The sequence below is a fragment of the Rhizobium sp. SSA_523 genome, assembly GCF_030435705.1.
Classification (GTDB): Bacteria; Pseudomonadota; Alphaproteobacteria; order Rhizobiales; family Rhizobiaceae; genus Neorhizobium.
In genome coordinates this window covers 2,383,372-2,497,258 of record NZ_CP129382.1, presented here as the reverse complement: position 1 = coordinate 2,497,258, position 113,887 = coordinate 2,383,372, and the positions used below count along the sequence as shown (strand labels likewise).

The 113,887-nt window shown below is 62.7% G+C and carries 102 protein-coding genes and 1 tRNA gene (2 of these 103 running past the window's edge); 72 read left to right on the top strand and 31 right to left on the bottom strand.

Annotated features, from left to right (window positions below):
- The 3 genes from QTJ18_RS20230 to QTJ18_RS20220 all read left to right on the top strand — a co-directional run.
- Nucleotides 1–2,091: the 3' portion of an ABC transporter permease gene (locus tag QTJ18_RS20230; RefSeq protein WP_252754322.1), read on the top strand. The gene continues 480 nt to the left of window position 1, outside the view; 2,091 of the gene's 2,571 nt are visible here — the last part of the coding sequence; its start codon lies off the left edge, out of view; it ends in the stop codon at nt 2,089–2,091.
- Between the two features lie 249 nt (nt 2,092–2,340).
- Nucleotides 2,341–3,087 carry a Bax inhibitor-1/YccA family protein gene (locus tag QTJ18_RS20225; RefSeq protein ID WP_252754323.1) on the top strand — a complete coding sequence of 249 codons (747 nt, stop codon included), beginning with the start codon at nt 2,341–2,343 and terminating at the stop codon, nt 3,085–3,087.
- Nucleotides 3,088–3,325: 238 nt separating this feature from the next.
- Nucleotides 3,326–3,862, top strand: coding sequence for a GNAT family N-acetyltransferase (locus tag QTJ18_RS20220; protein ID WP_252754324.1), 537 nt, complete (start codon nt 3,326–3,328; stop codon nt 3,860–3,862).
- A 120-nt stretch (nt 3,863–3,982) separates the two neighbouring features.
- Here the strand turns inward: QTJ18_RS20220 and QTJ18_RS20215 are convergent, their stop codons facing one another.
- The 5 genes from QTJ18_RS20215 to hemC form a co-directional block, all read right to left on the bottom strand.
- A complete protein-coding gene (locus QTJ18_RS20215) occupies nt 3,983–4,459 on the bottom strand; it encodes a tellurite resistance TerB family protein (protein ID WP_252754325.1) in 477 nt (158 codons plus the stop codon).
- An 8-nt stretch (nt 4,460–4,467) separates the two neighbouring features.
- Nucleotides 4,468–6,399: a heme biosynthesis protein HemY gene (locus tag QTJ18_RS20210; RefSeq protein ID WP_252754326.1), complete on the bottom strand. Its 1,932-nt coding sequence runs from the start codon at nt 6,397–6,399 to the stop codon at nt 4,468–4,470.
- Nucleotides 6,400–6,410: 11 nt separating this feature from the next.
- On the bottom strand, nt 6,411–8,183 hold the full coding sequence (locus QTJ18_RS20205) for a hypothetical protein (protein ID WP_252754327.1): 1,773 nt from the start codon (nt 8,181–8,183) through the stop codon (nt 6,411–6,413).
- A gap of 63 nt (nt 8,184–8,246) precedes the next feature.
- Nucleotides 8,247–8,969, bottom strand: coding sequence for a uroporphyrinogen-III synthase (locus QTJ18_RS20200; RefSeq protein WP_252754328.1), 723 nt, complete (start codon nt 8,967–8,969; stop codon nt 8,247–8,249).
- A gap of 6 nt (nt 8,970–8,975) precedes the next feature.
- On the bottom strand, nt 8,976–9,905 hold the full coding sequence (gene hemC, locus QTJ18_RS20195; protein ID WP_252754329.1) for a hydroxymethylbilane synthase: 930 nt from the start codon (nt 9,903–9,905) through the stop codon (nt 8,976–8,978).
- 73 nt (nt 9,906–9,978) lie between these two features.
- On the opposite strand from hemC, the gene tsaD reads away from it, so the two are divergent.
- From tsaD to QTJ18_RS20170, 5 genes are all read left to right on the top strand, one after another.
- Nucleotides 9,979–11,073 (top strand): tRNA (adenosine(37)-N6)-threonylcarbamoyltransferase complex transferase subunit TsaD, encoded by a 1,095-nt coding sequence (tsaD, locus tag QTJ18_RS20190; protein WP_252754330.1) that lies wholly within the window; start codon nt 9,979–9,981, stop codon nt 11,071–11,073.
- Nucleotides 11,074–11,149: 76 nt separating this feature from the next.
- On the top strand, nt 11,150–12,139 hold the full coding sequence (locus QTJ18_RS20185) for an NAD(P)H-dependent glycerol-3-phosphate dehydrogenase (RefSeq protein ID WP_252754331.1): 990 nt from the start codon (nt 11,150–11,152) through the stop codon (nt 12,137–12,139).
- Nucleotides 12,140–12,156: 17 nt separating this feature from the next.
- Nucleotides 12,157–12,453: a YciI-like protein gene (locus QTJ18_RS20180; protein WP_252754332.1), complete on the top strand. Its 297-nt coding sequence runs from the start codon at nt 12,157–12,159 to the stop codon at nt 12,451–12,453.
- A 6-nt stretch (nt 12,454–12,459) separates the two neighbouring features.
- Nucleotides 12,460–12,903, top strand: a complete 444-nt coding sequence (locus tag QTJ18_RS20175) for an EVE domain-containing protein (RefSeq protein WP_252754333.1) — start codon at nt 12,460–12,462, stop codon at nt 12,901–12,903.
- A 12-nt stretch (nt 12,904–12,915) separates the two neighbouring features.
- Entirely contained in the window at nt 12,916–13,560 is a 645-nt protein-coding gene (locus tag QTJ18_RS20170) for a class I SAM-dependent methyltransferase (RefSeq protein ID WP_252754470.1), read from the top strand.
- 30 nt (nt 13,561–13,590) lie between these two features.
- Here QTJ18_RS20170 and QTJ18_RS20165 read toward each other — a convergent pair whose 3' ends face one another.
- Nucleotides 13,591–14,229, bottom strand: coding sequence for a hypothetical protein (locus QTJ18_RS20165; protein WP_252754334.1), 639 nt, complete (start codon nt 14,227–14,229; stop codon nt 13,591–13,593).
- Between the two features lie 297 nt (nt 14,230–14,526).
- On the opposite strand from QTJ18_RS20165, the gene sdhC reads away from it, so the two are divergent.
- From sdhC to QTJ18_RS20080, 17 genes are all read left to right on the top strand, one after another.
- A complete protein-coding gene (gene sdhC / locus QTJ18_RS20160; RefSeq protein ID WP_252754335.1) occupies nt 14,527–14,919 on the top strand; it encodes a succinate dehydrogenase, cytochrome b556 subunit in 393 nt (130 codons plus the stop codon).
- 13 nt (nt 14,920–14,932) lie between these two features.
- A complete protein-coding gene (gene sdhD, locus QTJ18_RS20155) occupies nt 14,933–15,313 on the top strand; it encodes a succinate dehydrogenase, hydrophobic membrane anchor protein (RefSeq protein ID WP_252754336.1) in 381 nt (126 codons plus the stop codon).
- A gap of 6 nt (nt 15,314–15,319) precedes the next feature.
- Nucleotides 15,320–17,161, top strand: a complete 1,842-nt coding sequence (gene sdhA, locus QTJ18_RS20150) for a succinate dehydrogenase flavoprotein subunit (RefSeq protein ID WP_252754337.1) — start codon at nt 15,320–15,322, stop codon at nt 17,159–17,161.
- 8 nt (nt 17,162–17,169) lie between these two features.
- Nucleotides 17,170–18,132 (top strand): glycosyltransferase family 25 protein, encoded by a 963-nt coding sequence (locus QTJ18_RS20145; protein WP_252754338.1) that lies wholly within the window; start codon nt 17,170–17,172, stop codon nt 18,130–18,132.
- Nucleotides 18,125–18,904 (top strand): succinate dehydrogenase iron-sulfur subunit, encoded by a 780-nt coding sequence (locus QTJ18_RS20140; RefSeq protein WP_252754339.1) that lies wholly within the window; start codon nt 18,125–18,127, stop codon nt 18,902–18,904. The genes QTJ18_RS20145 and QTJ18_RS20140 overlap by 8 nt, the downstream gene beginning before the upstream one ends.
- 179 nt (nt 18,905–19,083) lie before the next feature.
- A complete protein-coding gene (locus QTJ18_RS20135) occupies nt 19,084–19,620 on the top strand; it encodes a protease inhibitor Inh/omp19 family protein (RefSeq protein ID WP_252754471.1) in 537 nt (178 codons plus the stop codon).
- A 145-nt stretch (nt 19,621–19,765) separates the two neighbouring features.
- The gene (gene zapE / locus QTJ18_RS20130) at nt 19,766–20,932 is read left to right on the top strand and encodes a cell division protein ZapE (protein WP_252754340.1); all 1,167 of its coding nucleotides are present in this window, start codon (nt 19,766–19,768) and stop codon (nt 20,930–20,932) included.
- Nucleotides 20,933–21,106: 174 nt separating this feature from the next.
- Nucleotides 21,107–22,069, top strand: coding sequence for a malate dehydrogenase (mdh, locus tag QTJ18_RS20125; protein ID WP_252754341.1), 963 nt, complete (start codon nt 21,107–21,109; stop codon nt 22,067–22,069).
- Between the two features lie 46 nt (nt 22,070–22,115).
- On the top strand, nt 22,116–23,309 hold the full coding sequence (gene sucC, locus QTJ18_RS20120) for an ADP-forming succinate--CoA ligase subunit beta (RefSeq protein ID WP_252754342.1): 1,194 nt from the start codon (nt 22,116–22,118) through the stop codon (nt 23,307–23,309).
- Between the two features lie 19 nt (nt 23,310–23,328).
- Nucleotides 23,329–24,231 carry a succinate--CoA ligase subunit alpha gene (gene sucD, locus QTJ18_RS20115; protein WP_252754343.1) on the top strand — a complete coding sequence of 301 codons (903 nt, stop codon included), beginning with the start codon at nt 23,329–23,331 and terminating at the stop codon, nt 24,229–24,231.
- 186 nt (nt 24,232–24,417) lie between these two features.
- Nucleotides 24,418–27,414, top strand: a complete 2,997-nt coding sequence (locus QTJ18_RS20110) for a 2-oxoglutarate dehydrogenase E1 component (protein WP_252754344.1) — start codon at nt 24,418–24,420, stop codon at nt 27,412–27,414.
- Between the two features lie 61 nt (nt 27,415–27,475).
- Nucleotides 27,476–28,750 (top strand): 2-oxoglutarate dehydrogenase complex dihydrolipoyllysine-residue succinyltransferase, encoded by a 1,275-nt coding sequence (odhB, locus tag QTJ18_RS20105; protein WP_252754345.1) that lies wholly within the window; start codon nt 27,476–27,478, stop codon nt 28,748–28,750.
- Between the two features lie 21 nt (nt 28,751–28,771).
- A complete protein-coding gene (locus QTJ18_RS20100; protein WP_252754346.1) occupies nt 28,772–29,185 on the top strand; it encodes an MAPEG family protein in 414 nt (137 codons plus the stop codon).
- Nucleotides 29,185–29,829, top strand: coding sequence for a LysE family translocator (locus QTJ18_RS20095; protein ID WP_252754347.1), 645 nt, complete (start codon nt 29,185–29,187; stop codon nt 29,827–29,829). Before QTJ18_RS20100 ends, QTJ18_RS20095 begins: the two co-directional genes overlap by 1 nt.
- 17 nt (nt 29,830–29,846) lie before the next feature.
- Nucleotides 29,847–30,602, top strand: a complete 756-nt coding sequence (locus QTJ18_RS20090) for an SDR family oxidoreductase (RefSeq protein WP_252754348.1) — start codon at nt 29,847–29,849, stop codon at nt 30,600–30,602.
- A 24-nt stretch (nt 30,603–30,626) separates the two neighbouring features.
- A complete protein-coding gene (gene lpdA / locus QTJ18_RS20085) occupies nt 30,627–32,033 on the top strand; it encodes a dihydrolipoyl dehydrogenase (protein ID WP_252754349.1) in 1,407 nt (468 codons plus the stop codon).
- Nucleotides 32,034–32,163: 130 nt separating this feature from the next.
- A complete protein-coding gene (locus QTJ18_RS20080) occupies nt 32,164–32,664 on the top strand; it encodes a cytochrome b (protein ID WP_252754350.1) in 501 nt (166 codons plus the stop codon).
- A 7-nt stretch (nt 32,665–32,671) separates the two neighbouring features.
- On the opposite strand, the gene QTJ18_RS20075 is transcribed toward QTJ18_RS20080, so the two are convergent.
- Together QTJ18_RS20075 and QTJ18_RS20070 are read right to left on the bottom strand one after the other, a co-directional pair.
- Entirely contained in the window at nt 32,672–33,748 is a 1,077-nt protein-coding gene (locus QTJ18_RS20075) for a TraB/GumN family protein (protein WP_252754351.1), read from the bottom strand.
- Between the two features lie 76 nt (nt 33,749–33,824).
- Nucleotides 33,825–34,724 (bottom strand): tyrosine recombinase XerC, encoded by a 900-nt coding sequence (locus tag QTJ18_RS20070; protein ID WP_289852163.1) that lies wholly within the window; start codon nt 34,722–34,724, stop codon nt 33,825–33,827.
- 182 nt (nt 34,725–34,906) lie between these two features.
- On the opposite strand from QTJ18_RS20070, the gene QTJ18_RS20065 reads away from it, so the two are divergent.
- From QTJ18_RS20065 to QTJ18_RS20020, 10 genes are all read left to right on the top strand, one after another.
- The gene (locus tag QTJ18_RS20065; protein WP_252754353.1) at nt 34,907–35,833 is read left to right on the top strand and encodes a GNAT family N-acetyltransferase; all 927 of its coding nucleotides are present in this window, start codon (nt 34,907–34,909) and stop codon (nt 35,831–35,833) included.
- A gap of 126 nt (nt 35,834–35,959) precedes the next feature.
- Nucleotides 35,960–37,099 carry an AAA family ATPase gene (locus tag QTJ18_RS20060; RefSeq protein WP_252754354.1) on the top strand — a complete coding sequence of 380 codons (1,140 nt, stop codon included), beginning with the start codon at nt 35,960–35,962 and terminating at the stop codon, nt 37,097–37,099.
- A 342-nt stretch (nt 37,100–37,441) separates the two neighbouring features.
- The gene (locus QTJ18_RS20055) at nt 37,442–39,658 is read left to right on the top strand and encodes a primosomal protein N' (protein ID WP_252754355.1); all 2,217 of its coding nucleotides are present in this window, start codon (nt 37,442–37,444) and stop codon (nt 39,656–39,658) included.
- A gap of 55 nt (nt 39,659–39,713) precedes the next feature.
- Nucleotides 39,714–40,097 (top strand): AGROH133_08824 family phage infection protein, encoded by a 384-nt coding sequence (locus QTJ18_RS20050; protein ID WP_252754356.1) that lies wholly within the window; start codon nt 39,714–39,716, stop codon nt 40,095–40,097.
- Nucleotides 40,098–40,353: 256 nt separating this feature from the next.
- On the top strand, nt 40,354–40,920 hold the full coding sequence (locus tag QTJ18_RS20045; RefSeq protein WP_252754357.1) for a F0F1 ATP synthase subunit delta: 567 nt from the start codon (nt 40,354–40,356) through the stop codon (nt 40,918–40,920).
- Nucleotides 40,920–42,449, top strand: coding sequence for a F0F1 ATP synthase subunit alpha (gene atpA, locus QTJ18_RS20040; protein WP_252754358.1), 1,530 nt, complete (start codon nt 40,920–40,922; stop codon nt 42,447–42,449). Before QTJ18_RS20045 ends, atpA begins: the two co-directional genes overlap by 1 nt.
- Before the next feature lie 27 nt (nt 42,450–42,476).
- Nucleotides 42,477–43,355, top strand: a complete 879-nt coding sequence (locus QTJ18_RS20035) for a F0F1 ATP synthase subunit gamma (protein WP_252754359.1) — start codon at nt 42,477–42,479, stop codon at nt 43,353–43,355.
- Nucleotides 43,356–43,382: 27 nt separating this feature from the next.
- A complete protein-coding gene (gene atpD, locus QTJ18_RS20030; protein WP_252754360.1) occupies nt 43,383–44,855 on the top strand; it encodes a F0F1 ATP synthase subunit beta in 1,473 nt (490 codons plus the stop codon).
- Between the two features lie 69 nt (nt 44,856–44,924).
- Nucleotides 44,925–45,332, top strand: coding sequence for a F0F1 ATP synthase subunit epsilon (locus QTJ18_RS20025; protein WP_252754361.1), 408 nt, complete (start codon nt 44,925–44,927; stop codon nt 45,330–45,332).
- Between the two features lie 481 nt (nt 45,333–45,813).
- The gene (locus tag QTJ18_RS20020) at nt 45,814–46,743 is read left to right on the top strand and encodes an L-lactate dehydrogenase (protein WP_252754362.1); all 930 of its coding nucleotides are present in this window, start codon (nt 45,814–45,816) and stop codon (nt 46,741–46,743) included.
- Between the two features lie 83 nt (nt 46,744–46,826).
- Here QTJ18_RS20020 and QTJ18_RS20015 read toward each other — a convergent pair whose 3' ends face one another.
- Nucleotides 46,827–47,888 carry a PAS domain-containing sensor histidine kinase gene (locus tag QTJ18_RS20015; RefSeq protein WP_252754363.1) on the bottom strand — a complete coding sequence of 354 codons (1,062 nt, stop codon included), beginning with the start codon at nt 47,886–47,888 and terminating at the stop codon, nt 46,827–46,829.
- A gap of 203 nt (nt 47,889–48,091) precedes the next feature.
- On the opposite strand from QTJ18_RS20015, the gene QTJ18_RS20010 reads away from it, so the two are divergent.
- The 7 genes from QTJ18_RS20010 (at nt 48,092) to QTJ18_RS19980 (ending at nt 57,228) form a co-directional block, all read left to right on the top strand.
- Nucleotides 48,092–49,027 carry a LysR family transcriptional regulator gene (locus QTJ18_RS20010; RefSeq protein WP_252754364.1) on the top strand — a complete coding sequence of 312 codons (936 nt, stop codon included), beginning with the start codon at nt 48,092–48,094 and terminating at the stop codon, nt 49,025–49,027.
- A gap of 142 nt (nt 49,028–49,169) precedes the next feature.
- Nucleotides 49,170–49,649, top strand: coding sequence for a formate dehydrogenase subunit gamma (locus QTJ18_RS20005; RefSeq protein ID WP_252754365.1), 480 nt, complete (start codon nt 49,170–49,172; stop codon nt 49,647–49,649).
- On the top strand, nt 49,646–51,202 hold the full coding sequence (locus QTJ18_RS20000; protein ID WP_252754366.1) for a formate dehydrogenase beta subunit: 1,557 nt from the start codon (nt 49,646–49,648) through the stop codon (nt 51,200–51,202). Before QTJ18_RS20005 ends, QTJ18_RS20000 begins: the two co-directional genes overlap by 4 nt.
- 120 nt (nt 51,203–51,322) lie before the next feature.
- Nucleotides 51,323–54,205 carry a formate dehydrogenase subunit alpha gene (fdhF, locus tag QTJ18_RS19995; protein ID WP_252754367.1) on the top strand — a complete coding sequence of 961 codons (2,883 nt, stop codon included), beginning with the start codon at nt 51,323–51,325 and terminating at the stop codon, nt 54,203–54,205.
- A gap of 9 nt (nt 54,206–54,214) precedes the next feature.
- A complete protein-coding gene (gene fdhD / locus QTJ18_RS19990; protein ID WP_252754368.1) occupies nt 54,215–55,069 on the top strand; it encodes a formate dehydrogenase accessory sulfurtransferase FdhD in 855 nt (284 codons plus the stop codon).
- The gene (locus tag QTJ18_RS19985) at nt 55,047–55,391 is read left to right on the top strand and encodes a formate dehydrogenase subunit delta (protein WP_252754369.1); all 345 of its coding nucleotides are present in this window, start codon (nt 55,047–55,049) and stop codon (nt 55,389–55,391) included. The genes fdhD and QTJ18_RS19985 overlap by 23 nt, the downstream gene beginning before the upstream one ends.
- Nucleotides 55,392–55,575: 184 nt before the next feature.
- Nucleotides 55,576–57,228, top strand: a complete 1,653-nt coding sequence (locus QTJ18_RS19980; RefSeq protein WP_252754370.1) for an OFA family MFS transporter — start codon at nt 55,576–55,578, stop codon at nt 57,226–57,228.
- Between the two features lie 104 nt (nt 57,229–57,332).
- On the opposite strand, the gene QTJ18_RS19975 is transcribed toward QTJ18_RS19980, so the two are convergent.
- Together QTJ18_RS19975 and QTJ18_RS19970 are read right to left on the bottom strand one after the other, a co-directional pair.
- Nucleotides 57,333–58,184 (bottom strand): asparaginase domain-containing protein, encoded by an 852-nt coding sequence (locus QTJ18_RS19975; RefSeq protein WP_252754371.1) that lies wholly within the window; start codon nt 58,182–58,184, stop codon nt 57,333–57,335.
- 312 nt (nt 58,185–58,496) lie between these two features.
- A complete protein-coding gene (locus QTJ18_RS19970; RefSeq protein ID WP_252754372.1) occupies nt 58,497–58,976 on the bottom strand; it encodes a chemotaxis protein CheW in 480 nt (159 codons plus the stop codon).
- Here QTJ18_RS19970 and QTJ18_RS19965 point away from each other — a divergent pair.
- A complete protein-coding gene (locus QTJ18_RS19965) occupies nt 58,960–59,190 on the top strand; it encodes a hypothetical protein (protein ID WP_252754373.1) in 231 nt (76 codons plus the stop codon). The genes QTJ18_RS19970 and QTJ18_RS19965 overlap by 17 nt on opposite strands.
- On the opposite strand, the gene QTJ18_RS19960 is transcribed toward QTJ18_RS19965, so the two are convergent.
- The 3 genes from QTJ18_RS19960 to QTJ18_RS19950 form a co-directional block, all read right to left on the bottom strand.
- Nucleotides 59,187–65,285 (bottom strand): translocation/assembly module TamB domain-containing protein, encoded by a 6,099-nt coding sequence (locus tag QTJ18_RS19960; protein ID WP_252754374.1) that lies wholly within the window; start codon nt 65,283–65,285, stop codon nt 59,187–59,189. The two genes, QTJ18_RS19965 and QTJ18_RS19960, sit on opposite strands and share 4 nt — an antisense overlap.
- Before the next feature lie 63 nt (nt 65,286–65,348).
- Nucleotides 65,349–67,265: an autotransporter assembly complex protein TamA gene (locus QTJ18_RS19955; RefSeq protein ID WP_252754375.1), complete on the bottom strand. Its 1,917-nt coding sequence runs from the start codon at nt 67,263–67,265 to the stop codon at nt 65,349–65,351.
- 194 nt (nt 67,266–67,459) lie between these two features.
- Nucleotides 67,460–67,711, bottom strand: coding sequence for a YMGG-like glycine zipper-containing protein (locus QTJ18_RS19950; RefSeq protein WP_252754376.1), 252 nt, complete (start codon nt 67,709–67,711; stop codon nt 67,460–67,462).
- A gap of 296 nt (nt 67,712–68,007) precedes the next feature.
- Here QTJ18_RS19950 and QTJ18_RS19945 point away from each other — a divergent pair, with 296 nt between their 5' ends.
- The 4 genes from QTJ18_RS19945 to hemA all read left to right on the top strand — a co-directional run bounded on the left by QTJ18_RS19945 (nt 68,008) and on the right by hemA (nt 73,232).
- The gene (locus tag QTJ18_RS19945) at nt 68,008–68,499 is read left to right on the top strand and encodes a (2Fe-2S)-binding protein (RefSeq protein WP_252754377.1); all 492 of its coding nucleotides are present in this window, start codon (nt 68,008–68,010) and stop codon (nt 68,497–68,499) included.
- A gap of 121 nt (nt 68,500–68,620) precedes the next feature.
- Nucleotides 68,621–70,987 carry a xanthine dehydrogenase family protein molybdopterin-binding subunit gene (locus QTJ18_RS19940; protein WP_252754472.1) on the top strand — a complete coding sequence of 789 codons (2,367 nt, stop codon included), beginning with the start codon at nt 68,621–68,623 and terminating at the stop codon, nt 70,985–70,987.
- A gap of 20 nt (nt 70,988–71,007) precedes the next feature.
- Nucleotides 71,008–71,805: an FAD binding domain-containing protein gene (locus QTJ18_RS19935; RefSeq protein WP_252754378.1), complete on the top strand. Its 798-nt coding sequence runs from the start codon at nt 71,008–71,010 to the stop codon at nt 71,803–71,805.
- Nucleotides 71,806–72,017: 212 nt separating this feature from the next.
- Complete coding sequence (gene hemA / locus QTJ18_RS19930) at nt 72,018–73,232, top strand: 5-aminolevulinate synthase (RefSeq protein WP_252754379.1); 1,215 nt, start codon at nt 72,018–72,020, stop codon at nt 73,230–73,232.
- A gap of 134 nt (nt 73,233–73,366) precedes the next feature.
- Here hemA and QTJ18_RS19925 read toward each other — a convergent pair whose 3' ends face one another.
- Nucleotides 73,367–74,776 carry a helix-turn-helix domain-containing protein gene (locus tag QTJ18_RS19925; RefSeq protein ID WP_252754380.1) on the bottom strand — a complete coding sequence of 470 codons (1,410 nt, stop codon included), beginning with the start codon at nt 74,774–74,776 and terminating at the stop codon, nt 73,367–73,369.
- Nucleotides 74,777–74,907: 131 nt separating this feature from the next.
- Here QTJ18_RS19925 and QTJ18_RS19920 point away from each other — a divergent pair, with 131 nt between their 5' ends.
- The 4 genes from QTJ18_RS19920 (at nt 74,908) to QTJ18_RS19905 (ending at nt 79,903) form a co-directional block, all read left to right on the top strand.
- Complete coding sequence (locus QTJ18_RS19920; protein WP_252754381.1) at nt 74,908–76,440, top strand: acyl-CoA carboxylase subunit beta; 1,533 nt, start codon at nt 74,908–74,910, stop codon at nt 76,438–76,440.
- Nucleotides 76,441–76,528: 88 nt separating this feature from the next.
- The gene (gene yghU, locus QTJ18_RS19915; RefSeq protein WP_252754382.1) at nt 76,529–77,422 is read left to right on the top strand and encodes a glutathione-dependent disulfide-bond oxidoreductase; all 894 of its coding nucleotides are present in this window, start codon (nt 76,529–76,531) and stop codon (nt 77,420–77,422) included.
- An 88-nt stretch (nt 77,423–77,510) separates the two neighbouring features.
- Complete coding sequence (locus QTJ18_RS19910) at nt 77,511–77,888, top strand: hypothetical protein (protein ID WP_252754383.1); 378 nt, start codon at nt 77,511–77,513, stop codon at nt 77,886–77,888.
- A gap of 2 nt (nt 77,889–77,890) precedes the next feature.
- The gene (locus QTJ18_RS19905) at nt 77,891–79,903 is read left to right on the top strand and encodes an acetyl-CoA carboxylase biotin carboxylase subunit (protein WP_252754384.1); all 2,013 of its coding nucleotides are present in this window, start codon (nt 77,891–77,893) and stop codon (nt 79,901–79,903) included.
- Between the two features lie 26 nt (nt 79,904–79,929).
- On the opposite strand, the gene QTJ18_RS19900 is transcribed toward QTJ18_RS19905, so the two are convergent.
- On the bottom strand, nt 79,930–80,289 hold the full coding sequence (locus QTJ18_RS19900; RefSeq protein WP_252754385.1) for a type II toxin-antitoxin system RelE/ParE family toxin: 360 nt from the start codon (nt 80,287–80,289) through the stop codon (nt 79,930–79,932).
- Nucleotides 80,279–80,548: a type II toxin-antitoxin system ParD family antitoxin gene (locus tag QTJ18_RS19895; RefSeq protein ID WP_252754386.1), complete on the bottom strand. Its 270-nt coding sequence runs from the start codon at nt 80,546–80,548 to the stop codon at nt 80,279–80,281. The genes QTJ18_RS19900 and QTJ18_RS19895 overlap by 11 nt, the downstream gene beginning before the upstream one ends.
- Nucleotides 80,549–80,789: 241 nt before the next feature.
- Here QTJ18_RS19895 and scpA point away from each other — a divergent pair, with 241 nt between their 5' ends.
- On the top strand, nt 80,790–82,940 hold the full coding sequence (gene scpA, locus QTJ18_RS19890) for a methylmalonyl-CoA mutase (protein ID WP_252754387.1): 2,151 nt from the start codon (nt 80,790–80,792) through the stop codon (nt 82,938–82,940).
- Between the two features lie 28 nt (nt 82,941–82,968).
- On the opposite strand, the gene dxr is transcribed toward scpA, so the two are convergent.
- Complete coding sequence (gene dxr / locus QTJ18_RS19885) at nt 82,969–84,135, bottom strand: 1-deoxy-D-xylulose-5-phosphate reductoisomerase (RefSeq protein ID WP_252754388.1); 1,167 nt, start codon at nt 84,133–84,135, stop codon at nt 82,969–82,971.
- A 411-nt stretch (nt 84,136–84,546) separates the two neighbouring features.
- Here dxr and QTJ18_RS19880 point away from each other — a divergent pair, with 411 nt between their 5' ends.
- The 4 genes from QTJ18_RS19880 (at nt 84,547) to QTJ18_RS19865 (ending at nt 88,122) form a co-directional block, all read left to right on the top strand.
- On the top strand, nt 84,547–85,770 hold the full coding sequence (locus QTJ18_RS19880) for an FAD-dependent oxidoreductase (RefSeq protein ID WP_252754389.1): 1,224 nt from the start codon (nt 84,547–84,549) through the stop codon (nt 85,768–85,770).
- A gap of 300 nt (nt 85,771–86,070) precedes the next feature.
- Nucleotides 86,071–86,418 carry a hypothetical protein gene (locus QTJ18_RS19875; RefSeq protein ID WP_252754390.1) on the top strand — a complete coding sequence of 116 codons (348 nt, stop codon included), beginning with the start codon at nt 86,071–86,073 and terminating at the stop codon, nt 86,416–86,418.
- A gap of 225 nt (nt 86,419–86,643) precedes the next feature.
- Nucleotides 86,644–87,285, top strand: a complete 642-nt coding sequence (locus QTJ18_RS19870; RefSeq protein ID WP_252754391.1) for an exopolysaccharide biosynthesis protein — start codon at nt 86,644–86,646, stop codon at nt 87,283–87,285.
- A 141-nt stretch (nt 87,286–87,426) separates the two neighbouring features.
- On the top strand, nt 87,427–88,122 hold the full coding sequence (locus QTJ18_RS19865) for an Ntn hydrolase family protein (RefSeq protein WP_252754392.1): 696 nt from the start codon (nt 87,427–87,429) through the stop codon (nt 88,120–88,122).
- A gap of 81 nt (nt 88,123–88,203) precedes the next feature.
- Here the strand turns inward: QTJ18_RS19865 and QTJ18_RS19860 are convergent, their stop codons facing one another.
- Nucleotides 88,204–88,611, bottom strand: coding sequence for an RrF2 family transcriptional regulator (locus tag QTJ18_RS19860; protein ID WP_252754393.1), 408 nt, complete (start codon nt 88,609–88,611; stop codon nt 88,204–88,206).
- Between the two features lie 79 nt (nt 88,612–88,690).
- Here QTJ18_RS19860 and QTJ18_RS19855 point away from each other — a divergent pair, with 79 nt between their 5' ends.
- Nucleotides 88,691–89,671 (top strand): alpha/beta fold hydrolase, encoded by a 981-nt coding sequence (locus tag QTJ18_RS19855; RefSeq protein WP_252754394.1) that lies wholly within the window; start codon nt 88,691–88,693, stop codon nt 89,669–89,671.
- 161 nt (nt 89,672–89,832) lie between these two features.
- Here QTJ18_RS19855 and QTJ18_RS19850 read toward each other — a convergent pair.
- Together QTJ18_RS19850 and QTJ18_RS19845 are read right to left on the bottom strand one after the other, a co-directional pair.
- A tRNA-Arg gene (locus tag QTJ18_RS19850) sits at nt 89,833–89,909 on the bottom strand.
- 113 nt (nt 89,910–90,022) lie between these two features.
- Nucleotides 90,023–91,186 carry a M20 aminoacylase family protein gene (locus QTJ18_RS19845; protein WP_252754395.1) on the bottom strand — a complete coding sequence of 388 codons (1,164 nt, stop codon included), beginning with the start codon at nt 91,184–91,186 and terminating at the stop codon, nt 90,023–90,025.
- Between the two features lie 241 nt (nt 91,187–91,427).
- On the opposite strand from QTJ18_RS19845, the gene QTJ18_RS19840 reads away from it, so the two are divergent.
- Both QTJ18_RS19840 and QTJ18_RS19835 read left to right on the top strand, forming a co-directional pair.
- The gene (locus QTJ18_RS19840) at nt 91,428–92,507 is read left to right on the top strand and encodes a D-alanyl-D-alanine carboxypeptidase family protein (RefSeq protein ID WP_289852157.1); all 1,080 of its coding nucleotides are present in this window, start codon (nt 91,428–91,430) and stop codon (nt 92,505–92,507) included.
- Nucleotides 92,508–92,635: 128 nt separating this feature from the next.
- Nucleotides 92,636–93,829, top strand: coding sequence for a CobW family GTP-binding protein (locus QTJ18_RS19835; RefSeq protein WP_252754396.1), 1,194 nt, complete (start codon nt 92,636–92,638; stop codon nt 93,827–93,829).
- Nucleotides 93,830–93,898: 69 nt separating this feature from the next.
- Here the strand turns inward: QTJ18_RS19835 and QTJ18_RS19830 are convergent, their stop codons facing one another.
- The 5 genes from QTJ18_RS19830 to QTJ18_RS19810 all read right to left on the bottom strand — a co-directional run bounded on the left by QTJ18_RS19830 (nt 93,899) and on the right by QTJ18_RS19810 (nt 97,826).
- On the bottom strand, nt 93,899–94,165 hold the full coding sequence (locus QTJ18_RS19830) for a sulfurtransferase TusA family protein (RefSeq protein WP_252754397.1): 267 nt from the start codon (nt 94,163–94,165) through the stop codon (nt 93,899–93,901).
- A 7-nt stretch (nt 94,166–94,172) separates the two neighbouring features.
- On the bottom strand, nt 94,173–95,507 hold the full coding sequence (locus QTJ18_RS19825) for a L,D-transpeptidase family protein (RefSeq protein WP_252754398.1): 1,335 nt from the start codon (nt 95,505–95,507) through the stop codon (nt 94,173–94,175).
- A 157-nt stretch (nt 95,508–95,664) separates the two neighbouring features.
- Nucleotides 95,665–96,618, bottom strand: a complete 954-nt coding sequence (locus tag QTJ18_RS19820) for an acetyl-CoA carboxylase carboxyltransferase subunit alpha (RefSeq protein ID WP_252754399.1) — start codon at nt 96,616–96,618, stop codon at nt 95,665–95,667.
- A 51-nt stretch (nt 96,619–96,669) separates the two neighbouring features.
- On the bottom strand, nt 96,670–97,638 hold the full coding sequence (gene xerD / locus QTJ18_RS19815; protein WP_252754400.1) for a site-specific tyrosine recombinase XerD: 969 nt from the start codon (nt 97,636–97,638) through the stop codon (nt 96,670–96,672).
- Entirely contained in the window at nt 97,635–97,826 is a 192-nt protein-coding gene (locus QTJ18_RS19810) for a hypothetical protein (RefSeq protein ID WP_252754401.1), read from the bottom strand. The genes xerD and QTJ18_RS19810 overlap by 4 nt, the downstream gene beginning before the upstream one ends.
- Nucleotides 97,827–97,984: 158 nt before the next feature.
- Between QTJ18_RS19810 and QTJ18_RS19805 the strand changes: the two genes are divergently transcribed.
- Genes QTJ18_RS19805 through QTJ18_RS19795 form a run of 3 tightly spaced genes read left to right on the top strand, consistent with a single transcriptional unit; the run spans nt 97,985 to nt 101,014 of the window.
- The gene (locus QTJ18_RS19805; protein WP_252754402.1) at nt 97,985–98,587 is read left to right on the top strand and encodes a shikimate kinase; all 603 of its coding nucleotides are present in this window, start codon (nt 97,985–97,987) and stop codon (nt 98,585–98,587) included.
- Nucleotides 98,577–99,716 carry a 3-dehydroquinate synthase gene (gene aroB / locus QTJ18_RS19800; protein WP_252754403.1) on the top strand — a complete coding sequence of 380 codons (1,140 nt, stop codon included), beginning with the start codon at nt 98,577–98,579 and terminating at the stop codon, nt 99,714–99,716. Before QTJ18_RS19805 ends, aroB begins: the two co-directional genes overlap by 11 nt.
- Nucleotides 99,710–101,014: an HlyC/CorC family transporter gene (locus QTJ18_RS19795; protein WP_252754404.1), complete on the top strand. Its 1,305-nt coding sequence runs from the start codon at nt 99,710–99,712 to the stop codon at nt 101,012–101,014. Before aroB ends, QTJ18_RS19795 begins: the two co-directional genes overlap by 7 nt.
- A 22-nt stretch (nt 101,015–101,036) precedes the next feature.
- Here the strand turns inward: QTJ18_RS19795 and QTJ18_RS19790 are convergent, their stop codons facing one another.
- Nucleotides 101,037–101,363, bottom strand: a complete 327-nt coding sequence (locus QTJ18_RS19790) for a BolA family protein (RefSeq protein ID WP_252754405.1) — start codon at nt 101,361–101,363, stop codon at nt 101,037–101,039.
- Nucleotides 101,364–101,464: 101 nt separating this feature from the next.
- Here QTJ18_RS19790 and QTJ18_RS19785 point away from each other — a divergent pair, with 101 nt between their 5' ends.
- The 5 genes from QTJ18_RS19785 (at nt 101,465) to QTJ18_RS19765 (ending at nt 106,690) form a co-directional block, all read left to right on the top strand.
- The gene (locus tag QTJ18_RS19785; protein ID WP_252754406.1) at nt 101,465–102,088 is read left to right on the top strand and encodes a J domain-containing protein; all 624 of its coding nucleotides are present in this window, start codon (nt 101,465–101,467) and stop codon (nt 102,086–102,088) included.
- 74 nt (nt 102,089–102,162) lie between these two features.
- Nucleotides 102,163–103,155, top strand: coding sequence for a cobaltochelatase subunit CobS (gene cobS, locus QTJ18_RS19780; protein WP_252754407.1), 993 nt, complete (start codon nt 102,163–102,165; stop codon nt 103,153–103,155).
- A gap of 41 nt (nt 103,156–103,196) precedes the next feature.
- Nucleotides 103,197–105,098, top strand: coding sequence for a cobaltochelatase subunit CobT (cobT, locus tag QTJ18_RS19775; protein WP_252754408.1), 1,902 nt, complete (start codon nt 103,197–103,199; stop codon nt 105,096–105,098).
- 14 nt (nt 105,099–105,112) lie between these two features.
- Complete coding sequence (locus QTJ18_RS19770; protein WP_252754409.1) at nt 105,113–106,114, top strand: esterase-like activity of phytase family protein; 1,002 nt, start codon at nt 105,113–105,115, stop codon at nt 106,112–106,114.
- Nucleotides 106,115–106,132: 18 nt separating this feature from the next.
- Complete coding sequence (locus tag QTJ18_RS19765; RefSeq protein WP_252754410.1) at nt 106,133–106,690, top strand: AAA family ATPase; 558 nt, start codon at nt 106,133–106,135, stop codon at nt 106,688–106,690.
- Between the two features lie 12 nt (nt 106,691–106,702).
- Here QTJ18_RS19765 and QTJ18_RS19760 read toward each other — a convergent pair whose 3' ends face one another.
- Together QTJ18_RS19760 and rpmB are read right to left on the bottom strand one after the other, a co-directional pair.
- Nucleotides 106,703–107,338 (bottom strand): queuosine precursor transporter, encoded by a 636-nt coding sequence (locus QTJ18_RS19760; RefSeq protein ID WP_252754411.1) that lies wholly within the window; start codon nt 107,336–107,338, stop codon nt 106,703–106,705.
- Nucleotides 107,339–107,448: 110 nt separating this feature from the next.
- Nucleotides 107,449–107,739 carry a 50S ribosomal protein L28 gene (gene rpmB, locus QTJ18_RS19755; protein WP_252754474.1) on the bottom strand — a complete coding sequence of 97 codons (291 nt, stop codon included), beginning with the start codon at nt 107,737–107,739 and terminating at the stop codon, nt 107,449–107,451.
- 237 nt (nt 107,740–107,976) lie between these two features.
- Between rpmB and QTJ18_RS19750 the strand changes: the two genes are divergently transcribed.
- Complete coding sequence (locus tag QTJ18_RS19750) at nt 107,977–108,768, top strand: DUF3108 domain-containing protein (protein ID WP_252754412.1); 792 nt, start codon at nt 107,977–107,979, stop codon at nt 108,766–108,768.
- A gap of 121 nt (nt 108,769–108,889) precedes the next feature.
- Nucleotides 108,890–109,780, top strand: a complete 891-nt coding sequence (gene yddG / locus QTJ18_RS19745; protein ID WP_252754413.1) for an aromatic amino acid exporter YddG — start codon at nt 108,890–108,892, stop codon at nt 109,778–109,780.
- 102 nt (nt 109,781–109,882) lie between these two features.
- Here the strand turns inward: yddG and QTJ18_RS19740 are convergent, their stop codons facing one another.
- The gene (locus QTJ18_RS19740; RefSeq protein ID WP_252754414.1) at nt 109,883–110,305 is read right to left on the bottom strand and encodes a cupin domain-containing protein; all 423 of its coding nucleotides are present in this window, start codon (nt 110,303–110,305) and stop codon (nt 109,883–109,885) included.
- Nucleotides 110,302–111,075, bottom strand: a complete 774-nt coding sequence (gene gloB / locus QTJ18_RS19735) for a hydroxyacylglutathione hydrolase (RefSeq protein ID WP_252754415.1) — start codon at nt 111,073–111,075, stop codon at nt 110,302–110,304. The genes QTJ18_RS19740 and gloB overlap by 4 nt, the downstream gene beginning before the upstream one ends.
- Nucleotides 111,076–111,162: 87 nt before the next feature.
- Between gloB and QTJ18_RS19730 the strand changes: the two genes are divergently transcribed.
- The 3 genes from QTJ18_RS19730 to QTJ18_RS19720 all read left to right on the top strand — a co-directional run.
- A complete protein-coding gene (locus QTJ18_RS19730; RefSeq protein WP_252754416.1) occupies nt 111,163–111,906 on the top strand; it encodes a class I SAM-dependent methyltransferase in 744 nt (247 codons plus the stop codon).
- Nucleotides 111,907–111,979: 73 nt separating this feature from the next.
- Complete coding sequence (gene hisC, locus QTJ18_RS19725) at nt 111,980–113,086, top strand: histidinol-phosphate transaminase (protein ID WP_252754417.1); 1,107 nt, start codon at nt 111,980–111,982, stop codon at nt 113,084–113,086.
- Nucleotides 113,083–113,887, top strand: partial view of a prephenate/arogenate dehydrogenase family protein gene (locus tag QTJ18_RS19720; protein ID WP_252754418.1) — the 5' portion only. 125 nt of this gene lie beyond the right edge of the window; only the first 805 of its 930 coding nucleotides appear in the window; its start codon is at nt 113,083–113,085; the stop codon falls past the right edge of the window. The genes hisC and QTJ18_RS19720 overlap by 4 nt, the downstream gene beginning before the upstream one ends.

The following is a 113,887-nucleotide window of genomic DNA, read 5'->3' as shown; positions in this document are numbered from 1 at the left end:
CTTCTGGAAAGATTGGGCGTGGCGGTGGATACCGAACTCCTGCTCGGCAATGCCCGGCTGCGCATCACCGGCATTCTGCAAAGCGAGCCGGACGCCATTTCCGAAGGTTTCAATTTCGCTCCTCGCCTGCTTCTGAGCCGTCAGGCTCTTCTCGCCTCCGGCCTCATCCAGACGGGAAGCCTGGTCGAGCACGCCTACAAGATCAAGCTGGCCGACCCGCTGCAGCGACGTCTCATCGCAGAAGATGCGAACAAGCAGTTTCCCTCCGCAGGCTGGTCGATCCGCAGCGCCGATCGCGCCGCCCCTTCTCTGACGGAAAATGTCGATCGCTTCTCGCAATTCCTCACGCTTGTGGGCCTGACGGCACTGATCGTCGGCGGCGTCGGGGTGGCCAATGCCGTGCGTGCCTTCCTGGATGCCAAACGGACGACGATCGCGACGTTCAAATGCCTTGGAGCTCCGGCCTCACTCGTGACCGCCATTTACCTGATCCAGATCCTGCTGATTGCCGGGGTCGGCATCTTGATCGGTCTTGCCCTCGGCATGGTTGCGCCCTTCATCGCGCTCGGCTTCCTGGAAAGCGTCCTTCCGGTTCCGGCAGCGGCGACCATCTATCCGTCAGCGCTCGTTCTTGCGGCTTTGTTCGGCCTTCTCACCACCTTTGCCTTTGCCATTTTGCCGCTTGGCCATGCGCGACAGGTGCCGGCAACGGCCCTCTTCCGCGAGCAGGGCTTCGACCAGCGTCGTCTTCCCGCCTGGCCCTATCTTCTGGCCGCGGCGGTGGCGCTCTCGGCTCTTGCCTGCCTTGCCGTCTTTTCGGCGCAGGATCGCTTCATCGCCATGGTCTTCCTTGGCGCCGTCACCGGCGCCTTTGTGCTGCTGCGGCTGGTCGCGGCCGGCATTGCGGCGCTTGCCCGCCGCGCGCCGCGCGTCAATTCGCCGGCACTGCGCCTGGCCATCGGCAACATTCATCGCCCCGGCGCACTCACCTCCTCCGTCGTCCTGTCGCTCGGCCTCGGATTGGCGCTGCTCGTGACGCTTGCCCTGATCGACGGCAATCTGCGGCGCCAGCTGACCGGGCCGATGATGGAGAATGCGCCGAATTTCTTCTTCATCGACATTCAGGGGAACGAGAGACAGGGCTTTGTCGACGTGGTGCAGCGCCTCGCGCCGGATGGCAAGATCAACCTGGTGCCGATGCTGCGGGGGCGCATCACCGCCTTCAACGGCGAGGATGTGACGCAGATGAACGTGCCGCCCGGCGGTCGCTGGGTGCTGCGCGGCGATCGCGGCATTACCTATGAGGAGAGCCTGCCGCCCAATGCCCGGCTGACGGAAGGCGATTGGTGGCCCGCCGGCTATGACGGGGAACCGCTGGTATCCTTCTCCGCCCGGGAAGCCGCGGAGCTTGGCCTCAAGCTCGGCGATACGGTGACCGTCAACGTGCTGGGCCGGACGATCAGCGCCCGGATAGCGAATTTCCGCAATGTCGAATGGGAATCCCTGTCGATCAACTTCGTCATGGTCTTTTCGCCCAATACCTTCCGCGGCGCGCCGCATGCCTGGCTCGCCACCTTGACCGATGCGACGGCGACCCCCGCCAAAGAGGGTGAGATCCTGCGCGCCGTCACCAATGCCTATCCGACCATCACCACGGTGCGTGTGAAGGATGCGCTGGATATTGCCGAGCAATTGGTGGGGCAACTGGCAACGGCCATTCGTGCGGCCGCGGCCGTCGCACTCATCGCCTCGGTGCTTGTGCTTTCCGGCGCGCTGGCGGCAGGCAATCGGGCCCGGACCCATGATGCGGTGATCCTGAAGACGCTCGGCGGAACGCGGGCCATGCTGATCCGCGCCTTCAGCTACGAATATCTGATCCTCGGTTTTGCGACCGCCGTCTTTGCCCTTTGCGCCGGCGGCGTGGCGGCCTGGCTGGTGGTCAGTTCGATCATGAACCTCCCCTCGCAATTCCTCCCCTCGGTTGCCGTCGCAACCGTGGTGGGCGCGCTGGTGCTGACGGTGGGCATAGGATTGGCCGGGACCTGGCGCATTCTGGGACAGAAGGCCGCACCGGTGCTGCGCGAACTCTGACGGCGCACTCTCATCGCGCAATGGACGCGGGCCGGCCGGCTCACCGAACGTCGCGGATTAAATTTTCGTCACTCTGGCGATTCCGCCGAGATTCGGGCTTGATCCACTTGAAGCCTGTCGGTGGACGGCGCATATTTGATGCATGCTTGCTGAGGCTCCGCAGCGGCGCCAGGGCGATAAGGGTGATCTCGACGAGATCGCCGGTCTCGCCCGACACCGTACACAACACGGGAGCTTTGAGAGGACAAAATGGCTGAACGTTTCAACTTCCAGACCCGCCCTGCACAATCGGGTGCTCAGGCCGGGGCGATGATCGATGAGGGCCTGCGGGCCTATATGCTGAAGGTCTACAACCTGATGGCGCTCGGTCTTGCCATCACCGGCCTTGCGGCGTTCGGAACATGGCAGTTCGCTGTCGATGGCGGGCAATTGACGCCCTTTGGCGTCGCGCTCTACGCGAGCCCGCTGAAATGGGTCGTGATGCTGGCCCCGCTCGCCATGGTATTCTTCCTGAGTTTCAGGATCAATCGCATGTCGGTCTCTGCGGCACAGACGACCTTCTGGGTCTATGCGGCGCTGATGGGCCTGTCGCTGTCGTCGATCTTCCTGGTCTTCACCGGCCAGAGCATCGTGCAGACCTTCTTCATCACGGCGGCCTCCTTCGGCGCCCTGTCGCTTTACGGCTACACCACGAAGCGTAGCCTGACGGCCATGGGCTCCTTCATGATCATGGGCCTGTTCGGCCTAATCATCGCCTCCGTCGTCAACATCTTCCTCGCCTCGTCGGCGCTTGGCTTTGCAATCTCCGTTCTGGGCGTCCTGATCTTCGCCGGCCTCACGGCCTATGACACGCAGAAGATCAAGGAAATGTATTTCGAAGGTGACGATACTGCCGTGATGGGTCGCAAGGCCATCATGGGTGCCCTGACCCTGTACCTCGACTTCGTGAACCTGTTCATGTTCATGCTCCAGTTCCTCGGCAACCGGAACAACTGATTGCCGGACCGGATAGGTGATAAGAAGGCGGCCTTCGGGCCGCCTTTTTTGTGATCCCCTTCTCCGGTATGGCCGCCTGAAGGCTTGAAAGAGTGGTCTCCCGGCCAGGACTTGCCCGTTTCCTGCATCGACGGTCCCTCCTGCATATGGACAGGATCAAATTGCCATGCGTAGATGCGACGCGTAATCACGCCGCTCCCGCCTTCATCTTTCGATCACCCGATATGCCCGCGCCCCGATGACCTTCACGCTCCGCGATGCCACCGCATCAGACCTTCCTGCAATCACCGCCATCTATCGCGACAGCGTGCTGCACGGCACGGCGAGCTATGAGATCGATCCGCCCGACGAGGGCGAGATGCGCCAGCGCTTTGACGCGATCACCGCCGGTGGCTATCCCTATATCGTCGCCTGCGATGCAGATGGACGGCTGCTGGGCTATGCCTATGCCTCGGCGTTCCGGACCCGGCCGGCCTATCGCTGGCTGGTGGAGGATTCGGTCTATCTGGCGCCGGAGGCGCGTGGGCGCGGGATCGGTCGACGGCTTCTCGCCGAACTGGTCCGTCGCTGCACCGCCGCCGGCTTTCGCCAGATGGTGGCGGTGATCGGCGGCGCGAGCCCCGCCTCCTGCGCCCTGCATGAGAGGGAGGGCTTCCGCATGGTCGGCACCATGACCGGAACCGGGTTCAAGCACGGCCAATGGCTGGACACCGTCTTCATGCAGCTGGAACTTGGCGAAGGCGCAGGCACGGTGCCCGCGGGCCCTCCCGGCTAAGCGTCAGCTTGGTGCATCGGGCGAAATGGAGATCTGGCCTTCTCGTAGGCCCGAAACGTCAAACAAAGACTCATCTAGCGTCGGGCCGTTTCCGATCATTCGCCAGACACCGTAGCGACCTCAACCGGACCCTGGTTCCGCCTCTCCGGCACGAATGGCGACTTTCTGGCGCTCGAGCACCCGGTCACGCGCCGAGACGCCCAAGAGATTGGCAATCCTCCAGATCACATGGTCTTCCATTTCGCTGCGCTCGCCATCGGCATAGACGAGGTCCCATAGGACCCCGACAAGAGCGACGCATTCATCCGGATCGAGGTGCCGTTTGAGGTCGGAGGTGAAGCGGTAATAGTCGACCGCCTCCGAGCCGGCTGTCCGTCCGGTTTCGATCAGGCTTGCGAGATGCGCCTTGTCCAGCGCGTAGCGGTGCCGCAGAAGATCGTGCAGTCTTGCCTTTTCATCCTCCGAGACCCGTCCATCGGCCTCCATGACCTGGAAACAGAGGGCGACGAAAGCGACGCGGGGATCGTCGGGAGCAAACATGTCCGTCGGCCGGTCGCCGGTGATGTCGTGGAAGAAGTCGAGGATACGATCAAACATCAGCAATCTCAAAAGAGCTTCAGGCGTGTAGCGGGGCCGGCATTCTCCGTATCCTTCACGCCGGGATCGTCCGGCGGACGGCCGTTGAACGGATCGGGCGCGGCGTCCGACATATCCTTGTCCTTTCCGCTTTCCCTCTCCTTGTCCAATGCGTGCGGGACCGCAGCGGGAGCCGGGCCGGCCGGTCTTGCCGCAGACGGTTTGACCGGCGGCTTTGAAGATGGATTACCCGAAGGATTGCCCGAAGGATTGGCAGAGGGATTTGCCGGGGAGGGATTGCTGGTGGAGGGATCGACAGACGGTCCGACACTCGGGGTGCCGCCCGTCGGGGTAACGGTCGTCGGGGTAACGGTCGTCGGGGTGGCGGTCGTCGGAGTGGCGGCGGAGGGGGCCGTCGCGTTATTGGCAACCACTGTCAGTGTCGGCGAGCGTGGTTCCTCGGTCGCAGAAGGCTTCGGCGCGACGGCCTGTGCCGGCTTTCCGTCCAAGGTGGCGGAAGCGTCATTGGCCGATTTTGCCGGCGCGACAGGTGCTGCCGGCCTTGCCTCCATGAATTCGGATCCTGGCGTGGCGGTCTCCGATGCGAGCACGGGCGGCAGGCTGGCAATGGCCGTATCGGCGGCGAGCGATCCATCCTCGACCGGGCCTTCCAATTGGCCGAAGGGGCGTTTCCATTCAAAGGCATCGAGCCGGCCGGTCACGGGCGAGAGCGGAAGCCAGCGCTCCGAGACGACACCATCGGCAACCCAGGCGGGATCGCGCGGCGCGCGCAGTGCCTGGTTCAGCCAGTGGCGGATGCGCCCCTGATCGCGTGTGTCGCTCTCCTCGATATCCGCCAGCAGCAGATAGGTGCTCTCCCGCTGATCCATGCGCAGGGCTGCCTCGGCCTTGTCGCGGGCGCGCTTGAAGTCCTGCGTGTCGAGAGCCGCCTGGGCGACGGCCAGCAGCGATTCCGGATTGTTCGGCTTCAGCGCCTCCAGCTTCTCGGCCCGCTTGAGGCGGTCGGCGGCGCTGTCGCCGCTCCTTGCCCGCACATAGGCCTGCGCCACTTCCGGATGCGGCTGGATCTTCCAGAGGTTTTCCAGAATGGCGGCCGCCTTGCGCAGGCTGTCTTCGCGCAGATAGGCCTTGGCCGCGATAAGGCCGGCCGGCACCAGATCCTTGGCAAGCTTCAGGGCCGCTTTCGCATCGTCGCGGGCGCCTTTCGGATCGGCTTCCAGACGCTCGGAGGCCCTTGCTGTCAGCAGGACCGCCTTCCAGCGATCGGCCTGCTTGCGGGGGATCACATTGGCGATCTTCTGCTGGTCGAGCAGGCGGATTGCATCCTCCCAGCGGCCGGCCTGGCAGCGATATTCCAGCGTTGCCTCGGCGGCCCAGGGCAGATAGGGGGCGTTCTCCGCCGCCGTCTCGGCATATTGGCGCGCCGCTTCATTGGCACCAAGGCGCCGGGCCTCCATATAAAGCCCGCGCAGGCCGAGCTCCCGCGTCTCGGGATCCTCGGCCATGGCCTCGAATTTTTCGCGCGCTTCCTCGTGGCGGCCTTCGATCAGGGCAGTCTGCGCTTCCAGAAGATGGATCAGCGGCTCCTGATCGGCGCGCAGGAAGCCACGCGCGCGCGCCGTCATCTTGCGGGCGAGAAGTGCGTTGCCGGCGCCGGCCGCAATAAGGCCGGTGGACAGCGCCTGATAGCCGCGATCGCGCTTGCGGGCCCGGAAGAAGCGGCGGACGGAATGCGGGGAGGTCCAGATCGTCTGGATCAGCCACCAGAGGAACATGACCGCGAAGACCAGGAGCACGATGGCCGTCGCCGCCACCATGATGCTGGTCTCGATCTCGGTATTCTGCCAGGTGATGGTGATGAGGCCGGGACGGTCGGCCAGCCAGGAAAAACCCCAGCCAAGCGCCAGGATGGAGATCGCGAACAGGAAAAGGCGGATCATGGCAGGTCTCCTCAGCCGTTCGTGTCAGCGCCGGCCATGGCGCGCGTCAGCGTGGAATTCATCAGCTCTTCGACCGCAATGCGGGCTGTCAGCGCCTTCTGGAAATCGGCAGAAGCCTGTTTGGCGGGATCGGGAAGCCTGTTCCACTCGGCAAGGGCCGCAGGCAGATCGCCGTTCTTCACCCGTTCCTCCATACGTGCAAGCACGGCTTCGGGCGTGTCACCCTCGGCCTCGCCCACCGGCCGGACCTTGACCATGCGCATGGCGCTGGAAAACAGCCGGTCGGTCACGCTCTGATCGCCTTCGGGCTGATGCAGCGCCGCGAGGACGGCATTGGAGACGGCCGGCAAACGCTGGCTGAGTTGGGCGCGTGTCGGCACGCCCTGCTCGGCATAGGGCTGAAGTTCGCCGAGCGCCGGATCGTCGGGTGCCACATCGCCATAGGTCTGCAGCTCCGCGGCAAAGGAGCCGCCGCGCTCCGTCGCCGCTTTCAGCGCAGCGGCGGCCAAAGCCTGTGCCACGGCCTCGTCGCGTCCCGGCTCGTTCACCTTGCTTTCCAGCGCCCCGAGCCGCTGGCCAAGCTCGTCATCGCGATTTCCCTGGCTCTGGGCAGCGGATTTGAGAGAGTCGAGCTCCGTCTGCAGGGCCTGGAGCTGCTGGCGAAGCGCATCCTCGCCAGTGCTATTGCCGGCGCCCGCTTCCAGCGCCTTCAATCGCTCCTCGATAGCCGGATCCTGGACCCCCGCATTCTGAACCGGGCTCTGCAGGCCGGCGATCTGTTGCCGCAGATCGTCGAGTTCGGCGCTGGTGGCCGCCGAAGGCTGCTGGTTCAAGCCGGGAATATAGCCGGCATATTGCATGCTTCCGGCGAGGAGAAGCGCGACGAAGCCGCCGATAATGCCGGAGGCGACAAGCGCCGAGGTTCGACCGGCTCCGCTATCCGAAGGCCGCACCGGTGGCGCCGCAGTCGTCGACTTCAGCCCGTCGGAAGCCGTCCATCGATCTTTCACCGGATCCTTCACCTGATCCGCCGATGGCGTGCCGGCGGAACGCATGTCGCTTGCGGAGGTGTCCCGGTTCGCCGCGGCATTGGCCACAGTGGCCGTAGCCAGCCCATCCTTGGACGTCGCATCCTTGGAAGCCGTGTCCTTGGAAGCCGTGTCCTTGGAAACCGCATCCTCCGACATAACGTCCTTCGAATTAGCGTCCTTCGCGGTCGTCTGGCTGGAGATTGAGGCCGCGGGGGGCACGGCGCCCTCTGCGGGGCGCTTGTCGGCGATATTGCGAGCGGTCGTGGCAGAGCTGTCGCTGGAGGGCAAAGGCTTGGCCGGGCTTGAAGCGGTCTTTAGCCCCTGCGTGGCGGCGGGTTCGGCGGACTCGCCGGATGTCGTCTCGCCGGATGTCGCAGCCGAAGATGACGCCTTGCCTGCATCGGCCAGACGCGCATCGGATGTCGTGGACGCAGCCTGTGCGGGTGCGACGCCCTCGCTGGTTCCGCTCTCGATCGCGTCCTGCGCCGCGAAATCGGGCTCTTCCGCCTTTGGCGTGGGGTTAACGGATGCGGGGTCGGCTGCTGTCTTCTCTGCGGCTGGCTTGTCGGTGGCGCTCGGCGCATCATCGGCCAGTGACTTTTCGATCGGACGTGCAGAGGGTGTGTCTCCGGGCACGTCTGTGTCATTGCTGCGCACAGGTTCTGCGACCGGCTTGGCGTCCTCGGCTGCCAGGTCGATCGTGACCGGTGTCTTTCCCGAACGGGATCGGCGGGGCGGCTTGTCGGATACCATGGCAACCTCATTCTGGACTGTCTTCTCCGAACCTAGTCAGCCGGATGACAGATGGAAAGAGGCTCAGCCCAATTTGGTTCCCGCACGCGACGAAAGAAGAAAAAGAAGATCGTCCTCGTTCGGATGATCGCTGACATGCAGATGAATATTGGCACGCCGCGGGACGGCCTCGGCAATCTGGCGGCTAAGGCAATAGACATCCAGCATGGCTTCCGGCTCATCGTCCAGCAAGGGGAGCGCCCGCTGGAAGAACAGGCGGGCGGCCTCTTTCGAATAGAGGAGAAGGGCAGGGGGAAAGGGCCGCAGCTGCGACAGATCGGCCTTGCTCCATGCGACCTCGACCATGCGATAGGCTTCCACCACATGCAGCGCGACGGACGCCGAGCGGAGAAGGGATTCGAAGGCCGGCGCGCGCGGCGTTCCGGCGAGATAGAGGATGTCCTTCGGGTTTTTCTCGATCACCTGTCGCGCAAGGCCCTCCCCATGTCCCGGGCCCTCTTCGACGCTGCGGAAGCCGGCCTGTCTTGCGCAGGCGGCCGTCGAAGGGCCGACGGCAAAGACGGGTGTGGCCAGATGATCGCCAGGCTCGACCTCCTGCAGGGCGCGGATCGCCTCGGCACTGGTCACCGCAATGGCCGAATGCGGTACCGCGAGTGCCTCGCGAATGGCATCCGGACGATGCTCCGGCGCACTGAGCGGCAAGAGCACCGGCTGATGCCCCATGCGCAGCAATTTCTCTGCCGTGCGGGCGGCGCTTCTGGCCGGCCGGGTCACGATCACCCGCATGGCCGTTTACGTCCAGTCGGCAAAGAAATCGGGTCCTGCGGCGGCCCGCACCGTTTCTCCGGCTTTGCGGCCCAGCGCCTCGGCATCCTGGCGCCGTCCGCTCACCTCCACGGCATGTTCCTGCTGCCCGTCGGGCGTCAGGATCAGGCCGGAAAATCTCAGATGGTCCGCGTCACAGGTGGCAAAGCCGGCAATCGGTGTGCGGCAGGAACCGTCCAGCGCCGACAGAAAAGCGCGCTCGCACCGCACCGCATCCGAGGTGGGGCGATCGTTGATGGCCTGCAGAAGGTCGAGAATCCGGCGATCGCCAATGCGGCTTTCCACGCAGATGGCGCCCTGGGCAGGGGCGGGCGGAAACTCTTCCGGATCCATGTATTCTGTGACCACATCGCCCATCGATAGCCGGTTCAGCCCTGCAAGCGCCAGGAGCGTGGCATCCACCTGTCCCTCCTGAAGCTTGCGCAGCCGCGTCTCCACCAGGCCGCGAAAGGTCACCACCGATATGTCGGGGCGACGCCGGCGGATCAGCGCCTGCCTGCGCAACGAGGAGGAACCGATCTTGGCGCCATCCGGCAGGGCCATCAGGCTTGGCGCCGTGCGGCCGATGAAGGCGTCGCGGAAGTCCTCGCGCGGCAGGAAGGCCGATAGCTCGAGCCCCTCCGGCAGGGTGGTCGGCATGTCCTTCGACGAATGGACGGCAAAATCCAGCGCGCCGGACAGCAGCTGTTCCTCGAGCTCGAGGGTGAACAGGCCCTTGCCCCCGACTTCGGCCAGCGGCCGATCGGTAATGCGGTCGCCGGCGGTCGACAGCACGACGATCTCGAACATGTCTTCCGGAAGACCATGCGCTGCCATCAGGCGCGCGCGCGTCTCTGAGGCCTGAGCCAAAGCCAGGGGGCTGCCGCGCGTGCCGATCCGGAAAGGTTTTGTTTGCATCTCTCATCATCCGTTGTTAGGCGTCTGCTTCGTAACTGTCTTTGACAGGCATCGCAATTCATCCGAACGCGTCATGACCTCTCGCCTGCGCATACTTGGCATAGAAACCAGCTGCGACGAAACCGCCGCTGCCGTTGTCGTGCGGCATCCGGACGGGCGCGGCGAGATCGTTTCCGACGTGGTTCTGTCGCAATTGACCGAGCACAGCGCCTTTGGCGGCGTCGTGCCCGAGATCGCGGCCCGTGCTCATGTGGACGCGCTGGATGGGCTGATCGAAGAGGCACTGTCGCGCGCCGGCATCGTGCTCAGCGAGATCGATGCCGTGGCGGCGACGGCCGGGCCCGGCTTGATCGGCGGCCTGCTGGTCGGGCTGATGACCGGCAAGGCCATCGCCATGGCCGCCCGCAAACCGCTCTATGCCATCAATCATCTGGAGGGACATGCGCTGACGGCGCGGCTGACGGATGGTCTCGCCTTTCCCTATCTGATGCTGCTCGTTTCGGGCGGTCACACGCAGCTTGTGCTGGTCAAGGGCGTCGGCGCCTATGAGCGCTGGGGAACAACCATCGATGATGCCCTCGGCGAAGCCTTCGACAAGACCGCCAAGCTTCTCGGGCTTCCCTATCCGGGTGGGCCGGCAGTCGAACAGGCGGCGCGGACAGGCAATCCCGCCCGCTTCGATCTGCCGCGTCCGCTGGTTGGCGAGACACGGCTGGATTTTTCCTTCTCGGGTCTGAAGACGGCTGTCCGACAGGCGGCAACGGCCATCCAGCCGCTGACGCAGGAGGATATCTCCGATATCTGCGCCTCCTTCCAGCGCGCCATTTCCCGCACGCTGAACGACCGGATCGGCAGGGGACTGGCCCGCTTCCGCGAAACCTATCCCGATTTGCCCAATCCTGCTCTGGTCGTTGCGGGTGGCGTTGCCGCCAATCAGGTCATTCGCGCCACCCTGCAGGAGCTTTGCGACAGGCATGGCGTGCACTTCATCGCCCCGCCCTTGCAGCTTTGCACCGACAATGCGGCCATGATCGCATGGGCGGGACTGGAGCGGATGGCTGCCGGCCTGCCCGAGGATCCGATGGCCGTGGCGCCGCGGTCACGCTGGCCGCTGGATGCCGAGGCTGCCACCCGGCTTGGATCGGGCAAGCGTGGAGCCAAGGCATGAGAAAAGCGGGCATGAGAAAAGCGGGCATGAGAGAAGCGTGCATGGGAAACCGGCCGATGGGACGAAGGGAAGTGCCATGAGCCAGCAGGAGCGTGTCGTCGTCATCGGTGCCGGCGCCTTCGGGACTGCGCTTTCCACGGTAATGGGCCTGGACGGCAAGGCACAGGTGACGCTTCTGGGGCGCGATCCCTCGCTGATGGCGGATCTGCGCAACGAGCACCTTCACGATGCCGCTCTGCCGGGCGTGCCGCTTCCGGATGCGCTGGCCTTTACCAGCGAGCCGGATGCGCTGGAGGAGGCGAGCATCGTTCTCTTTGCCATGCCTGCCCAGGCGCATGGCGATGCAGCGAGCCATTACGGACCCTATCTGGCGGCGGATGCGATCGTCGTCAGCTGCGCCAAGGGCATCGAGCGCGCCACCGGACGGCTTTTGACCGATGTTCTGGAGCAGCACCTGCCGAGGCAGAGGGTGGCCGTCCTGTCCGGCCCGGGCTTTGCTGCCGATATCGCCCGGGGGCTTCCGACGGCCATGGTGGTCGCCGCACAGGAGCAGGCAGTTGCCGAGCGCCTGGCGCGGACAATTTCCAGCCGGACATTTCGGCTATACCCGTCAACCGACCGGATCGGCGTGCAGCTGGGCGGCGCCTTGAAGAATGTGCTGGCCATTGCCTGCGGCATGGTAGAAGGCGCCGGACTGGGAGAGTCGGCGCGTGCCGCCCTGATTTCCCGTGGCCTTGCGGAAATGTCGCGTCTCATCGTTGCCATGGGCGGACGCGCCGAGACGGTGCGGGGCCTTTCGGGCCTCGGCGATCTCGTGCTGACAGCCACCAGCCACCAATCCCGCAACCTGCGCTTCGGGATCCGGCTTGGCCAGGGCGAACCGGCGGACATGGCCGGCGGCGTGCTGGTGGAGGGCGCATTCAGCGCCGCGATTGCCGCAAGCCTGGCCGGGCGCCATCAGGTGGAATTGCCCGTTGCCCAGGCGGTTGCGGATATCATCGAGGGACGGCTCGACGTGCATGCCGCGATGGAGCTGTTGATGACCCGCCCGATCACCACCGAATGAACCAGGAGAAAGCTGCCATGGCCTTGTTTGCCTTCGTCTGCACCGACAAACCCGATCACCTGCAGGTCCGGATGGATACCCGCCCCGCCCATCTCGATCATCTGAACGCGCTCAATGACCAGGGCATACTGAAGATGGCCGGCCCTTTTCTGGATGCGGACGGCAAACCGAATGGCAGCCTTGTCATCGTCGAAGCCGATACGATCGACGCTGCAAGGGCGATCGCCGATGCCGATCCCTACAGCAAGGCCGGTCTGTTCGCCTCGGTCGATGTGAAGCCCTTCAACTGGGTCTTCAACAAGCCGGGAGCGTAAGCAAGCATGGCATCCTACTGGCTCTACAAGTCGGAACCCTTCAAATGGTCCTGGGAGATGCAGAAGGCCAAAGGCCAGGCCGGCGAGGAGTGGACCGGCGTGCGCAATTATCAGGCACGCAACAATATGCGGGCGATGAAGATCGGCGACAAAGGCTTTTTCTATCATTCCAATGAAGGCCTGGAAGTGGTCGGCATTGTCGAAGTCTGCGCGCTCTCGCATCCCGATTCGACGGCGGAGGGCGATGAGCGCTGGGACTGCGTCGATATCCGTGCCGTCTGCGACATGCCGAAACCGGTCTCGCTGAAGGATGTGAAGGCCAACCAGACGCTCGAGAAGATGTCGCTCGTCACCTCGATGCGGCTCTCGGTGCAACCGGTCACGGAGGCGGAGTATCTGGAGATCTGCCGGATGGGCGAGCTCAAAGACCCGCCGCGTTCGCCGGACTGACGGGGGTTTCTCCTGAAAACCGATCCGCGCGCCTTCATCCTCGCCAATACGCGCCTGATGGCGCCGCCGCATGTGCCGGAAATCCGCCTTCATCTGGCGGATGAGGCCCATGATCTCTGGCTGAAGACAGAAGAGGATCTCCAGGCGATCGGCCTGCCGCCGCCCTTCTGGGCCTTTGCCTGGGCCGGCGGCCAGGGGCTCGCCCGTTTCGTGCTGGACCAGCCGCATATCGTTACAGGCCGAACCGTCCTCGACTTTGCGACGGGCTCCGGCCTGGTCGCCATTGCGGCCAAGCTGGCGGGGGCGGACAGGGTGACGGCGGCCGATATCGATCCCTGGACCCGCTCTGCCGTGACGCTGAACGCGGCCGAAAACCATGTCTCCATCGAATTTTGTCCCGATGACCTGGTGGGAAGGTCCCTCTCAGCGGATCTCGTGCTGGCCGGCGATGTCTTCTACGATCATGCTTTCGCACAGCGGCTGATCCCCTGGTTCGCCGCTCTCGCCGAACAGGGGACAACCGTCATCGTCGGCGATCCGGGCCGATCCTACCTGCCGAAGGAGCGGCTGGCGGCGCTGGCAAGCTATGAGGTTCCGGTCACCCGGGCGCTGGAGGACAGCGAGGTCAAGAAGACGACAGTCTGGCGCTTCCTTTAGAGCGCGCGCGGCATGCGCGCCGGCAGCCTGTCAGCGGCTGCTGCGGATGATGCAGACGCCGGCCTCGTATTCACAGGCCTCTCGCGGCAGGAAGCGGTTGTGTGCCACGTCTTCGCCGATCGAGATGATCTTGGCGCGCGGTGCCCGGCCACCGGTTCCGCGGTCCCTGCCAAGCGGGACATTGCTGGCGATATAAAGGCCGTTTCCAGGGATACGCACAGCCGAAAGGCCGCCGGCAAAGGTGCCGACACCTTCCACAACGGAAGGGAGCCCGTCTATGCCGATGATATCGTCATGCGCGCTTGCTTTGTATCGGTCGCCGGCGAAGGAGCGGCCATGGTCGAAGCGAGCGCGACCGCGGCGGTCCTGCGCATGCTGGTGTCGGCTATCGCGCCCTGCGGCGGAAAAGCGTCCGCCGGGATGGCCCTGCCGATCATTGCCGGAGATGCGATGACCATAGGGGCGGTGTCTCCAGTGACCTTGACCGGAAAGCGTTCGTCCCAAAGTATTTGGACCCGCGACGGTGTGCCCCGAAGAGATATGGCGCGAGGAGACTTGAGCCGAAACGGTGGGCCGGCCAGGATTGCGCTCGCCCGCAGGCGCGGAGGTCGCCATCATGGCGAGCAGCAGGGCTGTGAAGGCCGAGACGGCCGCTTTCTTCGTCATCATGACGGATCTCCTGAATGCGTTCAGGGATCATTAACCAAATTGATGCGGAAATCGATCCCCCGAAGTCTTTGGAATCGAAAAGTTTGGTCGAGGGGAGGCGCAATATACCGCTTGCTGCGGCGTTTGGTCCGTCGCCGTGCGGCCACAATCGATTAAATTAAAAATCGCTCTGAATTCAGCTTGTGATCTGGGCAGGCCATGGGTAAATCACCCGATGATGCAATGCACATCTTTACGGCATGGTGCATTGCCGGACGCGCTCCCGCGTGAATGCGCACCGAACGCCGCGAGGATATGATGGCGAATATGACAAAAAATCGGCCGCTGTCGCCGCACCTTCAAATTTACCGTTTCGTTCCCACCATGGCGATGTCGATCGTTCACCGCATCACCGGCGCTGCGCTCTATGCCGGCACGGTTCTGGTGGCTGCCTGGCTCATTGCCGCGGCTTCGGGCGAAACCGCCTTCAACCAGGTGAACTGGTTTTTCGGTTCCATCGTAGGTCAGATCATCCTGTTCGGATATACCTGGGCCATGCTTCATCACCTGATCGGCGGCTTGCGTCACATCATGTGGGATCTGGGCTACGGCTTCGAAAAGGAATTTTCGACCATGCTCGCCAAAGCGAGCCTCGTCGCCTCGATTGCCCTGACAGTGCTTGTCTGGGTCGTTGTGCTGATCGTACGCTAAGGGGATACCAATCATGGATATGCGCACACCTCTCGGCAAGGTTCGCGGCCTCGGCTCGGCCAAAAGCGGTACCGAGCATTTCTGGAAGGTTCGGACGACGTCGCTCGCTCTGGTGCCTCTGCTGCTTTTCTACGTGGTCTTCCTGATCATGTATGCCGGCAAGCCTTATGCCGACGTGATTTCGGCTCTTTCCAATCCCTTCGTTGCGACGATCAACGCATTGACCATCATCGCGAGCATCGTGCACATGAAGCTTGGCATGGAAGAGATCATCCAGGATTACATCCATTCCGAAGTCGCCAAGCTCTCGCTTCTCGTGCTCAATTCCTTCTTTTCGCTTCTCGTCGGCGGTCTCTGTCTTTTCGCCGCCCTGAAGATCGCATTCGCAGGATAATATTCCATGGCATCGATCACTCCCATTGCGCAGACCGGCAAGGCCTATACCTATGTCGACCATTCCTACGATGTCATCGTCGTCGGGGCTGGCGGCGCGGGCCTTCGCGCGACACTCGGCATGGCCGAGCAGGGCTTCAAGACAGCCTGCATCACCAAGGTTTTCCCCACGCGTTCCCATACCGTTGCAGCCCAGGGCGGCATTGCCGCCTCGCTGCAGAACATGACGCCGGACAGCTGGCAGTGGCACCTTTACGATACGGTCAAGGGCTCCGACTGGCTGGGCGACGTGGACGCCATGCAATACATGGTCATGGAAGCGCCGAAGGCGGTCTATGAGCTCGAGCATTACGGCGTGCCCTTCTCCCGTAACGAAGAGGGCAAGATCTATCAGCGGCCATTCGGCGGTCATATGCAGAATTTTGGCGCCGGCCCGCCCGTGCAGCGCACCTGCGCCGCCGCCGACCGGACCGGCCATGCGATTCTGCATACGCTTTACGGCCAGTCGCTGAAGAACAATGCCGAATTCTTCATCGAATATTTCGCCATCGACCTGATCATGTCCGACGATGGCCGTTGCACCGGCGTCGTGGCCTGGAATCTCGACGACGGGACCATTCACCGCTTTGCCGCCAAGATGGTGGTGCTGGCCACCGGCGGCTATGGCCGCGCCTATTTCTCGGCAACCTCTGCCCATACCTGCACCGGAGACGGTGGCGGCATGGTGGCGCGTGCCGGCCTGCCGCTGCAGGATATGGAATTCGTCCAGTTCCACCCGACCGGCATTTACGGGTCCGGCTGTCTGATCACCGAAGGCGCCCGCGGCGAAGGCGGCTATCTCGTCAATTCCGAAGGCGAGCGTTTCATGGAACGCTATGCGCCTTCCGCCAAGGATCTGGCCTCGCGCGATGTCGTATCCCGCTGCATGACGCTCGAAATTCGCGAAGGACGCGGCGTCGGCAAGAACAAGGACCATATCTTCCTGCATCTCGACCATCTGGATCCGGCCGTGCTGCATGAGCGCCTGCCCGGCATTTCCGAGAGCGCGAAGATTTTCGCCGGCGTCGATGTCACGCGCGAACCGATCCCGGTCCTGCCGACGGTCCATTACAACATGGGCGGCATTCCCACCAATTACTGGGGCGAAGTGCTGAACGCCGATAGCGCCAATCCGGAGCGGCTGCTGCCGGGCCTGATGGCGGTGGGCGAAGCGGGCTGCGCCTCGGTGCACGGCGCAAACCGGCTGGGCTCAAATTCGCTGATCGACCTCGTGGTGTTCGGCCGCGCCGCTGCAATCCGCGCCGGCCAGGTCGTCAATCGCGACGAGCCGGTGCCGGCACTCAATACGGCGGCCTGCGACAGGATCATGGATCGGTTTGACAGCCTGCGCCATGCCGCCGGCGGCACGCCGACCGCGGTGCTGCGCGACAAGATGCAGCGCGCCATGCAGGAAGATGCAGCCGTATTCCGCACCCAGGAATCGCTGGAAAGCGGATGCCAGCGCCTCTCGTCCATCTGGGGCGAGATGAAGGATATCAAGGTCACCGACCGGTCGATGATCTGGAATTCCGATCTGGTGGAAACGCTGGAACTGCAGAACCTCATGGCCAATGCCATCACCACTGTCTTCAGCGCCGAGGCCCGCAAGGAAAGCCGGGGCGCCCATGCACGTGAAGACTTCAAGGATGGCCCGATGAGCGGTCGTGACGACGAGAACTGGCGCAAGCACACGCTGGCCTGGGTCGGCGATGACGGCGACGTCAAGCTCGACTACCGCCCGGTTCACACCGATCTGATTGCCGAAGGTATCGATCCGGTCAAGATCGAGCCCAAGGCTCGCGTGTACTGACGATGAACATGGCGGTCTCCCATATCGATGCGACGACAATCGCTCCCGGGGGGAGGCCGCTCGGCCTGTTTGCCATTAATCTTGATCGGTCCGCCGATCGTTGGGCGCATATCGAACATGGGTTCGGCAATCTTCCCTGGCCGCTTCAGCGGGTGAGGGCGGTCGATGCGCGCCACGACGCGCAGGCGGTGCTGGCGGTTCGCGAGACCGCGCTCGCCATCCCGCTGCCGGCGCATGAAAGCCCGCCGCAGGCGCTGGAAAACCCGCCGCAGGCGCTGGGATGGAATGCGCATCGAAACAGGCTGTTCATGCTGACCGAGGAGGCCTGCCTTGCCAGCCACGTGCTCGCCTGGCGCGAGGTCGTCGCAAGCGATTTCGCCTGCGCCATCATCCTTGAAGACGATGCCGTGCCGCTGTCGAATTTCGAGGCGGTGGTGGCCGATCTTCTGAAAGGTGGATTTCCGGCCGATATTGTGAAGCTGGAAGGCATTCGCCGAGCGGGAGGCCGCAAGGTCCTGCCGCTGCGGCCCGTTGCGGATCGCCTTCTCGTGCGGTCCCTGCGGCCCGTCTCGGGTGCGGCGGCCTATCTCATCACGCGGGCAGCTGCCGAGACGTTGCTGGCCAGGATCGACAAGGCGCTGATCCCGGTGGACGATTTTCTCTGGGCGCCGTCCTGGCACGGGCTGAGGGTTGCCGATGTGGCGCCCTTCGTGGCGATGCAGTCCGGCGCGGCAAGCGTGATTGCCACCGATCGGGCCGCCAAGCAGGTGCATGGTCGGCGGCCGCCCTTTCGCGGCCTGTTGATGGCGCTGCGCCGCGGGATGGAGCGTCTGTCGCTTCTGTGGTCGGCTTGCGAGGGACGGCCTCACGCTCTTTTGACTGCAACCATGGCGCCGTGGGTGCCGGATGATTATAACCTAGGAAACAGAACGGCGGTGACCGCCGAGGATCAAAGGTCCAGCAATGGTTGAACTTGCTCTCCCCAAGAACTCGAAAATGACCGAAGGCAAGGTCTGGCCCAAGCCGACCGGAGCCCAGAATGTTCGCGAATTCCGCATCTACCGCTGGAATCCGGATGACGGCCACAATCCGCGCATCGATACCTATTTCGTCGATATCGACGATTGCGGTCCGATGGTGCTGGACGGCCTTCTCTACATCAAGAACAAGATCGATCCCACGCTGACGCTGCGCCGCTCCTGCCGCGAAGGCATTTGCGGCTCCTGTGCCATGAATATCGATGGGGCCAACACGCTGGCCTGCACCAAGGGCATGGATGACGTGACCGGCACGGTCAAGGTCTACCCGCTGCCGCACATGCCGGTGGTCAAGGATCTGGTTCCGGACCTGACGAATTTCTACGCCCAGCACCGCTCCATCGAGCCCTGGCTGAAGACCGTCTCCCCGACGCCGGCCAAGGAATGGAAGCAGAGCCACGAAGACCGCATGAAGCTCGACGGGCTGTATGAGTGCATCCTGTGCGCTTGCTGCTCCACCTCCTGTCCCAGCTACTGGTGGAACGGCGATCGCTATCTTGGCCCGGCCGTTCTCCTGCAGGCCTATCGCTGGTTGATCGACAGCCGCGACGAAGCCAAAGGCGAGCGGCTCGACAATCTGGAAGATCCCTTCCGCCTCTATCGCTGCCACACGATCATGAATTGTGCGCAGACCTGTCCGAAGGGTCTTAATCCGGCCAAGGCGATCGCGGAAATCAAGAAGATGATGGTGGAGCGGCGCGTCTGACCCGCACCCTCCCGGTCAAAAGACGCCCTTGACCTCGCGCAGACATGATCCATTTGCGCGGGTTCGGTCTTGAAATCGGACAGGTTCGGTTCAATGGCTTGATTTGGCGCGCCCTTTGACGGTAATTCTGGAACAGGCATGCGCGTCGTGCGGGCAAAGCGGATAGTGGGAGCTTGATGATGCAGTTCAGATTAGTGGTGACCGGCGTAGTGGTCGCGATGTCCCTGGCGGGGTGCCAGAGGACTTCTTACAACCCTTACTCCGATCTTCCGTCTCCTGCGCCCCTGCAGCCGCAGCCGGTACCATCGGTCCAGTCGGGCCAGCTCCCGCCGCCCGGAGCAGGCGATGCCTCGCAATTCCCGGCTGCGCCTGCGACCGGCAATACCGCCGTAGCCTCCCTGCCGCCCGGATCCACCGATGCGCCTGCAACGGCTCTCGACGTGACGAAGGAATCCATGGTCGGCAATTGGCGCGTCTCCAATGCCGGAGCGAGCTGCGACATGTTCCTCACCCTCACCAATCTCGGCAGCGGGTCCCGTGGCGGAACGCGCGGCTGCGCCGGCGAGCTCACCAGCATGGGCTCGTGGGAAGTCAGCGGCAAGACTGTCCTCTTCAAGAACCGCAATGGCGATGTCGTCGGCCGGGTCTACAAGAGCGGCGACACCCGTTTCGACGGAACGACGGCCTCCGGCCAGCAGATCAGCCTTTCCCGCTAGTGCAGTGATCCGGAAGGCGGCTTCGGCCGCCGTGGGATAGATGCTGCATCCACAATAGCCTCGTGCACGCAAGCATGAACGACGTGACTGCCTTTCTGCACGAAGGCCTTCTTCTACCGGCGCGCACCCGTGCACAGGATGGCCCATGGCCAAGCTTCCCGATTACAATAACAGCGTCAGCGATGAACTGGTCTCGCTGACTGCGTCCGGCGCCCTGCAGATGGACAAGGCGCAAATGGCGGTGGCCGCCAAGCTCGATCATGTGCTGGCTGAGCTGCGTGAACGGGTTCCGGCGAAGAAGACCAGCGCCCTGGGCTGGCTCTTTGCCAAGCGCAACAAGCGCAACGGCGCCGCCATTCGCGGGCTTTACATCCACGGCTCCGTCGGGCGCGGCAAGACCATGCTGATGGACATGTTCTTCGCCAAGGCCAATGTGGCCCGCAAGCGGCGCTGCCACTTCCACGAATTCATGGCCGATGTACACGGCCGTATCCACGCGCACCGGCAGAAGCTCAAGGCCGGCGAGACCAAGCAGGCCGATCCCGTGCCGCCGGTTGCCGCCGCCCTTTTCGCCGAGGCCGAACTCCTGTGCTTCGACGAGTTCTCTGTCACCGATATTGCGGATGCGATGATCCTGGGTCGCCTCTTCACCGAACTCTTCGAGCTCGGCTGCGTCCTGGTCACCACCTCGAATGTCGCGCCGGACAATCTCTATCGCGACGGTCTGAACCGCAGCCTGTTTTTGCCCTTCATTGCCTTGCTGAAGCGCTATGTGGATGTGACGAGCCTCGATTCGCCGACCGATTACCGGATGGAAAAGCTGGCTAGCCTGCCGGTCTACCTGACGCCGCTCGGGGGGCAGACGGAAATCTCCATGGAGAATGCCTGGCATCAGCTGACCGACGGCGCCAAATGCGCGCCCATGGAAATCCCCCGCAAAGGCCGCAGCATCGCCGTGCCTTGTGCGGCGGGGCGTGCAGCGCGCTTCCAGTTCTCCGATCTGTGCGAAAAGCCGCTCGGGGCGGCGGATTATCTGGAGATCGCGGCGCGCTTCGATCTCGTCTTCGTCGAGAATGTACCGTTGATAGGACCCGACAAGCGCAACCAGACCAAGCGCTTCATCAACCTCATCGACGCCTTCTATGATAAAAGCGTACGCGTCTTCATCAGTGCGGCCGCCCCGCCGGATGACCTGCTCACGGAAAAGCGGGGAACGGAAGGTTTCGAGTTCGACCGAACCATATCTCGCCTGTTCGAAATGCGAAGCGCCGATTATCTGGCGGCGCACAAGCAAAAGCGCGCTGATTTGTGACAGAAATCCGACAGGAATATTTACGTTTACGTAAGAATTGTGACATCTAACCGTTTGAATTTGTTCGACCGGAAATAATCGATTGCGTTTTTTAGCCTAAGAAGTTATGCGAGGGGCCATATCGGTCGACAAGTCCATGCCGGCCGTGCGTTCCAAATGAGAGGAAGCATTTCCATGGCTCGCAAGAAGATTGCATTGATTGGTTCCGGCATGATCGGCGGTACGCTGGCCCACCTGGCCAGCCTCAAGGAGCTGGGCGACGTCGTTCTGTTCGACATTGCCGACGGCGTTCCGCAGGGCAAGGGACTGGATATTGCCCAGTCCGGACCGGTCGAAGGCTTCAATGCCAAGCTGTCGGGCGCGAGCGATTACGCCGCGATCGAAGGTGCGGATGTCTGCATCGTCACCGCTGGCGTTGCCCGCAAGCCCGGCATGAGCCGCGACGATCTTCTCGGCATCAACCTGAAGGTCATGGAGCAGGTCGGTGCCGGCATCAAGAAATACGCCCCCAACGCCTTCGTCATCTGCATCACCAATCCGCTTGATGCCATGGTCTGGGCGCTGCAGAAATTCTCCGGCCTGCCGAAGAACATGGTCGTCGGCATGGCCGGCGTCCTGGATTCGGCACGCTTCCGGCTCTTCCTCTCCGAAGAGTTCAATGTCTCTGTGCAGGATGTCACGGCCTTCGTTCTCGGCGGTCATGGCGACACGATGGTTCCGCTCGCCCGCTATTCGACGATCGCCGGTATTCCGCTCACCGACCTCGTGAAGATGGGCTGGTGCACGCAGGAGCGCCTCGACCAGATCGTTCAGCGCACCCGTGATGGCGGAGCCGAGATCGTCGGTCTTCTGAAGACGGGCTCTGCCTATTACGCGCCGGCTGCTTCGGCGATCGAAATGGCCGAGGCCTTCCTGAAGGACAAGAAGCGCGTTCTGCCCTGTGCGGCCTATCTTTCCGGCCAGTATGGCGTCAACGACATGTATGTCGGCGTTCCCACCGTCATCGGCGCCGGTGGCGTCGAGCGCGTCATCGAGATCGACCTGAACAAGGACGAGAAGGAAGGCTTCGAGAAATCCGTCGCTGCGGTTGCCGGTCTTTGCGAAGCCTGCACCACAATTGCACCGTCGCTGAAGTAATCGCGCCGCCGGGCGAAAGCCCAGGGCCAGATCCAAGGACCAGACGATGAACATTCACGAATACCAGGCCAAGGCTCTCCTGAAGGGCTTTGGCGCCCCGGTCGCCCAGGGTGTGGCGATCCATTCCGTCGAAGAGGCCGAAGCCGCCGCGCGCCAGCTGCCCGGCCCGCTTTACGTGGTCAAGAGCCAGATCCATGCCGGCGGCCGTGGCAAGGGCAAGTTCAAGGAACTGCCGCCCGAGGCCAAGGGCGGCGTTCGCCTCGCCAAGTCGATCGAGGAAGTCGTGGCGCATGCCAAGGATATGCTTGGGCATACGCTGGTCACCGCACAGACCGGCGATGCCGGCAAGCAGGTGAACCGCCTCTATATCGAGGATGGCGCCGATATTGCCCGCGAACTGTATTGCTCGCTTCTGGTCGACCGCTCGGTCGGCCGGGTCGCCTTCGTCGTGTCGACCGAAGGCGGCATGGATATCGAAGCCGTCGCGCATGATACGCCGGAAAAGATCCACACGATCGCGATCGATCCGGAAGCCGGTGTGAGCGCAGATGACGTCGCCAAGATCTCGGCGGCGCTTGCGCTGGACGGTGCGGCCGCCGAAGACGCCAAGTCGCTCTTCCCGGCGCTCTACAAGGCCTTCAACGAGAAGGACATGGCGCTTCTCGAAATCAACCCGCTGATCGTCATGACCGACGGCCATCTGCGCGTCCTCGATGCAAAGGTCTCCTTCGACGGCAATGCCCTGTTCCGCCACGACGACGTGAAGGCGCTGCGCGACGAAACCGAAGAGGATGCCAAGGAAATCGAGGCGTCCAAGTGGGACCTCGCTTACGTCGCGCTCGACGGCAATATCGGCTGCATGGTCAATGGCGCAGGCCTTGCCATGGCAACCATGGACATCATCAAGCTGTACGGCAAGGAGCCGGCCAACTTCTGTGACGTTGGCGGCGGTGCCGGCAAGGACAAGGTGGCTGCAGCCTTCAAGATCATCACCGCCGACCCGAAGGTCGAGGGCATCCTCGTCAACATCTTCGGCGGCATCATGAAGTGCGATGTGATTGCCGAAGGCGTTGTTGCCGCCGTTCAGGAAGTGGGCTTGAAGGTTCCGCTGGTCGTGCGTCTGGAAGGCACGAATGTGGAGCTTGGCAAGAAGATCCTGAATGAATCGGGCCTCGCCATTACGGCTGCTGACGACTTGGACGATGCGGCCAAGAAGATCGTCGCGGCGATCAACGGCTAATCGGAAGGACCGTAAAACAATGTCCATTCTCGTCAACAAGAACACTAAGATCCTGGTTCAGGGTCTGACCGGCAAGACCGGCACCTTCCACACCGAACAGGCGCTTGCCTATTACGGCACGCAGATGGTCGGCGGCATCCATCCGAAGAAGGGCGGCGAAACCTGGACTGGTTCCAAGGGTGAAAGCCTGCCGATCTTCGCGTCGGTTGCGGAAGCCAAGGACAAGACCGGTGCCGATGCAAGCGTGATCTATGTCCCGCCGGCCGGTGCTGCGGACGCCATCATCGAGGCCATCGACGCCGAGATCCCGTTCATCACCTGCATCACCGAGGGTATCCCGGTGATGGACATGGTGCGCGTGAAGGCAAGGCTCGACCGGTCGAAGTCGCGCCTGCTCGGCCCGAACTGCCCGGGCATCCTGACGCCGGAAGAATGCAAGATCGGCATCATGCCGGGCTCGATCTTCCGCAAGGGTTCGGTGGGCATCGTGTCGCGCTCGGGAACCTTGACCTATGAGGCCGTGTTCCAGACCTCGAATGAAGGCCTCGGCCAGACAACCGCCGTCGGCATTGGCGGCGATCCGGTCAAGGGAACGGAATTCATCGACGTCTTGGAAATGTTCCTGGCCGACGAAGCGACGACCTCGATCATCATGATCGGCGAAATCGGCGGTTCGGCCGAAGAAGATGCAGCGCAGTTCCTGATCGACGAAGCCAGAAAAGGCCGCCGCAAGCCGATGGCCGGCTTCATCGCCGGACGCACGGCTCCCAAGGGCCGCACCATGGGCCATGCCGGCGCCGTCGTCTCCGGCGGCAAGGGCGATGCGGAATCCAAGATCGCGGCCATGGAAGCGGCCGGCATCAAGGTTTCGCCGTCGCCGGCCCGCCTCGGCAAGACGCTGGTTGAAGTCCTGAAGGGCTGACGCCACATTACGCGCTGATACGCGATTGAAGGGCAGGCGAACCCGCCACACGGTTCGCCTGCCGCTGCCGCACCTGAGGGCCGGTTGGCCCGCGGACAGCACGAGACTGAAAGCGATGGTCGGCGCTTGCAAGATCCGGCCTTACATTGACGTCAGGAGGCGGGCAGACACGTCCGCGGATGCACCATGGCACGGCAAGAAGCCAACGAGCAGTTTCTCATCACCTCCTTCCTCGACGGCGCGAATGCTGCCTATATCGAGCAGTTGTATGCCCGCTATGAGGAAGATCCGAACGCGGTCGGCCCGGAATGGCAGTCCTTCTTCAAGGCGCTGGACGATAATCCGGACGATGTGAAGAAGGCCGCCCGCGGTGCCTCTTGGCAGCGTCAGAACTGGCCCATTCCCGCCAATGGCGAACTGGTCTCGGCCCTCGACGGCAATTGGCCCATCGTCGAAAAGGTGATGGAGAAGAAGGTCCAGGCCAAGGCAGAGGCCGCTGCCGCCGCCTCCGGCCAGCCGCTCGATCCCGCCGCCGTGCTGCAGGCGACGCGCGACAGCGTGCGCGCCATCATGATGATCCGCGCCTTCCGCATGCGCGGGCATCTGCATGCCAAGCTCGATCCGCTGGGCATTGCGGCGCCGGTGGAGGACTATAAGGAATTGTCGCCGGAAAATTACGGCTTCACCGAAGCCGATTACGACCGCAAGATCTTCATCGACAATGTTCTCGGCCTGGAATACGCGACCATCCGCGAGATGCTCGACATCCTGACGCGGACCTATTGCTCGACGCTCGGCGTCGAATTCATGCACATCTCCAACCCGGAGGAAAAGGCCTGGATCCAGGAGCGCATCGAGGGTCCGGACAAGGGCGTCGAATTCACCGCCAATGGCAAGAAGGCAATCCTTGCCAAGCTGATCGAGGCCGAAGGCTTCGAGCAGTTCATCGACGTCAAATACAAGGGCACCAAGCGCTTTGGCCTGGACGGCGGTGAATCGCTGATCCCGGCGCTGGAGCAGATCATCAAGCGCGGCGGCCAGGACGGACTGGAAGAGATCGTCTTCGGCATGGCCCATCGCGGCCGCCTGAACGTGCTCTCCCAGGTCATGGGCAAGCCGCACCGGGCGATCTTCCACGAGTTCAAGGGCGGCTCGTTCAAGCCGGACGAAGTCGAAGGCTCGGGCGATGTGAAGTATCACCTCGGCGCCTCCTCGGATCGCGAATTCGACGGCAACAAGGTGCACCTGTCGCTGACGGCCAATCCTTCGCATCTCGAGATCGTCAATCCGGTGGTCATGGGCAAGGCCCGCGCCAAGCAGGACATGCTGACCAAGAGCTGGGAAGGCGATATCGTGCCGCTGAAGGAGCGCGCCAAGGTTCTGCCGCTCCTGCTGCATGGCGATGCGGCATTTGCCGGCCAGGGCGTGGTCGCTGAAATCCTCGGCCTGTCCGGCCTGCGCGGCCACCGCGTCGCCGGCACCATGCATTTCATCATCAACAACCAGATCGGCTTCACGACCAATCCGGCCTTCTCGCGCTCTTCGCCCTATCCCTCGGATGTGGCCAAGATGATCGAGGCGCCGATCTTCCACGTCAATGGCGACGATCCGGAAGCGGTCACCTATGCCGCCAAGATCGCCACCGAATACCGGATGAAGTTCCACAAGCCGGTTGTCGTGGACATGTTCTGCTACCGTCGCTTCGGCCATAACGAAGGCGACGAGCCGGCGTTCACCCAGCCGAAGATGTACAAGGTCATCCGTGGCCACAAGACGGTGACCGAGCTTTACGCCCAGCGGCTGATCTCCGAGGGCCTGATCACCGACGGCGAATTCCAGAAGATGAAGGCCGACTGGCGTGCCCGCCTGGAGCAGGAATTCGAAGCCGGCCAGAGCTACAAGCCCAACAAGGCCGACTGGCTGGACGGCCAGTGGTCGGGTCTGCGTTCGGCCGACAATGCCGACGAACAGCGCCGCGGCAAGACGGCCGTTCCGATGAAGTCCCTGAAGGAGATCGGCCGCAAGCTGGCGACCATTCCGGACGGCTTCAACGCCCATCGCACCATCAAGCGCTTCATGGAAAACCGCGCGCAGATGATCGAAACAGGCGAAGGCCTCGACTGGGCCATGGCCGAGGCGCTGGCCTTCGGCTCGCTGGTGACCGAGGGCCACAAGGTTCGCCTGTCCGGCCAGGACTGCGAACGCGGCACTTTCTCCCAGCGTCATTCGGTGCTCTACGATCAGGAAACCGAGGATCGCTATATTCCGCTTGCCAATCTGGCTCCCAACCAGGCGCGCTATGAGGTCATCAATTCGATGCTCTCCGAAGAGGCCGTGCTTGGCTTCGAATACGGCTATTCGCTGGCCCGTCCGAACGCGCTGACGCTCTGGGAAGCGCAGTTCGGCGATTTCGCCAACGGCGCGCAGGTCATCTTCGACCAGTTCGTCTCGTCGGGCGAGCGCAAGTGGCTGCGCATGTCCGGCCTCGTCTGCCTTCTGCCGCATGGTTACGAAGGCCAGGGTCCGGAACATTCCTCCGCACGCCTCGAGCGCTTCCTCCAGCTGTGCGCCGAAGACAATATGCAGGTCGCCAATTGCACGACGCCGGCCAATTACTTCCATGTCCTGCGTCGCCAGCTGAAGCGTGATTTCCGCAAGCCGCTGATCCTGATGACCCCGAAGTCGCTGCTGCGCCACAAGCGGGCCACCTCGACGCTTGCGGAGATGGCCGGTGAAAGCTCCTTCCACCGTCTGCTGTGGGATGATGCCGAGGTTATCAAGGATGGTCCGATCAAGCTGCAGAAGGACGCCAAGATCCGCCGCGTCGTGATGTGCACCGGCAAGGTCTATTACGATCTTCTGGAAGAGCGCGAGAAGCGCGGCATTGACGACATCTACCTGCTGCGTATCGAACAGCTCTATCCGTTCCCGGCCAAGGCGCTCATCAACGAGCTGTCCCGCTTCCGCCACGCGGAAATGGTGTGGTGCCAGGAAGAGCCGAAGAACATGGGCGCCTGGGCCTTCATCGATCCGTATCTGGAATGGGTGCTGGCGCATATCGATGCCAAGTATCAGCGCGTCCGCTATACCGGCCGGCCGGCTGCCGCGTCGCCGGCGACCGGGCTGATGTCGAAGCACCTGGCTCAGCTCGAAGCCTTCCTCGAAGACGCGCTCGGCGGCTGACCGTCAGCCGCCCATTGCCACCCGGACAAACACGATATCGGTTCAAGAACGGAAATAGATCATGGCCACAGAAATCCGCGTCCCCACTCTCGGCGAATCCGTCAGCGAGGCAACCGTCGGCACCTGGTTCAAGAAGGTCGGCGATACGGTCAATGCCGATGAGCCGATCGTCGAGCTGGAAACCGATAAGGTGACTGTCGAAGTGCCAGCCCCGGCCTCGGGCGTATTGACGGAAATCGTCGCGCAAGCCGGCGAGACCGTCGGCCTCGATGCGCTTCTCGGCCAGATTGCCGAAGGTGCCGCAGGTTCGGCCGGTGCATCCGCATCGCAGGCTCCGGCGCCTGCCGCCGCCCCGGCGCCTGCTCAGACCCCGGCGCCTGCTCAGACCCCGGCCCCGGCGCAGCCGGCTGCCGCTTCCGCGCCTGCCTCGTCCATGCCTGCAGCGCCCTCCGCTGCAAAGCTCGCCGCCGACAACAATGTCTCCACCGGCGATATCGACGGCTCGGGCAAGCGTGGCCAGGTCCTGAAGGGCGACGTCCTGGCGGCCATCGCCAAGGGTCCGGCCGCCCCGGCACCTGCCGCACCCGCCGCATCGGCACCTGGCGCGCCGCGCGCTCCGTCCGCAACGGAAGATGCCGCGCGCGAGGAACGGGTGAAGATGACACGCCTGCGCCAGACCATTGCCAAGCGTCTGAAGGACGCGCAGAACACGGCCGCCATGCTGACCACCTATAACGAGGTGGACATGAAGGCAGTGATGGACCTGCGCAACCGCTACAAGGACGTCTTCGAAAAGAAGCATGGCGTGAAGCTGGGCTTCATGGGCTTCTTCACCAAGGCCGTCACCCACGCCCTGAAGGAATTGCCGGCCGTCAATGCCGAGATCGACGGCACCGACATCATCTACAAGAACTATTGTCACGTCGGCATGGCCGTCGGCACCGACAAGGGTCTTGTGGTCCCGGTCATCCGCGATGCCGATCAGCTCTCCATCGCCGGCGTCGAAAAGGAACTCGGCCGTCTGGCCAAGGCAGCCCGCGATGGTTCGCTCGGCATGGCGGACATGCAGGGCGGTACGTTCACCATCACCAATGGCGGCGTCTACGGCTCGCTGATGTCCTCGCCGATCCTCAATGCACCGCAGTCGGGTATTCTCGGCATGCACAAGATCCAGGAGCGGCCGGTCGTGGTCGGCGGGCAGATCGTCATCCGTCCGATGATGTATCTTGCGCTTTCCTATGACCATCGTATCGTGGACGGCAAGGAAGCCGTGACCTTCCTCGTCCGCGTGAAGGAAAGCCTGGAAGATCCGGAACGTCTGGTTCTCGATCTCTGATCACTGACAAAGGAGGACGAGATGGATCAGCTCATCGTGCACGCAACGCCTTATGTGGCCTTGCTTGTCCTTTCGGTGGTCCTTCTCGTCGTCCACGTCATGATGCAGGGGTTTCTGGCAACCCGCGAGCTCGGTTCCCAGTGGAATGCCGGGCCGCGGGATGAGGAGCGCAAGCCGCAATCGCCACTTGCCGGACGCGCCGCGCGGGCATCGGCCAATTACCGCGAAACCTATCCCGCAGTGGTCGGCCTTCTCCTTGCCCTTGCCTTTTACGGCGACCTCACCGGCTGGGGTCTCATCGGCGGATGGCTCTGGTTTCTCTGCCGGCTCGTCTACATCCCGCTTTACCTCGGCGGCGTTCCCTATATCCGCTCTCTCGTCTGGCTGGGCTCGCTTCTGGGAATCGGGATCATGATTTTGGGGTTGTTCGTCTGATGCAGCCTTATCTTTTCGAACTCGCCTCGCTGATGGCGATCTTTTCCGTCGCAATCGTCTCGCCTGGCGCCGACCTCGCAATGGTCATGCGCCAGTCTATGGTCGAGGGACGCCAGGCGGCGATCATCACCAGTTTTGGGATCGGCGCGGCGCTGATGTGCCATGTCACCTACACGATCCTCGGGCTCGGCCTGATCATTTCCCAATCGGTCTATCTCTTCAATATCGTCAAATGGTGCGGCGTCGCCTATCTGATCTATATCGGCATCAAGTCGCTGAAGGCTGGCAAGACCGACATGACCATGACGGCTGGACCGCAGGATGCGCCGGCAAGCCGCCCGCAATCGCCGATCCGTGCCTTCATGCTGGGTTTCGCAGCCAATGCCCTCAATCCGAAGGCTGTGTTCTTCTTCCTCTCGATCTTCTCCACGGTGGTGAGCCTGGAGACGCCGATGACGGTGAAGTTCGGCTATGGCCTCATCATGGCCGGATGCCTGATCGCCTGGTTCGTGGCTGTCAGCGTCTTCATGACCACGCCCAGGATGCGCAGCGCCTTTTCACGCGCCAGTCAGGCAATCAACCGGGTGAGCGGCGCCGTCTTCATTCTGCTCGGCATCAAGCTCGCCGTGCAGAAAGCAGGCTGAGGGGCAGGAGAGAGAGCATGGCGACGGATCAGAAAGTCCTCTTGGTCACCGGCGCAAGCCGGGGTATCGGTGCCGCTGTGGCGCTGAAGGCGGCGCAGGCCGGTTTTGCCGTCGTCGTCAACTATGTCTCCAATGCGGCTGCGGCAGAGGCTCTGGTCGAGCGCATCCGTCAGGCGGGCGGAACGGCGCGCAGCGTCAGGGCCGATACCGCAAGCGAGGCCGATGTCATGGCCATGTTCGCCTTCATCGACCAGGAATTCGGCCGGCTCGACGGGCTCGTCAACAATGCCGGCGTCGTTGACCAGACGGCCCGCGTCGACGACATGTCGCGGGAGCGGCTGGAGCGCATGTTCGCCATCAATGTGATCGGCAAGATCCGCTGCGCATCGGAAGCGGTCAAGCGCATGTCGACACGGCACGGGGGCGGGGGCGGCGCCATCGTCAACATCTCGTCCATGGCCGCCGTTCTCGGCAGTCCCGGGCAGTATGTGGATTACGCGGCGGCGAAGGCCGCCATCGATACCTTCACGATCGGCCTGTCGCGCGAAGTGGCGAGCGAGGCGATCCGCGTGAATGCCGTCCGGCCCGGCATCATCGATACCGATATCCATGCATCCGGCGGTCTGCCGGATCGGGCACGGGACCTGGCACCGACGGTGCCCATGCAACGCGCCGGTACGGCGGAGGAAGTGGCGGAGGCGGTGGTTTTCCTGCTGTCGCCGCAGGCATCCTACGTGACGGGCGCTATCTTGAATGTGAGCGGCGGCAGATAACGTCGACAACGAAGGACTTCATTCATGGCTTATGATCTTATTGTAATCGGCACCGGCCCTGGCGGTTATGTCTGCGCCATCAAGGCAGCGCAGCTCGGCATGAAAGTCGCGGTGGTGGAAAAGCGCGCGACTTTCGGCGGCACCTGCCTGAACATCGGCTGCATTCCCTCCAAGGCCCTGCTCCATGCGTCCGAAGTCTTCGCCCATGCCAGCCACGGCATGGCCGATCTCGGCGTCGAAGTGTCCGGAACCACGCTGAACCTCGAGAAGATGATGGGCCACAAGGACGCGACCGTGAAGTCGAATGTCGATGGCGTGGCCTTCCTGTTCAAGAAGAACAAGATCGACACCTTCATCGGCACCGGCAAGATCGTCGCGGCCGGCAAGGTCTCCGTAACCGCGCAGGACGGCTCGGCGCAGGAGCTGGAGACCAAATCCATCGTCATCGCCACCGGTTCGGATGTCGCAGGCATTCCCGGCGTGGCCGTTGAAATCGACGAGAAGGTCATCGTTTCGTCCACCGGCGGTATCGCGCTCGACAAGGTGCCGGGCCACATGGTCGTCGTCGGCGGCGGCGTGATCGGTCTGGAGCTTGGTTCGGTCTGGATGCGGCTTGGCGCAAAGGTCACCGTCGTTGAATATCTCGATGGCATTCTCGGCGGCATGGATGGCGAAGTCTCCAAGCAGTTCCAGCGCATTCTGGCCAAGCAGGGCATGGAATTCCATCTCGGCGCCAAGGTGACCGGCGTCGAAAAGTCGGACACGGGTGCCAAGGTGACCTTCGAACCGGTCAAGGGCGGTGAGGCCCAGACGATCGACGCCGATGTCGTTCTGGTGGCGACGGGCCGCAAGCCGTTCACGGCCGGTCTCGGTCTCGAGGAAGCCGGCGTCGTGCTCGACAATCGCGGCCGCGTCGAAATCGATGGCCATTATGCCACGAATGTCCCCGGCATCTATGCCATCGGCGATGTGGTGAAGGGGCCCATGCTGGCGCACAAGGCGGAAGACGAGGGCGTGGCGCTTGCCGAAATTCTTGCCGGCCAGCATGGCCACGTGAATTACGAGGTCATCCCGGGCGTCGTCTACACCCAGCCGGAAGTCGCTTCCGTGGGCAAGACCGAGGAAGAATTGAAGTCGGCAGGGGTTGGCTACAAGGTCGGCAAGTTCCCCTTCATGGCCAATGGCCGTGCACGGGCCATGCAGGCGACAGAAGGCTTCGTGAAGGTCCTGGCGGACAAGGATACCGACCGCGTGCTCGGCGTGCACATCATCGGCTTCGGCGCCGGCGAGATGATCCACGAAGCGGCCGTCCTGATGGAATTCGGCGGTTCGTCGGAAGATCTCGGCCGCACCTGCCACGCCCATCCGACCATGTCGGAAGCGGTCAAGGAAGCCGCGCTCGCCACCTTCTTCAAGCCGATTCACATGTAAGAATCGGCATGGCCTGACGATCGTCAGGTGCAGCGTTACAAATCGGACAGGTTGAACGGTCCCGCTTGCGTGTCAGGCGGGGCCGTTTCATCTTTCGGGGCGTCGTCAATGGCTGTCAGAGGATCGTGCCATGCACCCCGCCGCCTTCTCCATTCCCCAGCGCGCCGTCCACTGGCTGATGGCCATTCTCATTCTGTTCAACCTGCTGTTCGCCGAAAGCATGGAGCATGTTTTCGATGCGCTGGAGCATGGCGCTACACCTGCGGCGGGTGATGTCTTCGGCGCCAATCTGCATGCCTATGTCGGGATTTTCGTTCTGGCACTGGCCGTTCTCCGGCTCATCTTGCGCTTGGCGCAGGGCGTGCCAAAGGCGCCCGCCGTGGAGCCGCCGGCGCTGAAGCGCGTAGCGAAGGTCACGCACGGCCTGCTTTATCTTTTGTTTTTCGCTATGCCGCTATCCGGCCTCGCCGCCTATTATGGCGGCGTGGAGGTCGCGGGCTTCGTGCATGGCGGGCCAATGAAGCTTCTGATGTGGATCTTCATCGCGCTGCACATCGCCGGGGCGCTCGTCCACCAGGTCTACTGGAAGACGGACGTGCTGGCCCGCATGACCTATGCCAAGACCCGATGAGGGGAGGTCACGGATCCGGCGTGAGCGTATAGCCGGCCTTGCGCAACAGCGTCACCAGGCCCTGATCGCCCGTCAGATGCAGGGCGCCGACGGCGATGAAGGCGCCGCCTTCTGCGAGAAGCGGCAGGGCGCGCTCGGCCATGCGGTGATTGCGGTCGGTCACGACGCGCTCCTCGAATTGCGCATAGCCTTCGCCCTCCGCACTGTCGGGGGCCACCACTTTCAGCATCGGCATCATCATGCCGATCTCGCCCTTCAGATAAAGATCCGTCATGGTCGTGGTGACGTCCGTCATCCGGTCGCCGAGCCGGACCATTTCCAGGAGCGATTTGACGTGGAAGTCGGTCGGGATCGAGGCAATCGCCTCGAGCTGCTCTTCCATCGTTTCCAGGCCCTGCACCTGTCGTCCTGCTTGCGCTGCGTCTTCGGCAATCTGCTTGTCGAGAAAATCGGCACCGCCTGTCTTGCGCGCCAGTTCGCAGGCCGAGAGGGCGAGAAAGGAGGACAGCATCCAGGGCTGCATGCGCGAGACGGCCGCAAGCGGTATGCCGCGCGCCTTCAATCCCGCTTCGAGGTCGCTCTTCTCCTGCGGCGTAAGGTAATGTTCGATGGTCCTGCCATCGGTCATCATGGTCAGTTGCGGCTTTGCCAGGAGCTTCGCCATGGCCTTGTTTTCGTCGAGGATCTCGTCGGATTCAACGATGATGACCCGGGCCGCTGCGGCTGCCGCTTTCGCGCCGTCCGGCATGGCCAGGACCCGCGGATCAGTGACATGCATGGTGCCGAGCAGATAGGAGGCCGCAAGACCGGGCTTCTCGATCTTCCAGAAGATGCTGTTGCCGTTTTCGATCTCTGCCGCCTCTGCCTGCAGCCGTGCATAGCCGGCAGGATCTTCGGCGCGCATGGCGGCCAGAAGATCGGTGCCCCGGCAGGCATCGTCCTGCGCGGCGCCGGCGGGGTTCAGAGCCCCGAGGATCAGGAGGAAGGAGAGGAGCAGCAGAAGATGCAAGCCCGCCAGCGCCCAGAGCGCAAGGTCGAAGATCTGGCTTGCAAGCCGCGTCGGGATAAAGGTGCGAAACATCATGACGCGATTTCTACCGGCGCGCGCTGCAGGAACGGTAAACAAGCATGGTTAACGGCCTTCGATCGAAACTCGAACGTCAGGCCCGCGGATGAGCCCGGTCGTAGACTTCCAGCAGACGCGCCTGATCGACGCCGGTATAGACCTGTGTGGTCGAAAGGCTGGCATGGCCAAGAAGCTCCTGGATGGTCCGAAGATCGCCGCCGCCTGCCAGCAGATGCGTGGCAAAGGAATGGCGAAGGGCATGAGGTGTCGCCGTTTCCGGCAGGCCGAGGGCGCCGCGCAGCTTCTGCATTTCCCGCTGCAGGACGGCCGGGTTCAGCTTGCCGCCGCGTGCGCCGCGAAACAGAGGCGAGTCCGCCTCCAGATGGTAGGGGCAGAGCCTGCTATAGTGATCGATCGCCGCCGGTATCACCGCAAGCAGCGGCACGAGACGGGTCTTGCCACCCTTGCCGGTGATGCGCAGAGCGCTGGCCCCTTGCGGTATATCGGCCGGTGTCAGATTGAGCGCTTCGGAGATGCGCAGCCCGCATCCGTAGAGCAGCGTGAGAATGGCGGCGTCGCGGGCAGCAATCCAGGGTTCCTCATGCAGCTGCGCGTCTTCCGTCACGAGGTTGAGGGCTTGGGGCGCACTCAAGGGCTTGGGAAGCGATTTCGGCTGCCGGGGCGCGCGGATGGCGCCGGCGGCGGCGGCATTGATCAGGCCCTTGCGCTCCAGATAGCGCAGGAAGGAGCGCAGCCCGGCCAGATGACGCCCGAGCGACCGGGCCCCCGCACCGTCGCGCCGTCGCTGCGCCAGAAAGGCGCGCAGATCAGCCGTGCGCAGCGTGTGGATGTCCGACAGGCTTGCCGGATCGCCGAGATGGGCGGTGAGAAAGACCAGGAACTGGCGCGTATCACGCTCATAGGCATCCAGCGTGCTCTCGGCCATGCGTCGTTCATGACGAAGGCTGTCGAGCCACTGGCTGCGCTTCTCCATGAGATCCGGTGAACCGGGGATAAGGATGTCGTTCACAACTTGCCCGTTGAATTTACGCGTCGAAACGCCACATTGTGCGATGGGCGTTACCAATTCGATAAGGCCGCGCCTGCAGAACCGGATGGTCACATTTCCATCACGGATCGCTGCAATACAGACCTGACCTGCAGGCGGGAGTTTATATGCAACGCCGTGAAGAGACGTCGTCCTTCGGTCATTTGGCCCAATCCATCGCCCTGATTTCGCAAGGAAATCCCGGTCATATCGTGGATACGCTGATTGCCGAGCGCGGCACCCGCATCGTCCGTCACCCGATGTGGCCGGTCGTTCGACCCTTTCTGTATTCGCTCTTGCGCTATAGCAGCGCGATCCGGTTCACCGATGCCGTTTCCGGGCTCTCCGGCTTTGACTCCTTCGCCTATCTCAGCGACCTGCTGACCCTCGATATCCGGGTCCGCAATGCCGAGCGCATCCCGGCCAGCGGTGGCTTCATCCTTGTCAGCAATCATCCGACGGGCATTGCGGACGGTGTTGCGGTCTTCGATCTCCTGAAACATCGCCGACCCGATATGATGATCTTTGCCAATCGCGACGCAGTCAGGGTCAATCCGCGCTTTTCGGAGATGATCATCCCGGTGGAATGGCGCGAGGATTACAAGAGCAAGGACAAGGCCCGCGAGACCCTGCGGCTGACCAATCATGCCGTCGAGACAGGCAAGGTCACGGTGCTGTTTCCCTCCGGCCGCATTGCCTACTGGGCGGATGGTCGGCTGAACGAACGGCCCTGGAAGACGTCTGCTGTCGGCCTGTCGCGCAAATACAATCTGCCGATCCTGCCTATGCACATGAAGGCCCGCAATTCCGGCCTGTTCTACTGGTTCGCCAAATGGTCGACCGAATTGCGCGACATGACGGTCTTCTACGAGCTTCTGAACAAGAAGGGCGATCTCTTCGATTTCACCATCGGCCAGATGATACCGCCGGAAGATCTGGATGGCGATCCGGCACTTGTTACCAAGGCGCTGGAGCGGCATACGGTGTTCGAACTGGCCGACGATCCGGAAGCCAAGTTTGCGCCGGTTCTTCGCGATACCTCGGTCGCAGCCTGACGACCGGTCGCAGGCTTAGGATTGGTCGCAGCCGGCGCATCACGCTGGCGACAGGCACGTTTCGTCTCCGGCCGCTCGTCTTCGGCCGCCAATGGCGGTCTTTGCGGCTCCTCATAGAGATCAGCCATGCTGCTTCGCTCAATGTTTGCCGAAAACTATCGCTCGCTCCGGTCGATCCGCATGGATCTGGGCGGCGTCAACCTGTTCATCGGCGCGAATGGTGTCGGCAAATCCAATCTCTACCGTGCCCTTCAACTGGTGCAGGCGGCGGTGCGCGGCACGCTGGCGCACGAGATTGCGGCGGAAGGCGGCATGGCCTCGGCCCTGTGGACCGGCCCTCGGCGAAACGAGAAGAACGTCCGCATCAGGCTCGAGATCGAGGTTCTGGACGAGGAGCGGGCCGTTACCTTCCGATACAGGGTGGAGGCGGGCCTGCGCCGGCCCGTCGATGCGGCGGGCTTCATGTTCGAACCGCAGGTGAAGGCAGAAACACTGTCCGTCGAAACCGGCTCACGCCCGGTGACGATGATGAAGCGCGAGGGTCCGGGCATCATGGTGCGCGGCATGCAGGGCCGCATGGAAGACTATCCCGAACAGGCAATGACCTCGGAAACGGCGATCGCGCTGCTTGGCGATGCCGGCCATTATCCCGAAATCGGCGCCTTTCGCCGGCTGGTCGATCATTGGCGGTTCTTTCACGGTTTCAGGACGGACCGTGACTCGCCGCTGCGCCATCCCTGCCTGGCCGTGACCTCGCCGCTGCTCGACGAGGACGGAGCGAACATGGCGGCGGTGTTTGCCACGCTTGTCCATATCCGTGGCGATACGGTGGAGCTCGACCGGGCGATTGCGTCCGCGCTGGGTGGCGCAAAGCTGACCGTGCCGGAGCCCGGCGACTATGCGGATTTCGGTCTGACCGTCCCGGATTTTCCCCAGAGGGTCTTCAAGCCGCGCGAACTCTCGGACGGCCAGATCCGCTTTCTCGCGCTTGCCGCGGCGTTGATGTCGTATCGCCATCCGCCTCTGATCGCGTTGAACGAACCGGAGGCAAGCCTGCATCCCGACATGCTGCCGGCGCTTGCCGATATGGTGGCCAAAGCGTCGCAATACAGCCAGGTATGGATCGTCACCCATTCGAAACCCTTGGCGACAGAAGTCGGCGAGCGATGCGGCATGCGTCCCAAGCGCGTCATCCGCAAGGACGGCGCCACCTGGATCGAGGGCATGCGGCTGACCGGCATGGTTGATGAGGATGACCTCGACTAGGGTCTTTTGACAATCAGGTTTCGGACGGGCGCGTTTCGGACTTGGTTGCTGAACAGGCGAAAAGCGCAAGGGATACTCAAATGTATCACGAGCATTTCCAGCGCATTCAGCGGGCAAATCCGACGCGTCCGCAGGATTTCTCAGAAAATAGCCCATTTCGGCGTCGCGAAGCCTTGAAAGGGGTTGACCCTTCCTGCGGCTTCGCTTCTGAAACTGGGCTATTGTCTCGCAAACCACGTTCCAAACCCTGAATGTCAGCAGACCCTAGACGCTTATGGCGGGCCTGCGACGGCGCGCCGCAAGGGTTCCCTTTTGTTCCGCATCGGGGCATTGTCCCGCCCCATGGATAAAGATTCGTCCGACCTGTTTGGCGCGGTGTTCGATACGCCGCCGCACCGTGTCGTGCCCGTTCTGGTGCCCCTGCCGGTGCCGGAGCCCTACAGTTATGCGGTTCCGGTCGGAATGGCGGTGGAGCCGGGTTCCATTGTGCAGGTCCCGCTCGGTCCGCGCCAGGTGGTGGGCGTCGTCTGGCACGGCAGCCGGGAGGATGGCCTGGACCCCAAGAAGCTGCGGCCGATCACCCAGGTCTTCGATTGCCCGCCTTTGACGCAGGAAATGCGCGACTTTGTCGATTGGGTGGCCTCCTACACTCTGTCGCCTCCCGGGCTTGTGGCCCGCATGGCGGTGCGGGTTCCGGCGGCTCTCGAACCGGAGCCGATGATCGAGGCGCTGCGCTATCTCGGCGGCGAGCCCGACCGGGTCACGCCGGCGCGCATGCGCGTGCTCGAGCACCTGCGCGAGGATCTGCCGATGACCCGCAGCGGCCTTGCCCATGCCGCAGGCGTCTCGCTGAGCGTGGTGGACGGGCTGGTGAAGCAGGGACTGTTTGAGACGGTGTTTCTGCCGCCGGCGCCGGTGGTTGCCATGCCCGATCCCGATTACACGGCGCCGCGTATCGAAGGACCGCAGAAGCAGGCGGCCTCCGAAATTGTCGAGACCATGCAGCAGGGCGGCTTTTCCGCCTCGCTCATCGACGGCGTGACCGGATCCGGCAAGACCGAGGTCTATTTCGAGGCGATCGCCGAGGCGCTGCGTCGCGGCAAGCAGGTCCTGATCCTGCTGCCGGAGATTGCCCTGACAGCGAGTTTCCTGGAGCGGTTTCAGGACCGTTTCGGTGCAAAACCTGCCGAATGGCATTCCGACGTTGCGCCGCGCATGCGCGAAAAGGTCTGGCGCGGCGTGGTCACGGGGGAGGTGCGCGTCGTGGCCGGCGCCCGTTCGGCGCTGTTCCTGCCGTTTGAGGAGCTCGGGCTTGTCATCGTCGACGAGGAGCATGACCCGGCCTACAAGCAGGAAGACCGGGTGTTCTACAATGCCCGCGATATGGCAGTGGTCCGGGCGCGCATCGGCGGCTTTCCCATCGTGCTTGTCTCGGCAACGCCGTCGGTGGAAAGCCAGGTGAATGGCCTGAGCGGCCGCTACCATCTCGTCCACCTGCCGACCCGCTTCGGAGAGGCAGCGCTTCCGGACCTGCACCTGATCGATATGCGGCGGCATCCGCCCCAACGCGGCGGCTTTCTCTCGCCGGTGCTTTTGCGGGCCGTGAAAGCGACGATCGAGCGGAAGGAGCAGGCGCTGCTCTTTCTCAACCGCCGCGGCTATGCGCCGCTGACGCTCTGCCGGGTCTGCGGCCATCGCTTCCAGTGCCCGCAATGCTCGAGCTGGCTTGTGGAGCATCGTTTCCGGCAGCAGATGCAGTGCCATCAATGCGGCTATCACGAGGCGATCCCGGAAGCCTGTCCCGAATGCGGTACGCTGGACCATCTGGTGGCCTGCGGGCCGGGGGTGGAGCGGATCGCCGAAGAGGTGGAGGCGCATTTTCCACAGGCGCGCACCATCGTCATGTCGTCGGATCTTCTCGGCGGCGTGAAGCGCATGCGGCTTGAACTCGAGGCGATTGCCAAGGGCGAGGCCGATATCGTCATCGGCACGCAGCTCGTCGCCAAGGGGCATAATTTCCCGCTGATGACGCTGGTGGGCATAGTGGATGCCGATCTCGGCCTTGCCAATGGCGATCCGCGCGCTGCCGAGCGGACGTTCCAGCTTTTGAGCCAGGTCACCGGGCGTGCCGGGCGAACCGGCCTGAAGAGCCACGGCCTCCTGCAGACCTATCAGCCCCAGCATCCGGTGATGCAGGCGATCGTCTCCGGCGATGCGGGTGCCTTTTACGATCGGGAAATCACCGAGCGGGAAAAGGCCCTGCTGCCGCCCTTCGGCCGTCTGGCCTCGCTCATCGTCTCCGCCGAGAGCCGCGCCGATGCCGAAGCGCATGCCCGCGGCCTGCGCGCTGCCGCCCCGAGGGTAACCGGCATCACGGTTCTGGGGCCGGCCGAGGCGCCGCTGGCCGTGGTGCGCGGGCGCCACCGTTTCCGGCTCCTGGTGCATGGCCGACGCAACAGCGACATGCAGACCTATCTGCGCACGATCCTGTCGAAGGGTCCAAAAGTGCGCGGCACCGTGCATGTGCAGCTGGATGTCGATCCGCAGAGCTTTCTATGAGAATCAGCGGCCGCTTGCTAAGGCTCGCGCAGACAGTGATCGAGAACAGGACGACATGGATTTCTACTTTCCCACCGAATTTCCCGAGCAACTGGCCTTTTGCGGTGCGGCGGCCACGGCTCTGATCGGACTGCTGATGTTCGTGATGCCGGCATCTGCGCTCAAGATCGGCGGCTTCAGCATCGGCGATGTGACGGCCGATGGCTATGCCGCCGTGCGCTCGTCCGGCGGCATTCAGCTCGGCCTCGCGCTGACCGCGCTCTTCCTGGCCCAGGACTGGACTTACCTCGCGCTCGGCGCTGCCATGCTCTTCGGATCTGCCGGTCGGCTGATCGCCATGGTTGCCAATCGCGGCGCAACGATCAGGAATGGCGTAATTATGCTCTTACAGGTTGCAATAGCGCTTCTGCCGCTCGGTTACGTGTTTGGTTATTTCTGACAGGGCCAATGGCCTAAAAGACCGGTTTCGACGAATTCGACCCAGGAATGACACAAAATCGTTTAAACCCTTTGCCGTTAAGGCTGTTTCCGGGGTTACGCGTGTTGCGAGTCCCCACGTCCTATGCTAGACGAACCGCGAATTTCGGAAACAGGTTGAGGCCCGCCTCTCCCCGAATTGAGAAATAGAAGCAAATTCAAGCGTTTGCCTGACTCGGGGGAGTTGGTCGGCTGCTTGAGTGAAAATCAGGGAAATTGTGCCCGTGGCAGACACATCCCAGCAGACATCGGGAGTAGCCGAACGTTACGCTCAATCGCTATTTGAGCTGGCGCTCGAGGCAAATGCCGTTGATCAGGTGCGTGCCGATCTTGATCGTTTCCAGGCCATGATCGATGAGAGTGACGATCTGAAGCGGCTGATCGCCAGCCCTGTCTTTTCCGCAGATGACCAGGCGCGCGCCGTGTCGGTGCTGGCCGAACGGGCCGGGATTTCCGGCTATGTCGGCAACTTCGTGAAGGTCGTCGCGTCCAACCGTCGTCTGTTCGCCTTGCCGGGCATGATCCGCGCCTTTCGTGAGATCGCTGCCCGTCATCGCGGTGAAGTGACTGCCGAGGTTGTCTCGGCCCATGCGCTGTCGCAAGCGCAGGAAGATGAACTGAAGTCGGCGCTGAAGGGCGTGACCGGCAAGGACGTCGCCATCGACGTGACTGTCGATCCTTCGATTCTCGGTGGACTGATCGTCAAGGTCGGTTCCCGCCAGATCGACACGTCCCTTCGCACCAAACTTTCCACCCTTAAGCTTGCACTGAAAGAGGTTGGCTGATGGATATCCGCGCCGCGGAAATTTCCGCAATTCTCAAAGATCAAATCAAGAATTTCGGCCAGGAGGCTGAGGTTTCCGAAGTCGGCCAGGTTCTTTCCGTCGGTGACGGTATTGCTCGCGTTTACGGACTGGACAATGTCCAGGCCGGTGAAATGGTCGAGTTCCCGGGCGGCATCCGCGGCATGGCCCTCAACCTGGAATCCGACAATGTCGGCGTGGTTATCTTCGGCTCGGACCGCGACATCAAGGAAGGCGACACCGTCAAGCGGACCGGCGCCATCGTTGACGTGCCGGTTGGCCCGGAACTGCTCGGCCGCGTTGTCGACGCACTCGGCAATCCGATCGACGGCAAGGGCCCGATCAACGCGACCCGCCGTTCGCGCGTCGACGTGAAGGCGCCCGGCATCATTCCGCGCAAGTCGGTTCACGAGCCGATGTCGACCGGCCTGAAGGCCATCGACGCGCTCATCCCGGTTGGCCGCGGCCAGCGCGAGCTCGTCATCGGCGACCGCCAGACCGGCAAGACCGCCATCATTCTCGATGCCTTCCTCAACCAGAAGGCCATTCACGACAATGGTCCGGAAAACGACAAGCTGTTCTGCGTCTATGTCGCGATCGGCCAGAAGCGTTCGACCGTTGCCCAGTTCGTCAAGGTTCTCGAAGAGCGTGGCGCCCTGCAGTATTCGATCGTGGTTGCAGCAACCGCCTCCGACCCGGCACCCATGCAGTATCTGGCGCCGTTCGCCGGCTGCGCGATGGGCGAATATTTCCGCGACAACGGCCAGCATGCCCTGATCGCCTATGACGACCTGTCGAAGCAGGCCGTCGCCTATCGCCAGATGTCCCTGCTGCTGCGCCGTCCGCCGGGCCGCGAAGCCTATCCGGGCGACGTCTTCTATCTGCACTCGCGTCTCCTCGAGCGCGCTGCCAAGCTCTCCGACGAGCGTGGCTCGGGTTCGCTGACGGCTCTGCCGATCATCGAAACCCAGGGCAACGACGTGTCGGCCTTCATTCCGACCAACGTGATCTCGATCACCGACGGCCAGATCTTCCTCGAAACCGACCTGTTCTACCAGGGTATCCGCCCGGCCGTGAACGTTGGTCTCTCGGTTTCGCGCGTCGGCTCTGCCGCCCAGGTCAAGGCGATGAAGCAGGTGGCCGGCTCGATCAAGGGCGAACTTGCGCAGTACCGCGAAATGGCGGCCTTCGCTCAGTTCGGCTCGGATCTGGACGCCTCCACGCAGCGCCTCTTGAACCGCGGCGCGCGCCTGACGGAACTCCTGAAGCAGCCGCAGTTCTCGCCGTTGAAGACGGAAGAGCAGGTTTCGGTGATCTTCGCCGGCGTCAACGGCTATCTCGACAAGCTTCCGGTCGCTCAGGTCGGCAAGTTCGAACAGGGCCTGCTGAACTACCTGCGGACCGAAGGCAAGGATATCCTTGATACGATCCGGACCGAAAAGCAGCTGTCGGATGATACCCGCGCCAAGCTGAAATCGGCCCTGGATTCCTTCTCCAAGACCTTCGCCTGAACGGAAAAGCTCAAGGACCGATAACGGATGCCTTCACTTAAGGATCTGAAAAACCGGATCGCCTCCGTCAAGGCGACGCAGAAGATCACCAAGGCGATGAAAATGGTCGCCGCGGCGAAGCTGCGCCGTGCGCAGGAGGCGGCCGAAGCGGCCCGCCCCTACGCGGAACGGATGGACCGTGTTCTCGCCAGCCTCAGTGCTGCCAATGCCGAAAACGCAGAGGCGCCGCTGCTGCTCAAGGGAACAGGCAAGACCCAGACCCATCTTCTGATCGTTGCCACGGGCGAACGCGGACTGGCCGGGGGTTTCAACTCCTCGATCATCCGCCTGGCCCGTGACCATGCGCTGAAGCTTCTGGCGGAAGGCAAGACGGTCAAGATCCTGACGGTCGGCCGCAAGGGCAATGACATCCTGCGCCGCAGCTTCCGCGAGAACATCGTCGACTACATGACGTTCCGCGAGGTCAAGCAGATCGGCTTCGTCAACGCCAACGAAGTGGCGCAGAAGGTGCTCGCGCTGTTCAACGCCGGTGAGTTCGACGTTGCGACGCTGTTTTATGCGCGCTTTCAGTCCGTCATTGCCCAGGTGGCCACTGCCCAGCAGATCATCCCGGCAAAGTTCGATCAGGATGCGCAGGCATCTTCCGCTGCTGCCCTTTATGAATACGAGCCGGGCGAACAGGAGATCCTGGAAGACCTTCTGCCGCGCAATGTCGCGGTGCAGATCTTCCGCGCGCTTCTCGAAAACAACGCTTCCTTCTACGGCGCGCAGATGTCCGCAATGGACAATGCGACGCGCAATGCCGGCGAGATGATCAACAAACTGACGCTGTCTTACAACCGCCAGCGTCAGGCGCAGATCACGAAGGAACTCATCGAAATCATTTCGGGCGCGGAAGCGCTCTGAAGGCCCAGAAAAGAAGGGTAAGACCACATGGCTAGAGCAGCGACCCTGAATACCACCGCAAGCACCGCGACGGAATCCGTCGGTCGTGTCACGCAGGTCATCGGCGCCGTCGTCGACGTTGCCTTCTCCGGTGAACTGCCGGCGATCCTGAATGCGCTGGAAACCGACAACAACGGCAACCGCCTGGTTCTGGAAGTCGCTCAGCATCTGGGCGAAAACCAGATCCGCGCGATCGCCATGGACTCGACCGAAGGCCTGGTTCGCGGCCAGCCGGTCGCCAATACCGGCGCACCGATCTCCGTTCCGGTCGGCGACGAAACGCTCGGCCGCATCATCAACGTCATCGGTGAAGCCGTCGACGAACTGGGCCCGATCCCGACCCAGGCCCGCCGCGCCATCCACCAGCCGGCTCCGGAATATGTCGAGCAGTCGACCGAAGCCGAGATCCTCGTCACCGGCATCAAGGTCGTCGACCTTCTGGCGCCATATGCCAAGGGCGGCAAGATCGGCCTCTTCGGCGGCGCCGGCGTCGGCAAGACGGTTCTCATCATGGAACTGATCAACAACGTTGCCAAGGCGCATGGCGGTTACTCGGTCTTCGCCGGCGTGGGCGAGCGTACCCGCGAGGGCAACGACCTTTACCACGAAATGATCGAATCCAAGGTCAATGTCGATCCGCATGAGAATAACGGCTCTGCAGCCGGTTCCAAATGCGCGCTCGTCTACGGCCAGATGAACGAGCCGCCGGGCGCCCGTGCCCGCGTCGCCCTGACCGGCCTGACAATCGCTGAAGATTTCCGCGACAAGGGTCAGGACGTTCTGTTCTTCGTCGACAACATCTTCCGCTTCACCCAGGCAGGTTCGGAAGTCTCGGCTCTGCTCGGCCGTATCCCGTCGGCCGTTGGCTATCAGCCGACGCTGGCGACCGATATGGGCGCCCTGCAGGAGCGCATCACCACCACCAATAAGGGATCGATCACCTCGGTTCAGGCCATCTATGTTCCGGCCGACGACTTGACCGACCCGGCACCGGCCACGTCCTTCGCGCACTTGGACGCCACGACCGTTCTGTCGCGTTCGATCGCCGAAAAGGGCATCTATCCGGCCGTCGATCCGCTCGACTCCACGTCGCGCATGCTCGACCCGATCGTGATCGGCGAAGAGCATTACGACGTTGCTCGTAAGGTCCAGTCGACGCTGCAGCGCTACAAGTCGCTTCAGGACATCATCGCCATTCTCGGCATGGATGAACTGTCGGAAGAAGACAAGCAGACGGTTGCCCGCGCCCGCAAGATCGAGCGCTTCCTGTCGCAGCCCTTCCACGTCGCTGAAATCTTCACCGGCGCACCGGGCAAGCTGGTTTCGCTGGAAGACACGATCAAGGGCTTCAAGGGCCTCGTGAACGGCGATTACGATCACCTGCCGGAAGCTGCCTTCTACATGGTCGGCTCGATCGAAGAAGCGATCGAGAAGGCTAAGAAGCTCGCTGCAGGCGCCTGATCCCAGACGGTGGAGCGCCTCGCAACGGCGCGCCATCTTTCCGCATAACGCTCAAAGAAGTGGACCGTCATGGCCGACTCTTTCCAATTTGAATTGGTTTCGCCCGAGCGCCTTCTCCTTTCGGAAAAGGTGACGGAGGTCGTGATCCCGGCGACACTCGGCGAGATGACCGTGATGGCGAAGCACGCGCCGACGATGACGACGATCAAGCCGGGCATGGTGACGGTGAAGCTGGCTGCCGGCGGGACCAAGAAATACGTCGTCTTCGGCGGTTTCGCCGACATCCTGCCGACGGGCTGCACGCTGCTCGCCGAATCGGCCGTGCCGCAGGAAGAGGTCAATCGCGACCTGTTCGAGTCGCGGATCGCATCCCTGCGCCAGGACATTACCGACGCGCCGACCGACGAACATCGCACGCAGCTCGAACTGATGCTGTCCGAGCTCACGCATCTGAACAAGTCGATCCTGCCGGGCTGATTGCCGGACACGGCAGATGCAAGCGGCCGCCAATGCGCCGGACCGAGACCCTCCATGAGGCGCAACTCGGTAGCCGCTCCGGCCAGCGCATCGAACAAAGACAAAGCCGGACCTTGCGTCCGGCTTTTCCGCATCTGAGCCTATGTGCATCCCGGCCTTGCTGCGTCCTCCACTCCTGCATCGCTCTTGTGAGCGTCCGAGCCTTCGCGCGTCTCGCCCGTTATAGCTTTGCCTGTCCGGGGCGGTCTCCTCGAAACGCCACTGGCCGAAACCCGGCGCATCGTCGCGGCATTGCTCTGCCTTTCTCCACCGCCATTCCACCCGCGCCTGGGCCGCTATGCAATGGAAGCTGCAGCTTTTCCATTCTGGAAGTTTACCCTTGTGCCCTTTCCGAATCCCTTTTGAGCAAGGTCAGGACGGAGAGCGCCGCATATCCTATCATCGGCCAGTGGTCAGATTCGGATGAGCAGGAGGATACAAGATGAAGGTCGCGATTATCGGAGCCGGCATGGTGGGCAGTGCCGCGGCCTATGCGCTGGCGCTGGCCGGCACGGTCAGCGAGGTCGTGCTGCTGGACCGCAATGGACGCTTGGCCAGCGCCCAGGCGGAAGATATTGCGCACGCCACGCCCTTCCATTCGGCAACCACGGTGAGGGCCGGCGGATATCAGGACCTGGAGGGTGCGCAGGTCATCATCCTGGCATGCGGCGTCAACCAGCAGCCGGGCGAGAGCCGCTTGTTGCTGCTGGAGCGCAATACGGAGGTGTTTCGTGCGGTCGTCCATCGGGCCCTTGCGGTCGCGCCGGACAGTGTCCTGCTCGTTGCCTCCAATCCCGTCGATATCATGACGCATATCACCACGCGGCTTTCGGGCCTGCCTCCGCAGCGGGTCATCGGCTCCGGCACCATCCTGGACACGGCCCGCTTTCGCAGCCTGCTAGGCCGCCATCTCGGCATTTCCGCCCAATCCGTGCACGCCTATGTGCTGGGCGAGCATGGGGATAGCGAGGTCCTGGCCTGGTCCAATGCCCTGGCAGGCTCCGTCAGGATCAATGCCTTCGCAGATCAGGTGGGGCGCCCGCTGGATGATGCGCTGCGGGCGGCGATTGATGACGACGTCCGCAATGCCGCCTATCGTATCATCGAAGGCAAGGGATCCACCTACTATGGTATCGGTGCAGGGCTGGCACGTATCGTCAAGGCGATTGCGCGTGATCAGCGAGCCGTTCTGTCGGTCTCCATCGTCACGCCGGATGTCGAAGGCGTGCGGGATGTCGCGCTGTCCGTGCCGCGGATCATCGGCGCTAAAGGTGTGCTGGGCGATCTGTTTCCGGAGCTGAGCGAGGAGGAGCATGCGGCGCTGAAACGAAGCGCGCGCCTGCTGCAGGAGAAGGCCGCCGGCCTGGTCTGAGCCGTGAAGCCAGGGGATCGCGCCACTCCTGAAGCGAGTGCTTTACGACAGTCTGCCACCGGCAGCACGGAGGGGGTGCAAAGCTAAAGCCGGTTCGTGCGCAGCTCGTAGCGCAGCCCATCCGCCTCATAAGTCAATTCGCCGGTTCCGCCGAAGTCATGCGGGGCGATCCGCTCCACCAGGGTCGTGCCAAAGCCACGCCTGCCGGGCGCCTGGACCGGAGGTCCACCGACCTCCTGCCAGGTCAGCTGGAAACCGCCCTCCTGCTCTTCCTCCCATGCGATCACCACGTAGCCGCTCTCATTGGAGAGGGCGCCATAGTGGATGGCATTGGTCACCAGCTCGTTCAAGGCAAGCGATAGCGAGAGCGACCGCTTCTCGTTCAACTCGATAGAGGCCGAGCCTTGCAGCCTGACGCGGTTGCGGTCGATGTTGTGGGGAGAAAGGGCTGCTTCCAGCACCTGTTGCAGGGGCAGGTCTCCGCGGTTCTCGTCCAGCAGCAGGGATTGGGCATTGGCGATGGTGTTGATGCGCTGCAGGAGCAGCGGGCGGACCTCCGCCACCGGCCGTTCCAGCCGCAAGGTTTGGCTGACAATGGAACTGACCGTCGCAAACATGTTCTTCATGCGATGATGCAGCTCGGAATTCATCAGGCGGAACTGGCGTTCCGCCGTGACCCGGGCGGTGGTCTCCACCACCGTGTGCACAATCCCGCCGATGCCGCCATCGTCATCGGCGAGGGGGCTATAGCCGAAGGTAAAGAATGCCTCTTCCGGAGCGCCGTTGCGCGCCATCATCAGCGCCAGATCCTCTTCAAAGCTTGCCGTGCCCGTCCGGGCCGCTTCGGCAACCGGTCCAAGTATGTCCCAGGCCTGCGCCCAGACCTCGGCAAGCGGATGCCCCATGGCATCGCCTTGATCGCCGAGAAGGAGCCGGTAGCCATCATTATAGATCAGGGTGAGGTCGGGTCCCCAGGCGATCGCTGTCGGGAAAGCGGAGTTGAGCGTCATGTTGACCGCCGTCTTCAGCGCCATCGGCCAATCCTGTGCAGGGCCAAGCGGCGTTGCCGCCCAGTCCAGCCCGCGCGCCAGCTCTGCCGCCCGGCCGATTCCCCGAAGAAATGACAGTCTTTCCGGTGTCGTCACGTCGATCCTTACCCCACAGCTTGTTGAACATGCTTGGCTCTTCCTGCTGTCGCACTTAGGGTGAAAACCGGGCATGGCAATCTTTCAACTGCGTCACCTGGCAGAGAGGGTGGAAGCCCGGGCGCGGCCGCCTGTCGGTTCAGCGCAGGAGATGACGAGCTCAGGCAGGGCCGGCCAAGCCGCAACAGAGACAGGACTGGCAGATGATCGACAAGCTGGAATTCTTCATCGCTTTGGCGGGCGCGGCCCATTTCGGCCGGGCTGCGGAGGAGTGCGGGATTTCGCAGCCGACATTGTCAGCCGCCATTCGTCAACTTGAGGATCAACTGGGTGTTGTCCTGGTTGTCAGGGGGTCCCGCTATCAGGGGCTCACGCCGGAAGGTCAGCGCGTGCTGGAATGGGCACGCCGGATCGTGGGCGATACGCGCACCATGCGCGAGGAGATGCGTGCCGCGCGCAAGGGCCTGGCCGGCCATATCCGGATCGCCGTGATTCCGACAGCGCTCGCCATGGTGCCGCGCCTGACCGAGCCGTTTCAGGCGCGCCACCCGGCGGTGACTTTTTCGGTGACCTCGCGCACATCGCTGCAGGTGTTGAGCCAGTTGGAAAATCTCGAAATCGACGCGGGAATCACCTATCTCGACAATGAGCCGCTGGGCCGGGTGACCACGGTTCCGCTCTATTCCGAGCGATATCACCTGATCGCAGCCACCGGAACGCCCTTCGCCGACCGCGACAGCGTGACATGGAAGGAGGTTTCCGGTCTTCGGCTTTGTCTATTGACTGCGGACATGCAGAACCGCCGCATCATCAACAAGCACATGGCGGAAGCCGGTGTCTGGGTAAAGCCGACCCTGGAATCCAATTCGATGATCGTCCTCTTCTCCCATATCCGCACCGGCCAGTGGGCGTCGATCATGCCGCGTAACGTTGCGGAATCCTTTGGTTTTCCTGAACAGATCAGAATGGTGCCGATTTCCGAGCCGGATGCGGAGCATCTCGTCGGCCTCGTCGCGACGCATCGGGAGCCGCACACACCGCTGGTCTCGGCGCTGCTTCACGAGGCAAGATCTCGCGCCGCAGCATCCGCCTTCGATAGAAATTTCCTATCGCTCCACAATACACCGTTATTGACCTGATCCGCTTCTATTCGTCATCCTTCACTAAAGCCAATTCCAGCGGGCTTTGCCATTGGCACGTCGATCGTGGGCTAACCCGGTGCGATGCAGGTCGAGAACGCTGGTCCGGCTTGCAGAGGCGTCGGTTTGGGAGGACTGACTGATGAACATCCGAGCGGTTGCCGTGGATGAGGCAACGCATATCGCCGATATCATTGAAGACTGTCGGCATCTGGAAGGTCCTCTGCTGCCCATTCTGCACGGCATTCAGCACGCATTCGGCTATATTCCGGAAAATGCCAAGCAGATGATCGCCGATGCCTTGAACATCTCGCGCGCCGAGGTGCACGGGGTTGTCAGCTTCTATCACGATTTCCGCGATCGCCCGGCCGGTCGGCACAGCCTTAAGCTCTGTCGCGCCGAAGCCTGCCAGGCCATGGGTGGCGACCGTCTGGCCGAGAGCGTCAAGGCGAGGCTCTCGCTCGACTGGCATGAAACAAGTGCCGATGGCGCCGTGACGCTCGAGCCGGTCTTCTGTCTCGGGCTCTGCGCCCAGGCGCCGGCCGCCATGCTGGATGGAAAGTTGCATGCCCGGCTCGACGAGGACTGTCTTGCCGACATTCTGGCGGAGGTTCGGGCATGACGATCACCGTCTTCGTTCCGCGTGATGCGAGCGCCCTGGCCGTCGGCGCCGATGCCGTTGCCGCGGCGATCGCTCAGGAAGCCGTCATTCGCGGCCAGGATGTGACGATTGTCCGCAACGGCTCGCGCGGCATGCTGTGGCTGGAAGTGCTGGTGGAAGTGCGCACCGCGCAGGGCCGGCTCGCCTATGGCCCGGTGCGGGTGGCGGATGTTCCCTCTCTCTTCGATGCAGGTTTCCTTGCAGGCGGCGACCATCCGCTCGCGCATGGACCGACCAAGGACATCCCGTTCCTGAAAGGTCAGACGCGGCTTACATTCGCGCGCTGCGGCGTCACGGATCCGTTGTCGCTCGAGGATTACCGCCACTATCAGGGTCTCAAGGGGCTTGCCAATGCCATCGCCATGCCACCCGCCGAGATCGTGGCACAGGTCACGCAAAGCGGGCTGCGCGGTCGCGGTGGCGCCGGTTTCCCCACCGGCATCAAGTGGAAGACGGTGGCCGAGGCGGCTGCCGACCAGAAATACATCGTCTGCAATGCCGATGAGGGCGATAGCGGCACCTTCGCCGACCGGATGATCATGGAGGGCGATCCCTTCGTCCTGATCGAGGGCATGGCGATTGCCGGCATCGCCGTTGGCGCCACCAAAGGCTATGTCTATACACGGTCTGAATATCCCCATGCCATCGCGGTCATGGAAGAGGCGATCCGGATTGCCCGGCGCGATGGTATTCTCGGCGCTTCCGTGCTCGGCTCCTCCTATGCCTTCGATATGGAGGTGCGCATGGGCGCCGGCGCCTATGTCTGCGGCGAGGAAACCTCCCTGCTCAACAGCCTGGAGGGCAAGCGCGGCGTGGTGCGGGCCAAGCCGCCGCTGCCGGCCCTTCAGGGACTCTTCGGCAAACCGACCGTCGTCAACAATGTCATGTCGCTGGCCTCCATTCCGGTCATTCTGGATCGCGGCCCGGCCTTCTACCGGGACTTCGGCGTCGGCCGGTCGCATGGCACGATCCCTATCCAGTTGGCCGGCAATCTGAAACATGGCGGTCTCTATGAAACGGCCTTCGGCCTCACCCTCGGTCAGCTCGTCAACGAGATCGGCGGCGGCACGATCACCGGCCGGCCGGTGAAGGCCGTCCAGGTAGGCGGACCGCTCGGCGCCTATTTCCCACCTTCGCTCTTCGACACGGTCTTCGATTACGAAGCTTTTGCCGCGGCCGGCGGGCTTATCGGCCATGCCGGCATCGTTGTCTTCGACGAGACGGTGGACATGCTGAAGCAGGCGCGCTTCGCCATGGAATTCTGTGCCGTGGAGAGCTGCGGCAAATGCACGCCGTGCCGGATCGGCTCGACCAGAGGCGTAGAGGTGGTCGACAGGATTTCGCGCGGCATCGAGCCGGAAAAGAACAAGGTCTTGCTCGAAGATCTCTGCAATACCATGAAGTTCGGTTCGCTCTGTGCGCTGGGTGGCTTCACGCCCTATCCAGTGATGAGTGCGCTGACCTATTTCCCGCAGGATTTCGCGCCGGCTCCGGTCCGGGAGGCAGCGGAATGATGGGCGAGAGCATGCTCAAGACCCCGCATATACCCTCTGGCCCGCCCGGCAGGGCAGAGGGGGGTAGCTCCTCGCGCCCGCATCAACCATTTGTCCAGAAGATCCGACAGGAGGCCATTCATGCCCCTCGTTCCTGAAATCGATTACGGTACGCCGGCGTCGAAAAGCGCCGAACTGGTGACGCTGACCATTGATGGCCGGGAGATCACGGTGCCGGCCGGCACATCCATCATGCGCGCCTCGATGGAGGCCGGCATCCAGGTGCCGAAACTCTGCGCCACCGATATGGTGGATGCGTTCGGCTCCTGCCGCCTCTGTCTGATCGAGGTGGAGGGCCGCAACGGTACCCCTGCCTCCTGCACCACGCCTGTCGCTCAGGGCCTCGTCGTCCACACGCAGACGGAGCGTCTGAAGCAGATCCGCAAAGGCGTGATGGAGCTCTATATTTCCGATCATCCGCTCGACTGTCTCACCTGTGCGGCGAACGGCGATTGCGAATTGCAGGACATGGCGGGCGCCGTCGGCCTGCGCGATGTCCGCTATGGCTACGAGGGCGACAACCATGTGAAGCCACGCTCGCCGGTGGGTGAGATCAATGCGCAGTGGATGCCGAAGGACGAGAGCAATCCCTATTTCACCTATGATCCCTCGAAATGCATCGTCTGCTCGCGCTGCGTGAGGGCATGCGAGGAGGTGCAGGGGACGTTTGCGTTGACGATCGAGGGCCGGGGCTTCGACAGCCGCGTCTCGCCGGGCGCGCATGAGGCCTTCCTCTCCTCCGAATGCGTGTCCTGCGGCGCCTGCGTGCAGGCCTGCCCGACCGCCACGCTGACCGAGAAATCCGTCATCGAGATCGGCCAGCCCGAGCATTCGCTCGTCACGACCTGCGCCTATTGCGGCGTCGGCTGCTCCTTCAAGGCGGAGATGCGCGGCGAGGAACTGGTGCGCATGGTGCCTTGGAAGGATGGACAGGCCAATCGCGGCCACTCCTGCGTGAAAGGTCGGTTCGCCTATGGTTACGCAAGCCACAAGGATCGCATCCTCAATCCGATGATCCGCGAGAAGATCACCGATCCCTGGCGGGAGGTCACTTGGGACGAGGCCTTTGCGCATGTGGCGTCCGAATTTCGCCGCCTGCAATACCAGTATGGGCGCGAAGCGATCGGCGGCATCACCTCCTCGCGCTGCACCAATGAAGAAACGTTCCTCGTCCAGAAGCTCATCCGGGCAGGCTTCGGCAACAATAATGTCGATACCTGCGCGCGAGTCTGTCATTCACCGACCGGCTATGGTCTCGGCCAGGCCTTCGGCACCTCCGCGGGAACGCAGAATTTCGACAGTGTCGAACAGTCGGATGTGGTGCTGGTGATCGGCGCCAATCCGACGGATGGTCATCCGGTTTTCGGCTCAAGGCTGAAGAAGCGGCTGCGCCAGGGCGCAAAGCTCATCGTGATCGATCCGCGCCGGATCGATCTGGTGCGCACCCCGCATGTGGAAGCCGCTTTCCATCTGCCGCTGAAGCCGGGCACCAATGTGGCGGTGCTGACCGCCATCGCCCATGTCATCGTGACCGAGGGACTGTTCGACGAGGCCTTTATCCGCGAGCGGTGCGACTGGTCGGAATTTCAGGATTGGGCAGGCTTCGTTGCCGAGCCGCAGCATTCGCCGGAGGAAACGGAGCGCTTCACCGGTGTTCCCGCCGCGGATCTGCGGGGCGCGGCGCGCCTCTATGCCAAGGGCGGCAATGGCGCAATCTATTACGGTCTCGGCGTGACCGAGCACAGCCAGGGCTCCACCACCGTCATGGCTATCGCCAATCTGGCCATGGCGACCGGCAATATCGGGCGTCCCGGGGTTGGCGTGAACCCGCTGCGCGGCCAGAACAATGTCCAGGGCTCGTGCGACATGGGATCCTTCCCGCATGAATTGCCGGGCTATCGGCATATTTCCGACGACGCGACCCGCGAAACCTTCGAGAAATTGTGGGGGGTCACGCTGCACAATGAACCGGGCCTGCGGATACCCAATATGCTGGATGCCGCAGTCGATGGCACGTTCAAGGGGATCTATATCCAGGGCGAGGATATTCTCCAGTCGGATCCGGATACGAAACATGTGTCGGCCGGTCTGGCGGCGATGGAATGTGTCGTGGTGCATGACCTGTTCCTCAACGAGACGGCCAATTACGCGCATGTCTTCCTGCCCGGATCGACCTTCCTCGAGAAGGACGGCACATTTACCAATGCCGAGCGCCGCATCAACCGGGTTCGCAAGGTCATGACCCCGAAAAACGGTTATGCGGATTGGGAAGTCACCCAGAAGCTGGCTCAGGCCATGGGCCTTGCCTGGAATTACGCGCATCCCGCACAGATCATGGATGAGATCGCCGCCACCACGCCGAGCTTTGCCGGCGTCTCCTATGCCTATCTGGAGGAGAAGGGTTCGGTGCAGTGGCCCTGCAACGAGGCCTTCCCGGAGGGATCGCCGATCATGCATGTCAATGGCTTCGTGCGCGGTAAGGGTAAGTTTATCCGGACCGAGTATGTCGCGACGGATGAACGCACGGGGCCGCGCTTCCCGCTTCTGCTCACCACCGGGCGCATCCTGTCGCAGTATAATGTCGGCGCCCAGACCCGTCGCACCGAGAATGTGGTATGGCATGCGGAAGACCGGCTGGAGATCCACCCGCATGATGCCGAGCAGCGTGGCATCAAGGACGGCGACTGGGTGAAGCTGGCGAGCCGCGCCGGCGAGACGACGCTCAGGGCGCTGATTACCAATCGCGTTGCGCCCGGCGTGGTCTATACCACCTTCCACCACCCGAATACGCAGGCCAATGTCATCACCACGGACTTCTCCGACTGGGCCACCAATTGCCCGGAATACAAGGTGACGGCCGTGCAGATCTCACCCTCCAACGGCCCCACCGAATGGCAGGAGGATTACGAGGAACTCAGCCGCCGCTCCCGCCGCATTGGCGGCAAACTCGAAGCGGCGGAGTAAGGCGGCGAGATGGAGAAGGGACAGAGCCTGCGGGTCAGCGAGTGGCAGTTTCGGCAGGGCGTGCTGGCCGAAGGCCGGCGCATCGTGCCGGAGGAAGTGCCGATTGCCTTTTCCTATGGCGGCTCGACCCATGCGGTGATGATGGCGACGCCGGCGGATCTGGTGGATTTCGCCTATGGCTTCTCCCTTGCCGAGGAGATCATCACGAAAGCCGATGACATTCTTGCCGTGGAGCCGATTGAAGCAGGTGGCGGGATCGATATCCAGATCACCCTCAAGGATGCCACGGCGGAGGCACTGTCGGCGCGCCGGCGCCGCATGGCGGGCCCCGTCGGCTGCGGTCTCTGCGGCATCGAGTCGATCGAGCAGGCCGTTCGCACGGTGGCGCAGGTGAGCGAACCGCGGTTTGCGCTGACGCCGCAGGCCGTTGCGGACGCGGTGCGCCTGCTGGGCGAGGGGCAGGATCTCAACCGGGAGACCCGGGCCGTCCACGCTGCCGGCTACCTCGCGCTTGGCCGCGTGCCGGAGGGGCAGAAGCCGCTTCTGGCGATCCGCGAGGATGTCGGGCGCCACAATGCCCTGGACAAGCTTTGCGGTGCCGTGTTGCGGGCGGAGCGAAGGCCCGATGAAGGCGCGGTGGTGGTGACCAGCCGCCTGTCGGTGGAGATGGTGCAGAAGACGGCCCTGCTTCGCTGCCCCTTCCTGATCGCCATTTCCGCACCGACGGCTCTGGCCATCGAGACGGCGCAGCAGGCGGGGATGACGTTGATCGGCATTGCGCGCGGCGCGGAATTCGAAGTGTTCACACGGCCGGACCGGCTGATGATGGGAGAGGCGGGCAATGTCGCTGAGTCACACGGATGAGAAGCTGGTGCGGATGGCGAACCAGATTGCCACCTTCTTCCTCTCGCAGCCCGTCGATGTCCGGGCGGAGGGGGTTGCGACCCATATCAACAAATTCTGGGAGCCGCGGATGCGGCGCCGGTTTTTCGAGATGATCGATGCTGGAACCGGCGGATTTTTGCCGCTGGTGATCGAGGCGGCATCGATGATCAGACGTCCGCAGGATCCGACCACGCAGGCGATCGGCCTGGGGACGGATGCGGCACAGGGTGCGCCGGGCGGAGGAGGCCCTGTCGCGGGAGAATCTTTGTCGGAGCCCAGCGTTCCGGCAGGCGCGTCGTGATCGGCGGCGGACCGGGCGGGAGCCCCCGAAGCCCCGCTGATCCTCCCCGCTGATCCTCCACGCAGAGAGGGAAATGCCGCTGGCCTTTGCTGCGCTTTCGGCCCGCCCCGTTCAACAGCCTGCTCACTTGCGTGAGCGGGAGCGGATTTGTGTGTCCTGGCATTCCAAGAGGGAGGTATTGTCAATGGCAGTTGCAGGCGTAAGCGGAGGAGATCTGACGGGAGTCGGCATCCTCGATCGAGAGAGAATTATCGCCAAGCCCGGTTTCAATCGGTGGCTCGTGCCGCCGGCCGCGCTGGCCATCCATCTGTGCATCGGCATGGCCTACGGCTTCAGCGTGTTCTGGCTGCCGCTGACCAGGGCGATCCAGAATCCGGATCCGAGCTGCACGAGCCTGACCTTGATCGGTGCCTTGTTCACCACCGCCTGCAATTGGCGCGTGGCGGATCTCGGCTGGATCTACACGCTGTTCTTCGTTCTCCTGGGGTGCTCGGCCGCCATCTGGGGTGGCTGGCTGGAAAGGGCCGGCCCCCGCAAGGCAGGCTTTGTCGCCGCCTGCTGCTGGTGCGGCGGCATTCTTGTCGCGGCGCTTGGCGTGATGAGCCACCAGCTCTGGCTGATGTGGCTGGGCGCCGGCGTCATCGGAGGCATCGGTCTTGGCCTCGGCTATATTTCCCCGGTATCGACACTGATCAAGTGGTTTCCCGACCGGCGCGGCATGGCCACCGGAATGGCGATCATGGGCTTCGGTGGCGGCGCGATGATTGGTGCGCCGCTCGCCAACCTGTTGATGAACACGTTCAAGACGGATGTCTCGATCGGCGTCTGGCAGACCTTCGTCGTCATGGCGATCATCTACTTCGTCTTCATGATGGGCGGCGCCTTCGGCTACCGCATTCCGCCCGCTGGCTGGCGGCCCGAGGGCTGGACACCGCCGGCGGCCAAAAGCCACATGATCACCCATCGCCACGTCCATCTGCGCGATGCGCACAAGACGCCGCAATTCTGGCTGATCTGGGCGGTTCTCTGCCTAAACGTGTCGGCCGGCATCGGTGTCATCGGCATGGCCTCGCCCATGCTGCAGGAGATCTTTGCGGGTTCGCTCATCGGTCAGCCCGGCGTGGCTTTCGCCCAGCTCGATGCGGGCCAGAAGGCGCAGATCGCGGCGATCGCCGCAGGATTTACCGGGCTTCTTTCGCTGTTCAATATCGGCGGCCGCTTCTTCTGGGCCTCGATGTCCGACAAGATCGGCCGCAAGAATACCTATTTCTGCTTCTTCATCCTCGGCATTCTTCTCTATGCCGCGGCACCCACGCTCGCGGCGCTCGGATCGAAGGCGCTGTTCGTCATCGCCTTCGGCATCATTCTGTCCATGTATGGCGGCGGCTTTGCCACCATTCCCGCCTATCTGGCGGATATATTCGGCACGCAGTTCGTCGGGGCCATTCATGGCCGCCTGCTGACCGCCTGGGCCACGGCCGGCATCGTCGGGCCCGTGGTCGTCAATTATATCCGCGAGGCCCAGATCGCCGCAGGTGTGGCGCCGGGACCGGCCCTCTATACCAGCACCATGTATATTCTGGCGGGCATGCTGGCGCTTGGCCTTGTGGCGAATGCCTTCATCAAGCCCTTGTCGGAGAAATGGTTCATGTCGGAGGAGGAGGTGGCGTCGCTTCAGGCCAAGACGGCGGCAGCCAATGCCGGCCCGACCGGGTCCTTCGGGATCGGCAAGGGCTCGCTCGACGCCAAGGCGGCCATTGCCTGGGCGATCGTCGGCATCCCGCTCCTGTGGGGTGTCTGGGTGACGCTGAAGAGCAGCCTCGTCCTGTTCGGCTGAGACGGGAAGCAATCGCGCAGGAGCCGGCGCTTGCGCCGGCTGCTAATCGCTTTGGCCGGCGCTTGCGCCGGCTTCTCTTTGCCTGGAGGCATCGATTTCTGAAATTACGTGTTCAGCCACAAATGGATGAGGGCCGCTTCCGGCGTTTCCAGGCCGCCATTTTCCACCCCCGTGCTCCACAGGCCGGCGCCGGCGGCATAGGCGCCCGGGGTCAGGCCACCAGCCTCGCACTGGCTGACGGCGCGGATGCGCTTTTTTGCCTTGACGGCCTTGTCAAGCGCCGACAGGATTTGCGGATCCGACATGGCAGTTCCTGAACCGAAAACCCGCAGCACCGCCGCGTCGAGATGGTCCAGTGCGCCCGCAAGGGCAGCGGCTGGCATGCCAGGCGACAGGGTCAGGATGGCGATACGGCGATCCTGTGCGAAACGCCGTGTCCCGGGCGGGCCGGGTTGCGCCTGCGGCTGCGTTCGGAAACTATCGGCGGCATGGCTGTCATGTTTGACGAGCCCGCCTGCTTCGAGCAGCCTGCCGGCGAAAGCGAGCCGGATGCCGGGGCGATTGTCGCGGACAGCATCGATCGCCAGCGACAGATTGCCCTCCGCATCACCGCCCTGACCGAGCGGCAGCATGGAGCCGCACAGCACCACGCATCGATCCTCCCCCGCCAGAGCCTGGATGAGCGCCGCGCCGGTGAATGCCATGGTATCGGTGCCATGGGTGATGATGACCGGCATGCCCGCATGCGCGCGGATGGCATCGAGGATCTCGTTCCAGTGATGCGGTCCGAGATCGGCACTGTCGAGAAGCGGGCGAAACACATGCGACACAAGGGACATGCCCTCAGGCAGCGCGTCGCGGATGGCGTCCTCGACACGGCCTTCGACAGGGGCCAGTCCGTTCGGACCTTCGGCCATGCCGATCGTTCCGCCGGTGTGGATGAGAAGCAGGTGCATTGTCATGTCCTTCGCCCGGCGCAATGCAGGATCAGGCCGCCCGGAACTGCGACGCAGAGCATTTCCAGTAAAACCGGGATCAACTGAAATTCTTGATCTCTTTGTTCTTTTAGCAATCCGGACGCAAAACGGCTGACGCATTTTTGCCGGACCTGCTCTATCCGGGAGGTTCAGCCTGTCTCGCCCATGCAAACGGGGCAGCGCCGTCCAGCGCCGCCATCCAATATCACGTCCGGCCGCTTGCCGCCGCCCTGGCTTTTGCCGGATGATCTGCCGCGCCGACGGGTCGGTCCTGTCGGCCAGCCGCCTTCATCAGGCGGCGAGATCGTCCAGATCGCTGCCCTTGAACATCTTGGAGAGGTTGAGGAAGCAGATCATGCCGTTTTCCGTGGCGATAATGCCTTCGGAGAAGGACTTGTCGAAGGAGGCGGAAACCTCCGGAACCGGCTGAACCTGGCTCGACGGGATGGTGAGGATGTCGGAAACGCGATCCACCAGCATGCCGATCACCATATTATGGACTTCCGCCACGACGATTGCGGAGCGCTCATTGGCAACCGTGCTCTTCATGCCCAGCTTGTAGGCAAGATCGATGATCGGGATGACCGAGCCGCGCAGGTTCATGACGCCGATCACATCGGCAGGCGCATGCGGAATGGGTGTCGACGGCGCCCAGCCGCGTATTTCCCGGATTGTCGTCGTCTTGACGCAGAATTCCTGGTCATGCAGCCGGAATGCGATGATCTCCAGGGTTTCGCCGCCGAAGGTGGTCGTAGTGATTGTGGTCGCCATCCAATTTCCCCATTCTCCGATGCCGGACCGCAGCGGCTGCACCACGATCGGCGCCTGCGTGCTGAGCCAGAATTTCAAGCGCGCCGGCGATGCAAAAGGCTGGCACCGGACGCGTGATGGAAAGACTAGCGCAAACTCGTTGCTTAAAGCTGAACAGGTTTTTCAGTGGCGGCACGCCGGAGGTGAAACCGTCAAAGCACTTGGGGCGCTCTAATATTCCTTTTCGTAGAAGATGCCGGCAGAGCCGCCTTCCGTTCCCGCGGATCCTTTGAGCTTCAGGCCCCGGCCGATATCGAGATTGATGGTTGCGCGGGTTCCGCCATCGCTGCCGCCCTGTTCCAGCTGCAGATAGGTGCGGTTGTTCAGGCGCCGGCCGATGGACACGCTGGTCTGGCCGCTTTCATCGGTCTGGATGTCGAGGTCGTCAATGCCGAGCGATGCTCGCAGCGATTGCAGGAGCGAGGTATCGCCGCCGCCGGCAAGCTGGCTGACAGCATCCGCCAACTGGGCGATCTGCAGGGCTGAGAGGCGCGACAGCGACTGCCCGAAGATCAACTGGGCCAGGATCTCGTCCTGGGGCAGGGCCGGAGACGAGCCGAAGGAGATATCGGGATTGTTTGCCTGGCCCGTGACGTTGACGGTAATCGTGGTCTGGCCCGAACTTGTTGTGGCGGTAAAATCGATCACCGGCACCAGGCTGCCGCCGAAGGTGATGCGGCCTTCGGTAAAGTCCAGCCGTTTGGTCAGGATCACGATCCTGCCCCGCCTGAGGTCGAAAGCGCCGATCACGATCGGCGCGGTGGTATTGCCACGAATGGTCAGGGCGCCGCCCAGTTCCGCATCGATGCCGCGGCCGCGGACAAAGATGCCGTTCGGCGCATTCAGCGTTAGATCCAGGTTGATGCCCGTGCTGGTTCCGTCGCCGCCGCCCTGCGGGCCGAGCGTCTGCAAAAGCGCGCGCACATCGGCGGGGGCATTGACGTGTTTGACGTCGATCTCGGCGAGCGAGGACGGAAGCGTCGCCGGAACGGTGATATCGGCGCGGACGAGGGTGACCGCGCCACCGATCGTCAGGCCGCCGAGAAGCGGGCCGGACACGGTCAGCCCGCCATTGACCTTGGCCGTGACCAGGTCGCCATCCACGTAAACGGCATTGTCGAGGGCGATGCGAAGATCGGCGGCATAGCCGTCCCGCAGCCCGATCGTGCCCTGCACGGAGACCCGGCCGCCGGTGGAAATGGCGGCGGAGGCGGCAGACAGCGTGGCGGTATCGCGGTTGAAGGTAATGTTGGCGGTCAGATTGTTCAGCGCGAGATTGCGCCTGACATCGATCAGCCTTGCGCCGCTCGTCGTCGCCGTCCCGGTGACTGCCGGCGCCGATGCGGTTCCGCCGATCGCGACATTCACATTGCCATTGCCTTGAAGTAGAAAGCCCTGGCTTGCCAGCGGCGCGGCCGCAAGGGCGAAGGGGAGATTGCCCTGAACCCGCAGATCGAGCGGAAAGCCGCCGGCCAGTCCCACCGTTCCGCCGCCCGTCACGCTCAGTCCGCTCGCTCCGGACAGGCGGGTCTCGACCTGCAGGCGCTGCGGTGTGACGCTGCCCTCGGCAACGATATTGAAAGGCGCCAGGCCCGCGGTTCTGGTCTGGGCTACCGAGGCGCCGCTCCAGGTGAGGTCGAAGGCGCCGCCCGGACCGGAGCCTTGCAGGGAGGAGATGCGTCCGGAGATCGTGCCGGTCGCGCCGAGACCGGGTTGGAAGGCGTCGGCGAGCCGGGCCGGCAGGGCGTTGATGTCGGCGTTCAGATCCAGCTGCGGCACGTCGCCGGCGAAGGAGACACTCCCCGCCGCCGTCACCGAGAGCCCCTCCGGACCGGTCAGCGCGGTGTCGCGCAGCGTCAGCCGGCCATTCTCGAAACGGCCGGCGGTCTTCAGGTTCAGCCCGCCAATGCCGGAATCGCCCTGGCGCCGGATCACCCCTTGCGACCAGCGCAGGTCATATTCGGCGGCCGGGGCAGACAGGGTTCCGCTAACGCTCGCTGTGCCCGAGATCATGCCACCGGCCTCGATGCCGGGCAGGAAGCTGTTGGCAAGATCGGCGGGCACCGAGGATAGTTCCGCAGTCAGGTTGAGTGCGCGGTTCTCCGCCATTCCGATTGTCCCTTGCGCTTTTGCGGACAGGCCGGATGGACCGCTGAGGCTTGCCTGCTGCAGGGTGAGGACTGCATTGTCCAGCGAGCCTTTCGCCTGCACTTCAAGACCGGCGAGTCCGGCGGAAAGGGTCTGGCGCAGCTTGGCATCGCGCCAGGTGAGATCGAATTGCGTCACCGGCGCGTCCGGCGTGCCGGAGGAGGAAACCGTTCCGGAGATCATCCCGCCGGCCTGCAGGTCCGGTACAAAGGCATTGGCGAGATTGGCCGGAAGAGCGGCAATGCTGGCATTGACATTCACGAGCGGAGCCTGGTCCTGGCGCAGGCGAATATTGCCCGTGGCAGTGACCGACAGACCCGAAGGATCCGTCAGGCGTGTCTCTTCCAGCGTGACCAGCCCGTCCGCGAAACTTCCTCGCATGCGCGCCTCGATGGCCGAGGCGCCGGCCTGGCGGGTCTGCGCCGTCGAACCATCTGCCAGTTGAACATCATAGCCGACGGAGGGGGCTGCCAGCGTGCCTGTCGCGTTGATGGAACCGCGAAGCAGGCCGCGGGCATCGAGGTCCGGCCGCGCCACATTGGCGAGCGAGGCCGGCAGCTGTGCGAATTCGGCACTGATAGCGAGAGGCGCGCCTGCTGCCAGGCCGGCGGAGCCGGAGGCCGTCAGGCTGAGGCCCTGCGGTCCGGTCAGGCTGCCCCGATCGAGTGTCACGGTCTGTTCGGCAAAACGACCCTGGATCTCGGCTGAAAGGCCGGTCAGGCCTGCGGCGCGGGTCTGGGCCAGCGAACCATCGGCCCAGTTCAGCGTGAAGCCTGCCTGCGGCCGGGAAAGCGTTCCTTCGACCAGCGCCTGGCCGGACAGAACGCCCTGCGCGCCCAGATCCGCCTTGGCAATGTCGATCAGCGCCGCCGGCAGGGCATTGATCCTGGCCTCCATGCGCAGCTGCCGCTCGCCGGCCAGCGATACGGTTCCTGCCGCCTCGGCGGAAATGCCGTTCGCGCCGCTGATGCGCAGCGCATCGACAGCGATGGCATTGTCAGCGAAACCACCCTCGAGTGTTGCCGAAAGCGGGCCGATTTCGGCATCACGCGTCGGCGCGATGGATGCGTTCGTCAGCGCCAGTGAAAAGCGCGCCTGTGGTGCTGCAAAACTGCCGGTGACCTGCGCCGTGCCGCGCACATCGCCCTCGGCGGCAAGATCGGGCCGCAGGGCATTGGCGAGGCCGGCCGAAAGTTTTGAAAGATCGACGGTCAAGTCCAGCCGCCCGGGCTCCGCGAGCGTGATCGTGCCATTGGCCGTGGCGGAAACCTGGTCCTCGACATCCACCCCGGCGCTTTCCACGGTCACCGTTCCCGCCTCGAAACGTCCGCGCGCCGTGATCGTCGCGGGGGCAAGCCCAAGCGATCGCGTCTGGGCGATCGCCGCCGCATCCCAGTTCAAGCCGTAGCGAAGGCTGGGACTGGCGAGCGTGCCTTGCACCGTCACGACGCCGCCGATCGCACCGCCGGCGGCCAGTTGCGGGACAAAGCTGTTGGCAATGGTCGCAGGAAGCGCATTGATGCGGATAGCGAGGTTCAGCTGGTCGCCGGAGCCGCCCTCCATCACGATCTGGCCGCCGCCGGCGGTCAGGCGGATCGCGTTGAATTGCAGCGTATTGCCGCTGATCGCGATGCGCGCCGGCTCCGTCAGCTCAACCGGCACGCCCTGCGGCACGGCGGAGAACCGCTCGATCGTCAGCGCCATGTCGCTGGCATCGGGATTGCGGTCCAGCGTTCCTGCCAGAACCAGCGGCGCATTGGAATAGGCGGCGGAGAGATCGAAACTGGTGCGGTTGGCCTCCTGCGTCAGGCCGAGCGTCAGGCCGGACAGGGTCTGGTTGCCGATCGAGAAGGTATCGGCCTTCACCGTGCCCTGCGCCTGCAGGTTCATCACATTGGCGCTTGCAAGGTCGATAGCCGGCGCCCGCAGCGTGACGCCCTGGGCGGTCAGAGCCTGGCCGGTCGCCGTGATTTTCGAGGCCAGCACGCCACCATCATTGGCCAGCGATACCGTGCCCTGCAGGTCGCCGCTTGCCTGCTGTCCGGCAAGGGTCGCCAGAAGCGCGATGTCCGGCAGCTGGAAGTTCAATTCTCCGGCCGGCAGATAATTATCCGAAAGGCTGAGCGCGCCGCTGACCTGGTTCTCGCCGACATTCAGGTCGAGATCAGGCAGCGTGATGCGCCCGTCCTTCTGATTGATGGCCGTTTGCAGTCGAAGCGGCTTTCCGTCGATAGAGCCGGCCAGGGCGACGTTGCCGCTCAGCCCTTCCGGACCGGTTGCGCCGGTGATATCGGTGGTCACGGCCTGCAGCAGATGACCGCTCAGCCTCAGCTCGGCGGCATTGAGAACCGCCTTCAATGCAAGCGCTTCCGGCGGGCCGCTAAAGCTCATATCATAGCCGACCGGTCCCTTGGCATCCTTGCGCAAGCGACCGATATCGGCCAGTCGGCCTGCCAGTTCGCCGTCGAGCCGGCCCTTGTCGAAGATGATATTGCCGTGGCCGTCGATGAGGCTTGACTTGAGAACGACGTTTTCGAGGCTCATCCGGCCGCCGATGACGCTGTCCACATAGCCTTCCAGGCCGATCGTATCGCTGAAATAGCGCCCCGCGGCCTCGGGCAGGCCATTGGGATTGAGCGAGACGCGCACATTCCCCATCAGTGTCTGCTTGCTCTGGTTGAATGCGCCCGACACCGTGCCGGATATGTTGGCGCTTTCGAAGGTCGCGGCATCCAGGCCAATCGCCGGCATTTCCAGCCGGATCGGTGCATCGAGGCGGATCGGCCCGTCGATCAGCCTGTCGAGATTGGGTTCGTCGAAATCGGCGGTGGCAGCCGTCAGCCGCGTCCGGATGCTGCCGGCCGTGGTGACCATGTTGAGGTCTTCGCTTTCCGCCTGCAGGCGGACCTGACGGAAGGTGGCGCCGGAAGCGGAGAGGGTGCTAAGCGCCGCGGTGGCATTGAAGCGCGATGCCTCTGCCGGACCGGTGAGGGTGAAGTTCAGCTTGTCGAGCGAAATGCGGGCTGGAGCGCCGCCGAGCGGCCACTGGATCTCGACCGGACCATTGGCGGCGGCAAGGCTTCCCGTCAGGCTGTTGTCGCCGGACGGATCCACCGCCCCTGCGGCCGAGAGCTTCATCGCACCATTGGTCAGGGTGCCGTTCTTGATCTCGATGCGCCCGCTTTCGGCGACATTGGCCGTCACCATGATATCCGTGCGTTCGGCAAAGAGAGGCTTGATGGCAGGGGGCAGCAGCTCCGCCAGCTGGCCACCGCCTTCGATGTGAATGCTGTGCGCGCCTTCCGGTGTGAGTTGATGTCCGCCATCCACGCTGATCACCGGCTTGCCGGCGACGGTTCCGCGCAAGGCACCTGTCCAATTGGACAGCGGGCCGCGGCCATCCATGGCGAGAGCCACGGACGGTGCGCCCGGAAGATGCAGCAGACGGGCAAGAAGGCCGCCCTGCGGCTCGGAGACCAGGGCCTGCAGCTTCAGTTCGTTCTGGTTCGGAGCAAAGACAAGATCGGTCTTGGCGATCGCATTGGGGGCATCCTTGCGCCGCGCCGAGAGCTGCAAGGCCACACGCTCATCCGTGGCATCGGCAGAACCTTCCGCCGAAAGCTGGAACGGGCGGCCCGTGAGGTTGGCGCCGAGCTCGATATCGGGCAGCTGGAAGGAGTTGATCACCACCGCGACGGGAAGGGAAAAGCCGCTGGAGGAACCGGAGGAAGTCTGCGTCACGGGCGGTTCGACGGCAAGCGGGGCGCGGGCGATCGAAAGCTGGTCCAGCTTGATGTTGTCGGCGCGGAAAGTGCCCGTCAGAAGTGACAGGGGCGACCAGTCCACCAGGATGTTTTGTGCCCTTGCATAGACGCCTTCGGTGTCGGAAAGGGCGACCTCATCGATATGCAGATTGCCTGTCAGCAGCCCCCGCGTGCCATTGATGGCGATCTGTCGCTCGGGCGTGGACAGGAAATTGCTGAGCATGCGGCCGGCGAGCTGGCTGCCGGCCGGGACAAAGCCGAAAAACAGCACAACCGCAGTCACCACGACAAGCAGAAGCGCCACCGCGGCAACCGCAATGCGAATGATCCCTGTCGTCAGGCGGGATGAGGATGACATGAATGCGGGTTCACTCTTCTAGCAGCCGGATCTATTTATCCTGATCAACGTTACAATTCGACATCAGAATGATTGCCCGATGCCCGCATAGATACCGTATCGACTTCCCCCGTCATAGCGGTTCAGCGGCAGCGCAACATCAAGCCGCAGCGGACCAAACGGGGTGGAATAGCGCAAGCCTATGCCTGCTCCCATACGGATATCGGAGAAATCGGGCACGATTTCGTCGGAAACGGTGCCGGCGTCGAAAAAGGGCACGATTCCGATCTTTTCGGTGATCTTGAAGCGCAGTTCGGCCGAGGCGATTGCATAGGAAAGCCCGCCGGTCGCCTTGTTCTCGGCATTGTAGGGCGAGATCTCGCGGAAACCATAGCCCCGCACCGAGCCGCCGCCACCGGCGAAATAGCGCCTTGTGGTGGGTATGGCGCGCACCGTCTCAGTGCCGATGATCGTGCCGCCCGACAGAAGTCCGGCCAGCACGATGCGGTCGTCCTCGCCGAGACCGAGATAACCGGATGCCGAAGCGTCGAAGGAGGAGAAGAAGGTGCCGCCATAGGTTTCATAGCTTGGCTGCGCCTTCAGCGTCGCGCGGTAGCCTTCTGTCGGATCCAGCTTGTTGTCACGCGCATCGCGCTCGAAGGTGACGGGCAGCGACGGCGTCAGATAGGTGTTCTTGCCGAAGGCGTCCTCGGTCTTGCTCCAGCTGATGTCTATGCCGGCCGTGACGGTGTCCAGATCGCTCAGCTCATAGGAAAAGATGGTCTTGCCGGTGATCGTGTTGGCCTCATAGGCATCCGGCGTCTCGCGCTCGGCCTCCAGGCTCGCATCCAGCGTGATGCGCGGCATGAAGATGCCGGGCTTGCGGAAGAAGATGCCGGCCGAATAGTCGAATGTGGTATAGTCGGTCGTTGCCTCGATGCCGGAGACCTTGCCTTCGATGCGCAGCGACTCCGCTTCGCCGAAAAGGTTTCTGTGGCCCCAATAGCCCGACAATGCGGCGCCATCGATCGAGGAATATTCGGCGCCGAAGCCGAAATAGCGGAACTTGCCCTCGGAGACCTCGATCGTCAGCGGCAGCGATCCGTCGGGCGCCAGGGCATCGGCCTCGCGAATGGTCACGCTGGAAAATACGCCGAGCTCGCGCAGGCGCTCGCCCGCCTTTTTCAACTGCTCGGGCGAATAGCGCTCCTGCTGGTCCAGCCGCGAATAGCGACGGATGAAATCCGATTTCACCGCCTTCGAACCCGTCACGGCGACAGCGCCGATCGGCGCGATAGGGCCGCTTTCGGCCACCATGGTGATGTCGACCTGGTCTGTCGCGTGATCGGCCACGACGTCGCGGCGGGTCAGCTCGGCAAGCGGCCGGCCCTCCGCCTTCAGGTCGCGGACGATCCGCTCGCCGGCCTTGATAATGGCGACCGAACCGGCCGGCTTGCCGGATTCAAGCTCGTAATCTGCCGGGTTCAGCCGCGCTGCATCGCCCTCGAGCGTCACCTGGCCGATGGTGAAAGCCGGGCCGGGTTCGACGGTCACAGTGACCGGAACCGGCGCGCTGTGGTCGAAGACGGGGCTGGGCGGCAGTCGATCGATATCGGTGCCGGCGATGGTAATGCGCACCACGCCGCCATAGCGGGCTTCTTCGTAAAGAATGGCCACCAGTCTTTCGCGGTCTTCCCTGGCCTTGATCACCAGGCCGAGATCGCCGGAGACGGGCTGTTCCTCATCATTGACCAGCGCCGTCGCGGTTTCCAGCCGGTCCTTCAGCTCGCCTTCGGCCGCGGTCGTATCGAGGCTTGCATCATAGCGAACAGGATCGATGACATCGGCCGCCTCCTCCTCCTCGCTGCCGAAGAGGGTGATGCCGAACAGCTTCAGAGCATGGGCTTCGCGGCTGGTGGGAGGGAGAATGCAAAACGACGCGGCAAGGCAGGCGATAACGCCAAATTTTTGCAGAAGGGCAAAACCGCTCGGCTCGGGCATGTCATTGCTCGTACTCAGTGTGCCGTTACTCAGTGTGCCGTTCCCACGCTACGGCCCCTCGGCCTATTACACTTTTAGCTAATGTAAACCAGAATGCACCATCAGGGTACGGTGATTCTGGCCGGGATGCGAGAAAAGGCTCCGGCGAAACCGCCGAAGCCTTTTCTCGATCATGGACGATAAGCCCTGCTGGCTTAGCAATTGTCGATGTAGCGGCGGCCGTTACGGTCGCGATAGTAGCACTGGCCAGGCTGTTCGGCGACAGAGCCGATGAGAGCGCCGCCAACGCCGCCGACAGCCGCACCGACCGCCGCGCCACGCACATTGCCGGTCGCCAGGCCGCCGATGACAGCGCCGCTACCGGCACCGATGGCCGCGCCGCGTTCCGTCTGCGAGCAGCCGGCCATCGTCAGGCCGACGATCATGAGTACAAATGCCTTTTTCATCACTCTCTCCAGTTTCAACAGGCTTCGCCTGCAGTGAGCCGCGCAACACATGGGCTCGCGCACTCGATTAACAGCCCCGCTTGAAGGCAAGAATAAGGTCCGGGCGCGGGAAGTCCATATCTGCCGCGAGGGTTTTCGCATGATCAACCCGGTGGACCAGATGTGAAAGTGCTGCCGCGCCGAATTGTTCCATGTCACGAAACTATCTGTTGATCCCCCGCCAAAAAAGGAAAATGATGAGCACTGTGTTTGAGGAGACACGCGCCTTCCATAGGAGGGCAAACGGGAGGATCATCATGGCGAAAGTGACGTTGACGGTGAACGGCCGTCAGATGTCGGGCGAGTGCGACGACCGCACCCTGCTGGTTCATTTCATACGCGAGAAGCTGGGGCTCACCGGCACTCATGTCGGCTGCGACACCACCCAATGCGGTGCCTGCGTCATCCATATGGACGGGCACTCGGTCAAGAGCTGTTCCATCCTGGCGGTGCAGGCCTCCGGCTCCACCGTCACGACGATCGAGGGCATAGCCGCGAATGGCGAACTGCATCCGGTCCAGGCGGCGTTCAATCAGCATCATGGACTGCAATGCGGTTTCTGCACCCCCGGCATGGTCATGACTGCGCTCGACATGATCTCGCGCCATGGCGGCAGCCTCGATGAAGCTACGATTCGCCACGAGCTGGAGGGCAATATCTGTCGGTGCACCGGCTACCACAATATCGTCAAGGCGGTGCTGTCGGCCAATGAAGCGATGCATGGAGCCGCCCAGCAGGCGGCCGAATAGACAGACGCGAACAGGATGCAGCGAAGTGCGACGAGATGGCCGCTGAGCGGCCCGTCGCGTTCTCCACTCCCCTGTTCGCCATTCGCCACTCAGTATTCGCTCGTTTCGGGAGGAGATGACTATGGGCATGGAAGGCATTGGTGCGCGGGTCACGCGCAAGGAAGACAAGCGGTTCCTGACCGGCAAGGGCCGCTATACCGACGATATGATCGTGCCGGGCATGAAATTCGCCTATTTCGTCCGCAGCCCGCATGCCCATGCCAGGATCACCGGGATCGATGCCGCGACGGCAAAGACCATGCCGGGCGTGATCGATGTCTTGGAGGGCAGGCAATTGCAGGCGGATGCGATCGGCAATCTCATCTGCGGCTGGATGATCCACTCCAAGGACGGGTCGCCGATGAAGATGGGCGCTTGGCGTCCGCTCGCCGTCGATACGGTGCGGTATGTGGGCGATGCGGTTGCCATCGTCGTTGCTGATACGGCGGCGCAGGCGCGCGATGCGGCCGAGGCTGTGATCGTCGATTACGAGGAGCTGCCGGCGGTGACGACCTCGCTTGCAGCGCTTGGCGCGGGCGCGCCGCAGATCCATCCGGAAGCGCCCGGCAATCTGATCTTCGACTGGCAGATCGGCGATCCGGACGCGACGGACGCCGCCATTGCCGCGGCTGCCCATGTCACGGAAATCGAGATCCTCAACAACCGCCTGTCGCCGAACCCGATGGAGCCCCGCGCGACGCTCGGCATATACGACGCTGCCGAAGATCACTTCACCTGCTATACGACGAGCCAGAACCCGCATGTGGCGCGTCTTGTCATGAGCGCTTTCTATAATGTCGCGCCGGAAAACAAGCTGCGCGTGATCGCGCCGGATGTCGGCGGCGGCTTCGGCTCGAAAATCTATATCTATCCGGAAGAGATCGTCTGTCTCTGGGCGTCCAAGAAGACGGGCGTCCCGGTGAAATGGACATCCGACCGGACGGAAGCCTTCCTGACCGATGCGCATGGCCGCGATCACGTGTCCAAGGTCAAGATGGCGTTCGACCAGGACCACCGCATTATCGGCCTGAAGGTCGATACGATCGCCAATCTCGGCGCCTATATGTCGCTCTTCTCCTCGGCGGTGCCGACCTATCTCTACGCGACGCTTCTATCCGGCCAGTATGCCATCCCGGCAATCCACGCCAATGTCCGCACCGTCTACACCAATACGGTGCCGGTCGATGCCTATCGCGGGGCGGGGCGGCCGGAAGCCACCTATCTGCTGGAACGGACGATGGAAACGGCGGCACGCGAGCTCGGCATTTCCCCGGCGGAGCTTCGCCGCAAGAATTTCATCCGCAGCTTCCCCTATCAGACGCCGGTCATCATGAATTACGATGCCGGCGATTACGAGGCCTCGCTGAATGCCGCCATGCAGGCGGCGGATTGGCAGGGCTTTGCCGGCCGCAAGGCGGAGGCGGCACGGCGCGGAAAGCTGCGCGGCATCGGCATGAGCTGTTACATCGAGGCCTGCGGGATCGCGCCGTCGCAGGCGGTCGGTTCGCTCGGGGCCGGAGTGGGTCTCTGGGAATCGGCCGAGGTGCGGGTCAATGCGGTCGGCACGATCGAGGTGCTGACAGGCTCCCACAGCCACGGCCAGGGTCACGAGACAACCTTTGCCCAGCTGGTGGCCGACCGGCTCGGCGTTCCCATCGCCAATGTCAATATCGTCCATGGCGATACCGATAAGGTGCAGATGGGCATGGGCACCTATGGCTCGCGATCGGGAGCGGTCGGCATGTCGGCCGTGGTGAAGGCGCTCGACAAGGTGGAGATGAAGGCCAAGAAGATCGCCGCACATCTGATGGAGGCCGACGAAAGCGATGTCGTTATCGAAAATGGCGAGTTGAAGATTGCCGGCACCGACAAGACCTTGCCCTGGTTCCAGGTGGCGCTTGCGGCCTACACCGCGCACAACCTGCCGGCCGGCATGGAGCCGGGCCTGAAGGAAAGCGCCTTCTACGATCCCTCCAACTTCACCTTCCCGGCCGGCTGCTACATAGCCGAAGTCGAGATCGACCCGGAAACCGGCAAGACGGAGATCGTCCAATTCGTCGCGGCGGATGATTTCGGCAATATCATCAACCCGCTGATCGTCGAGGGCCAGGTCCATGGCGGACTGGCGCAGGGCATTGGCCAGGCGCTGCTCGAAGAGGTGCGCTATGATGAGGAGACCGGCCAGATCCTGACGGCAAGCTATATGGATTATGCCATGCCGCGTGCCGATGACCTGCCCTATTTCCAGCTGTCGCACCAGAACACTCCCTGTCCCGGCAATCCGCTCGGCATAAAGGGCTGTGGCGAGGCCGGCGCGATCGGTTCGCCGCCGGCTCTGATCAATGCGATCACGGATGCCACTGGCGTTCTGGATCTTTCCATGCCGGCGACGCCGCTGAAGGTCTGGACTGCGCTGCAGGCTGCACCCGCGCGCGTGGCGGCCGAATAGACGAAGGGGAGGAGAAGATCATGTATGAAACAAGCTATCACCGTCCGTCTTCGATCAAAGAAGCGGTCCAATTGCGGGGAGCGCATGAGGAAGGCCGATATTTGTCGGGCGGCATGACACTGATCGCCACGATGAAGCAGCGCCTGGCCGCGCCGTCCGATCTTGTCGATCTGCGCCATATCGCCGGGCTGGCGGGTATTTCGGTCGAAGGCCGTCAGGTGAGGATCGGAGCGGCGACGCCCCATGCCAGCGTGGCGGCATCCGATGCCTTGCGGGCCGTGTGCCCGGCAATCGTCAAGCTCGCCGGCATGATCGGCGATCCGCATGTCCGGCACATGGGAACGATTGGCGGGTCGGTGGCCAATAATGATCCCGCCGCGGATTACCCCGCCGCCATGCTGGCGCTCAATGCCACCATCGTCACGGATCGGCGGAGCCTGTCCGCCGACAATTTCTTCCAGGGCATGTTCGAGACGGCGCTCGATGAAACGGAAATGATTACCGAGATCCGCTTCGAAGCGCCGGACAAAGCCGGATATGCGAAATTCGCCAATCCCGCTTCCCGCTATGCGCTGACCGGGGTTTTCGTCGCCAGAGCGGGCGCTTCCGTGCGCGTCGCCGTCACCGGTGCGGGCTCCAATGGTGTCTTCCGCGTGGCCGCCCTGGAGGAGGCGCTCTCCCGTTCCTGGTCCCCCGAATCAGTGGCGGCCGTCAGCGTCGATTCGGCGGATCTGATGTCGGATATGCATGCGACGGCCGAATATCGCGCCAATCTGGTGCGGGTCATGGCCAAGCGCGCGGTCCTGGATGCCGCTTGAGGTGCAGAATCTTGGGAGGCGGCGGCGTTTGCCGCCGCTTTTTTGTCCAGGCTTGATGTAAATCAACAGTCTGTTAGAGGACCTGCCCTAATTTTAGATTGGAATTGTTCAAAGAAATGGGCCAAATGCCGCAGGTGACCGCGAATTGCATCTGCCGGGGTTGACGCCTGAGAGGCTGCGACCCAAAAAAGGGCAGGTTCTGGAGTGTAGGAATGAATTTCGAGGCATTTTTCAAAGGCGAACTGGACAGCCTTCATCAGGAAGGCCGCTATCGCGTCTTCGCCGATCTCGAGCGGCATCGTGGCAGCTTTCCGCGCGCCACGCGCCATACTCCGGATGGCCAACGCGAAGTCACCGTCTGGTGTTCCAATGATTATCTCGGCATGGGTCAGCATCCGGCCGTGATCGCTGCCATGCATGAGGCGATCGATCACTGTGGCGCGGGTGCGGGAGGCACCCGGAATATTTCTGGAACCACCCATTATCACGTTCTGCTGGAGCAGGAGCTGGCTGATCTGCACGGCAAGGATGCCGCCCTGATCTTCACCTCGGGCTATGTCTCCAACTGGGCGACGCTCGGAACACTCGGTGCGAAGATCCCCGGACTGATCATCTTCTCCGACGCCTTGAACCATGCATCGATGATCGAAGGCATCCGCTACGGCAAATGCGAGCGGGTCATCTGGAAGCACAATGATCTGGACGACCTGCGCAAGAAGCTTGCTGCGGCCGATCCCAAGGCGCCGAAGCTGATCGCTTTCGAAAGCGTCTATTCGATGGATGGCGATATCGCGCCGATCAAGGAGATCTGCGACCTCGCTGACGAATTCGGTGCCATGACCTATCTGGACGAGGTGCATGCTGTGGGCATGTACGGGCCCCGCGGCGGCGGCATCGCCGAACGTGAAGGCCTGATGGACCGCATCACGATTATCGAGGGCACGCTTGGCAAGGCCTTCGGCGTCATGGGCGGCTATATCACCGGCTCGCATGCCGTGTGCGATTTCGTCCGCTCCTTCGCCTCGGGCTTCATCTTCACGACCGCCATTCCGCCGGCCCTGGCTGCCGGCGCCGTGGCCTCCATCCGCCATCTGAAGGCGAGCCCCTTCGAGCGCGCGCGCCATCAGGATCGGGTGCGCAAGCTGCGCGCCTCGCTCGATGCCCGCGGTATTCCGCACATGCCCAATCCCAGCCATATCGTGCCGGTAATGGTCGGGGATGCTGCGAAGTGCAAGTGGATCTCGGACCTTCTGCTCGACCATTCCGATGTCTACGTGCAGCCGATCAATTACCCGACGGTGCCGCGCAAGACGGAGCGCCTGCGCATCACGCCGACGCCTCTGCATTCGGATGCCGATATCGAGCATCTGGTCGGTGCCCTGCACCAGTTGTGGTCGCGCTGCGCGCTCGCGCGCGCGGTGGCTTGAAGGCGGTCATTCGGCGGAGCATTTAGAACCGATCGTGCTTACACGGTCGGTTTTTTACTTTTTACTAAAGGTTGCTTTCGGCGCCTTCTCCCTGTCTCGATAGTTTCACCTATCGAGAACTGTTTGTTATGCCTTCACACAATTCGATAAGGCACGATCGAGCGATTGTCGTGGTCCACCGAAAGCCGGCTCCTCAACGGTGGCATAGCCCGCTGAGGACAGTTGTGACGTTCGCAGATGCGGCAGGAAATGCCGATCGGTTCGAAGGCGGCGCGATTGGCAAGGTCGAGGTCATCGGCATAGACGAAGCTGTCGGCATAGGAGATCTCGCAGCCGAGGGCGAGCGCGTAACGCGGCTGGACGGCGCGGAAGCCACCGCTGCCCTTGGTGATCTGCGTGGCAAGGCAGAGATAGCGCATGCCGTCCGGTGTTTCCGCCAATTGACGGATGATCCGTCCCGGCATTTCAAAGGCCTGATGGACATTCCAGAGGGGACAGGCGGCGCCGAACCGGGCAAATTGCAGCTTGGCGGCGCTGTGGCGCTTGGTGATGTTGCCGGCCCGGTCGACCCGCGCAAAGAAGATCGGCACGCCTTTCTGTCCGGGCCGCTGCAGCGTGCTCAGGCGGTGACACACCTGTTCCAGGCTGGCGCCGAAATGCGCCGCCAGAAGGTCCAGATCGTGACGCAGCGCCCGGGCGCGCTTCAGGAAGGTCTCGTAGGGCAGCAGAAGCGCGCCGGCGAAATAGTTCTGCAGGCCGATCCGGCAGATTTCCATGGCCTCCGCCGTGCGAAACCCCGCCTCACGGGCCAGCCGGTCAATGGTATCTGCGGCATGCAATTGCGCGATCTGCAGCGCCATCTGGAAATCCCGGGTGGCGGGCGCGGCATAGGCATTGAGCGATAGACGGCGCGATGCCGGATCAAAGCGTCGGATCAGATCATCCTGGAGGGCAGTGCGTTCCACCGCAACGCCGAAGCGCTCGAGAAGCACGCTCTGCAGGGCAGCATGATTGTCTCCGCCGCCCAGGCCAAGATCACCCGCCAGCCTTTCCGCCATGACGTCCAGATCGTGAATATAGTTGTCGACGAAGTGGAAATAGTCGCGCACTTCGTCATAGGGGGTTGCCTCCTGCAAGGCGCCGCGACCCAGGCGATCGTCCATGCTGGCCAGTTGCTCGCCGGAGCGGCGGTAGGCCTGATGCGCGGCAATCAGGGCATGGGCGAGGCCTGGCGCATTCTGGGTGACCAGTTTCAACTCCTGCAGGCTGGTGCCATTGCCGTCGAACAGCGGATCCGAAAGGGCTTCGGTGAGCGCGGAGAGCAGTCTATCGCCCTCGCCGGATGAAAGATCGGCAATGCTCATGCCGAATTTTTCCGCCAGCGCCAGAAGAACCGCTGCCGAGACGGGACGCTGATTGTTCTCAATCTGGTTCAGGTAACTCGTCGAAATGCCGAGCCGTTCGGCAAATTGGGACTGGGTCGCCTTTGCCGTTTCGCGCAGGTCACGGACCTTGCGACCGATATAGAGTTTTCCGCCCGCCATGTTTGCAACTTCGCAAATTTGTGTTTGCAGATTTATAAATTACACAGGCTCACCCATTCAACGAAAATCGATGTTTCGTGCCGCATTCGGGCGGGGTAGAAAGCAGAAGGGAAAATATCTGGGAGGCAGCATTGCGCGCAGTCTTGAGCGAAGTGGAGGCACGGCGGGCGGAAGCGCGTCTGGGTGGCGGGCAGAAGCGCATCGATGCGCAGCATGCCAAAGGCAAGCTCACGGCGCGCGAGCGCATCGAGGTGCTGCTCGATGAAGGCTCCTTCGAAGAATACGACATGTATGTCACGCATCGCTGCGTCGATTTCGGCATGGCCGAGCAGAAGGTGCCGGGCGACGGCGTGATTACCGGCTGGGGTACGATCAACGGTCGCCAGGTCTATGTGTTCTCGCAGGATTTCACCGTACTGGGCGGCTCGCTCTCCGAAACCCATGCACAGAAGATCTGCAAGATCATGGATATGGCGGTCCGGGTCGGAGCGCCGGTGATTGGCCTGAACGATTCCGGCGGCGCGCGCATCCAGGAAGGCGTCGCCTCGCTCGCCGGCTATGCGGAAGTCTTCCGCCGCAATGCCGAGGCCTCCGGCGTCGTCCCGCAGATCTCGGTGATCATGGGTCCTTGCGCCGGCGGCGCGGTCTATTCGCCGGCCATGACCGACTTCATCTTCATGGTGCGCGATTCATCCTACATGTTCGTCACCGGCCCGGATGTGGTAAAAACGGTGACGAACGAAATCGTGACGGCGGAGGAACTGGGCGGTGCCTCCACCCACACCAAAAAGTCTTCCGTTGCCGATGCGGCTTATGAAAACGATATCGAGACACTGGAGGCGGTGCGTCAGCTTTTTGATTTCCTGCCGCTCAACAATCGGGAAAAGCCGCCGGTTCGTCCGTTTTTCGATGATCCGGGACGTATCGAGATGCGGCTCGACAGCCTCATCCCGAATTCACCCACCAAGCCCTATGACATGAAGGAGCTGATCTTCGCCATTGCCGACGAAGGCGACTTCTTCGAGATCCAGGAAGCCTTTGCCCGTAATATCGTCACCGGATTCATCCGGCTGGAGGGGCAGACGGTCGGCGTCGTCGCCAACCAGCCCATGGTGCTGGCCGGCTGCCTGGATATTGACGCCTCGCGCAAGGCGGCACGCTTCGTGCGCTTTTGCGATGCCTTCTCCATTCCGCTTCTGACGCTCGTCGATGTACCGGGTTTCCTTCCCGGTGTGGCGCAGGAATATGGCGGCGTCATCAAGCACGGCGCCAAGCTACTCTTTGCCTATTCGCAAGCCACGGTGCCGATGGTGACGCTGATCACTCGCAAGGCCTATGGCGGCGCCTATGATGTCATGGCCTCAAAGCATATCGGTGCCGATGTCAACTATGCCTGGCCCAGCGCTGAAATCGCGGTGATGGGTGCCAAGGGCGCAGCCGAGATCCTGTACCGCTCCGAACTCGGACATGCCGAGAAGATCGCTCTGCGGACGAAGGAATACGAAGAGCGGTTTGCCAATCCCTTCGTGGCAGCCGAGCGCGGCTTCATCGACGAGGTGATCATGCCGCATTCGTCGCGCCGTCGCATCGCGCGGGCCTTCGCATCGCTGCGCAACAAGCAGGTGACGACGCATTGGAAAAAGCACGACACGATTCCGCTTTGATGCTCGCGCGGCGTTTTGCATCGCCTATATCTTGAGAGCAACGCCATTCCTCCAGGGCGTCCTCCTCACGAACGAAGGATCTGATTTTATGAGCGATTCCAAATTTCCGCCGGAAAACAACCTGCCCGCCGGCTACGAGCCTCCCAAGGTCTGGACCTGGGAGCCGGGGAATGGCGGCGCTTTTGCCAGCACGAACCGGCCAATCGCCGGTGCCACGCATGAAAAGGAACTGCCTGTCGGGAAGCATCCGCTGCAGCTCTACTCGCTCGGCACGCCGAACGGCCAGAAGGTCACCATCCTCCTGGAAGAACTGCTGGAGGCCGGTCATAGAGGCGCTGATTATGATGCCTGGCTCATCAATATCGGCCAGGGCGACCAGTTCGGCTCCGGCTTTGTCGGCGTCAATCCGAACTCCAAGATCCCGGCACTGATGGATCATCAGCCCAAGGGCGGCGGCGAGCCCGTGCGCCTGTTCGAATCCGGCTCCATTCTCGTCTATCTGGCGGAGAAATTCGGCGCATTCCTCGAAACCGATCTTCGCGCCCGCGCCGAGGCCATGAACTGGCTGTTCTGGCAGATGGGATCGGCACCCTTTGTCGGGGGCGGTTTCGGCCATTTCTATACCTATGCGCCAATGAAGATCCAGTATGCCATCGATCGCTATGCCATGGAGGCCAAACGCCAGCTGGACGTGCTGAACCGCCAACTGGCGGATCATGAATTCGTGGCCGGCGCCGCCTATTCGATCGCCGACATGGCCATCTGGCCTTGGTATGGCCGGCTGGCGCTCGACCAGTCCTATCCAAATGCGGGCGATTTCCTCAGCACCGGCGATTACCAGCACGTGGTGCGCTGGGCGCGGCAATTGGCGGAGCGTCCGGCGGTCAAGCGCGGCGGTATCGTCAACAAGGCGTCCGGCGATCCCGGTACTTTCCTGCCGGAACGTCACGCCGCATCCGATTTCGACGGGCTGACGATCTGAGGACGATCCGAGACTGCACTCCACCTGCCTCTTCCGCTTCCTGGAAGAGGCAGTCCGATCCGACAGAAAGCATGCACTGGAGACTGCCATGGCCAATTTGCCCGAAATGACGAAACATCGAGGTTTTCCAGGCGGCATGCCGGGCACAGGCGTGCAGTTCACCATCAGGCGGGCCAATCCGCGCGGTGTCACGCCATTGAAGGCGCTTCCCCGCAAAGCAAGGCCCGGCACCAAGGAACATCGCATCGACGCGGCCTTCCTGCATGCGCTCTGGCATCATTTCGGCGCGGAACCCTTCGAGCGCGGCAATCTGGATGCCGCTCGCCTCAGCCTGCTCTTCGGACGCGAAGTGGTGGCGGTGGAAAAGGATTTCGATCCGCTGTCCTACGAGGCGCTGCTGCAGATCAACGAACGCCTGGCGCGGCAGAATTTCCCCGAATCCTTCGAAGACGTGTTTGAGGTTTGAAAATGGCGTTGACCAAGATCCTGATTGCCAATCGCGGTGAGATCGCCTGCCGCGTCATCCGCACCGCAAAGAAAATGGGGATCAAGACGGTCGCCGTCTATTCCGATGCCGATGCCAATGCCCTGCATGTGCGCGAAGCCGATGAGGCGGTGCATATTGGGCCGGCCCCTTCGTCGCAATCCTATATCGTCATTGACAGGATCCTCGACGCCATCCGCCAGACCGGTGCCGATGCCGTGCATCCGGGCTACGGCTTCCTGTCTGAAAACCCGTTATTCGCCGAAGCGCTGGACAAGGCCGGTGTGACCTTTATCGGGCCGCCTGTCGGTGCCATCCAGGCCATGGGCGACAAGATCACCTCCAAGAAGATCGCCGCGGAAGCGGGCGTCTCCACCGTTCCCGGGCATATGGGGCTGATCGAGGATGCGGAAGAGGCAGTCCAGATTTCCGCGTCCATTGGCTATCCGGTCATGATCAAGGCCTCGGCCGGTGGCGGGGGCAAGGGCATGCGCATTGCCTGGGGCGATGAACAGGCACGCGAAGGTTTCCAGTCCTCGAAGAACGAGGCGAAGAGCGCATTCGGGGACGATCGGATCTTCATCGAGAAATTCGTGACTGAGCCCCGGCACATCGAGATCCAGGTGCTGGGCGACAAGCATGGCAACTGCCTTTATCTGGGGGAACGCGAGTGTTCCATCCAGCGGCGCAACCAGAAGGTCATCGAAGAAGCCCCGTCGCCCTTCCTGACGCCGGAAACGCGGCGCGCCATGGGTGAGCAGGCTGTGGCACTGGCGAAGGCTGTGGGCTACCACTCCGCCGGCACGGTGGAATTCATCGTCGACGGCAAGGCCAACAAGTTCTATTTTCTCGAAATGAATACCCGCCTGCAGGTCGAGCATCCGGTGACGGAGCTGGTGACCGGGATCGACCTCGTGGAGCAGATGATCCGCGTCGCAGCCGGCGAAACGCTTTCGTTCACGCAGGAGCAGGTGCGGCTCGATGGCTGGGCGATCGAAAGCCGCCTCTATGCCGAAGATCCCTTCCGCAACTTCCTGCCCTCGATCGGACGGCTCAGCCGCTATCGCCCACCCGTCGAAGGCAAGCAGCCGGACGGCACAGTCGTCCGCAATGATACCGGCGTCTATGAGGGCGGCGAGATCTCCATGTATTACGATCCGATGATCGCCAAGCTGTGCACCTGGGGCGAGACGCGCGAGGTGGCGATCGACGCCATGGCCGCGGCACTGAATGATTTCGAGGTGGAGGGCATTGGCCACAACCTGCCCTTCCTCTCGGCCGTCATGGGGCAGGAGCGCTTTCGTGCTGGCCGGCTGACCACCGCCTATATCGCGGAAGAATTTCCGGATGGATTTACCGGTGTCGCGCCGGATGCCGAAGCGTCGCGCAAGCTTGCCGCCGTGGCGGCGATCGTCCAGCGCCGCGTGCAGGCACGGGCAGCCCGGATTTCCGGCACCATCGGCAATCACGCCCGTGTGGTCGGCACGAATTGGGTCGTTCAGATGGGCGAGGCGAAGCATGCTGTCTCGCTGTCCGGCCCTGCGGATGCCGAGCGCGTCGAATTCCTTGATGACGGTAAGGCGATCACCGTGGAAAGCGCATGGCAGCCGGGCGATACCCATGCGCATGTGCTGCTGAACGGCGAAAAGCTTGGCGTAAAGGTGGAGCTTGTCGGTTCGGCAATCCGGCTTCGCGCCAATGGCATGGATGTCTCTGCCCGCGTGCGCTCGTCCCGGGTGGCGGAGCTTGCCCGGCTAATGCCGGTGAAGCTTCCGCCGGACACGTCGAGAATGCTGCTCTGCCCCATGCCGGGGGTCATCACCGGCGTGGCGGTCAAGGCCGGAGACAGTGTGGAAGCCGGCCAGACGCTGGCAACCGTCGAGGCCATGAAGATGGAGAACGTGCTGAAGGCGGAGCGCAAGGGCGTGGTCAAACGCGTCGCGGCGAGTGCCGGCCAGAGTCTTGCGGTGGACGAGCTGATCATGGAGTTCGAGTGATGCGGAATGCGGGAGCGGTCCGGCAATCAGGCGTTCATCGTCGGCTTGTTCAGCCGCTCCAGCATATGGCGGCGGTGGTCCTGGCCGCCGAAGAAGACAGCGAGGACGTTGACGACGCGGTTTTGCTCATCGATCCAGAAATAGAAGATCGCCCGGTCTTTTGTGATATGCCGCAGACCCGGGCGAAGGTCGCTGTTGAGTGTGCCTCGATGAGGATGGAAAGCGAGCTTTTCCACATCTCGAGCAACATCGTTCACCCGGTTGGTCGCACGATCATAGGCTTCCTCGATGGAATCGCCTGTCCCGAGATAGACTGCGAACAGATGGTCAAAGAGTTGATCGAAATCGGCGCTGACCGCCGCCGCAAGATTGATTTTATAAACCAAGAGCGGCCTTCTTTCGGGCAAGCATCTCGCGGATCTGTTGCTTGCTTTCCTCCATTGTCAGGAAGGGGCCCTTGGCCCGCTCGTCGAGCAGAGCCCGCAAAGCCGCAAGCTCCGCCTCTTTCATCTCGGTCTGCTCGCGCAGCAGTTCCAGACCCTGCTGCACCACGGCGCTTACGCTGGAATAGCGGCCTTCCTCAACCAGTCGGCGGGCGAAGGCGTCCTGCTGATCGGAGATTGAGACGGATGTTTTCACGGTCATGGAAGCTCTCTCCTACACTCCGCTTAATGGTACTACCTGGTAGTACCGGCGTCAATTCGGAACTGGCCCGGCCGCGACGGACGAGGGATCAGGTCAAGCGGGTGTCGTCCATCGCCGAGTGATCGGGATACGGGCATGAAATGCTGAAATGGAGACTGGAAGATGCGATATAGATTTCAATTCGGCGCATCCTTTCAGTGCCCTACCGACTGAACGTTAGAGTGAACCGAGGAGAGAGCAGATGTCGGAGAAGATCAGCAAGACCGATGGGCAGGATTGGCACGCGCTGGCTGAAAAGGAGCTGAAGTCCTCGCCGGAGAAACTGGTGTGGAACACGCCCGAGGGCATCCCGGTCAAGCCGCTCTACACGGCGGACGATCTCTACGGGATCGATCATCTCGACAGCCTGCCGGGCTTCAAGCCCTATGTGCGGGGACCGCGCGCCACCATGTATGCCGGACGGCCCTGGACGATCCGGCAATATGCCGGATTTTCGACGGCAGAGGAAAGCAATGCCTTCTATCGCAAGGCGCTTGCCGCCGGCCAGCAAGGCGTATCGGTGGCCTTCGATCTGGCCACGCATCGCGGCTATGATTCCGATCATCCGAGGGTCGTCGGCGATGTCGGCAAGGCGGGCGTCGCCATAGACAGCGTCGAAGATATGAAGATCCTGTTCAGCGGCATCCCTCTGCAGGATGTTTCCGTCTCGATGACGATGAACGGTGCGGTCATTCCGATCCTGGCCAATTTCATCGTGACGGGGGAAGAGCAGGGTGTATCGCGCGATCAGCTGTCCGGCACCATACAGAATGATATTCTGAAGGAGTTCATGGTCCGCAATACCTATATCTACCCGCCGGAACCATCGATGCGCATCATTGCGGATATCATCGCCTATACGGCCCGCGAGATGCCGCGCTTCAACTCCATCTCGATCTCCGGTTATCACATGCAGGAGGCCGGCGCGACGCTGGTGCAGGAGCTGGCCTTCACCCTTGCCGACGGTCGGGAATATGTGCGCGCTGCCCTGGCGCGCGGCTTGAGCGTCGATGAATTCGCCGGGCGGCTGTCCTTCTTCTTTGCCATCGGCATGAATTTCTTCATGGAGGCGGCCAAGCTGCGCGCCGCGCGCCTGCTTTGGTCGAGGATCATGGAGGAGTTCGAGCCGAAAAAGCCGGGCTCTTCGATGCTGCGCACGCACTGTCAGACATCCGGCGTCTCGCTGCAGGAGCAGGATCCCTACAACAATGTCGTCCGCACAGCCTATGAAGCGCTTTCTGCGGTGCTGGGCGGCACACAATCCCTTCATACCAATGCGCTGGATGAGGCGATCGCACTCCCGACCGAATTTGCAGCCCGCATTGCCCGCAATACCCAATTGATCCTGCAGCACGAGACGGGCGTCACCAAGGTCGTCGATCCGCTGGCCGGTTCCTATTATGTCGAATCTCTGACCAAGGAACTGGCCGACAAGGCCTGGGCCCTGATCGAGGAGGTGGAATCGCTTGGCGGTATGACCAAGGCCGTGGCTGACGGCTTGCCGAAGCGGCTGATCGAGGAGGCGGCGACACGGCGTCAGGCGCGGGTCGATCGCGGCGAGGAGATCATCGTCGGGGTCAACAAATATCGCCTCGAGAATGAAGAGCCGATCGATATTCTCGACATCGACAATACGGCCGTGCGCAACTCGCAGATCAAGCGGCTGGAGCAGATCCGGCGGCAGCGCGATCCCAAACGGGTAGCCGAGGCTCTTGCTCTGCTCGAAGAGGTGGCGGAAAGCGGAGAGGGCAATCTGTTGGCCGCTGCGGTGGAGGCTGCCCGCGCGCGTGCCACCGTCGGGGAGATATCCGATGCCATGCGCCAGGCCTTCGGTGATCACAGTGCCGTGCCGGAGGTCGTTTCCGACATATACGGCTCGGCCTATGCGGATGATCCCGAATATCAGACTTTGACGGGACGGCTGTCAGCCTTTGCGCAGGCCACGGGAATCAAGCCGAAAATGCTGGTCGCCAAGCTCGGCCAGGACGGCCATGATCGCGGCGCCAAGGTGATCGCCTCGGCTTTCGGCGATATCGGCTTTCAGGTGATTGCGGGCCCGCTGTTTCAGACGCCGGAGGAGGCGGCAGAGCTCGCCGTCGCGCAAAAGGTGCAGGTGGTCGGCATGTCGTCGCTTGCCGCCGGCCACAAGACACTCGCCCCGCAACTTGTCGAGGCTTTGAAGCGGCAGGGCGCCGAAGAGGTGATTGTGGTGGTGGGTGGCGTCATCCCGCGCCAGGATTACCAGTTCCTGCTCGATTGCGGTGTCGCCGCCGTCTTCGGACCCGGTACCAACGTGCTCGATGCGGCACGCGCCATTCTCGACCTGATGGAGGGTCGCCGCAGGAATGCGTAAGGGTTGCCTGGCCTTTGCTGAATGCGCCTCAACCGAGATGCGCCCTGGCCCGGTGTCGTGCCTCGAGATCGGCGGCGAATACATCCTCCATATGCGAGGCAGGCGGAAGATGGGCCAATTCGTCCATCACCGCCTCGGTAATCTCGGCCATGGTCAGGAAGCCTGTCTCGCCGGCAATGAAGGCCTCGAGCGCCACTTCCTTGGCGGCGTTGAGCACCGCGCCCTGCACCCCGCCGCGGTCCATGGCAAGCCGCGCCAGCCGGAGCGCCGGAAAGCGGTCCTCGTCGGGTGCCTCGAAATCCAGCCGGGCCAGCTTTGCGAAATCCAGCCGCTCGATCGGCAGATGGCCGCGGCGCGGAAACTGGAGCGCATAGCCGATCGCATGGCGCATGTCAGGGCTGCCGAGCTGGGCCAGAACCGAGCCATCGGCATATCCCACCATAGAGTGGATGATGGATTGCGGATGAACGATCACTTCCACCTCATCCGGCGAAAGGCCGAACAAGTGCCGGGCTTCCATCATTTCCAGCGCCTTGTTGAACATCGAGGCACTGTCGATGGAGATTTTCAGCCCCATTGACCAATTGGGGTGGGCGCGGGCCGTCTCCAGCGTGACATCCGCCATCTGCTCACGGGAGAAGGTCCGGAACGGGCCGCCGGATGCCGTCAGGATGACCCTTTCCACGGCGTGGCGCTGGTTTTCCTCCAGCACCTGAAAGATGGCATTGTGTTCGCTGTCGACCGGGAGAAGGCGGCCGCCGCCGGCTTTCACGGCGCCGACGAAGAGTTCGCCGGCTGCAACAAGACATTCCTTGTTGGCAAGTGCGATATCGGCACCTCTGCGTGCGGCCGCAAGCGTCGGCGCAAGCCCGGCAGTGCCGACGATGGCGGCCATCACCAGATCGGCCTCCATGCTCGCTGCCTCCAGAAGCCCGCTCTGGCCCGCGGCGGCTTCGATCCCGCTGCCGGACAGGAGATCGCGCAGGGCGACATATTGGCTCTCATCGGCGGTCACCGCCAGTCGGGCGCCAACGGTTCTCGCCTGTTCTGCCAGAAGCTCGATATTGCTGGCGCCGGTCAGTGCGACGATATCGAAGGCATCGCGGCCTCCCAGATGGGCCACGACATCCAGCGTATTGGTGCCGATGGAGCCGGTGGAGCCGAGAATGGAAATGCTACGCTTGGAACCTGTCATGCCTGGAATGTCCGCGTTGGTCACCGCTCGTTTACAGGGGGCGGGCCGGGGTCACAAGGGCGGATGCGCCGCATTGAATTTCACACCCGCCAATGCCAGATGCGCTAGGGTCTGTTGACATTCAGGGTTTGGAACGTGGTTTGCGAGAAAATAGCCCAGTTTCAGGAGCGAAGCCGCAGGAAGGGTCAACCCCTTTCAAGGCTTCGCGACGCCGAAATGGGCTATTTTCTCCAAATCCTGCGGACGCGTCGGATTTGCCCGCTGAATGCGTTGAAAATGCTCGTGATACATTTGGGTATCCCTTGCGCTTTTCGCCTGTTCAGCAACCAAATCCGAAACGCGCCACGTCCGAAACCTGATTGTCAACAGACCCTAGACTGCTCATAACGGTGGACGGCTGGAGACGAGATCATGGCGAAAGCGGAGTTGACAACGACCTGTGCCATTGCCGGCGGCGGTCCGGCCGGCATGATGCTGGGCCTGCTTCTGGCCCGCGCCGGCATTGATGTGACGGTGATCGAGAAGCATGAGGATTTCCTGCGCGATTTCCGCGGCGATACAATTCATCCTTCGACGCTCGAAGTGATCCATGAACTGGGGCTGGAGGATCGTTTCCTGCAGCTGCCCCATACCCGCGCCCACCGGCTTTCGGCAGAGATCGGCGGCAAGACCATCACCATGGCCGATTTCTCGCGGCTGCCGGTGCGCAACCGTTTCATCGCCTTCATGCCGCAATGGGATTTTCTGAGCTTTCTCTCCCAGGAGGCCGCCGCCTATCCGAATTTCCGACTGATGATGGCCAGCGAAGTGGTGGACGTGCTGGACGAGGGTGGCCGGGTCTGCGGCGTGCGGCTGCAGACGCCCGACGGGTTGCAGACATTACGGTCCACTCTGCTCGTCGCTGCGGACGGCCGGCACTCCGTCGTGCGGCAAAAGGCCGGGCTGGCGGTCGAGACATTTGGTGAGCCGAGCGAAGTCGTCTGGATGAAGCTGTCGAAACAGCCGGGCGATCCGGCGGAAACCATGGGACATGCCGGGCCGCGCCAGGGTTTCGTGCTGATCGATCGCGGCGATTATTGGCAATGCGGCTTCATCGTTCGCCGCGGCACTTTTGCGGATATCCGCTCCGGCGACCTGCAAGCCTTTCGCGATCAGGTCCGAGAGGTCTCGCCGCTTCCCGCGGAGCGCATGGAAGAGATCAGGAGCTTCGACGATGTCAGCCTCCTGCAGGTGCGCATCGACCGCTTGAAGCGCTGGTGGAAGCCCGGCCTTCTGGCTATTGGCGATGCGGCGCATGCCATGTCGCCGATCGGCGGCGTGGGCGTCAATCTGGCCATTCAGGATGCCGTGGCCGCCGGCAATATTTTGACACTGCCGCTGATGGAGAACCGCTTGACCGATGCGCATCTGGCGGCCGTCGAGAAGCGGCGGGATTTCCCCACCCGCGCCACGCAGCGGCTGCAATTGATGATGCGCTCGAGCCGCCGCAAGGATCGGGCGGACGAGGAGAGGCAGAAGGGACCGCCCGCCTTCCTGCGCGGCATTGCCTGCGTGCCGGCCCTTTCCCATCTGGCGGGGCGGCTGATGGGGCTTGGCTTCCGCATGGAACATGTCAGGCCGCCAAGGCCCGAATGACCGCTTGGCGCGCCGCTGTGAAGCCCTTGTTCTTTTCGCGAAAGGGTTGCGACGCAGATCGGAACGCATGCGCCGCCATGCTGCAACCGGATCTGGCGCTTCGCGGGATGGTTGTAGATTATGGTTGTTTATCAGGTCCTTAGAACGTGTCCGGGTCCGGTGCGACCTGTGCAAACATCGTGTCCAGGCAGTTGACATCAACTTTTTAGAAGCTACTGATCTTCGCGATCTGGGTGCGAGGCTGGACGATTGGGAGCCGGTGCAAGGCATCCGCGCTGTGAAGAGGAAGGGCAGCTGACGATGGTTCCTGCAGAGGCGGTTCGCGTTCGCAATCTTGTCGCTTCCTGCGGCTGGCGGGAAGCCTTGGAAATCCCGAAGGCTCTGTTCGGCTATGTGGAATCGGTTCTGGACGCTGCCGAACCCGGTGTCTATCTTATCGATCTGCTGCCGCCGCTAACCTCATCCATGCATGCCTTCCTGGCCGGCATCGGCGCTTTCACGCAGTCGCCGGTTCAAGAGAGCGAGATCGCGCAACGCCGCGTCCGCCTGCTGGAATATCTCGATGCCTTCATCGACGAGGCGCGGCTGCATCAGCGCAGCGTCGATTTCGTTCATACAATGAAGGCAGGCCAGCGCAAATCTTTCTGACGCCAAAGATCCTCCGGTCGACGAGCCTGCTCCGGCCGCCAACCGTCCTCTGGTCAAGTCGCCGGGCCCATCCCATATGCGAGGCAACTGCCGCAACGGTAGAAAGGCTCGAATAGAGCATTTCCGGTGATCACATGAAATGCTCTATCTCTTTGTTTTTCGCAGTCCGGACGCAAAACCGCTGACGCAGTTTTGCTGGACCTGCTCTAGGGAGACGATCGACACGTGACGATCAACAGTCAGCAAGGGCTTGCCGAAGTTCTCATGGCGATTTCCGATCGCTTCGCAACGGAACGAGCCACGATGGGCAATCTCCTGGCTGTCCTGGGAGAGCAGGCGACGGCGCTGGTCCTGCTGATCTTTGCCATACCGGCCATTATCCCGACCCCTGGCATCCCCGCTGGCATGGTGTTCGGCACAGCGCTTGTGTTGCTGGCTGCGCAATTGGTGATCGGTGCGGACCGGTTCTGGCTGCCGGAAAGGCTGGCGCGGGTCGAGGTGCCGCACCGTCTCCTGGTGTCGATGGCGGTTCGGCTGGGTCCCAAGCTGCAATGGCTGGAGACATGGCTTCGACCGCGCTGGACAGCGCTGAGCGGGCGCGCGGCGCTGCGGCCGCTGGGGCTCGTCATCGTCATCATGGGATTGGTGATCGCGCTTCCCATTCCGTTCGGCAATGTGTTGCCGGGCCTTGCGGTCTTTTTCATTGCCCTTGGGCTTGCACAGCGCGACGGGCTTGCGATCGGGCTTGGCCTGGTCTTCGGCCTTGCAGCGCTGCTGTTCACCGCTTTCATCCTGCTGGGGGGATGGTGGATTATCAGCGGCTGGCTTGGCTGGTCACAGCCCGCGGCTTCGGTGCCGGCCTCCTGATCCCGGCAGTGCCGGCATGCTCTCCTGCGCTTCCACGCGCCTTCTGCATGGAACGCTGCCCGGGTCGAGGGCGTAGTAGAGGAAGCGGGACATGCGCTATGCCGCAGTGTCTCAGAGAAACGGCCCTGGAAGGATCGCTTGATGACTGTCGTGCTTGCCACCGTATGCGAAGATGGCGTGGTCCTTGGATCGGACTCCCAGATTACCGACAAGGGGCGTGGCATGACCTATCCGGCCGAAAAGCTGCACCCCCTGGGTGAGACGGCAGCCTGGGGCGGCAGTGGCGCGCGGGCGGTGCTGACGGATGTCCAACGCTGCTTCAATGAAAACAGCGCCGCAATCCTGCAGGCGCCGGATATCGGGCGGGCATTGCAGGGGCAGGTCTTGCCGATCCTTCGCCATCACTACGATACGTTCATTCCCGATGTGCCGGGGGAGGAGGGCGGCGGCACGCCATCGGCCTATGTCATGGCCGCCGGCTGGCGGGATGGCGAGCCCTGGATCCTCGAAATCACGCCGTCCGGCATGATCGGCCATTATGCCGATATCGGATTTCACGCCATCGGCAGCGGTGCCGCCATGGCCCAGCAGGCCGGCTCTTTGCTCTCCCACTTCCGCCTGGCCAAGCGTTCAATGCGCTTCGGTTGCGCGGCGGTCTTGCGCGTCCTTCAATCGCTCGATCTCACCTCTGCCAGCGTCGGCAGGCCGTTCAGCCTGTGCCGGATCGGCGAGGAGGGTGCCCATCATTTCAGCGATGAGGAGATCGAGGAAACTGCCGAAGTGGTGCGCCGATGGGAGGAGTCGGAACAGGCGGTGATCTCCAAATTGTTCAAGTGAAGCCACAGGCGTTTGTCGCGGTTATAGTCCGACAGGACTGGTTCCGGCTTCGCTGCCCGGAAAGGGAACAGGCATCCCGCTTCAAGCGAAGGCCCGAGCCAGGTCCAGGATCGTTGCGCCAGCAAAGCGGGTACGAAGCGTAGTTTCGGCATCCGCCATGGCCTGTTCGAGAAACAGGTTGACCCTGCGCTCGACGGGGCATTCACTATGATCCTTGGAGAGGCCGATCGAGAAGGCGGAACCGGTCTGCAAGGCGTCATGGACCTGTTCGACCGTGATCTGATCCGCTTGCCGGGCGAACCGCCAGCCACCGCTGCGCCCTCCCGCCGAAGCGACGATGCCGTGCTCCTTGAGGGCCGCCATTGTCCGGCGCACCACGACCGGGTTGGTGTTCAGCATCTTCGCGATCGTCTCCGAGGTCTCGCTCCCACCGAGAAGGTGCATGTGGACGAGAACGTGGAGCATGCGGGAGAGACGGGTGTCGGCCATTGTGTAACTTATCATGTTTCGGAAACTTGACGAGAGGATATCCGTAACATAAAATGTTGCGGAACAACAGGAGCTCATCATGTCGTCCCGCAAGCTGAACGCCAATGGTCTCGCAATGCATATCGAGGAACAGGGGGATGGCCCTCTTGTTCTCCTGATCCACGGATTTCCGGAGACCGCCTATGCGTGGAGGCATCAGCTTGCTGCGCTTGCCGCGTCTGGCTTTCACGCCGTTGCGCCTGATATGCGCGGTTACGGGGAGACGCAGAGCCCGAGTGACAGTGCCCGGTATTCGACCTTTGATCTGGTGGGCGACCTTGTCGGCCTGCTGGATGCGCTGAACCGCGACAAGGCCATCATCGTCGGCAATGACTGGGGCAGCACGATTGCATGGCAGGCAGCACTGATGAGGCCTGACAAGGTCAGAGGCGTCGTCGCGATTGGCGTTCCGATGATGGGGGCACCTCCCGCCCCACCGACAAGCCTCTTTCCGCAGACCGATGAGGCACTGTCTTATATCCTTTACTTTCAGGAGCCGGGCGTGGCGGAGGCCGAACTGGAACGGGATGTCGCGGCCACGCTCCGCAAAATCCTCTTTTCGGCATCGCGGCAGGCAGGACCGAGACGAGAGGGCGACGGCACGCCAAATCCGTTTGGCATGGTGTCGCGCCAGCACGGTCTCCTTGCGCCACTTGCGGATCCGACAACCCTGCCGGATTGGTTGAGCGAGGCGGATCTTGCTCACTTTTCAGCCAGTTTTCGACGAAGCGGTTTCAGGGGTGGGCTGAACTACTATCGCAACCTCGACGCCAATTGGCAGCTTCAGCGATCGCTCCTCGGCAGGATGGTCGAGGTGCCTGCGCTCTACATGGTCGGCGAGCAGGATGCAGGGCTGAGCATTCCGGGCATGCGGCAGATCATCGACGCCATGCCGGCCTTGGTGCCCCATCTCAGGCGGAGCCTGACCATCCCGGATTGCGGGCATTGGGCACCACAGGAGAAGCCGCGGGAGGTCAGCGAGGCCATCATCGCCTTTGCGCGGTCGCTGCAAGATCCTTGAGGGCAAACCATGCGGAAGCTTGTGCGTGTCGCGGTCAAAAGCGCCGGTTGAAGGTGCCAATCGAAGGTGCCGGCCCCGCGAGGGCTTGGCCTGGACGAGGCTGTTACCTCTGTCTTCGGTACGAAGTGTTACCTATCTGTCCGGGCCGGACAAGCGGAGAGTGGCGTCCACGAGAGGATTCGAACCTCCGACCCCAGGATTAGGAATCCTGTGCTCTATCCTGCTGAGCTACGTGGACAGCCCCATCACTTCCGTGATGGTTCGCTACATATCGCAGCCGGGCGTCCGGGACAAGCCTGCACCTGATCTGCATTGAGCAGGCAGGTGGCTGCTCTTTATCTCGCAGCAGGTTCAGTCGCTGAGCCGCTGCTCCGCCAGTCTCACCCAATAGGAGATGCCATAGGCCAGCGCCTCGTCATTGAAGTCATAGGCGGGGTTGTGAAGCGCTGCGGTGTCGCCGTTTCCGATCATGATATAGGCGCCGGGACGCGCCTGGAGCATGAAGGCGAAATCCTCGCCGGCCATGCTTGCATCGACATCCGTATTGACCTGTCTCTCGCCGACAATGTCCATCGCGGCACGCGCTGCATGCAGCGTTTCCTCCGGATGGTTGACGGTGACCGGGCAGGCGCGCTCGTACTCCACTTCGGCACGCGCGTCATGCGCCGCTGCGATGCCCTCGGCGATCTGGCGGATGCGCGCTTCGGCAAGATCGCGGACATTCTCGTCCAGGCTGCGAACCGTTCCGGTCAGGAAAGCCTCTTCGGGAATGATATTGTGCGTGGTGCCGGCGTGGAACTGGGTGATCGAGACAACGACGGACCGCAAGGGATTGGCATTGCGCGCCGCGATCATCTGCAGCCCGTTGACGATCTGCGCGCCGATGACGATCGGGTCCGCCGTGCGGTGCGGCTCGGCGGCATGTCCACCGCGGCCGGCAATCTTGATCGTGAACTTGTCCGGCGCCGCCATGATGCCGCCCTTGCGGATGGCGAAGGTCCCGAGCGGCATGCCCGGCATATTGTGCATGCCATAGACTTCCTGAATGCCGAAGCGGTCCATCAGCCCGTCTTCGACCATGGCAAGCGCGCCCCTGCCACCTTCCTCGGCCGGCTGGAAGATCACCGCGACGCTTCCGTTGAAATTGCGCGTCTCCGCCAGATGCCTGGCGGCACCCAGCAGCATGGCCGTGTGCCCATCATGGCCGCAGGCATGCATCTTGCCCGGTATGCGGGATGCCCAGGGCCTGCCGGAAATCTCCTCCAGCGGCAGGGCATCCATATCGGCGCGCAATCCGACGACCCTTTCGCTTTCGCCCTTGCCGCGGATGATGCCGACGACACCTGTGCGTCCGAGACCGGTGACCACCTCATCGACACCGAAAGCGCGCAGCTTGTCCGCCACGAAGGCAGCAGTCTCATCCACGTCGTAGAGAAGCTCGGGCCGTTCATGAAGATGGCGCCGCCACTCCGTGACCTCTTTCTGGAGTTCGGCAGCTCTGTTCAAGATCGGCATGGGACATCCTGTCATCATTTACGGCTATGGTTGACGGCTCAAAGCCGGCCAACGCAAGAGGGAAGATATTGCGCCGCAGAATTGACGGAATCAATGATGTTTGCCATTCCTTCGTCACAAGCGCGACTTAGAGCGGGAGTTCGACCTGATGGGACCGATCGGTTCCTGTCCGGTCAGTTTCACTTTAAGCGCCGCTGGCACACTCCCCGCAGCTGAACGAGGCCTGCCTTTGCTCGACCGGATGATCCGACTGACTGCCAAGACTTTGCTGGCCGCTGCGGTCAGCTTGACGGCCCTGACCGGCCCCTATGCCTCCGACGCTCTCGCCAATCCGAAAATGGTCGTCGATGTGCGTTCCGGCCGGGTTCTGGCGCATCAGGAAGCGTTTCGCCGCTGGTATCCGGCATCGCTGACCAAGCTGATGACGGTCTATGTTACCTTCAAGGCGATCAAGAGCGGCAAGGTCAGCCTCGACACGCCGGTCGTGATGAGCCGCAATGCCGTGGACCAGCCGGCCAGCAAGATGTATGTCAAGCCCGGCGCATCCATGACGCTCGATGCGGCACTGAAGATCCTGATGGTGAAATCGGCCAATGACGTCGCCGTGGCGGTTGCGGAAACGGTGGGCGGTTCGGCCGAGAATTTCGTCTCGATGATGAACATCCAGGCGGCAGAGCTCGGGATGACATCGACGCGCTTCATCAATCCGCATGGCCTGCCCGGCAAGGGCCAGTATACCACTGCCCGCGATCTGGCGATCCTCGCCGTTCAGCTGCGCCGGGAATATGCCGATTATGCGGGCTATTTTGCCCTCGAAGGCGTGTCCACCGGCACGAAGGACTACCCGAACTACAATATGCTGATCGGCCGTTTCGATGGTGCCGACGGCATGAAGACGGGTTTCATCTGCGCCTCCGGTTTCAACCAGGTCTCTTCGGCGACCCGCAATGGACGAACGCTCGTTTCGGTTGTGCTGGGCGCCGACAGTCTTGCCGGCCGCGCCGATGAATCGGCCGATCTGCTGCAAAAGGCCTTCGGCCTGCCGCAGGGTACGGGCGATCTTCTGGGTTATCTTCAGCCCTATGGCCCGGACCAGACGGGGGTGGTGGATGTCAGTGCCGAAATCTGTAATCCCAAGGCGGCCAAGATCCGTAGCGAAGGGCGCGACGACGAAGGCCGGATGATCGTGCAGTCGCCTTACATCAAGGAGATGGCGCGTCCGCCGCGCTTCAGCCTCGCCGCCATTCTTCCGCCTCCGACGCCCGCAAAGGGCGAAATCGCCAATATCCCGGTCCCCATTCCCCGGCCGGCCTCCTTCTAAGCAGAGTTTCCCAAAAGTGGTAGCCGGTTTTGGGATAAAACTCTGCAAAAACAAAAACATCTAAGCAGACATTGGTTGGTTCGCCGACGAATGCCTGCTTAGTCTCTTGTGAGCGTCAGGATCTGCAAATGCCAGCACCCAATGAGCGTATTCCGGTCTCCGTCCTGACCGGCTTTCTCGGCGCCGGCAAATCCACGCTGCTCAATCGGATCCTGAAGGATCCGTCCGCCAAGGACACGGCGGTGATCATCAACGAGTTCGGCGAAGTGGGGATCGATAACCTGCTCGTCGAAAGCTCCGGCGATACGCTGCTGGAACTGTCCAATGGCTGCCTGTGCTGCACCATTCGCGGCGAACTGGTGGAGACGCTCGCCTCGCTGATCGACCAGATGCAGACGGGTCGCATCAAGCCGATCCGCCGCGTGGTCATCGAGACGACGGGCCTTGCCGATCCCGCGCCGGTCATGCAGGCGGTGATGGGCCATCCCGTTCTGTGCCAGAGCTATCAGCTGGACGGCGTGGTGACGGTTGTCGATGCCGTTCACGGACTGTCGACCATTGATCAGCATATCGAGGCCCTCAAGCAGGTTGCCGTCGCCGATCGCCTCGTCATCACCAAGACCAGCCTGACGGACGGCAAGGACAAGGCGGCCCTGGAGGCGCGGCTGCGCGCCCTCAATCCGCGTGCGGCGCGACTGGACGGCGATACGCCGGATGCGGGCCGGATCAGCGTGCTGATCAATGGCCTCTATGCACCTGATAGCAAGATCGCAGATGTCGGCCGCTGGCTGCACGAGGAAGAGGCTGACCATGCGGCGCCTGCGGATTCTGCCGCGGGTCACCACCATCATCACCATCATGACGATCACCACCATCATCATGACGATCACGGCCATGGCGGCCATGCCCATCACGGGTCCCACCATCATGACGTGAACCGCCACGGAACGGATATCCGCTCCTTCTCGATCATTCATGACGAGCCCATCGATCCGATGGCCATGGAGCTCTTCATTGATCTGCTGCGTTCGGCGCATGGCGAGAAGCTGCTGCGCATGAAGGCGATCGTGAAGCTTGCCGACAATGTGGAACGACCGCTGGTCCTGCATGGGGTGCAGACCCTGTTTCATCCGCCGGAGCGCCTGCCGCATTGGCCGCCCGGCAGCGAGCGCAAGACACGGATGGTTCTGATCACCCAGGGCCTCAGCGAGGACTTCGTGACGGACCTGTTTGCCGCATTCACCGGCCAGCCGCGCATCGACCGGCCCGATCGGGCTGCCCTGGCGGACAATCCGCTGGCCGTCCCGGGTTTTCGCCGCTGATTGACGCGTCTCGCGCTTTCCTTCCGCCCGCCGCTTGTGCGAAGCGGTGCAGATTTCGGGGCACGCGCTTCAGGAAAAAGCCTCTTTCGGCCTTGTTATCTCGCCGCGCCGGATGACGAAGCGATGGCCACTCGCGGTTCGCTCCGAGGCCAGCAGGACATGGCCTTGCTCATGGCACATGTGGGGAATATCAATCCCTGCCAAAGGATCGGTGGTTTCCAGAACCAGTTCCTGGCCCGACGGCAGCGTTGCGAGCTTCTTGCGGGCCTTTATGGCGGGCAGGGGGCATTTCAGCCCCTTCAGGTCGTAGACGATCTGCGCCCCTGGCGTGGCCACGCGGCGCCTACCACAATTTCCAGAAAGGCTTTCTGTCTGTGTTCTGGCTCACGCTCTGGCTCTGAACCGGCTGTGGCTCGACAGTATAGGCGAGCGGATTGCGTCCCGGAACGGGGATCGAGCCAGTCGTCGTGGTCGGGGTCGTCGTGGTCGTTGCCGCTGTTGCCGTCGTTGCAGGCGCCGTCATGGCTTCCTGAACGGATGCGGCGGTCCGCTTGCCGGGCAGCGAAGCGGAGGCCTCCAGGCGGCCCTGTTTTTCGACGCTCGGTTCGGTCGAGGTCGATGCCGTCAGGATCTGGGCCGGCGCCGGGGCCGGCTTACCCAGACGGGCTGACATCAGTTTCTCGAATTCTGCCGGCGCAACCAGCTTGCCGGCGGCAAGCGAGGTTCCCGTCGGGGCATAGGCGAGGTCGCGACCCTTGCGCTTTTCGGCCACGATGGCCTTGCGCTCCGCTTCCGTCGGCTCGTACCAAAGTTTGCCATCCAGCTTGTCGACGGCCTTCGCATAAGCGAGTTCATACTGCTTTTCATAGGCGGAGAGTGCCGAGGCAAGCGCCGGAGGGGAGGCCATGGGCGGGCAGGCTGCTGCCGGAGACAGGCCGGCTGCACCCTGAAACTCCTGGTTGAAGACATATTTCCGGCCGCAGACATTGACCTCCGGCGGACGCTTGGTCACTTCGAAATTGTCGTAGCCGACCTTCAGCATCTTCCAGAATTCGAGATTCTCGCTGGTGCGGTGGCGCGCCATGTTCTCGGCGGTCATGCGGAAGGGAAAGGCCTGCAGCTGGACAGCCGTCTGTCCGCCGCGGAAGGCGTCGCGCGCAAAGGCATAGATTTCCAGGATCTGCGCATCCGTCATCGAATAGCATCCAGACGACGAGCAGGCGCCGTGGATCATCAAATTGGAGCCGGACCGGCCATTGGCGGCATCATAACGGTTGGGAAAGCCGGTATTGATGGCCAGATAATATTTGGAATTGGGATTGAGATGTGCCGGCGTCAGGTTGTAGAAGCCTTCGGGCGCCTGGCGGTCGCCTTCCTTCACCTTCGGGCCGAGCTTGCCGGACCAGGCGCAGATGTCATAGTCGGCGATCTTGTCGAACCGGTTGTCCGCCTTGGCCTTCCAGATCTCCATCTTGCCTTCTTCCTTGAAGACACGGATCATGATCGGCGAATTGCGCGGCATGTTCTTCTTCTGCATCTCCGCGACAATGCGCGAAGGCAAAGGCTGCTCAACCTTGTTCTTGACCTTCGACACGTCAATGGCGCCGTCGATCGTGTCATTACAGCCGGCAAGGGCTGTAGCCATCAGCAGAAGGGTGGCGATATGTCTCAGGCGCATAGGCAAGGATCACACAAAATCAGACCAACGGGTGCAGCTCATCTGCTCATACCCATTCTGTCATCAATAATAAAGCGGTAAGCTTTCCAGAATCTTACCCCCGTGACAACAAGACATTGCACAAGATTGTGAAATTAGCGCGGCAAAATGCCCCGCTTTAGAGATTTCGGCCGATATCGAGGAATTTCTGCCGGCGCGCCATGCGGACGTCCTGCGGCGTCAGCGCCCCGAGTTCGGCAAGCGCGGTTTCCAGAACATCGCCTGCGTCATCGATCACCGCAGCCGGATCGCGATGGGCTCCGCCAAGCGGCTCGGGGATGATGCCGTCGATGACGCCGAGGCCTTTGAGGTCTTCCGCGGTGATCTTCATATTGGTGGCGGCTTCCCGGGCCCGGGTGGAATCGCGCCACAGGATGGACGCCGCACCTTCCGGCGAGATCACCGAATAGATCGAATGCTCCAGCATATAGACCCGGTTGGCTGCCGCAATGGCGATGGCGCCACCGGAACCGCCTTCACCGATGACGATCGAGATCATCGGCACGTGCAGGCCGAGGCAGGTCTCGGTCGAGCGCGCAATGGCTTCCGCCTGGCCGCGCTCCTCGGCGCCGACACCGGGATAGGCGCCGGCGGTATCGACGAGCGAGATCACCGGCAGGCCGAAGCGATCCGCCATTTCCATCACGCGGATGGCCTTGCGATAGCCTTCCGGACGCGGGCTGCCGAAATTGTGCTTGATGCGCGACTTGGTGTCGTGGCCTTTTTCCTGGCCGATGATTGCCACCGGCTGACCGCGGAACCGACCGAGCCCGGCCTGAATGGCGGCGTCCTCGCCAAAGGAACGATCGCCTGCAAGAGGCGTGAATTCGGTAAACAGGCGGCTGGCATAGTCGACGAAGTGCGGTCGCTGCGGGTGCCGCGCAACCTGCGTCTTCTGCCAGGCGGACAGTTTGGAATAGATGTCCTGCATGGCTTCGCGGACGCGCACTTCAAGCCGCTGGATCTCGTCCGACGTATCGATGCTTTCATCTTCCGCCGCGAGCTTCTTCAGCTCATGGATCTTGCCTTCCAGGTCGGAGATAGGCTTTTCGAAGTCGAGATAAGTCTGCATGAGCTCCGTTTTCCGATCATGTCTCGCGGCCGGGCCGCCTCCGCCCGCGCTCTAATCAGGGTTTTTGGCGCTTTTTGCAAGAGGGTGATGCGTTTCTACCACCTGGCGCAGGCGTTCCTCCAGAACATGCGTGTAGATCTGTGTTGTGGAAATGTCTGAATGTCCAAGCAGTTCCTGCACGATACGCAGGTCCGCACCGTTTTGCAGAAGATGACTGGCAAAGGCGTGCCGCAGCACATGCGGAGAGATGTGGGACGCGCGGATGCCGGCGCGCGAGGCGAGGTCCTTCAGCTCGCGCGCAAAGACCTGTCTTGGCAGATAGCCTTCTTTGCTGGCGGCGGGAAACAGCCAGGGACTTTCCGCCTGGCCTGCCTTTTCCGCCTGTCTGCGGTGCTCGCCAAGCGCGGCCAGGGCCTTGATCGCCGAGCGCGACAGCGGCACCAGCCGCTCCTTGTTGCCCTTGCCGCGGATCATCAGAAAGCGGCCTTCGTGATCGAGAACCTTGGCCGGCAGGGAAACCAGCTCGCTCACCCGCATGCCGGTCGCATAGAGAAGTTCGAGAAGCGCCAGCATGCGCAGCCGGAAGGCCAGACCCGGACCCTCCTGCGCCGCCTCCTCGGCCGCCAGCGTCAGGAGCCGGCTCACATCGCTCTCACTGAGGATCTTCGGCAGGGCGGCCTGCCTGCGGGGCGCATCGAGAATGGCGGTGGGGTCGTCACCGCGCAGACCTTCCGCGTAGAGAAACTTGTAGAATTGCCGCATGGCCGACAATCGGCGCGCCTGCGACGAGGCGGCAAAGCCCTGTGCGCTCAGATGCGCGAGATAGGCTGCGAGATCGGCGGATGCCGCTGCCGTCAGCGATGTCTTCCGGCTCTTCAGGAAGTGCAGGAGATCGCTGAGGTCGCGTTCGTAGGACTGCAGCGTGTTATTGGCCGCACCGCGTTCGGCGCTCATCATCTCGAGAAAGGATTCCAGATGGGCCGCCGACAGATCAAGCCTCGTTCCTGCGCCGGCGCTCATGGCTCTGCCGGCCTCGAGGGAACGGATCCTGTCTGGTCGCCTGCCGGAGGATTGAGCTTTTCTGAGGGAATGCGCACGGTCACCTCCCGCTCCCGCGGTTCTACCAGCAGGACAAGGGCAAACATGCTTCCATAGACAATGCCCGCAATGACGCCGAGAATAAAGAGGAAGCGGAAGAGGGTGGGCATGGTCGACTCCGATACTGCGCTACTATATGCGAAATGGCGAATACAAGCGCAAGAACCCGTTGCTGCCGCTCATTTCGCCGGACCCGCGTCTTGACGCTTCCACTGCATTTGTCGATACGGTGCGGAAGCGGAATGCGAGAGGATGGCGTACGAGCACAATGCCCGATCTTGGTGAACATTTGGTGGAGCCGGTGACGCTGGCCCGTCGCGCGCGTGCCGCCCTTGGCCGCCGCAACCTGATCTTTGTCGGGTTGATGGGTGCCGGGAAGTCGGTCATCGGTCGCCTGGTCGCCCAGCAGATGGGGCTTCCCTTCATCGATACCGATGCCGAGATCGAACGCGTGTCGCGCATGACCATTCCCGAACTCTTCGAAGCCTATGGCGAGGCGGAGTTCCGGGCCCTGGAAACCCGCGTCATCGAACGCCTGTTGAAATCGGGCCCGCGCATAATTTCCACCGGCGGGGGCGCCTTCATCAACGAGCGGACGCGCGCCTGCATCCAGTCGGGCGGCCTGTCGGTGTGGCTGAGAGCGGATCTGGACATTCTCTGGGAACGGGTCAACAAGCGCAACAACCGTCCGCTTCTGAAGACCGCCAATCCCCGGCAGACGCTGGAGGATCTCATGACCCAGCGATACCCGATCTATGCACAGGCGGATCTGACGGTAGAATCCCAAGATATCCGCAAGGAGGCAATGGCGGCCTGCGTCATGCAAGCCGTTGCGGCCCTGGCCGAGGATGATGGACGCGATGAATTCTGACATGCAGTCGAACTATGATCGTGTGGTGCATGTGCCGCTTGGCGAGCGTGCCTACGATATTCTGATCGGACCCGATCTGATTTCCCATGCCGGCGGCGAAATTTCGGCGCGCCTGAAGGGCCGGAAGGCGGCGATCGTCACCGACGAGCATGTGGCGCCGCTCTATCTCGACGCGCTGATGGACGGCCTGCAGACCGACGGTATCGAGGCGGTCTCGCTGACCTTGCCGGCGGGCGAAAAGACGAAAAGCGTCGAGCCGCTGGTCGCGGTCTGCGACATGGCGCTATCGGCCCGCATCGAGCGCAATGACTGCATCATCGCGCTTGGCGGCGGTGTCATCGGCGATCTGGCCGGCTTTGCGGCCGGCATCGTGCGGCGCGGGGTGCGCTTCGTGCAGATCCCCACCACGCTCCTGTCGCAGGTGGATTCGTCCGTGGGCGGCAAGACGGGCATCAATACCCGCCATGGCAAGAACCTTCTCGGTGTCTTCCACCAGCCGGACCTGGTCCTGTCGGACACGGATGCGCTCAACACGTTGAGTGAGCGCGAGTTCAGGGCCGGCTATGCGGAAGTGGCAAAATACGGACTGATCGACAAGCCGGACTTCTTTGCCTGGCTGGAGAGCAACTGGCGCGCCGTGTTTGCCGGCGGCCAGGCGCGCGCCGAAGCGATCGCCGTCAGCTGTCAGGCCAAGGCGGATGTCGTGGTGGAGGACGAGCGGGAAAACGGCCGCCGCGCCCTGCTCAATCTTGGCCACACCTTCGGCCATGCGCTGGAAGCATCCACGGGTTACGACAGCAGCCGCCTGGTGCATGGCGAGGCCGTGTCGATCGGCATGGTGCTGGCCCACCAGTTCTCGGCCCGCCTGAACCTCGCAAGCCCTGACGATGCGGCGCGTGTCGAGGCACATCTGAAGACGGTCGGCTTGCCGACGCGCATTTCTGACATACCTGGTGAGGCATTGGCCGCCGATCGCCTGCTGGACGCAATCGCCCAGGACAAGAAGGTGAAAAGCGGCAAGCTGACCTTCATCCTGACCCACGGCATCGGTCAATCCTTCATTGCCGATGACGTGCCGACGTCGCAGGTCAGCGCTTTCCTCGAGGATAGTCGTACCGGGCAATGCTGAACACAGTCCTAGAGATCCTGTCGGAATACTGGCTGACTCTCGTCTCCATTGTCGGGCTGATTGCCGCCTCGGCCTTCTTTTCCGGTTCTGAGACGGCGCTGACCGCGGCTTCGCGGGCCCGCATGCATACGCTGGAGAGCAATGGCGATGAAAGGGCGGCCCTTGTCGGACATCTGATCGAGAGACGGGACCGTTTGATCGGCGCCCTGCTGATCGGCAACAATCTCGTCAATATCCTCGCCTCCTCTTTGACGACGAGCCTGTTTCTCGGCCTCTTCGGACAGACCGGCGTCGCCATAGCGACGCTGGTGATGACGGTGCTCCTGGTGGTGTTCTCCGAGGTTCTGCCGAAGAGCTGGGCCATTTCCTCGCCGGACCGTTTCGCCATGTTCGTCGCACCGGCGGTGCGCATCTTCGTCGGTCTGGCCGGCCCCCTGTCGAGCGGCGTCAACGCCATCGTGCGCTTCATCCTGTCGCTGTTCGGCGTCAACCTGTCGCGCGAGACCTCCATGCTGACGGCGCATGAGGAGTTGCGCGGCGCGCTCGATCTGCTCCACCGGGAAGGCTCCTTCGTCAAGGCCGATCGTGACCGTCTCGGCGGCCTCCTCGATCTTGAAGAGCTGGAAGTGTCGGATGTCATGAAGCACCGCACCGTCATGCGGGCGATCAATGCCGAGGATCCGCCGGAGCTCATCGTGCGCACCGTGCTGGAGAGCCCCTTTACCCGAATGCCACTGTGGCGCACGACCACCGAGAACATTATCGGCATCGTGCATGCCAAGGATCTGCTGCGGGCGCTGGCGGAGCCGAACATGGAGCCGCGCGATCTGGATATCGTCAAGATTGCCCAGAAACCCTGGTTCGTTCCCGATACGACCAGCCTCAAGGATCAGCTCAACGCTTTCCTGCGGCGCAAGATGCATTTTGCCGTGGTCGTCGATGAATATGGCGAGGTGCAGGGCATTGTGACGCTCGAGGACATTCTGGAAGAGATCGTCGGTGACATTGCCGACGAACATGATCTCGAGATTCAGGGCGTGCGTCAGGAAGCCGATGGCTCGATCGTGGTGGAGGGCTCGGTCCCGATCCGCGATCTCAACCGTGCGCTTGACTGGAGCCTGCCGGACGAGGAGGCGACGACAATTGCCGGGCTCGTCATTCACGAATCCAAGCTCATTCCGCAGGAGCGCCAGAGCTTCACCTTCCACGGCAAGCGCTTCACGGTGATGAAGCGGGAGAAAAACCGAATCACACGGCTGCGGATCAGGCCGGCAGAGGACCTGCCCCTGCAGAACTGACCCATGGCCTTCTGCCGAGCGCCTACCAGCGCGTGGCTTCACCGGGCGCTGCGGCTTCGATGGCGAGCGCATGCAGCCCGGCATCCAGTTCCTGCTTCAACAGGTCATTGACCAGGCGGTGACGCTGCAGGCGGGTCATGCCGGCAAAACGCTGGGAAACGACGCGCACCCGCATATGCGTCTCGCCGGTGCCGGTCATGTCCGGCTGATGGCCGGCATGCTGGTGGCTTTCGTCGAGAACAGCCAGTCTCTGCGGTTCGAGCGCTTGCGCAAGGACATGTTCGATCCGCGAGCGAACCGAGGCTGGTTCCCCGGCAGGCGCTTGATCGGACGGGCGAGTGATGGACATGAGCGGCTCCGCAATGCCGGAAAAGGGGGTCCCAGAAAGCAGCAAGAAACCGGTTTGTCAATTCTTGTCCTGCTGTCTGGCGCACCCCATAATGTAGCCAAATGAAACTGGATTCCAAATATTTCGATCGCATCCGGACCCGCCGGAAACGGGAGCAGGAAAGCGTGGCCGCGGCCCCGACCTGCCAATGGGACGGGTGCGACAAGCCGGGCGTTCACCGCGCGCCGGTCGGCCGCAATGCCGAGGGGCAGTTCTTTCTGTTCTGTTTCGAACATGTGAAAGACTACAACAAAGGCTACAACTATTTTTCCGGCCTCTCCGATACCGAGATCGCCCGCTACCAGAAGGAAGCGATCACCGGTCATCGACCGACATGGACAGTGGGCGTCAACAAATCCGCCAAGGACGCGCCCATTCATGCCACGATGCGCTCCGGCTCCGCCGCCAGCTACCAGCGCGTCAAGGACCCGTTCGGCTTCGTGCGCGATGGGCAGGCGGGCGCGCGCCCGACGCAGCCCGTCCGCAAGCTGAAGACGCTCGAAGCCAAGGCTTTTGACACAATGGGCTTGACGGCGGGCGCAACAGCGACAGAAATCAAGAGCCGCTACAAGGAACTGGTCAAGAAACACCATCCGGACGCGAATGGCGGCGATCGCGGGTCGGAGGAACGTTTTCGGGCTGTCATACAGGCCTACCAATTGTTAAAGCAGTCCGGTTTCTGCTAAGCCGTTCTGGTGCAAGGCAACATGGCAGCGAATGATGCGGCTGAACCGCCTGGGCGGTTCGGCGTGGAGTGGTGATGAGCAAAATCGATCTTGATATTTCCAATCTCCCCGATACGACGGTGTCGGTGCGGGACGTCTTCGGCCTCGACACCGATCTGAGGGTCCCGGCCTACAGCAATAGCGATCCCTACGTCCCTGATCTCGATCCGGACTATCTGTTCGATCGCGACACGACGCTGGCCATTCTCGCTGGCTTCGCGCACAATCGTCGCGTGATGGTCTCGGGCTTTCACGGCACGGGCAAATCCACCCATATCGAACAGGTCGCGGCGCGCCTCAACTGGCCCTGCGTGCGCGTCAACCTGGACAGCCATGTCAGCCGTATCGACCTCGTCGGCAAGGATGCGATCGTCCTGAAGGACGGCAAGCAGATCACCGAATTCAAGGACGGGATCCTGCCCTGGGCCTACCAGCACAATGTGGCGCTCGTCTTCGACGAATATGATGCCGGACGCCCGGACGTCATGTTCGTCATCCAGCGCGTGCTGGAAAGCTCGGGCCGCCTGACCCTTCTCGATCAGAGCCGGGTCATCCGCCCGCATCCGGCCTTCCGCCTGTTTGCCACCGCCAACACGGTCGGCCTCGGCGATACGACCGGTCTCTACCACGGCACGCAGCAGATCAACCAGGCGCAGATGGACCGCTGGTCGATCGTGACGACGCTGAACTATCTGCCGCATGAAAAGGAAGTCGATATCGTGGCGGCCAAGGTGAAGAGCTTTGGCGCGACGACCGAAGGTCGCGAAACCGTATCGAAAATGGTGCGCGTTGCGGACATGACCCGCTCGGCCTTCATCAATGGCGATCTGTCGACGGTGATGAGCCCGCGTACGGTGATCACCTGGGCGGAAAATGCGGAGATCTTCGGCGATGTCGCCTTTGCCTTCCGCATCACCTTCCTCAACAAATGCGATGAGCTGGAACGCACGCTGGTTGCCGAACAGTATCAGCGGGCATTCGGCGTGGAACTGAAGGAAAGCGCTGCGAACATCGTTCTTGGAGCGTAGTTTGGCTGAAGGCAGCAGAAACCGGCAGACAAGGTAAGCATATGGCAGGCCGTGGCGACAATTCGAAGGCAAAATCCGGCGGGCCGGTGGACACGGAGCCGTTGCGCCGGGCCATCACCGGCTGTGTCCGGTCGATAGCCGGTAGCCACGAGGTCGAGGTCTCCTTCGCCAATGAGCGACCCGGCATGGCGGGCGAGCGCATTCGCCTGCCGGAAATCTCCAAGCGTCCGACGGCGCAGGAGCTATCGGTGACACGCGGGCTGGGCGATTCCATGGCGCTTCGGCTTGCCTGCCACGATACCAATGTGCATGCGTCCATGTCGCCGCAGGGTGCCGATGCGCGCACCGTCTTCGACGCCGTCGAGCAGGCCCGGGTGGAATCGCTCGGCTCGCTGCGCATGGCAGGCGTTGCCGCCAATATCAACAGCATGAATGCCGAGAAATATGCCAAGGCGAACTTCACCGGCGTCGATCGCCAGGAAGATGCGCCGATCGGCGAGGCCATGGCCATGCTGGTGCGCGAAAAGCTGACGGGCGCCAAGCCACCTGCCAGCGCCGGCAAGGTGCTCGAGCTCTGGCGGCCCTTCTTCGAAGAGAAGGTCGGCGGAGATCTGGACGGTCTGAGGACCGTTATCGAGGACCAGCAGGCCTTCGGCAAGCTCGTTCGCCACATGCTGTCATCCATGCAGATGGCCGAGGATTACGGCGACGACGAGAACCAGCCGGAGGAAATGGAGAACGAGAACGACGAGGAGCAGCCGCGCAGCAACGAGACCGAGAATGACGAGGTCGAGGAAGATGCAGGCTCCGACGCCGCTCCCGCCGAAGAGAGCCAGGCCGCCGAGGAACAGCTCGACGAAGGCGAAATGGACGGCGCCGAAATCTCCGACGACGACATGTCCGACGACGATGACGATCAGTCGGAAACGCCAGGCGAAACCCGCCGGCCCAACATGCCTTTCGACGATTTCAACGAGAAGGTGGATTACCACATCTTCACCGAAGCCTTCGACGAGGAGGTGACGGCCGAGGAATTGTGCGATGAGGCGGAACTCGACCGCCTGCGCGCCTTTCTCGACAAGCAGCTTTCCCATCTCCAGGGCGCCGTCGGCCGGCTTGCGAACCGCCTCCAGCGCCGGCTCATGGCACAGCAGAACCGGTCCTGGGAGTTCGATCTGGAAGAGGGCTATCTCGATCCGGCGCGCCTCGTGCGGCTCGTGATCGATCCCATGCAGCCGCTTTCCTTCAAGCGGGAGCGTGACACGCAATTTCGCGATACGGTGGTCTCGCTGGTCATCGACAATTCGGGATCCATGCGCGGCCGGCCGATTACGGTTGCTGCCACCTGCGCCGATATTCTGGCCCGCACGCTGGAACGGTGCGGTGTGAAAGTGGAAATCCTCGGCTTCACCACCAAGGCCTGGAAGGGCGGCCAGAGCCGCGAGCAATGGCTGGCCAATGGCAAGCCGCCGACTCCCGGTCGCCTGAACGATCTGCGTCACATCGTCTACAAGGCCGCGGATGCGCCCTGGCGCCGCTCGCGGCGCAATCTCGGCCTGATGATGCGCGAAGGCCTGCTCAAGGAGAATATCGACGGCGAAGCGCTGATGTGGGCGCATAACCGCCTGATCGGACGTCCGGAGCAGCGCAAGATCCTCATGATGATCTCCGATGGCGCGCCGGTCGATGATTCGACTCTGTCGGTCAATCCCGGCAATTATCTGGAGCGCCACCTGCGCGCCGTCATCGACCAGATCGAAAACCGCTCGCCGGTTGAACTCCTGGCGATCGGCATCGGCCATGACGTGACGCGCTATTATCGCCGTGCCGTCACGATCGTCGATGCCGATGAATTGGCGGGTGCGATGACCGAGCAGCTCGCCTCGCTGTTTGACGAAAGCACCCCCTCGGCACGCGGCAGCCGCTTGCGGCGCGCGGGCTGATCGCGCGCCCCGCAATGGTGCCAACACGCCTCCTCCTGACGGGATTGCTCGCCTTAGCACTGGTCTCTCCCGCGCAAACCGGTCTGGCCGAGGAGCAAAGCGTTCCGGTCACGGCCACGCGCGTCGAGCGCTTCAAGCCGGGTTCGTCGGAGACACGCTTCGGCAGCTTCGAATTCCTGGGCGGGCTGGAATTTTCCTCGAGCGAAGATCTGCTCGGCTCAATTTCAAGCCTTCGTCTTCGGGCTGACGGGGCAAGCTTCGTGGCCGTGCTCGACACGGGCCACTGGCTGACCGGCAGGCTGGACCGCAGCGCCGATGGACGGCTGTCCGGTCTGTACGAGGTCAGGCTTGCGCCCATGCTGGATGGGCGGGGGGAGGAGCCCCGCTCCAAAAGCGACATGGATGCGGAAGGGGTTGCCCTGCGTGACGGGGAGGTGCTGGTAAGCTATGAGCGCACGCACCGCATTGCCATCTATCCCGATCCGGGCTTCCTCTCCGCGCGCCCCGGTCGCAGCCTCGACATCCTGATTCCGCGGCGCGAATTGCGCGCCAATGGTGGCCTGGAGACGATGCTGGTGGCGCCGGCCGACGGCCCGCTGCAGGGAGCCGCCATGACGATCGCGGAAAAAAGCGTGGATGATGAGGGCAATCTGTTCGCCGCCATTCTCGAAGGGCCGATGAAGGGTGGCTTCAAGGTCCGGCGCGAGGCGCCCTGGGATGTGACGGACGGTGCCTTCCTCCCGGATGGCGATCTCTTGCTGCTGGAACGCCGGTTCAGCTTTCTTGGCGGGCTTGGCATGCGCATTCGTCGTATCAGTGGCCTGGACCTGCGCCCCGGTTCGCTTGTCGACGGGACGGTGATACTGGAGGCCGATATGGGGTTTCAGATCGACAATATGGAAGGCATGGACGTGATTGAGGGCGCGGACGGTCATCCGCATGTCATCCTCGTCTCGGATGACAATCACTCGATCCTCCAGCGCAATCTATTGCTGGAATTCCGTCTTTTGCCATAGATCCGACAGAGGCGAAGAATGGTCCGCATTCATATCCTGGGAGCCTCCGGCTCCGGCACGACGACGCTCGGACGCCTGCTCGGCGAACAGCTGCAGATCCTTCATCTCGATACCGATGATTTTTTCTGGGCGCCGACCGATCTTCCCTATACGACGCCGCGACCGGTGACGGATCGGCTTGCGCTGATCGAGGAGGCGATGGCCGGGGCCTCCGCCTGGGTCCTGACCGGCTCGGCCCTCAAATGGGGAATGCCGCTCGAACCGCTTTACGATCTGATCGTCTTTCTGCGACTTGATCCGCTGATACGGATGGAGCGCATCCGGCGCCGGGAGCAGGAACGCTATGGCGCTCGAATTTTGCCCGGCGGCGATATGGCGGAGACGAGCCGCGCCTTCATCGACTGGGCGGCAAGTTATGATCGCGCCGGTCCCGAGCAGCGCAGCCTGGCCGCCCATGAAGCCTGGCTGGCCATGCGCCAGACCCCGGTCCTGCGGCTTGATTCGTCGATGGTCCCGGACGAGCTGGCGGATGCTGTTTGCCGGCATCCGGTCGTCTCAAACAAGAGCGTCAAGTAACGGCGGACGCCCTCAGGCGGCTTTTGCCGGTGGCATGGGCTTGACGACGCTCATCAGCGCGCCATAGGGCAGAAGCATGACCAGCCCGACCAGGAGCTTGACGACGAAATCGCCGATCGCCCAGGAAATCCAGCGGGGTGCCTCGGTGGCGAATACGCCGAGAATGGGCGCCGAACCGATCGCGAACTCGTCATTGGCGCCGAGAAAGCCGAAGACCAGTGCGAAGGACAGCGAAAAGAACAGGATCGTGTCCAGCATGGAGCCGATGAGCGAGCCCGCCAGCGGGGCCCGCCACCAGGTCTGGCGTCGCAACTGGTTGAACACCGAGATGTCCAGAAGCTGGCCCACCAGATAGGCGGTGCCGGAAGCAATGGCGATGCGCGGCATGGAAGTGTGGTAGGAGATGGCGATCCCGACCACGAAGCCGGCAAAGACGACGCGGCGGGCAATGCGCGGACCGAACTGCCTGTTGGTGAGATCGGTGACCAGAAAGGCGGCCGGATAGATGAAGGCGCCCCAGGTCAAAAGATCGCTCAGCTGAATGCCGAAGGCGGAGCCGAGGACGGGAAACTGGACGAGGAAATTGGAAGCGACGACGACGATCGTCATCAGGACAACATAAAGAGCGGTCGCGCGGAGGTACTGCATTTTTTTACCCTGGGTGATGCCACCAGCTGGAGAACGAATTCGGCAACAGAAAAGGCTTGAGCGGATGGCCGCCAAGCCTCATCTGAACCAGTGATACGGCAGAAAGCTGCTTACGCGGCTTCTGCGGTCTTCTTGGCGATCTGGCGGCGCAGCAGACGCGCGCGCATCGACAGTTCGTTTTCGCGAGCCTTCAGCAGGAAAGCATCCAGGCCGCCGCGATGTTCGACAGACCGCAGCGCATGGGCCGAGACGCGCAGACGGAAACGCTGGCCGAGAGCGTCGGAAATCAGCGTGACGTCGCAGAGGTTCGGCAGGAACCGACGCTTGGTCTTGTTGTTGGCGTGAGAGACGTTGTTGCCCGACTGGACGCCCTTGCCGGTCAATTCGCACTTACGGGACATGGGTACACCTTTGTTCTTCTTTGCAATTGAACGGGGATTCGGGCAAAGCCCGCCCAGCCGATCCAACTGGTCCTGTTTGGAAAGTTGCGGTTCTATAGTCAGAAGCGCCGCATCCGTCAAGTCGAACCTGTGACGGGTAGGTGGAAATCGCTGTCGGCCCTGATGGCGGCCGCTATTTTCTTGCCATAGTTGCCGTCCTATAACAATCAGAGATCACCTCTTTGTCAGGACACGACCATGCTCCGCAGGAGCCGCATCTCCGCCTTCTTTGCGCTTGGCCTTCTCTCATCCGCCGCTGTCGGTCTTTCGGCGTCGCCGGCGGTGACGGCGGGCACCCGCCATTTCAGTGAATATGATGTTTCGCTCGGCCTTCTGCCGATCGCCCGGGCGTCCTTCGCCAGCGAGTTCGATGGCCGGTCCTACACGATTTCCGGCGTCTTCCGCTCGTCCGGCCTCGTCAATCTCTTCACCCGCATCTCCGCCGATACGAATGTGAAGGGTACAATCCGGGGGCGTCAGTTGCAGGCGGATGCCTATTCGCTGACCTATACCCAGGGAAAGAAGACGCGTATCTACGATATCGCCTATCGCAACGGCGATGTTGTCTCCTCCACGATCAAGCCCGAGCCGGGTCAGCGCCCGCCCAACTGGGTTCCGGTGTCCGCTGGCGATCTGCAAGCCGTGCTCGACCCGCTGTCCAGCCTCGTCTTCCCCGCGGGAGCCAAGGTCTGCCCGAGCCGGCTACCGATCTATGACGGCGAATCGCGCATGGATCTTGTGCTGACGCCGAAGGGCAAGAAAACCTTCTCGACCGATGGCTTCAAGGGTGAGGCCCTGGTGTGCGAAGTCCGCTATAGGCCGAGATCCGGTTATCGGCAGGGTCGCAGCGATATCGAATTCCTCAAGCAGGCGCGCATGGAAGTGTGGTTTGCCAAGGCGTCCGGGCCTGATGTATATGCTCCCGTCTATGCCAGAGTTCCCACCAAGGTGGGCGACGTCTATGTGACAGCCGTCAAATACGGCGGTTGAACCGGCAGCGAATTCCTGCGGCCAGGGTTGCGCTGACGAGGACGCCTCGACTGCGACAAGGATGGGCAGGCAAGGCTTGCGAGACGACAGGCACCGGAACGGGCGCCGGGATGGGGGTTATGTGAAGATCAGGGGCACGCTCATCGGCTTCACGGCCATTCTCATGTGGTCGCTCCTGGCGCTGTTTACGGCGGCTTCGGGAACCATACCTCCCTTCCAGCTATCGGCCATCACCTTCGCCATCGGCAGCCTGCCCGGCCTCATTCTGCTTGCAGCACGGCCGGAGCGGATGAAGCTTCTGCGCCAGCCCGCCAAGGTCTGGCTGATCGGCATTGGCGGCCTGTTCGGCTATCATTTTCTCTACTTCACGGCGCTTCGAAACGCGCCGGCGGTGGAGGCGGGACTGATCGCCTACCTCTGGCCTCTGTTCATCGTCGTCGGATCGGCGCTTCTGCCGGGCGAAAGATTGCGATGGCATCATTTGGCCGGGGCATTGGCCGGCCTGGCCGGAACCGTCGCGATCGTCTCGCGCGCCGGTATCACCTTCGATGGCGCCCATCTCCTCGGCTATGGCGCGGCCTTTCTCTGCGCCTTCACATGGTCGGGCTATTCCCTGCTCACCCGCCGCTTCGAGGCGGTCTCGACGGATGTCGTGACCGGTTTTTGCCTCGCCACCGCCCTTCTGTCAGCGCTGTGCCATCTGGCGCTCGAAACCACCGTCTGGCCTTCCGGTGGCATGGAATGGCTGGCGATTGTCGGTCTCGGCCTGCTGCCGGTGGGCGCGGCCTTCTATGCATGGGATTATGGGGTGAAGACGGGCGATATTCAGATCCTGGGCGCTGCCAGCTATGCCGCCCCCCTGTTGTCGACGCTGATCCTGCTGCTCTTCGGATTTGCCGAACCCAGTCTCAAGATCGCCCTGGCCTGCCTGTTGATCACCGGCGGCGCGGCACTGGCGGCAAAGGACATGATCACCCGGCGGCCGCAGACGGATGCCGCTCCGGCGCAATGACCGCCTGACCTTGACGGCTTGCGCGGCCGGGACCTGGCGATCCGGCGGGCGGCCTGGCCCAGACCGGGAACCCGCTCAGGTCGCGTCCGGGGCAAGCATGCCTCAGGCGGTGGGCTCCCAGCCAGGCGGTGCCATTTCGAAGGCGGAGAAGGAAAAGCCGGGGGCAACCGTACATCCCACCAGGGTAAAGGCCCCAAGGCTCTCGGCGGATTGCCAGCTATCCGCCTCCACCACGATCTGCGGCTTCTCGCCTCTGCCCAGCGACAGGCCGAGGATTTCCTCGCGGGCGGCTTCCCCGTCCCTTGCCATCCGCAGCCGCAAAGGGCTGCCGGCGTAAAAATGCCAGATCTCCACCGCATCCTTCACCCGGTGCCAGTGCGAGTTTTCCCCCTGTTTGAGCAGGTAATAGATCGCCGTGGAATGACCGCGCTCGCCGCCGGCACCGTCGCGAAAGGTTTCCTTGTACCAGCCGCCCTCGGGATGCGGCTGCATGAAGAGTTCGGCGATGATGTCGTCAGCCGTCACTTGAATTCGTCCTTGCGCTTGCGGATCTCGGCAAAGACCTCCTCATTGGTCGCTCCCTCCATCAGGAGGTTGCGGCGGATGGAGGGATCGGCCACCCGCAGGAAGGGATTGGTCTCCTTCTCCAGGCCCATCATGGTCGGGATGGTGAAGCGGCCTTCGGCACGCAAGGCTTCGATTTCGTGCAATCGGCGTTGCAGGACCGCATTGTCGGGATCGACCGTGACGGCGAAGCGCGCATTGGAGAGCGTGTATTCGTGGCCGAAATAGATCGCGGTCTCATCCGGCAGCACGCAGAGCTTCTGGAGCGAATGCCACATATCCGCCGCCGGCCGCTCGAACAGCCGGCCGCAGCCAAGCGCGAACAGCGTATCGGCGGCAAACAGCAGCTTGTCCTCCGGAAAGCTGTAACAGACATGGCCGGCGGTGTGGCCGGGCGTTTCGTAGACGCGCACCGGATGCTCGCCGAACAGGAATTCGTCGCCATCGGCCACCGTGCGGTCGAGGCCGGGAATGGCCACAGCTTCATTGACGGGGCCGATGATCTCGCAGCCATAGCGCTGCTTGAGGGCCAGATTGGCCTCGACATGGTCGAGATGATGATGCGTGGTCAGAATATGGGTGATGGTCCATCCACGCGCCTCGGCAGCAGCCACGATGGGCTCTTCCTCGGGGGCGTCGATAGAGGCCGTCAGCCCGCTTTCCGGATCGTGCAGCAGGACGCCGAAATTGTCGCTGCGGCACATGAAGACTTCGATGGCCAGAGTTTTCATTCGCTAAACCCATTGTGCTTGCGGTTCATGGTGCCAATGTAGAGACACCGGACTTGAAGTCCAACCACCCTTTGCTAGGTTTGCGGCATGCACGCCGATATCGTCGATCTTCGCGAATTCTATCACTCGCCCCTGGGCCGGTTTGCCGAGCACTCGATCGGTGCGGCGCTGACCTCTCTCTGGACGCGCCTGCCGGAAGAGCGGCTGGTCGGCCTTGGCTATGCGGTTCCCTATCTCGAGCGGTTCCGCGCCGCCACCGAGCGAACCTTCGCCTTCATGCCGGCCGGGCAGGGTGCGGTGAACTGGCCGGTGGGCGAACTCTCCTCGACAGCGCTGGTCTTCGAGGAGGAGCTGCCGCTTCCGGATTCCTCGATCGATCGCGTCCTGATGGTGCATTCGCTGGAATTTGCGGAAAATCCGCGCGAGACCCTGAAGGAACTGTGGCGTGTGCTGGCGCCGGGCGGGCGGCTCGTCATCGTGGTGCCGAACCGCCGGGGCGTCTGGGCGCGCATGGAGCACACGCCCTTCGGCTCCGGCCGGCCCTATTCGCGGCGCCAGCTGACGAACCTGTTGCGCGAAACCAATTTCACGCCGGCCTCGAGTGCCGAGGCCCTCTTCTTCCCGCCGTCCAAGATCCGCGCGGTGCTCAAGCTGCGCAACGGGTTCGAAAGGCTCGGACGGCGCTTGTGGCCGGCCTTTTCCGGCGTGCTGGTGCTGGAGGCCCAGAAGCGGCTCTATCAGGGATTGCCGGTAGCCGCGCGCGCCTCGCGTCGTGTCTTCGTCCCCGTGCTCGGAGCGCAGGGCGTGCCCACCGCGCGCAGCCGCAGTTGACGGCCTGCGGCCTCGACAAAGGCCGCGGACAGGATTATTGCGAAGGACCACTGTCTGCCAAAGGTTCTTTTCGATGGATAGCGTTTCGCTGAAGCCCGCTCCCCGCCCCGGAATTCTGGACATAGCCGCCTATGTGCCGGGCAAGGAGCATGCGCCAGGCGTGGCGCGCGTGTTCAAGCTGTCATCGAACGAAACACCGCTCGGCGCCAGCCCGAAGGCGCTCGACGCCTTCCGGCAAGCTGCCGGTCACCTGGAGCTTTATCCGGATGGCCAGGCGCTGGAGCTGCGTGCGGCGATCGCGGACACGCATCGGCTGAATGCTGCCAATATTCTCTGCGGCAACGGTTCGGACGAACTGCTCGGTCTGCTTGCGCATGTCTATCTGGGCACCGGTGACGAAGCCATCATTACCGAGCATGGTTTCCTGGTCTATCGGATCCAGATCATGGGTGCCGGCGCCGTGCCCGTCACGGTGAAGGAGAATGATTGCCGGGTGGATGTCGATGCCATTCTGGCCGCGGTCACGCCGAAAACCAGGATGGTCTTCATCGCCAATCCGGGCAATCCGACCGGAACCTATGTGCCGGCCGCCGATATTCGTCGCCTGCATGCCGGCATTCCGAAGAATGTCATCCTGGTCCTGGATGCGGCCTATGCCGAATATGTCGATCGCAACGACTACGAATCCGGCATCGAGCTCGTCTCCTCCGCCCAGAACGTGGTGATGACGCGAACCTTCTCCAAGGTCTATGGGCTGGCGGCGCTGCGGATCGGCTGGATGTACGGCCCCGCCGATATTCTGGACGCCCTCAACCGCGTGCGTGGTCCCTTCAACCTGAATGCGCCGGCCATTGCTGCCGGTGCCGCAGCCATCCGCGATCAAACCTTCATCGGCAAGGCCGTCGAGCACAATGCCTTGTGGCTGACCAAGCTCACCCAGGCCTTCGAGGCGCTCGGGCTGAGGGTTACCCCCTCCGTGACGAATTTCGTTCTCGTCCATTTCCCGGATGTGGATGGCAAGCGGGCGCCGGATGCCGATGCCTTTCTGACCAGCCGCGGTTTCATCCTGCGCGCCGTCAAAGGCTATGGCCTGCCCAATGCGCTGCGCATGACGATCGGCTCGGAAGAGGCCAATCGCGGCGTCATAGAGGCGCTCGGCGAGTTTATGAGCAAGGCATGACAGATAAGATGTTCGACCGGATCACGCTGATCGGTATCGGCCTGATCGGTTCTTCGATCGCACGCGATATCAAGGATCTCGGGCTTGCCCGGGAGGTGGTGATCTCGACCCGTAGCCCGGCGACGCTGGAGCGGGCGAGGGAGCTGGCGCTCGGCGATCGCTATGAGCTCTCGGCCGCCGAGGCGGTGAAGGACGCCGACCTCATCATCGTCTCCGTGCCGGTCGGATCCTCCGGTGTCGTGGCCGAACAGATCGCGCCCAATCTGAAGGCCGGCGCCATCTTGACCGATGTCGGGTCTACCAAGGCATCGGTCATCCAGCAAATGCAGCCGCATATTCCAGAGGGCGTCCATTTCATTCCGGGCCACCCGCTGGCGGGCACCGAAAAATCCGGCCCGGATGCCGGTTTCCCGGGGCTTTTCCGCGGGCGCTGGTGCATCTTCACACCCTTGCCGGAAACGGATGCCGCAGCGCTTGAACGGCTCAAGGATTTCTGGATCGCATTGGGCTCCAAGGTCGACGAGATGGACCCGCAGCATCATGACAAGGTTCTGGCGATCGTTTCGCATCTGCCGCACATCATCGCCTACAACATAGTCGGCACGGCCGATGACCTGGAAACGGTGACGGAATCGGAAGTCATCAAATATTCGGCCTCCGGCTTTCGCGATTTCACCCGTCTTGCCGCCTCTGATCCGACCATGTGGCGCGATGTCTGCCTGCACAATAAGGATGCGATCCTTGAAATGCTGGCGCGCTTCTCGGAGGATCTCGCATCGTTGCAGCGGTCGATCCGCTGGG

Excerpts from the sequence above, each read along its gene's own strand:
- QTJ18_RS20215 (WP_252754325.1), bottom strand. The coding sequence starts at position 4,459 with ATGTTTGATCGTATCCTCGACTTCTTCCACGACATCACCGGCGACCGG.
- QTJ18_RS19910 (WP_252754383.1), top strand. The coding sequence starts at position 77,511 with ATGGCCAATTTGCCCGAAATGACGAAACATCGAGGTTTTCCAGGCGGC.
- QTJ18_RS19785 (WP_252754406.1), top strand. The coding sequence starts at position 101,465 with ATGAAACTGGATTCCAAATATTTCGATCGCATCCGGACCCGCCGGAAA.
- QTJ18_RS19880 (WP_252754389.1), top strand. The coding sequence starts at position 84,547 with ATGGCGAAAGCGGAGTTGACAACGACCTGTGCCATTGCCGGCGGCGGT.
- QTJ18_RS19905 (WP_252754384.1), top strand. The coding sequence starts at position 77,891 with ATGGCGTTGACCAAGATCCTGATTGCCAATCGCGGTGAGATCGCCTGC.
- fdhF (WP_252754367.1), top strand. The coding sequence starts at position 51,323 with ATGCCCCTCGTTCCTGAAATCGATTACGGTACGCCGGCGTCGAAAAGC.
- QTJ18_RS20005 (WP_252754365.1), top strand. The coding sequence starts at position 49,170 with ATGAACATCCGAGCGGTTGCCGTGGATGAGGCAACGCATATCGCCGAT.
- QTJ18_RS20075 (WP_252754351.1), bottom strand. The coding sequence starts at position 33,748 with ATGATGTTTCGCACCTTTATCCCGACGCGGCTTGCAAGCCAGATCTTC.
- QTJ18_RS20010 (WP_252754364.1), top strand. The coding sequence starts at position 48,092 with ATGATCGACAAGCTGGAATTCTTCATCGCTTTGGCGGGCGCGGCCCAT.
- QTJ18_RS19805 (WP_252754402.1), top strand. The coding sequence starts at position 97,985 with ATGCCCGATCTTGGTGAACATTTGGTGGAGCCGGTGACGCTGGCCCGT.
- QTJ18_RS19925 (WP_252754380.1), bottom strand. The coding sequence starts at position 74,776 with ATGGCGGGCGGAAAACTCTATATCGGTCGCAAGGTCCGTGACCTGCGC.
- QTJ18_RS19765 (WP_252754410.1), top strand. The coding sequence starts at position 106,133 with ATGGTCCGCATTCATATCCTGGGAGCCTCCGGCTCCGGCACGACGACG.
- QTJ18_RS20070 (WP_289852163.1), bottom strand. The coding sequence starts at position 34,724 with ATGGAGAAGCGCAGCCAGTGGCTCGACAGCCTTCGTCATGAACGACGC.
- hisC (WP_252754417.1), top strand. The coding sequence starts at position 111,980 with ATGGATAGCGTTTCGCTGAAGCCCGCTCCCCGCCCCGGAATTCTGGAC.
- QTJ18_RS20145 (WP_252754338.1), top strand. The coding sequence starts at position 17,170 with ATGGCGGTCTCCCATATCGATGCGACGACAATCGCTCCCGGGGGGAGG.
- QTJ18_RS20200 (WP_252754328.1), bottom strand. The coding sequence starts at position 8,969 with ATGCGGGTGATCGTGACCCGGCCGGCCAGAAGCGCCGCCCGCACGGCA.
- QTJ18_RS19955 (WP_252754375.1), bottom strand. The coding sequence starts at position 67,265 with ATGCCCGAGCCGAGCGGTTTTGCCCTTCTGCAAAAATTTGGCGTTATC.
- hemC (WP_252754329.1), bottom strand. The coding sequence starts at position 9,905 with ATGCAAACAAAACCTTTCCGGATCGGCACGCGCGGCAGCCCCCTGGCT.
- hemA (WP_252754379.1), top strand. The coding sequence starts at position 72,018 with ATGAATTTCGAGGCATTTTTCAAAGGCGAACTGGACAGCCTTCATCAG.
- QTJ18_RS19810 (WP_252754401.1), bottom strand. The coding sequence starts at position 97,826 with ATGCCCACCCTCTTCCGCTTCCTCTTTATTCTCGGCGTCATTGCGGGC.
- QTJ18_RS19980 (WP_252754370.1), top strand. The coding sequence starts at position 55,576 with ATGGCAGTTGCAGGCGTAAGCGGAGGAGATCTGACGGGAGTCGGCATC.
- gloB (WP_252754415.1), bottom strand. The coding sequence starts at position 111,075 with ATGAAAACTCTGGCCATCGAAGTCTTCATGTGCCGCAGCGACAATTTC.
- QTJ18_RS19770 (WP_252754409.1), top strand. The coding sequence starts at position 105,113 with ATGGTGCCAACACGCCTCCTCCTGACGGGATTGCTCGCCTTAGCACTG.
- QTJ18_RS20000 (WP_252754366.1), top strand. The coding sequence starts at position 49,646 with ATGACGATCACCGTCTTCGTTCCGCGTGATGCGAGCGCCCTGGCCGTC.
- QTJ18_RS20080 (WP_252754350.1), top strand. The coding sequence starts at position 32,164 with ATGCACCCCGCCGCCTTCTCCATTCCCCAGCGCGCCGTCCACTGGCTG.
- sucC (WP_252754342.1), top strand. The coding sequence starts at position 22,116 with ATGAACATTCACGAATACCAGGCCAAGGCTCTCCTGAAGGGCTTTGGC.
- QTJ18_RS20225 (WP_252754323.1), top strand. The coding sequence starts at position 2,341 with ATGGCTGAACGTTTCAACTTCCAGACCCGCCCTGCACAATCGGGTGCT.
- aroB (WP_252754403.1), top strand. The coding sequence starts at position 98,577 with ATGAATTCTGACATGCAGTCGAACTATGATCGTGTGGTGCATGTGCCG.
- QTJ18_RS19975 (WP_252754371.1), bottom strand. The coding sequence starts at position 58,184 with ATGCACCTGCTTCTCATCCACACCGGCGGAACGATCGGCATGGCCGAA.
- QTJ18_RS20140 (WP_252754339.1), top strand. The coding sequence starts at position 18,125 with ATGGTTGAACTTGCTCTCCCCAAGAACTCGAAAATGACCGAAGGCAAG.
- QTJ18_RS19820 (WP_252754399.1), bottom strand. The coding sequence starts at position 96,618 with ATGCAGACTTATCTCGACTTCGAAAAGCCTATCTCCGACCTGGAAGGC.
- QTJ18_RS19970 (WP_252754372.1), bottom strand. The coding sequence starts at position 58,976 with ATGGCGACCACAATCACTACGACCACCTTCGGCGGCGAAACCCTGGAG.
- QTJ18_RS20035 (WP_252754359.1), top strand. The coding sequence starts at position 42,477 with ATGCCTTCACTTAAGGATCTGAAAAACCGGATCGCCTCCGTCAAGGCG.
- odhB (WP_252754345.1), top strand. The coding sequence starts at position 27,476 with ATGGCCACAGAAATCCGCGTCCCCACTCTCGGCGAATCCGTCAGCGAG.
- QTJ18_RS19790 (WP_252754405.1), bottom strand. The coding sequence starts at position 101,363 with ATGTCCATCACTCGCCCGTCCGATCAAGCGCCTGCCGGGGAACCAGCC.
- QTJ18_RS19760 (WP_252754411.1), bottom strand. The coding sequence starts at position 107,338 with ATGCAGTACCTCCGCGCGACCGCTCTTTATGTTGTCCTGATGACGATC.
- cobS (WP_252754407.1), top strand. The coding sequence starts at position 102,163 with ATGAGCAAAATCGATCTTGATATTTCCAATCTCCCCGATACGACGGTG.
- QTJ18_RS19950 (WP_252754376.1), bottom strand. The coding sequence starts at position 67,711 with ATGAAAAAGGCATTTGTACTCATGATCGTCGGCCTGACGATGGCCGGC.
- QTJ18_RS20210 (WP_252754326.1), bottom strand. The coding sequence starts at position 6,399 with ATGATCCGCCTTTTCCTGTTCGCGATCTCCATCCTGGCGCTTGGCTGG.
- QTJ18_RS20055 (WP_252754355.1), top strand. The coding sequence starts at position 37,442 with ATGGATAAAGATTCGTCCGACCTGTTTGGCGCGGTGTTCGATACGCCG.
- QTJ18_RS20135 (WP_252754471.1), top strand. The coding sequence starts at position 19,084 with ATGCAGTTCAGATTAGTGGTGACCGGCGTAGTGGTCGCGATGTCCCTG.
- sdhC (WP_252754335.1), top strand. The coding sequence starts at position 14,527 with ATGGCGAATATGACAAAAAATCGGCCGCTGTCGCCGCACCTTCAAATT.
- QTJ18_RS19875 (WP_252754390.1), top strand. The coding sequence starts at position 86,071 with ATGGTTCCTGCAGAGGCGGTTCGCGTTCGCAATCTTGTCGCTTCCTGC.
- zapE (WP_252754340.1), top strand. The coding sequence starts at position 19,766 with ATGGCCAAGCTTCCCGATTACAATAACAGCGTCAGCGATGAACTGGTC.
- QTJ18_RS19940 (WP_252754472.1), top strand. The coding sequence starts at position 68,621 with ATGGGCATGGAAGGCATTGGTGCGCGGGTCACGCGCAAGGAAGACAAG.
- cobT (WP_252754408.1), top strand. The coding sequence starts at position 103,197 with ATGGCAGGCCGTGGCGACAATTCGAAGGCAAAATCCGGCGGGCCGGTG.
- QTJ18_RS19960 (WP_252754374.1), bottom strand. The coding sequence starts at position 65,285 with ATGTCATCCTCATCCCGCCTGACGACAGGGATCATTCGCATTGCGGTT.
- QTJ18_RS19750 (WP_252754412.1), top strand. The coding sequence starts at position 107,977 with ATGCTCCGCAGGAGCCGCATCTCCGCCTTCTTTGCGCTTGGCCTTCTC.
- QTJ18_RS20060 (WP_252754354.1), top strand. The coding sequence starts at position 35,960 with ATGCTGCTTCGCTCAATGTTTGCCGAAAACTATCGCTCGCTCCGGTCG.
- QTJ18_RS19945 (WP_252754377.1), top strand. The coding sequence starts at position 68,008 with ATGGCGAAAGTGACGTTGACGGTGAACGGCCGTCAGATGTCGGGCGAG.
- QTJ18_RS20090 (WP_252754348.1), top strand. The coding sequence starts at position 29,847 with ATGGCGACGGATCAGAAAGTCCTCTTGGTCACCGGCGCAAGCCGGGGT.
- QTJ18_RS19845 (WP_252754395.1), bottom strand. The coding sequence starts at position 91,186 with ATGCCGATCTTGAACAGAGCTGCCGAACTCCAGAAAGAGGTCACGGAG.
- xerD (WP_252754400.1), bottom strand. The coding sequence starts at position 97,638 with ATGAGCGCCGGCGCAGGAACGAGGCTTGATCTGTCGGCGGCCCATCTG.
- QTJ18_RS20175 (WP_252754333.1), top strand. The coding sequence starts at position 12,460 with ATGGCATCCTACTGGCTCTACAAGTCGGAACCCTTCAAATGGTCCTGG.
- mdh (WP_252754341.1), top strand. The coding sequence starts at position 21,107 with ATGGCTCGCAAGAAGATTGCATTGATTGGTTCCGGCATGATCGGCGGT.
- fdhD (WP_252754368.1), top strand. The coding sequence starts at position 54,215 with ATGGAGAAGGGACAGAGCCTGCGGGTCAGCGAGTGGCAGTTTCGGCAG.
- yghU (WP_252754382.1), top strand. The coding sequence starts at position 76,529 with ATGAGCGATTCCAAATTTCCGCCGGAAAACAACCTGCCCGCCGGCTAC.
- QTJ18_RS20220 (WP_252754324.1), top strand. The coding sequence starts at position 3,326 with ATGACCTTCACGCTCCGCGATGCCACCGCATCAGACCTTCCTGCAATC.
- QTJ18_RS20100 (WP_252754346.1), top strand. The coding sequence starts at position 28,772 with ATGGATCAGCTCATCGTGCACGCAACGCCTTATGTGGCCTTGCTTGTC.
- lpdA (WP_252754349.1), top strand. The coding sequence starts at position 30,627 with ATGGCTTATGATCTTATTGTAATCGGCACCGGCCCTGGCGGTTATGTC.
- QTJ18_RS20180 (WP_252754332.1), top strand. The coding sequence starts at position 12,157 with ATGGCCTTGTTTGCCTTCGTCTGCACCGACAAACCCGATCACCTGCAG.
- QTJ18_RS19825 (WP_252754398.1), bottom strand. The coding sequence starts at position 95,507 with ATGCGCCTGAGACATATCGCCACCCTTCTGCTGATGGCTACAGCCCTT.
- scpA (WP_252754387.1), top strand. The coding sequence starts at position 80,790 with ATGTCGGAGAAGATCAGCAAGACCGATGGGCAGGATTGGCACGCGCTG.
- QTJ18_RS19730 (WP_252754416.1), top strand. The coding sequence starts at position 111,163 with ATGCACGCCGATATCGTCGATCTTCGCGAATTCTATCACTCGCCCCTG.
- QTJ18_RS19985 (WP_252754369.1), top strand. The coding sequence starts at position 55,047 with ATGTCGCTGAGTCACACGGATGAGAAGCTGGTGCGGATGGCGAACCAG.
- QTJ18_RS20020 (WP_252754362.1), top strand. The coding sequence starts at position 45,814 with ATGAAGGTCGCGATTATCGGAGCCGGCATGGTGGGCAGTGCCGCGGCC.
- QTJ18_RS19865 (WP_252754392.1), top strand. The coding sequence starts at position 87,427 with ATGACTGTCGTGCTTGCCACCGTATGCGAAGATGGCGTGGTCCTTGGA.
- tsaD (WP_252754330.1), top strand. The coding sequence starts at position 9,979 with ATGACCTCTCGCCTGCGCATACTTGGCATAGAAACCAGCTGCGACGAA.
- QTJ18_RS20110 (WP_252754344.1), top strand. The coding sequence starts at position 24,418 with ATGGCACGGCAAGAAGCCAACGAGCAGTTTCTCATCACCTCCTTCCTC.
- dxr (WP_252754388.1), bottom strand. The coding sequence starts at position 84,135 with ATGACAGGTTCCAAGCGTAGCATTTCCATTCTCGGCTCCACCGGCTCC.
- QTJ18_RS20050 (WP_252754356.1), top strand. The coding sequence starts at position 39,714 with ATGGATTTCTACTTTCCCACCGAATTTCCCGAGCAACTGGCCTTTTGC.
- sdhD (WP_252754336.1), top strand. The coding sequence starts at position 14,933 with ATGGATATGCGCACACCTCTCGGCAAGGTTCGCGGCCTCGGCTCGGCC.
- atpA (WP_252754358.1), top strand. The coding sequence starts at position 40,920 with ATGGATATCCGCGCCGCGGAAATTTCCGCAATTCTCAAAGATCAAATC.
- QTJ18_RS19840 (WP_289852157.1), top strand. The coding sequence starts at position 91,428 with ATGATCCGACTGACTGCCAAGACTTTGCTGGCCGCTGCGGTCAGCTTG.
- QTJ18_RS19855 (WP_252754394.1), top strand. The coding sequence starts at position 88,691 with ATGTCGTCCCGCAAGCTGAACGCCAATGGTCTCGCAATGCATATCGAG.
- QTJ18_RS20185 (WP_252754331.1), top strand. The coding sequence starts at position 11,150 with ATGAGCCAGCAGGAGCGTGTCGTCGTCATCGGTGCCGGCGCCTTCGGG.
- QTJ18_RS19895 (WP_252754386.1), bottom strand. The coding sequence starts at position 80,548 with ATGACCGTGAAAACATCCGTCTCAATCTCCGATCAGCAGGACGCCTTC.
- QTJ18_RS20095 (WP_252754347.1), top strand. The coding sequence starts at position 29,185 with ATGCAGCCTTATCTTTTCGAACTCGCCTCGCTGATGGCGATCTTTTCC.
- atpD (WP_252754360.1), top strand. The coding sequence starts at position 43,383 with ATGGCTAGAGCAGCGACCCTGAATACCACCGCAAGCACCGCGACGGAA.
- sucD (WP_252754343.1), top strand. The coding sequence starts at position 23,329 with ATGTCCATTCTCGTCAACAAGAACACTAAGATCCTGGTTCAGGGTCTG.
- sdhA (WP_252754337.1), top strand. The coding sequence starts at position 15,320 with ATGGCATCGATCACTCCCATTGCGCAGACCGGCAAGGCCTATACCTAT.
- QTJ18_RS20065 (WP_252754353.1), top strand. The coding sequence starts at position 34,907 with ATGCAACGCCGTGAAGAGACGTCGTCCTTCGGTCATTTGGCCCAATCC.
- QTJ18_RS19835 (WP_252754396.1), top strand. The coding sequence starts at position 92,636 with ATGCCAGCACCCAATGAGCGTATTCCGGTCTCCGTCCTGACCGGCTTT.
- QTJ18_RS20025 (WP_252754361.1), top strand. The coding sequence starts at position 44,925 with ATGGCCGACTCTTTCCAATTTGAATTGGTTTCGCCCGAGCGCCTTCTC.
- QTJ18_RS20205 (WP_252754327.1), bottom strand. The coding sequence starts at position 8,183 with ATGGTATCCGACAAGCCGCCCCGCCGATCCCGTTCGGGAAAGACACCG.
- QTJ18_RS19860 (WP_252754393.1), bottom strand. The coding sequence starts at position 88,611 with ATGGCCGACACCCGTCTCTCCCGCATGCTCCACGTTCTCGTCCACATG.
- QTJ18_RS20165 (WP_252754334.1), bottom strand. The coding sequence starts at position 14,229 with ATGATGACGAAGAAAGCGGCCGTCTCGGCCTTCACAGCCCTGCTGCTC.
- rpmB (WP_252754474.1), bottom strand. The coding sequence starts at position 107,739 with ATGTCCCGTAAGTGCGAATTGACCGGCAAGGGCGTCCAGTCGGGCAAC.
- QTJ18_RS19935 (WP_252754378.1), top strand. The coding sequence starts at position 71,008 with ATGTATGAAACAAGCTATCACCGTCCGTCTTCGATCAAAGAAGCGGTC.
- QTJ18_RS19795 (WP_252754404.1), top strand. The coding sequence starts at position 99,710 with ATGCTGAACACAGTCCTAGAGATCCTGTCGGAATACTGGCTGACTCTC.